Annotated in this window: 116 protein-coding genes (1 of these 116 running past the window's edge); 73 read left to right on the top strand and 43 right to left on the bottom strand. The window is 54.5% G+C overall.

Annotation, left to right across the window (positions count from 1 at the left end; genetic code table 11):
• Both Q9S52_RS01120 and Q9S52_RS01115 read right to left on the bottom strand, forming a co-directional pair.
• Positions 1-258 carry the 5' portion of an adenylosuccinate synthase gene (locus Q9S52_RS01120; protein ID WP_304707826.1) on the bottom strand. 1,008 nt of this gene lie to the left of the window's left edge, so 258 of the gene's 1,266 nt are visible here — the first part of the coding sequence; its start codon is at positions 256-258; its stop codon lies off the left edge, out of view.
• 87 nt (positions 259-345) lie between these two features.
• Positions 346-1,188, bottom strand: coding sequence for a S1 RNA-binding domain-containing protein (locus Q9S52_RS01115; RefSeq protein WP_294592244.1), 843 nt, complete (start codon positions 1,186-1,188; stop codon positions 346-348).
• A gap of 147 nt (positions 1,189-1,335) precedes the next feature.
• Here Q9S52_RS01115 and Q9S52_RS01110 point away from each other — a divergent pair, with 147 nt between their 5' ends.
• The 8 genes from Q9S52_RS01110 (at position 1,336) to Q9S52_RS01075 (ending at position 13,503) form a co-directional block, all read left to right on the top strand.
• Positions 1,336-2,151 (top strand): amidohydrolase, encoded by an 816-nt coding sequence (locus Q9S52_RS01110; protein WP_304707823.1) that lies wholly within the window; start codon positions 1,336-1,338, stop codon positions 2,149-2,151.
• Between the two features lie 2 nt (positions 2,152-2,153).
• A complete protein-coding gene (locus tag Q9S52_RS01105) occupies positions 2,154-2,927 on the top strand; it encodes a sulfite exporter TauE/SafE family protein (protein ID WP_304707821.1) in 774 nt (257 codons plus the stop codon).
• 10 nt (positions 2,928-2,937) lie between these two features.
• Positions 2,938-3,891, top strand: coding sequence for a lytic transglycosylase domain-containing protein (locus Q9S52_RS01100; RefSeq protein WP_297624914.1), 954 nt, complete (start codon positions 2,938-2,940; stop codon positions 3,889-3,891).
• Complete coding sequence (uvrA, locus tag Q9S52_RS01095; RefSeq protein ID WP_304707818.1) at positions 3,881-6,769, top strand: excinuclease ABC subunit UvrA; 2,889 nt, start codon at positions 3,881-3,883, stop codon at positions 6,767-6,769. The genes Q9S52_RS01100 and uvrA (Q9S52_RS01095) overlap by 11 nt, the downstream gene beginning before the upstream one ends.
• Before the next feature lie 111 nt (positions 6,770-6,880).
• Positions 6,881-8,845: a DUF349 domain-containing protein gene (locus Q9S52_RS01090; RefSeq protein ID WP_304707816.1), complete on the top strand. Its 1,965-nt coding sequence runs from the start codon at positions 6,881-6,883 to the stop codon at positions 8,843-8,845.
• A gap of 14 nt (positions 8,846-8,859) precedes the next feature.
• Positions 8,860-10,485: a CTP synthase gene (locus tag Q9S52_RS01085; protein ID WP_297624906.1), complete on the top strand. Its 1,626-nt coding sequence runs from the start codon at positions 8,860-8,862 to the stop codon at positions 10,483-10,485.
• A gap of 10 nt (positions 10,486-10,495) precedes the next feature.
• A complete protein-coding gene (yidC, locus tag Q9S52_RS01080; RefSeq protein WP_297829217.1) occupies positions 10,496-12,406 on the top strand; it encodes a membrane protein insertase YidC in 1,911 nt (636 codons plus the stop codon).
• A 485-nt stretch (positions 12,407-12,891) separates the two neighbouring features.
• Positions 12,892-13,503 (top strand): HdeD family acid-resistance protein, encoded by a 612-nt coding sequence (locus Q9S52_RS01075; protein ID WP_304707813.1) that lies wholly within the window; start codon positions 12,892-12,894, stop codon positions 13,501-13,503.
• Between the two features lie 71 nt (positions 13,504-13,574).
• Here the strand turns inward: Q9S52_RS01075 and Q9S52_RS01070 are convergent, their stop codons facing one another.
• Complete coding sequence (locus Q9S52_RS01070; RefSeq protein WP_304707811.1) at positions 13,575-15,353, bottom strand: glycoside hydrolase domain-containing protein; 1,779 nt, start codon at positions 15,351-15,353, stop codon at positions 13,575-13,577.
• A gap of 229 nt (positions 15,354-15,582) precedes the next feature.
• On the opposite strand from Q9S52_RS01070, the gene Q9S52_RS01065 reads away from it, so the two are divergent.
• Positions 15,583-18,030: a PQQ-binding-like beta-propeller repeat protein gene (locus Q9S52_RS01065; protein WP_304707809.1), complete on the top strand. Its 2,448-nt coding sequence runs from the start codon at positions 15,583-15,585 to the stop codon at positions 18,028-18,030.
• Positions 18,023-19,594, top strand: coding sequence for a sulfatase (locus Q9S52_RS01060; RefSeq protein WP_370648979.1), 1,572 nt, complete (start codon positions 18,023-18,025; stop codon positions 19,592-19,594). Before Q9S52_RS01065 ends, Q9S52_RS01060 begins: the two co-directional genes overlap by 8 nt.
• A 78-nt stretch (positions 19,595-19,672) precedes the next feature.
• On the opposite strand, the gene Q9S52_RS01055 is transcribed toward Q9S52_RS01060, so the two are convergent.
• The 6 genes from Q9S52_RS01055 to Q9S52_RS01030 are packed head-to-tail and all read right to left on the bottom strand — an operon-like array spanning position 19,673 to position 25,034.
• A complete protein-coding gene (locus Q9S52_RS01055; protein ID WP_304707807.1) occupies positions 19,673-20,158 on the bottom strand; it encodes a GNAT family N-acetyltransferase in 486 nt (161 codons plus the stop codon).
• A 13-nt stretch (positions 20,159-20,171) separates the two neighbouring features.
• Positions 20,172-20,759: a helix-turn-helix domain-containing protein gene (locus tag Q9S52_RS01050; protein ID WP_304707805.1), complete on the bottom strand. Its 588-nt coding sequence runs from the start codon at positions 20,757-20,759 to the stop codon at positions 20,172-20,174.
• Positions 20,760-20,770: 11 nt separating this feature from the next.
• On the bottom strand, positions 20,771-21,592 hold the full coding sequence (locus tag Q9S52_RS01045) for a glycosyltransferase family 2 protein (protein ID WP_297624884.1): 822 nt from the start codon (positions 21,590-21,592) through the stop codon (positions 20,771-20,773).
• Positions 21,593-21,608: 16 nt separating this feature from the next.
• A complete protein-coding gene (locus Q9S52_RS01040) occupies positions 21,609-22,430 on the bottom strand; it encodes a glycosyltransferase family 2 protein (protein ID WP_297624881.1) in 822 nt (273 codons plus the stop codon).
• A gap of 3 nt (positions 22,431-22,433) precedes the next feature.
• Positions 22,434-23,336 carry a glycosyltransferase family 2 protein gene (locus Q9S52_RS01035; protein ID WP_297624878.1) on the bottom strand — a complete coding sequence of 301 codons (903 nt, stop codon included), beginning with the start codon at positions 23,334-23,336 and terminating at the stop codon, positions 22,434-22,436.
• A gap of 3 nt (positions 23,337-23,339) precedes the next feature.
• Entirely contained in the window at positions 23,340-25,034 is a 1,695-nt protein-coding gene (locus Q9S52_RS01030) for a dipeptidase (RefSeq protein WP_294592275.1), read from the bottom strand.
• A 55-nt stretch (positions 25,035-25,089) separates the two neighbouring features.
• Here Q9S52_RS01030 and Q9S52_RS01025 point away from each other — a divergent pair, with 55 nt between their 5' ends.
• The 4 genes from Q9S52_RS01025 to Q9S52_RS01010 all read left to right on the top strand — a co-directional run bounded on the left by Q9S52_RS01025 (position 25,090) and on the right by Q9S52_RS01010 (position 29,810).
• The gene (locus Q9S52_RS01025; protein ID WP_304707801.1) at positions 25,090-25,779 is read left to right on the top strand and encodes a YggS family pyridoxal phosphate-dependent enzyme; all 690 of its coding nucleotides are present in this window, start codon (positions 25,090-25,092) and stop codon (positions 25,777-25,779) included.
• Between the two features lie 29 nt (positions 25,780-25,808).
• On the top strand, positions 25,809-26,786 hold the full coding sequence (locus Q9S52_RS01020) for a dihydroorotate dehydrogenase-like protein (protein WP_297624869.1): 978 nt from the start codon (positions 25,809-25,811) through the stop codon (positions 26,784-26,786).
• Positions 26,787-26,925: 139 nt separating this feature from the next.
• Positions 26,926-28,764 carry a 2-oxoacid:acceptor oxidoreductase subunit alpha gene (locus Q9S52_RS01015; protein ID WP_298080536.1) on the top strand — a complete coding sequence of 613 codons (1,839 nt, stop codon included), beginning with the start codon at positions 26,926-26,928 and terminating at the stop codon, positions 28,762-28,764.
• A gap of 26 nt (positions 28,765-28,790) precedes the next feature.
• Positions 28,791-29,810, top strand: a complete 1,020-nt coding sequence (locus tag Q9S52_RS01010; protein ID WP_294592287.1) for a 2-oxoacid:ferredoxin oxidoreductase subunit beta — start codon at positions 28,791-28,793, stop codon at positions 29,808-29,810.
• 459 nt (positions 29,811-30,269) lie between these two features.
• Here the strand turns inward: Q9S52_RS01010 and typA are convergent, their stop codons facing one another.
• A complete protein-coding gene (typA, locus tag Q9S52_RS01005) occupies positions 30,270-32,069 on the bottom strand; it encodes a translational GTPase TypA (RefSeq protein ID WP_304707793.1) in 1,800 nt (599 codons plus the stop codon).
• Positions 32,070-32,183: 114 nt separating this feature from the next.
• On the opposite strand from typA, the gene Q9S52_RS01000 reads away from it, so the two are divergent.
• The 7 genes from Q9S52_RS01000 (at position 32,184) to Q9S52_RS00970 (ending at position 38,629) form a co-directional block, all read left to right on the top strand.
• Positions 32,184-33,080, top strand: a complete 897-nt coding sequence (locus Q9S52_RS01000) for a ketopantoate reductase family protein (protein WP_304707791.1) — start codon at positions 32,184-32,186, stop codon at positions 33,078-33,080.
• A gap of 65 nt (positions 33,081-33,145) precedes the next feature.
• The gene (locus Q9S52_RS00995; RefSeq protein ID WP_304707789.1) at positions 33,146-33,526 is read left to right on the top strand and encodes a hypothetical protein; all 381 of its coding nucleotides are present in this window, start codon (positions 33,146-33,148) and stop codon (positions 33,524-33,526) included.
• A gap of 127 nt (positions 33,527-33,653) precedes the next feature.
• Complete coding sequence (locus Q9S52_RS00990; protein WP_304707787.1) at positions 33,654-34,448, top strand: sulfite exporter TauE/SafE family protein; 795 nt, start codon at positions 33,654-33,656, stop codon at positions 34,446-34,448.
• Complete coding sequence (locus Q9S52_RS00985; protein WP_304707785.1) at positions 34,445-35,050, top strand: GNAT family N-acetyltransferase; 606 nt, start codon at positions 34,445-34,447, stop codon at positions 35,048-35,050. Before Q9S52_RS00990 ends, Q9S52_RS00985 begins: the two co-directional genes overlap by 4 nt.
• 110 nt (positions 35,051-35,160) lie before the next feature.
• Complete coding sequence (locus tag Q9S52_RS00980) at positions 35,161-35,553, top strand: BlaI/MecI/CopY family transcriptional regulator (protein ID WP_304707783.1); 393 nt, start codon at positions 35,161-35,163, stop codon at positions 35,551-35,553.
• 17 nt (positions 35,554-35,570) lie between these two features.
• A complete protein-coding gene (locus tag Q9S52_RS00975; protein ID WP_304707781.1) occupies positions 35,571-37,361 on the top strand; it encodes a hypothetical protein in 1,791 nt (596 codons plus the stop codon).
• 89 nt (positions 37,362-37,450) lie between these two features.
• Positions 37,451-38,629: an MFS transporter gene (locus tag Q9S52_RS00970; protein WP_304707779.1), complete on the top strand. Its 1,179-nt coding sequence runs from the start codon at positions 37,451-37,453 to the stop codon at positions 38,627-38,629.
• A 42-nt stretch (positions 38,630-38,671) separates the two neighbouring features.
• Here the strand turns inward: Q9S52_RS00970 and Q9S52_RS00965 are convergent, their stop codons facing one another.
• The 3 genes from Q9S52_RS00965 to Q9S52_RS00955 are packed head-to-tail and all read right to left on the bottom strand — an operon-like array spanning position 38,672 to position 40,530.
• Positions 38,672-39,439, bottom strand: a complete 768-nt coding sequence (locus tag Q9S52_RS00965; protein ID WP_304707777.1) for a hypothetical protein — start codon at positions 39,437-39,439, stop codon at positions 38,672-38,674.
• Positions 39,440-39,444: 5 nt separating this feature from the next.
• Positions 39,445-40,272, bottom strand: coding sequence for an ATP-binding cassette domain-containing protein (locus Q9S52_RS00960; RefSeq protein WP_304707775.1), 828 nt, complete (start codon positions 40,270-40,272; stop codon positions 39,445-39,447).
• 24 nt (positions 40,273-40,296) lie between these two features.
• Complete coding sequence (locus Q9S52_RS00955) at positions 40,297-40,530, bottom strand: hypothetical protein (RefSeq protein WP_297624835.1); 234 nt, start codon at positions 40,528-40,530, stop codon at positions 40,297-40,299.
• A gap of 79 nt (positions 40,531-40,609) precedes the next feature.
• Between Q9S52_RS00955 and Q9S52_RS00950 the strand changes: the two genes are divergently transcribed.
• The 5 genes from Q9S52_RS00950 to Q9S52_RS00930 all read left to right on the top strand — a co-directional run bounded on the left by Q9S52_RS00950 (position 40,610) and on the right by Q9S52_RS00930 (position 47,449).
• Entirely contained in the window at positions 40,610-41,713 is a 1,104-nt protein-coding gene (locus tag Q9S52_RS00950; RefSeq protein WP_297624832.1) for an acyltransferase, read from the top strand.
• A gap of 5 nt (positions 41,714-41,718) precedes the next feature.
• Entirely contained in the window at positions 41,719-42,417 is a 699-nt protein-coding gene (locus tag Q9S52_RS00945; RefSeq protein WP_297624830.1) for an SIMPL domain-containing protein, read from the top strand.
• Between the two features lie 115 nt (positions 42,418-42,532).
• Positions 42,533-44,821 (top strand): aconitate hydratase, encoded by a 2,289-nt coding sequence (locus Q9S52_RS00940; protein ID WP_304707772.1) that lies wholly within the window; start codon positions 42,533-42,535, stop codon positions 44,819-44,821.
• Positions 44,821-46,098, top strand: a complete 1,278-nt coding sequence (gene icd / locus Q9S52_RS00935) for an NADP-dependent isocitrate dehydrogenase (RefSeq protein WP_294591208.1) — start codon at positions 44,821-44,823, stop codon at positions 46,096-46,098. Before Q9S52_RS00940 ends, icd begins: the two co-directional genes overlap by 1 nt.
• Complete coding sequence (locus Q9S52_RS00930) at positions 46,091-47,449, top strand: citrate synthase (protein ID WP_300828168.1); 1,359 nt, start codon at positions 46,091-46,093, stop codon at positions 47,447-47,449. The genes icd and Q9S52_RS00930 overlap by 8 nt, the downstream gene beginning before the upstream one ends.
• An 83-nt stretch (positions 47,450-47,532) precedes the next feature.
• On the opposite strand, the gene Q9S52_RS00925 is transcribed toward Q9S52_RS00930, so the two are convergent.
• The 4 genes from Q9S52_RS00925 to cls are packed head-to-tail and all read right to left on the bottom strand — an operon-like array spanning position 47,533 to position 51,663.
• The gene (locus tag Q9S52_RS00925; RefSeq protein WP_304707768.1) at positions 47,533-48,486 is read right to left on the bottom strand and encodes a phosphoribosylaminoimidazolesuccinocarboxamide synthase; all 954 of its coding nucleotides are present in this window, start codon (positions 48,484-48,486) and stop codon (positions 47,533-47,535) included.
• Between the two features lie 40 nt (positions 48,487-48,526).
• Positions 48,527-49,504, bottom strand: coding sequence for a PhoH family protein (locus Q9S52_RS00920; RefSeq protein ID WP_304707766.1), 978 nt, complete (start codon positions 49,502-49,504; stop codon positions 48,527-48,529).
• 17 nt (positions 49,505-49,521) lie between these two features.
• Entirely contained in the window at positions 49,522-50,175 is a 654-nt protein-coding gene (locus Q9S52_RS00915; protein WP_300400007.1) for a porin family protein, read from the bottom strand.
• A gap of 42 nt (positions 50,176-50,217) precedes the next feature.
• Positions 50,218-51,663, bottom strand: coding sequence for a cardiolipin synthase (cls, locus tag Q9S52_RS00910; RefSeq protein WP_297624812.1), 1,446 nt, complete (start codon positions 51,661-51,663; stop codon positions 50,218-50,220).
• Between the two features lie 175 nt (positions 51,664-51,838).
• Between cls and Q9S52_RS00905 the strand changes: the two genes are divergently transcribed.
• Together Q9S52_RS00905 and Q9S52_RS00900 are read left to right on the top strand one after the other, a co-directional pair.
• Positions 51,839-52,141: a hypothetical protein gene (locus Q9S52_RS00905; protein WP_294591199.1), complete on the top strand. Its 303-nt coding sequence runs from the start codon at positions 51,839-51,841 to the stop codon at positions 52,139-52,141.
• Positions 52,138-53,784, top strand: a complete 1,647-nt coding sequence (locus Q9S52_RS00900) for an AarF/ABC1/UbiB kinase family protein (RefSeq protein ID WP_297624806.1) — start codon at positions 52,138-52,140, stop codon at positions 53,782-53,784. Before Q9S52_RS00905 ends, Q9S52_RS00900 begins: the two co-directional genes overlap by 4 nt.
• Before the next feature lie 9 nt (positions 53,785-53,793).
• Here Q9S52_RS00900 and Q9S52_RS00895 read toward each other — a convergent pair whose 3' ends face one another.
• The 6 genes from Q9S52_RS00895 to Q9S52_RS00870 all read right to left on the bottom strand — a co-directional run bounded on the left by Q9S52_RS00895 (position 53,794) and on the right by Q9S52_RS00870 (position 62,973).
• Positions 53,794-54,651 (bottom strand): UbiA-like polyprenyltransferase, encoded by an 858-nt coding sequence (locus Q9S52_RS00895; protein WP_297624804.1) that lies wholly within the window; start codon positions 54,649-54,651, stop codon positions 53,794-53,796.
• Positions 54,652-54,660: 9 nt separating this feature from the next.
• Positions 54,661-55,179 (bottom strand): shikimate kinase, encoded by a 519-nt coding sequence (locus Q9S52_RS00890; RefSeq protein WP_300828165.1) that lies wholly within the window; start codon positions 55,177-55,179, stop codon positions 54,661-54,663.
• Positions 55,180-55,195: 16 nt separating this feature from the next.
• The gene (locus tag Q9S52_RS00885; RefSeq protein ID WP_304707757.1) at positions 55,196-57,868 is read right to left on the bottom strand and encodes a DNA gyrase/topoisomerase IV subunit A; all 2,673 of its coding nucleotides are present in this window, start codon (positions 57,866-57,868) and stop codon (positions 55,196-55,198) included.
• Between the two features lie 27 nt (positions 57,869-57,895).
• Positions 57,896-59,782, bottom strand: a complete 1,887-nt coding sequence (locus Q9S52_RS00880; RefSeq protein WP_297624794.1) for a DNA topoisomerase IV subunit B — start codon at positions 59,780-59,782, stop codon at positions 57,896-57,898.
• A gap of 9 nt (positions 59,783-59,791) precedes the next feature.
• Complete coding sequence (locus tag Q9S52_RS00875) at positions 59,792-60,553, bottom strand: 1-acyl-sn-glycerol-3-phosphate acyltransferase (RefSeq protein WP_304707753.1); 762 nt, start codon at positions 60,551-60,553, stop codon at positions 59,792-59,794.
• Between the two features lie 335 nt (positions 60,554-60,888).
• Positions 60,889-62,973 carry a glycoside hydrolase family 2 protein gene (locus Q9S52_RS00870; protein ID WP_304707751.1) on the bottom strand — a complete coding sequence of 695 codons (2,085 nt, stop codon included), beginning with the start codon at positions 62,971-62,973 and terminating at the stop codon, positions 60,889-60,891.
• Between the two features lie 133 nt (positions 62,974-63,106).
• On the opposite strand from Q9S52_RS00870, the gene fabD reads away from it, so the two are divergent.
• The 3 genes from fabD to Q9S52_RS00855 all read left to right on the top strand — a co-directional run bounded on the left by fabD (position 63,107) and on the right by Q9S52_RS00855 (position 65,699).
• Positions 63,107-63,988, top strand: coding sequence for an ACP S-malonyltransferase (gene fabD / locus Q9S52_RS00865; RefSeq protein ID WP_300725650.1), 882 nt, complete (start codon positions 63,107-63,109; stop codon positions 63,986-63,988).
• Positions 63,989-64,094: 106 nt separating this feature from the next.
• A complete protein-coding gene (locus Q9S52_RS00860; protein WP_304707747.1) occupies positions 64,095-64,577 on the top strand; it encodes a PspC domain-containing protein in 483 nt (160 codons plus the stop codon).
• Positions 64,578-64,622: 45 nt separating this feature from the next.
• Positions 64,623-65,699 (top strand): acyltransferase family protein, encoded by a 1,077-nt coding sequence (locus tag Q9S52_RS00855; RefSeq protein WP_304707745.1) that lies wholly within the window; start codon positions 64,623-64,625, stop codon positions 65,697-65,699.
• Positions 65,700-65,760: 61 nt separating this feature from the next.
• Here Q9S52_RS00855 and Q9S52_RS00850 read toward each other — a convergent pair whose 3' ends face one another.
• The 4 genes from Q9S52_RS00850 to truA all read right to left on the bottom strand — a co-directional run bounded on the left by Q9S52_RS00850 (position 65,761) and on the right by truA (position 70,025).
• Positions 65,761-66,729, bottom strand: coding sequence for an alpha/beta hydrolase (locus Q9S52_RS00850; RefSeq protein WP_304707743.1), 969 nt, complete (start codon positions 66,727-66,729; stop codon positions 65,761-65,763).
• A gap of 194 nt (positions 66,730-66,923) precedes the next feature.
• Positions 66,924-67,736, bottom strand: coding sequence for an AraC family transcriptional regulator (locus Q9S52_RS00845; RefSeq protein ID WP_297830413.1), 813 nt, complete (start codon positions 67,734-67,736; stop codon positions 66,924-66,926).
• Between the two features lie 74 nt (positions 67,737-67,810).
• Positions 67,811-69,253: an aminoacyl-histidine dipeptidase gene (locus tag Q9S52_RS00840; RefSeq protein ID WP_304707741.1), complete on the bottom strand. Its 1,443-nt coding sequence runs from the start codon at positions 69,251-69,253 to the stop codon at positions 67,811-67,813.
• A 34-nt stretch (positions 69,254-69,287) separates the two neighbouring features.
• The gene (truA, locus tag Q9S52_RS00835; protein ID WP_294591177.1) at positions 69,288-70,025 is read right to left on the bottom strand and encodes a tRNA pseudouridine(38-40) synthase TruA; all 738 of its coding nucleotides are present in this window, start codon (positions 70,023-70,025) and stop codon (positions 69,288-69,290) included.
• Positions 70,026-70,213: 188 nt separating this feature from the next.
• Here truA and rplM point away from each other — a divergent pair, with 188 nt between their 5' ends.
• The 8 genes from rplM (at position 70,214) to Q9S52_RS00795 (ending at position 76,147) form a co-directional block, all read left to right on the top strand.
• Positions 70,214-70,669 (top strand): 50S ribosomal protein L13, encoded by a 456-nt coding sequence (gene rplM, locus Q9S52_RS00830; RefSeq protein WP_294591175.1) that lies wholly within the window; start codon positions 70,214-70,216, stop codon positions 70,667-70,669.
• The gene (rpsI, locus tag Q9S52_RS00825) at positions 70,669-71,064 is read left to right on the top strand and encodes a 30S ribosomal protein S9 (protein ID WP_294591173.1); all 396 of its coding nucleotides are present in this window, start codon (positions 70,669-70,671) and stop codon (positions 71,062-71,064) included. The genes rplM and rpsI overlap by 1 nt, the downstream gene beginning before the upstream one ends.
• Positions 71,065-71,272: 208 nt before the next feature.
• The gene (gene rpsB, locus Q9S52_RS00820) at positions 71,273-72,130 is read left to right on the top strand and encodes a 30S ribosomal protein S2 (RefSeq protein WP_294591171.1); all 858 of its coding nucleotides are present in this window, start codon (positions 71,273-71,275) and stop codon (positions 72,128-72,130) included.
• Between the two features lie 127 nt (positions 72,131-72,257).
• Positions 72,258-73,082, top strand: coding sequence for a translation elongation factor Ts (gene tsf / locus Q9S52_RS00815; RefSeq protein ID WP_294591169.1), 825 nt, complete (start codon positions 72,258-72,260; stop codon positions 73,080-73,082).
• A gap of 87 nt (positions 73,083-73,169) precedes the next feature.
• Positions 73,170-73,661: a GAF domain-containing protein gene (locus tag Q9S52_RS00810; protein WP_297624759.1), complete on the top strand. Its 492-nt coding sequence runs from the start codon at positions 73,170-73,172 to the stop codon at positions 73,659-73,661.
• A gap of 1 nt (position 73,662) precedes the next feature.
• Positions 73,663-74,520 (top strand): metal ABC transporter solute-binding protein, Zn/Mn family, encoded by an 858-nt coding sequence (locus tag Q9S52_RS00805; RefSeq protein ID WP_304707734.1) that lies wholly within the window; start codon positions 73,663-73,665, stop codon positions 74,518-74,520.
• Positions 74,517-75,311 carry a metal ABC transporter ATP-binding protein gene (locus Q9S52_RS00800; protein ID WP_304707732.1) on the top strand — a complete coding sequence of 265 codons (795 nt, stop codon included), beginning with the start codon at positions 74,517-74,519 and terminating at the stop codon, positions 75,309-75,311. Before Q9S52_RS00805 ends, Q9S52_RS00800 begins: the two co-directional genes overlap by 4 nt.
• Positions 75,311-76,147, top strand: a complete 837-nt coding sequence (locus tag Q9S52_RS00795; RefSeq protein WP_304707730.1) for a metal ABC transporter permease — start codon at positions 75,311-75,313, stop codon at positions 76,145-76,147. The genes Q9S52_RS00800 and Q9S52_RS00795 overlap by 1 nt, the downstream gene beginning before the upstream one ends.
• Here Q9S52_RS00795 and Q9S52_RS00790 read toward each other — a convergent pair.
• From Q9S52_RS00790 to Q9S52_RS00765, 6 genes are read right to left on the bottom strand one after another with little or no spacing between them, the layout of a single operon-like run.
• Positions 76,131-76,772 (bottom strand): O-methyltransferase, encoded by a 642-nt coding sequence (locus Q9S52_RS00790; RefSeq protein ID WP_304707728.1) that lies wholly within the window; start codon positions 76,770-76,772, stop codon positions 76,131-76,133. The two genes, Q9S52_RS00795 and Q9S52_RS00790, sit on opposite strands and share 17 nt — an antisense overlap.
• 2 nt (positions 76,773-76,774) lie before the next feature.
• Positions 76,775-78,025 (bottom strand): pitrilysin family protein, encoded by a 1,251-nt coding sequence (locus tag Q9S52_RS00785; RefSeq protein WP_304707726.1) that lies wholly within the window; start codon positions 78,023-78,025, stop codon positions 76,775-76,777.
• Positions 78,025-80,880 (bottom strand): excinuclease ABC subunit UvrA, encoded by a 2,856-nt coding sequence (gene uvrA / locus Q9S52_RS00780; RefSeq protein WP_304707724.1) that lies wholly within the window; start codon positions 80,878-80,880, stop codon positions 78,025-78,027. The genes Q9S52_RS00785 and uvrA (Q9S52_RS00780) overlap by 1 nt, the downstream gene beginning before the upstream one ends.
• 43 nt (positions 80,881-80,923) lie before the next feature.
• The gene (gene pyrI, locus Q9S52_RS00775; protein ID WP_304707722.1) at positions 80,924-81,409 is read right to left on the bottom strand and encodes an aspartate carbamoyltransferase regulatory subunit; all 486 of its coding nucleotides are present in this window, start codon (positions 81,407-81,409) and stop codon (positions 80,924-80,926) included.
• Positions 81,410-81,441: 32 nt separating this feature from the next.
• A complete protein-coding gene (pyrB, locus tag Q9S52_RS00770; RefSeq protein ID WP_294591153.1) occupies positions 81,442-82,353 on the bottom strand; it encodes an aspartate carbamoyltransferase in 912 nt (303 codons plus the stop codon).
• A gap of 12 nt (positions 82,354-82,365) precedes the next feature.
• Positions 82,366-82,983, bottom strand: a complete 618-nt coding sequence (locus Q9S52_RS00765; RefSeq protein ID WP_304707719.1) for a YigZ family protein — start codon at positions 82,981-82,983, stop codon at positions 82,366-82,368.
• Positions 82,984-83,187: 204 nt separating this feature from the next.
• On the opposite strand from Q9S52_RS00765, the gene greA reads away from it, so the two are divergent.
• Positions 83,188-83,658 carry a transcription elongation factor GreA gene (gene greA, locus Q9S52_RS00760; protein WP_294591150.1) on the top strand — a complete coding sequence of 157 codons (471 nt, stop codon included), beginning with the start codon at positions 83,188-83,190 and terminating at the stop codon, positions 83,656-83,658.
• A 60-nt stretch (positions 83,659-83,718) separates the two neighbouring features.
• On the opposite strand, the gene Q9S52_RS00755 is transcribed toward greA, so the two are convergent.
• Complete coding sequence (locus tag Q9S52_RS00755) at positions 83,719-84,069, bottom strand: cupin domain-containing protein (RefSeq protein ID WP_304707715.1); 351 nt, start codon at positions 84,067-84,069, stop codon at positions 83,719-83,721.
• A gap of 12 nt (positions 84,070-84,081) precedes the next feature.
• On the bottom strand, positions 84,082-85,230 hold the full coding sequence (locus Q9S52_RS00750; RefSeq protein ID WP_304707713.1) for an iron-containing alcohol dehydrogenase: 1,149 nt from the start codon (positions 85,228-85,230) through the stop codon (positions 84,082-84,084).
• Between the two features lie 70 nt (positions 85,231-85,300).
• Between Q9S52_RS00750 and mnmE the strand changes: the two genes are divergently transcribed.
• Together mnmE and Q9S52_RS00740 are read left to right on the top strand one after the other, a co-directional pair.
• Positions 85,301-86,674: a tRNA uridine-5-carboxymethylaminomethyl(34) synthesis GTPase MnmE gene (gene mnmE, locus Q9S52_RS00745; protein ID WP_304707711.1), complete on the top strand. Its 1,374-nt coding sequence runs from the start codon at positions 85,301-85,303 to the stop codon at positions 86,672-86,674.
• 186 nt (positions 86,675-86,860) lie between these two features.
• Positions 86,861-88,027 carry a site-specific integrase gene (locus tag Q9S52_RS00740; protein WP_304707709.1) on the top strand — a complete coding sequence of 389 codons (1,167 nt, stop codon included), beginning with the start codon at positions 86,861-86,863 and terminating at the stop codon, positions 88,025-88,027.
• Between the two features lie 3 nt (positions 88,028-88,030).
• Here Q9S52_RS00740 and Q9S52_RS00735 read toward each other — a convergent pair whose 3' ends face one another.
• The 3 genes from Q9S52_RS00735 to Q9S52_RS00725 are packed head-to-tail and all read right to left on the bottom strand — an operon-like array spanning position 88,031 to position 89,170.
• Positions 88,031-88,300 (bottom strand): hypothetical protein, encoded by a 270-nt coding sequence (locus Q9S52_RS00735; protein WP_304707707.1) that lies wholly within the window; start codon positions 88,298-88,300, stop codon positions 88,031-88,033.
• Positions 88,273-88,749: a hypothetical protein gene (locus Q9S52_RS00730; RefSeq protein ID WP_304707705.1), complete on the bottom strand. Its 477-nt coding sequence runs from the start codon at positions 88,747-88,749 to the stop codon at positions 88,273-88,275. Before Q9S52_RS00730 ends, Q9S52_RS00735 begins: the two co-directional genes overlap by 28 nt.
• 46 nt (positions 88,750-88,795) lie before the next feature.
• The gene (locus Q9S52_RS00725) at positions 88,796-89,170 is read right to left on the bottom strand and encodes a helix-turn-helix transcriptional regulator (RefSeq protein WP_304707703.1); all 375 of its coding nucleotides are present in this window, start codon (positions 89,168-89,170) and stop codon (positions 88,796-88,798) included.
• A gap of 157 nt (positions 89,171-89,327) precedes the next feature.
• On the opposite strand from Q9S52_RS00725, the gene Q9S52_RS00720 reads away from it, so the two are divergent.
• From Q9S52_RS00720 to Q9S52_RS00570, 31 genes are all read left to right on the top strand, one after another.
• Positions 89,328-89,597, top strand: a complete 270-nt coding sequence (locus tag Q9S52_RS00720; protein ID WP_304707701.1) for a hypothetical protein — start codon at positions 89,328-89,330, stop codon at positions 89,595-89,597.
• A complete protein-coding gene (locus Q9S52_RS00715; RefSeq protein WP_019246315.1) occupies positions 89,594-89,878 on the top strand; it encodes a hypothetical protein in 285 nt (94 codons plus the stop codon). The genes Q9S52_RS00720 and Q9S52_RS00715 overlap by 4 nt, the downstream gene beginning before the upstream one ends.
• Positions 89,875-90,114: a hypothetical protein gene (locus tag Q9S52_RS00710; protein WP_304707699.1), complete on the top strand. Its 240-nt coding sequence runs from the start codon at positions 89,875-89,877 to the stop codon at positions 90,112-90,114. The genes Q9S52_RS00715 and Q9S52_RS00710 overlap by 4 nt, the downstream gene beginning before the upstream one ends.
• Before the next feature lie 56 nt (positions 90,115-90,170).
• Positions 90,171-90,347, top strand: a complete 177-nt coding sequence (locus Q9S52_RS00705) for a hypothetical protein (RefSeq protein ID WP_019246317.1) — start codon at positions 90,171-90,173, stop codon at positions 90,345-90,347.
• Positions 90,340-90,672 carry a helix-turn-helix domain-containing protein gene (locus Q9S52_RS00700; RefSeq protein ID WP_304707694.1) on the top strand — a complete coding sequence of 111 codons (333 nt, stop codon included), beginning with the start codon at positions 90,340-90,342 and terminating at the stop codon, positions 90,670-90,672. Before Q9S52_RS00705 ends, Q9S52_RS00700 begins: the two co-directional genes overlap by 8 nt.
• A gap of 3 nt (positions 90,673-90,675) precedes the next feature.
• A complete protein-coding gene (locus Q9S52_RS00695; protein WP_304707692.1) occupies positions 90,676-90,942 on the top strand; it encodes a hypothetical protein in 267 nt (88 codons plus the stop codon).
• A gap of 146 nt (positions 90,943-91,088) precedes the next feature.
• Positions 91,089-91,979, top strand: a complete 891-nt coding sequence (locus Q9S52_RS00690; RefSeq protein WP_304707690.1) for a hypothetical protein — start codon at positions 91,089-91,091, stop codon at positions 91,977-91,979.
• Between the two features lie 30 nt (positions 91,980-92,009).
• The gene (locus Q9S52_RS00685; RefSeq protein ID WP_304707688.1) at positions 92,010-92,591 is read left to right on the top strand and encodes a hypothetical protein; all 582 of its coding nucleotides are present in this window, start codon (positions 92,010-92,012) and stop codon (positions 92,589-92,591) included.
• A gap of 57 nt (positions 92,592-92,648) precedes the next feature.
• Complete coding sequence (locus Q9S52_RS00680) at positions 92,649-92,930, top strand: hypothetical protein (protein WP_178848905.1); 282 nt, start codon at positions 92,649-92,651, stop codon at positions 92,928-92,930.
• A gap of 1 nt (position 92,931) precedes the next feature.
• Positions 92,932-93,870: a YqaJ viral recombinase family protein gene (locus Q9S52_RS00675; RefSeq protein ID WP_304707683.1), complete on the top strand. Its 939-nt coding sequence runs from the start codon at positions 92,932-92,934 to the stop codon at positions 93,868-93,870.
• 394 nt (positions 93,871-94,264) lie between these two features.
• Positions 94,265-95,644, top strand: coding sequence for a putative quorum-sensing-regulated virulence factor (locus Q9S52_RS00670; RefSeq protein WP_304707681.1), 1,380 nt, complete (start codon positions 94,265-94,267; stop codon positions 95,642-95,644).
• A 4-nt stretch (positions 95,645-95,648) separates the two neighbouring features.
• Positions 95,649-96,599 (top strand): DUF4373 domain-containing protein, encoded by a 951-nt coding sequence (locus Q9S52_RS00665; protein WP_304707678.1) that lies wholly within the window; start codon positions 95,649-95,651, stop codon positions 96,597-96,599.
• The gene (locus Q9S52_RS00660; protein ID WP_304707676.1) at positions 96,596-98,416 is read left to right on the top strand and encodes a bifunctional DNA primase/helicase; all 1,821 of its coding nucleotides are present in this window, start codon (positions 96,596-96,598) and stop codon (positions 98,414-98,416) included. Before Q9S52_RS00665 ends, Q9S52_RS00660 begins: the two co-directional genes overlap by 4 nt.
• 11 nt (positions 98,417-98,427) lie before the next feature.
• A complete protein-coding gene (locus Q9S52_RS00655; RefSeq protein WP_304707674.1) occupies positions 98,428-99,315 on the top strand; it encodes a phosphoadenosine phosphosulfate reductase family protein in 888 nt (295 codons plus the stop codon).
• Positions 99,316-99,319: 4 nt separating this feature from the next.
• Positions 99,320-100,270, top strand: coding sequence for a site-specific DNA-methyltransferase (locus tag Q9S52_RS00650; protein WP_304707672.1), 951 nt, complete (start codon positions 99,320-99,322; stop codon positions 100,268-100,270).
• Positions 100,271-100,283: 13 nt separating this feature from the next.
• Positions 100,284-100,787 carry a hypothetical protein gene (locus Q9S52_RS00645; protein ID WP_304707670.1) on the top strand — a complete coding sequence of 168 codons (504 nt, stop codon included), beginning with the start codon at positions 100,284-100,286 and terminating at the stop codon, positions 100,785-100,787.
• A 1-nt stretch (position 100,788) separates the two neighbouring features.
• Positions 100,789-101,112: a hypothetical protein gene (locus tag Q9S52_RS00640; RefSeq protein WP_304707668.1), complete on the top strand. Its 324-nt coding sequence runs from the start codon at positions 100,789-100,791 to the stop codon at positions 101,110-101,112.
• Entirely contained in the window at positions 101,109-102,803 is a 1,695-nt protein-coding gene (locus tag Q9S52_RS00635) for a DNA cytosine methyltransferase (RefSeq protein WP_304707666.1), read from the top strand. Before Q9S52_RS00640 ends, Q9S52_RS00635 begins: the two co-directional genes overlap by 4 nt.
• A 27-nt stretch (positions 102,804-102,830) precedes the next feature.
• Positions 102,831-103,004, top strand: a complete 174-nt coding sequence (locus Q9S52_RS00630) for a hypothetical protein (RefSeq protein ID WP_304707664.1) — start codon at positions 102,831-102,833, stop codon at positions 103,002-103,004.
• Positions 103,001-103,294 (top strand): hypothetical protein, encoded by a 294-nt coding sequence (locus Q9S52_RS00625; protein ID WP_304707662.1) that lies wholly within the window; start codon positions 103,001-103,003, stop codon positions 103,292-103,294. The genes Q9S52_RS00630 and Q9S52_RS00625 overlap by 4 nt, the downstream gene beginning before the upstream one ends.
• Complete coding sequence (locus tag Q9S52_RS00620; RefSeq protein WP_304707660.1) at positions 103,248-103,718, top strand: hypothetical protein; 471 nt, start codon at positions 103,248-103,250, stop codon at positions 103,716-103,718. Before Q9S52_RS00625 ends, Q9S52_RS00620 begins: the two co-directional genes overlap by 47 nt.
• A 13-nt stretch (positions 103,719-103,731) precedes the next feature.
• On the top strand, positions 103,732-104,103 hold the full coding sequence (locus tag Q9S52_RS00615) for a hypothetical protein (RefSeq protein WP_304707658.1): 372 nt from the start codon (positions 103,732-103,734) through the stop codon (positions 104,101-104,103).
• An 86-nt stretch (positions 104,104-104,189) separates the two neighbouring features.
• Complete coding sequence (locus Q9S52_RS00610) at positions 104,190-104,558, top strand: hypothetical protein (RefSeq protein WP_304707656.1); 369 nt, start codon at positions 104,190-104,192, stop codon at positions 104,556-104,558.
• Positions 104,559-104,637: 79 nt separating this feature from the next.
• On the top strand, positions 104,638-105,663 hold the full coding sequence (locus Q9S52_RS00605; protein ID WP_304707654.1) for a methionine adenosyltransferase domain-containing protein: 1,026 nt from the start codon (positions 104,638-104,640) through the stop codon (positions 105,661-105,663).
• Positions 105,664-105,667: 4 nt separating this feature from the next.
• Positions 105,668-107,203 carry a DNA methyltransferase gene (locus tag Q9S52_RS00600; RefSeq protein ID WP_304707652.1) on the top strand — a complete coding sequence of 512 codons (1,536 nt, stop codon included), beginning with the start codon at positions 105,668-105,670 and terminating at the stop codon, positions 107,201-107,203.
• Positions 107,142-107,420, top strand: coding sequence for an S-adenosylmethionine decarboxylase family protein (locus tag Q9S52_RS00595; protein WP_026089712.1), 279 nt, complete (start codon positions 107,142-107,144; stop codon positions 107,418-107,420). Before Q9S52_RS00600 ends, Q9S52_RS00595 begins: the two co-directional genes overlap by 62 nt.
• Positions 107,421-107,532: 112 nt before the next feature.
• Positions 107,533-107,988, top strand: coding sequence for a hypothetical protein (locus tag Q9S52_RS00590; RefSeq protein ID WP_304707646.1), 456 nt, complete (start codon positions 107,533-107,535; stop codon positions 107,986-107,988).
• Positions 107,975-109,528, top strand: coding sequence for a hypothetical protein (locus tag Q9S52_RS00585; RefSeq protein ID WP_304707644.1), 1,554 nt, complete (start codon positions 107,975-107,977; stop codon positions 109,526-109,528). Before Q9S52_RS00590 ends, Q9S52_RS00585 begins: the two co-directional genes overlap by 14 nt.
• A gap of 38 nt (positions 109,529-109,566) precedes the next feature.
• Positions 109,567-110,961 (top strand): phage portal protein, encoded by a 1,395-nt coding sequence (locus tag Q9S52_RS00580; protein ID WP_304707642.1) that lies wholly within the window; start codon positions 109,567-109,569, stop codon positions 110,959-110,961.
• A gap of 4 nt (positions 110,962-110,965) precedes the next feature.
• A complete protein-coding gene (locus tag Q9S52_RS00575; protein ID WP_304707640.1) occupies positions 110,966-111,331 on the top strand; it encodes a hypothetical protein in 366 nt (121 codons plus the stop codon).
• A gap of 195 nt (positions 111,332-111,526) precedes the next feature.
• Entirely contained in the window at positions 111,527-112,600 is a 1,074-nt protein-coding gene (locus tag Q9S52_RS00570; protein ID WP_304707638.1) for a hypothetical protein, read from the top strand.
• A gap of 53 nt (positions 112,601-112,653) precedes the next feature.
• Here the strand turns inward: Q9S52_RS00570 and Q9S52_RS00565 are convergent, their stop codons facing one another.
• The 5 genes from Q9S52_RS00565 to Q9S52_RS00545 all read right to left on the bottom strand — a co-directional run bounded on the left by Q9S52_RS00565 (position 112,654) and on the right by Q9S52_RS00545 (position 114,531).
• Positions 112,654-113,016, bottom strand: coding sequence for a helix-turn-helix domain-containing protein (locus tag Q9S52_RS00565; RefSeq protein ID WP_304707635.1), 363 nt, complete (start codon positions 113,014-113,016; stop codon positions 112,654-112,656).
• Complete coding sequence (locus Q9S52_RS00560) at positions 113,013-113,345, bottom strand: type II toxin-antitoxin system RelE/ParE family toxin (protein ID WP_304707633.1); 333 nt, start codon at positions 113,343-113,345, stop codon at positions 113,013-113,015. Before Q9S52_RS00560 ends, Q9S52_RS00565 begins: the two co-directional genes overlap by 4 nt.
• A gap of 309 nt (positions 113,346-113,654) precedes the next feature.
• Complete coding sequence (locus Q9S52_RS00555) at positions 113,655-113,981, bottom strand: hypothetical protein (protein ID WP_304707631.1); 327 nt, start codon at positions 113,979-113,981, stop codon at positions 113,655-113,657.
• 2 nt (positions 113,982-113,983) lie between these two features.
• Positions 113,984-114,175: a hypothetical protein gene (locus Q9S52_RS00550; protein WP_304707629.1), complete on the bottom strand. Its 192-nt coding sequence runs from the start codon at positions 114,173-114,175 to the stop codon at positions 113,984-113,986.
• The gene (locus Q9S52_RS00545) at positions 114,172-114,531 is read right to left on the bottom strand and encodes a hypothetical protein (RefSeq protein WP_304707991.1); all 360 of its coding nucleotides are present in this window, start codon (positions 114,529-114,531) and stop codon (positions 114,172-114,174) included. The genes Q9S52_RS00550 and Q9S52_RS00545 overlap by 4 nt, the downstream gene beginning before the upstream one ends.
• Between the last annotated feature and the right edge of the window lie 33 nt (positions 114,532-114,564).

Raw genomic sequence — 114,564 nt, 5'->3', positions numbered from 1 at the left:
CAGCTCGCCGGTCTCCTGGGCGAAAGTCACCGGGTCGAGCACCACTCCGTTGCCGATGATATTGACGGCGTTTTCGCGAAAAATACCGGACGGTATCGACCGCAATACGTGTACCTTATCGCCGAAATGGAGGGAGTGTCCGGCATTCGGCCCCCCCTGGAATCGAGCGATCACGCCGTAATCCGGTGTGAGGACATCGACGACTTTTCCTTTTCCTTCGTCGCCCCATTGCAGGCCGAGAACTACATCGACTTTCATGCAGAGATAAATTTTAGGGTCGGCTGAAAAATACCGACCGGCAAAAGTACAAAAATCCTCGTCTTTTCCGAACAGGTCGGCGGGCGATTATTTTTTGCGATCGATTCGTTCGACCGTCCGATCGCCGCCCTCGACCACGCCATGGCTCATCAGATAGCCCACCGCCCGCTTGAATGTCTTTTTGCTCATTCCGGTCGTCAGCCGCACCTCTTCCGGGTCGGATTTGTCGCCTACGGAGAGTACGCCGCCCGCTTCGTCGATCATTTTCAGGATTTCGTCGGCGGCGATTTTGACCTGGTCGAACCCCTCCTGTTGCAGCGAGATGTCGATCCGGTGGTCTTCCGCAATCTTCCGCACGTACCCCTTCATCCGCATACCGAGTTTCACGTCGGTGAAGATTTGGTTGTCGTAGAGCATCCCCCAATGGCGGTCGTTGATGACCACCCGGTATCCCTTGGGTTTCCGCACGGCGATCAGAATATCGACCTCCTCTTTCGGTCGCACGGTAATCTCGTCGTTATTGACCCGTGTTGCCAATTTCGTCGTCCCCACCGGACGTCCCGTCACGTTGTCTACGTACAAGGCCACGGCGTACCACTCGCCGACCATCATCGGTGCCTGCTGGTTCCGTTTCGGCACGAAGAGGTCTTTGGGCAGCCCCCAGTCGACGAACGTGCCGTGGTAGTTGAAGCCCACGGCCTGCAAGGCCGCAATCCCTCCCTCGACGACCTTCGGCCGTTCGGTCGTCGCCACCGGACGGTCTTCCGAATCGGTATAGACGAAGACCTCCATCGGATCGCCGACGGTGTAGTTTTCCGGCATGTATCGTTTCGGGAGCAGCACCTCGCGCCCCTCTTCGTCCGTCAGGTAGAGCCCGTTGTCGGTCTCGCGCGCGATGGTCAGCCGATTGTAATTCGCAACTCGTATCAATTTCTCCGCTTTCGTTTTTTGGTTGCTACAAAGATAGAATTTTCCGCGATAGTTTGACCGGGATGCCGAATTATCCGCCGACTTTCGTTGCAGGAAAGCCGGCGGAAGCGTAACTTTGCATGATTCGATGGTTTACTTTCCGAAGCGATGGATAAATTACTGAAATTAGCTGTTTTTCAAATGGATACCCGGTGGGAGTCGTCGGCGGAAAATTGCCGGCGGGTGGCCGAATGGGGCGATCGGGAGGCGGGCGATGCGGATCTGATCGTTCTGCCCGAGATGTTCGCCACGGGGTTCAGTATGGAGCCGGAGCGGATCGCGCAGGAGATGGAGGGCGAGGCGGTTTCGTTTTTGCGCGAACTGGCGATGCGGACGGGAAAGGCGATCATTACGAGCGTGGCGATTCGCGACCACATCCGGCGGACGGAGGCGGAGACGGGATTTTTCAACCGGCTGTTTTTCGTCGCTCCGGACGGCGTGTGGCTGACCTATAACAAACGACACCTGTTCCGGATGGGGGGCGAGCACGAGCGGTATGCTCCGGGGAGCGAGCGGCAGCTGATCGTTCACTACAAAGGGTTTCGGATTTGCCCGATGATCTGTTACGACTTGCGTTTCCCGGTCTTTTCGCGGAATCGGAAGGATTACGACGTGCTGGTTTACGTGGCCAGTTGGCCGGAGGCGCGGCGGTATGCGTGGAGCACGCTGCTGCGGGCGCGGGCCATCGAAAATCAGGCTTATGTGGTGGGCTGCAACCGATGCGGAACGGATCCGGGGAACAGCTATTCGGGCGATTCGGCGGTGCTCGACTTTCTGGGGCAGCCGCTGGCGGAGGCGGTGCCGGGGCGGGAGGAGATGATCCATGCCACCCTTTCGCTCGATGAGCTGGAGGGTTTCCGGCAACGGTTTCCGGCCCACCTGGATGCCGATGACTTCACCCTGGGCAGGAGTAGCAGCCGATGAGCGTGTCGATCGTCATACTGCTGATCTGTTCCGGGATTTTCGTCGGCGTGGTCAATACCTTTGCCGGGGCGGCCGCGGCGGTGTCGATCTCGGTCTATACGGCGCTGGGGCTTCCGATCGAGATCGCCAACGGAACGAACCGCCTGCCGGTGCTGTTCCAGGCTACGGCTGCGGCGGTCAATTTCCGGAAACAGCATTTGCTCGACTATTCCGTGGGGCTGAAGTTAGGGATACCGACGGCTTTGGGAGCGTTGGCGGGGGCCGAGTTTGCGGCATGGGTCGATCCGTCGATCTTCGTCATCCTGCTGGCGACGATTCTCATTCTGTTGCTGACCTTACTGATATTCAGCCCCAACCGGATATTCAAAGGGAACGGAAAACCGGCGAGGGAGGTGCGGAAGCTGGACTGTCTGTGGTTCTTTCTGGTGGGACTCTACGGCGGTGCGTTCCAGATCGGGATGGGTTATGTGATCCTGGGGCTGACTATCATGGGAATGGGGTACGACGTGATTACGGCCAACGCGCTGAAGAGCTTCATCGTGATGCTCTACATCCCGTTTTCGCTGGCCGTCTTCATGTATCACGGCCAGATCGCTTACGGATACGGTTTCGTGCACGCGATCGGGAATGTCATCGGCGCTTATGTGGCTTCGCGCTATGCGACGCGGATCAACACGCAGTTCCTGCGGTGGCTCTTAGTGGTCTTCATCGTGCTGACCGTATTGGATTTGTTTAAAATAATCAGCATTAAAAATGCGTTGGATAACATATTGTAGATCGACTGAAATGAAAAAAATCGCGATTCTGTTTGCCGCCGCTCTTTCGGCGGGTAGTGTGACCATGGCTTGTGCCCAGCAGGGGAAAGGGGGGCGCCCTTCTCCTTCACCGGCCCCGGCGGCTGTGGCCGAGGTGCCGAGTGAGGCTTCGCCGGTGTTCGTACCCAATTTGCCGCGGGAGCTGACCTTTGCCGGCGAACGGGTTCCGCTCGAATATGCCGAGGTGCGCGAGGCGCTGGAACGCGAGATGACCGTCACGATGTTCATGCAATCGCGGACGTTGCGCACGCTGCGGATGACGACCCGCTACTTTCCGGTCATCGAGCCGATCATGAAGAAGTATGGCATTCCGGAGGACTTCAAGTATCTCTGTATGGCGGAGAGCAATCTGGACCCGAACACCGTCTCGCCGGTCGGAGCTTCGGGGCTGTGGCAGCTGATGAAGTCGGCGGCCAAAGATTACGGGGTCGAGACGGGCGACAATGTCGACCTGCGGTTCCATGTCGAGCAATCGACCGAAGCGGCGTGCAAGTACCTGCGCGACGCTTACAAACGGTACGGCAACTGGACGATGGCGGCCGCTTCGTACAATGCGGGGCTGGCGGGGGTCAGCAAACGGATGGCGATCCAGGGGGTGAAGTCCTACTACGACCTCTTTTTGCCGGAGGAGACGATGCGGTATGTCTACCGGATCCTCTCCTGCAAACTGCTGGTCGAAAATCCGAAAAAATACGGCTTCCACTTGCGGCGGAAGGACTATTTGCCGGCATTCGAAAACTACAGACGGGTGAAGGTCGGCGGCCCGAATATCGAATGGTCGGCGGTGGCGGCCAAATACGGAACGAATTACAAAGTATTGCGGATACTCAATCCGTGGATTCGGAGTTACGAGTACGCGAACAAGGCGGGAACGACCTACGAGGTCATGATTCCGACCGAAGGGTTCAGAGAAAATGGAAAATAAACACGATCGGATTATCGTCGAGGGGGCGCGGGTGCACAACCTCAAAAACGTGGACGTCACGATTCCGCGGAACAAACTGACCGTGATTACCGGTCTGTCGGGTTCGGGAAAATCGTCGCTGGCCTTCGACACCATCTATGCCGAGGGTCAGCGCAGGTATCTCGAGACGCTGTCGGCCTATGCCCGCCAGTTTTTCGGCACGCTGGAACGGCCGGACGTGGACAAGATCACGGGGCTCAGTCCGGTGATCTCCATCGAGCAGAAGACCACGGGGCGCAACCCGCGTTCGACGGTGGGGACGGTGACCGAGATCAACGACTTCATGCGCCTCTTGTTCGCAAGGGCTTCGGTGGCCTACTCCAAGGCGACGGGCGAAGAGATGGTGCACTACAGCGACCAGCGGATTACGGAGCTCATCATTGAACGGTTCGACGGCAAACGGATTGCGTTGCTTGCGCCGGTGGTGAAGGGGCGGAAAGGACACTATCGCGAACTGTTCGCTTCGATGATCAAGAAGGGGTACCTCTATGCGAGGGTGGACGGCGAGATTGTGGAACTGCATGCCGGAATGCAGCTGGACCGGTATAAGGTGCACCACATCGAGTTGGTGATCGACCGGACGGTGGCGGAGGCAGGGGCCGAAGCACGCATCAAAAAGAGCCTCGAAGAGGCGATGCGGCAGGGAAAAGGGACGATGATGGTCGCGGACTACGAGACGGGCGAGACCAGGTATTACAGCCGGAACCTGATGTGTCCGACGACGGGGATTTCGTACAATGAACCGGCGCCGCACACCTTTTCGTTCAACTCGCCGCAGGGGGCCTGTCCGCACTGTAACGGTTTGGGCGAGGAGACGGTGTTCGACATTTCGCGGATCATTCCGGACAGCAGCAAGTCGATTAACAAGGGGGGAATTCAGCCGCTCGGGAAGCCGAAAACCAACTCCATCTTTAACAAGATGGGGGCATTGGCGGCGCGGTACGACTTCACCTTCGACACGCCGCTCGACGAGTTGGACGAAGTGGCGATGAACGCCTTGCTTTACGGGGACGCCACGCCGCTGCGGGTGACGGCTCTGTCGGGAGCGCGGAACAGCTGTATGACGACTTGGGAGGGGGTGATCGCCTACCTCGAAGCGGAGGCCGAAGAGGGCGAACGCGGGACGAAGTGGAAGGAGCAGTATGTGGAACGCAGGCCGTGTTCGGTGTGCGGCGGGACGAGGCTGCGGGAGGATTCGCTCTACTTCCGGATCGACGGGAAGAACATCGCGGAGCTCTCGGCGATGAGCATCGAGGAGCTCACCGCGTGGTTCGACGGGATCGAGACCCGACTCAACAAAAAGCAGCAGGCCATTGCGCGGGACATACTCAAGGAGATTCGCGACCGGTTGCGGTTCCTGATGGATGTGGGATTGGGCTACCTGTCGCTGTCGCGCTCCTCGCGGACGCTGAGCGGCGGGGAGAGCCAGCGGATTCGGCTGGCGACGCAGATCGGGTCGAAGCTGGTCAACGTGCTCTACATCCTCGACGAACCGAGCATCGGGCTGCACCAGCGGGATAATGTCAAGCTCATCAACTCGCTCCGCCAGCTGCGGGACGCGGGGAACAGTGTGATCGTGGTGGAGCACGACCAGGAGATGATCGAATCGGCGGACTGGGTGGTGGATGTCGGGCCGGCGGCGGGCAGAAAGGGAGGGGAGATTTCTGCGGTGGGGACACTGGATGAAGTACTGAAAACGCCTACCTATACGACCGATTACCTTACCGGGCGGCGGGCGATCGAGATTCCGGCGACACTCAGGAAAGGGTCTGGCAAATTCCTGACTGTCAAGGGAGCTAAGGGGAACAATCTCAAGCATATTACGGTCAAGTTTCCGCTCGGGAAGTTCATTGTGGTGACGGGGGTGAGCGGCAGCGGGAAATCGACCTTGATCAACCAGACGCTGCGTCCGGCCATTGCGCGGGAGCTCTACCGGTCGTTCGACCAGCCGCTGCCTTACGACAAAATCGAGGGGATGGAGCATATCGACAAACTGGTGATCGTCGACCAGTCGCCCATCGGGCGCAGTCCGCGGAGCAATCCGGCGACCTACTCCAATGTCTTCGGCGATATCCGTAAGCTGTTCGAGGCGACGCCGGATGCGCAGATCAGGGGATATAAGGCGGGCCGATTCTCGTTCAATGTGAAGGGGGGACGGTGCGAGGAGTGCCGCGGTGCGGGGGTACAGACCATCGAGATGAACTTTCTGCCGGACGTCTATGTGACCTGCAAGGCATGCAACGGGCATCGGTATAACCGGGAGACGTTGCAGGTGAAGTACAAGGGGAAAAATATCGACGAAGTGCTGAACATGACGGTCAATCAGGCGGTTGAGTTTTTCGAGCACGTACCGACCATTCATCAGAAACTCAAGGCGATTCAGGATGTGGGGCTGGGATATTTGCGGCTCGGGCAGCCGTGCACGACCCTGAGCGGAGGCGAGAGCCAGCGGATCAAGCTCTCGGCGGAGCTCTCGCGGCGGGATACGGGCAGCACGCTCTACATTCTGGACGAACCGACTACGGGGCTTCATTTCGAAGATATCCGGGTGTTGCTGGGGGTGCTGAACAAGCTGGCGGACAAAGGAAACACGGTGATCGTGATTGAACACAACCTGGATGTGATCAAAGTGGCCGACCACCTGGTCGACATCGGGCCCGAGGGAGGCGAAGGGGGCGGCGAGTTGATCGTTCAGGGGACGCCGACCGAAGTGGCGGCATGCGAACGGAGCTATACCGGTCGGTTCTTGAAACCGCTGCTGGAAAAGGCGGCTCCGAAAGCGGCCAAGAGCCGGCGACCCAAGGCGAAAAAATTTGAGAATGGCGAAAAAACTTCCTAATTTTGTAGGAACGTTTGGGATGCCCGCTTTTCCGAAGCGGCTTGATTAAGCAAACTTCTTCGGAAAGGCGGGCATCTTTGATTTTGTCAACTCAAACAACCTGAACAACACATGGAAAGTCAAGGTTTACCTTCTGCTCAGAACCCTGTCGAAGCGCAGAGCGAGCAGTTCGACACTCCTGCTCCGCAAGAGGCCGCAGCAATCGCCCCTGGGGAGACGGAAGTCGAAACTACGCAGGAAACTACCGTCCCGATGGCGACGGAAAACGAAACGCCGGCTGCGGCCAGTCCCTATGCGGGGAAGACGCAGGAGGAGTTGATCGCTCTGCTGGCGGAGATGCTGGAAAAACGTCCGGTGCAACAGTTGCGGGGGGATGTCGAAGCCGTGAAGATCGCTTTTTACAAAGCGGGGCGGGCCGAAATCGAGGCACAGCGGACGGCTTTTATCGAAAACGGCGGTGCGGCCGAAGATTTCAAACCGGTCGAAAACGAAAATGAAGCGAAATTCAAGGAGTCGCTGGTTCGGTATCGGGAGAAACGGGACGCTTTCGTCAATCAGGCCGAAGAGGAGAAAGAGCGGGCCTATGCGGCGAAGTTGCGGATTATCGAAGAGCTCAAAGAGCTGGTGAACGGGAACGAGACGTTGGGACAGACGTTCAATGCCTTTCGTGAGTTGCAGCAGCGGTGGAAAGAGGCGGGACTGGTACCGCAGGAGAAACTCAAGGATTTGTGGGAGACCTATCATCACCATGTCGAGAATTTCTATAACTACATCAAAATCAACAAGGAACTTCGCGATTTAGACCTCAAAAAGAACTACGAAGCGAAGACGGAACTGGCGGAAGAGGCCGAAAAGCTGATGCTGGAGCCGAGCGTGACGGAGGCGTTCCACAAGTTGCAGAAACTGCACGACCAGTGGCGCGAGATCGGGCCGGTGGCGGCGGAGTTCAAGGAGGCTTTGTGGGATCGCTTCAAGGAGGCCAGCCGGCAGATCAATAAACGGCATCAGGACTATTTCGAAGGGATCAAGGAGGAGCAGAAACAAAATCTGGCCCTCAAAACCGAGTTGTGCGAGAAGGTCGAAGAGTTGGCGGCAGGGGCTTTGACGTCGCACAAGGAGTGGAATGCCGCTTCGGAACGGGTGATCGAGATTCAAAAGGTGTGGAAAACCATCGGGTTTGCACCGAAGAAAGATAATACGAAGATTTACGAACGTTTCCGGGCTGCTTGCGACCGCTTTTTCGAAGCGAAGCGGACTTTTTATCAAGGGATGAAGTCCGAAATCGCGGATAACTTGCAGGCGAAACTGGATCTTTGCGTTCAGGCCGAGGCGTTGCAGGAGAGCGAAGACTGGAAAGCGACGACGGATGCGCTGATCGCCTTGCAGAAGAAGTGGAAAGAGATCGGCGCCACGTCGCGGAAGCACTCGGAACAGGTGTGGAAACGGTTCCGGACGGCCAGCGATCGGTTCTTTGCCCGCAAAGCGGAACATTTCGGGAATCAGGATTCGCAATATGCGGAAAATCTGACCCAGAAACAGTCGTTGTTGGACGAGATGCGCGCCCGGTTGCAGGAGAAGGCGGGTATCACGTTCGACGCGATCAAGGAGTACCAGCGGAAGTGGGCCGAGATCGGGTTCGTACCGATCAAGAAGAAGGAGGCGATTCAGGCCGAATATCGGAAAATCGTGGACGGACTGTTCGACCTGCTGAGGGGGGAGGAACGGGAGCGTCACCTGCGTAATTTCCGCGACAAAGTAGCGAAGATTCAGGAGGAAGGGAGTCGGAAACTGGGGCAGGAACGCGATCGGATCTATGCGAAAATTCGGCAGATCGAGGCGGATATCCAGCTGTGGGAGAACAACATCGGTTTCTTCTCCAAGTCGAAAAACGCGGAAGGATTGGTGAAAGAAGTCGAATCGAAAATTTCGCGGGCTAAGGCACAGATTGCCACGATGTTGGAGAAAATCAAACTGATCGACCGTCCGGTGCAGCAGACCGCAACGGCGGCGGACGAAGAGACGCCTGCCGAGGCCACAACCCCGGAAAAGGCAACTATGAAAGGACAGGAAGAATAATGGATGACATTTCTATGAAATCACAGACCAAATACATTTTTGTAACCGGCGGGGTCGCTTCTTCGCTGGGGAAAGGGATTATCGCGGCGTCGCTGGCCAAGTTGTTGCAGGCCAGGGGATATTCCGTGACGATCCAGAAACTCGACCCATATATCAACGTCGATCCGGGAACGCTCAATCCGTATGAACACGGCGAATGTTACGTGACCGAGGACGGGGCGGAGACCGACCTGGACTTGGGACACTACGAACGGTTCCTCGGGCGGCCGACTTCACAGGCCAATAACGTCACTACCGGGCGGATTTACCAGAGCGTCATCAACAAAGAGCGGCGCGGGGAATTTCTGGGAAAGACGGTTCAGGTGATTCCGCACATTACGGATGAAATCAAGCGCCGCATTCAGTACCTCGGAGCGAAACATAAGTACGATGTGGTGATTACCGAGATCGGCGGTACGGTGGGGGATATCGAATCGCTGCCCTACATCGAGTCCGTGCGGCAGCTCCGGTATGAACTGGGGTTCGGGAACACTTTGGTGGTGCACTTGACCCTGATTCCTTATATGCGGGCGAGCGGCGAGTTGAAGACCAAGCCGACGCAACACTCGGTCAAACAGTTGCAGGAGAACGGGTTGCAGCCGGATATCCTCGTGCTGCGGTCGGAAATGCCGCTGACCGAAGAGGTGAAGCGGAAAGTCGCTCTGTTCTGCAACGTGGAACCGGACGCGGTGGTGGCATCGCTCGACGTGCCGACCATTTACGAAGTGCCGCTCATGATGCTCGACCAGAAGCTGGATATCGTCTCGCTGCGGAAGTTGGGACTCGATACCGAACGGCCGATCGACCTCGAAAAATGGCGCGATTTCGTCGATCGGGTCAAACATCCGGACAACGGGACGGTGCGGATCGCATTGGTTGGGAAATACACCGAACTGCCGGATGCCTATAAATCGATTTGCGAAGCGTTTGTACATGCCGGAGCGACCAATCATGTCAAGGTGAGCTTGCAATACGTGAACTCGGAAAAGATTACGCCCGAAAATGTGGCTGCCACCTTGGGTGATATGAGCGGGATTCTCGTGGCGCCGGGCTTCGGACATCGGGGATTGGAAGGGAAGATCACGGCGGTACGTTATGCGCGGGAGAACGGTGTTCCGTTCCTGGGGATTTGCCTCGGGATGCAGTGCAGCGTGATCGAATACGCCCGGAATGTCCTGGGGTTGGCTGAGGCCAATTCCACCGAAACGGGGGCGACGCCGGATCCGGTGATCGACCTGATGGAAGAACAGAAAGGGATTACGGAAAAGGGTGGAACGATGCGCCTCGGGGCCTATCCGTGCCGGTTGCAGGAGGGATCGCACGCCTATGCGGCATACGGAAAGGCAGATATCTCGGAACGGCATCGGCATCGTTACGAATTCAATAACAAATACAAAGACGCCTTGGCGGCGGCAGGGATGATTGCCACGGGGATCAACCCGGATACCAATCTGGTAGAGGTGGTCGAAGTCGAGGGACACCCGTGGTTCGTCGGCGTGCAGTACCATCCGGAATATAAAAGCACGGTCATCCATCCGCATCCGCTTTTCGTCGGATTTGTGGCAGCGGCCATCGATTATCGGGATAACAAGCAGAAATAGCGTTTCATAGATGAATAAAAACACACTGATCGGTTTGCTGATTATCGGCGTACTCTTGTTCGGGTTCAGCTGGTACAACAACAAACAATACACGGAGCGGTTAGCGGCGCAACAGGAACAACAGCGGATCAACGACTCCATTGCACGGGCCGATGCGCCGGCGGGGCAACAAGGGTTGGCCACGGACGAAAGTTTCAACCAGGGGAGCCTGATGCCGGATACGGCAGCAGTGAATCCGCAGGCACCGGCGGTGGGAACCGTGCTGGGTGGTGGTGGCGGCATATACAATGCCCAATTGGTCGGAAAAGAGGAGTTTTACACCCTCGAAAACGATCTTTTCGAGTTGACATTCTCGAATAAAGGGGGGCGGATTGCAGCGGCACGGCTCAAGGAGTACAAGCGGTATAACGGAGAGCCGCTGATGCTCTTCACCGAAGCGGGTTCGCGGTTCAACCTGAACCTCTTCGCACCGATGCAGATCAATACCGCCGACTTCTATTTCACGCCTCAGACGGTTTCGGATTCCGTAATCGCCTTCCGGCTCTATGCGGACAGTGCGAAGGCTTCCTATCTGGAATATCGCTATGCGATTCGGCCGGACAACTATCTGGTGGACATGAAGATCGACCTCTCGCACTTCAAAGGGAAGATTGCGCCGAACCAACCGGATATGACGTTGGCATGGAACATCGTCTCGCCGCAGGAAGAGAAAGGGTTCCAGAACGAAAACAACTATACGACGATCGCTTACAAATATCCGGGCGAGAGCTCTATCGAGGAGCTCGGCATGTCCACGGGGACGAAAGAGGAGAATATCTCGACGAAAGTCCAATGGGTGGCTTTCAAGCAGCAGTTCTTCTCATCGATCATCGTCGCCAATGACAACTTTGCTACGGCGGCTTTGAAATACAACACCTTCCCGCCGACGGACGACAACATCAAGGATTTCTCGGCAGCGATGACACTCCCCTACTCGGCTTCGATGACCGAAGGGTATGACCTGCAATTCTACTTCGGGCCGAATAAATTCTCGGTTTTGAAGCAGTACGGAGATTTGGAGTTCCAGAAACTCGTGCCGCTGGGCTGGTGGATTATCGGATGGATCAACCGGTATGTCGTCATTCCCGTATTCGATTTCCTGGGGAGTTACATTGCCAACTTCGGCATCGTTATCCTGATCCTGACGGTGCTGATCAAGTTGTTGATCTTCCCGCTCACTTATAAATCGTACCTCTCGACGGCGAAAATGCGGCTCTTGAAACCGGAGATCGACAAACTGAACGAAAAGTATCCCCGCAAAGAGGATGCGATGAAGAAACAACAGGCGATGATGCAGCTCTATAAGTCGGCCGGGGTCAATCCGATGGGCGGATGTCTGCCGATGCTGATTCAGTTTCCGATCCTGATCGCCATGTTCCGCTTCTTCCCGGCGGCGATCGAGTTGCGGGACAAATCGTTCCTCTGGGCGGACGACCTGTCGTCGTATGACAGCATCTGGACTTTCCCGGACGGTTTCAGCATTCCGTTCTATGGCGATCATGTCAGTCTGTTCGCTTTGCTGATGGCGGTTTCGCTCTTCATCACTTCGAAAATCAACTATGCGCAGTCGGCGGGGATGAGCAACCAGCAGATGCCGGGGATGAAGTTCATGATGCTCTATCTCATGCCGGTTCTGTTGTTGGTTTGGTTCAATAACTACTCGGCGGGGCTGTGCTATTACTACTTTTTGTCCAATCTGATCACCATCGGGCAGACTTATGCGTTCCGGTATATCGTAGACGAGAAAAAGTTGCATGCCCAGATGATGGAGAATACGAAAAAGCCGATCAAAAAGTCGAAATGGCAGATGCGTCTCGAGGAGATGCAGCGGCAACAGGAGGCGTTGCGCAAACAGCAGCAGCAACGTGGCGGTAAACGATAAATTCTGTCTTTGCCCGGGAGGGTACTGTTCTCTTTGTGAACAACCGACGCTGCCAGCGAGGGCAATGCAAACATAGTTTGCAAATTGCCGAGCGGCGAGGAGGAACCGAGTAGCGTACCGAGAGCAGAGACCGTTTACGGGCTTTGCCGAGGTAGCACGAGGAAGCCGAAGGCAACGCGTAGCCAAACTTTAGAGCGCATCCCTGCGGGATGCTCTGGCCGTGTCTGCCCTTGGGTTGGGCTGGATTTTCCGGTGTGGCGCGCTATTATGTGGCGAACTACCTTTAAGCGCGCCCACCAGGAAAATCACAGCCCAACGAAACAAGGCGGAGAAAACACGTGGTCGGCCCACCGGGACGACCTCTGCAAAAGTTCTTTGCGCCGCTTTCTTACAAGAAAGCGGCAGTTCCATGCGGGTAGACACGGAATAACCAAGTCTTGGCGCGGTTTTTGTTAAAATTCGGATAAAACTTAATTTACATCAGAATGGAAAAGACTATAAGAACCTATAATGCTCTCTTGTGGGGTATTGTAGCCGTGATTGTCGGACTCGTGATGATCGTTTGGTCCGTCAGGATTCTACAATGGGGCGTTAAATTGATCGGTGTGGTCGCCATCGTGATCGGAGTCGTTCAATTCGTCAGCTTCATCGTGCGTACCAAAGGAATGGCAGACCGGTGGAAATACCTTCCGATTGCCGCCCCGATTGCCGTGATTTGGGGGACACTGTTACTGCTCAGTCCGGAACTGTGGACGAACCTCTTCCTGATTCTTTTCGGCGTACTCTTGATTTTCTTGGGGCTCTATCAGTTGGTCTCGATGTACAAAATCAAGAAAAACGGCGTGAAAGTACCCGGGTTCTACTTTTTCTTTTCGATTTTGCTGATGGTAGCCGGGATTTTCGCCGCCGCACAACCGACCTATATGGCCTCGTGGTTCATGACCTTTATCGGAGCTTGGATTCTGGCCTATGGTGTGATGGAAATTTTCAGCTACTTCACCTTGCGGGCTCCGTTGGAAGGACACGAAGCTCCGGTGTCGCAGGAAAAAGAAGAGACCAAGGCGGTGGACGAAGAGGTGAAAAAGATCGAAGAATAAGCCTTGGGAGATTGAAAATAAGAAAGGCCTCGGAAAGTTTTCCGAGGCCTTTCTATTGCTCAGTACGCGAATTATAACGCATTCAATAATGCGTGCAACTCCGCCACCATCTCCGTAGCCGATTGGCCGCTCGCCGCCAAACCCTCCGGAGTGAATTTGGCCACCGTCCGATTCAATTTGTCGAGCTTTTCGGTCGCCCCTCTGGCCCCTAACTCCGCCCGCAGCCGGGCGATTTTTTCGCAATCCTGAAGCCCCTCCACCAGACGTTCGAAACGGATGCTGCTCCGCGGCCCCGGATAGATGCTGTAGGTGTCGCCCGCCGCCCAGCTGCGGAAACGCGAATCGCGCAACGGATCGGTTGTCCAGCTGTTGACCGCCCAACGCAAATACCCGTCATATCCTCCGGCCACGGCATGAAACACCGTCCACGCCGCTTCGGCCGGCGCCGAGAAAGTGAACGTATTCGGGAAAGCCTCCGTACAACACGTATAAACGGTACTGATCTGTCCTCTCCGTTCGCGTTCCGCCTTCACCTCTTTCGGGAACTGCTGACCATACGGAATACTCAGGTAGTAGAGGTCGGACTCGATCTCCGGATGGTAGTTGCCGGCCAGCGTGATTTTGAATTCCGGATCCGTCTCCCGAATCAGCTTGATCGCTTCGCGCATCGCCTCCATGGGCCGTTCGTCCATCGAGATCGCCGTCTTTTCGAACCACCCTTTTTCACGCAAATGGCGGGCAAAATCCTTCAGAAAAACTCCCCAGTACTCCGTATAAGCCGCATCGCCCGGTTTCGCCTCGACAAACTGCACCCGGTTGGTCGCCTGGTCGTAATAGTCGAACCGTAAATCCCACGGAATCATCGTGTAGCAGTTGATCATCTCGTCGATTCCCACCTCGTTCATCATGAATTCGACCCATTTGTCGAAGACCGTATAGTCGTAGCTCCACGTGCCGTCGATCCGTTTGATCCGGGTAATCATGCTGTCGAAATGATCCTCCGTCTGTCCGTTCCACGGTTTGTACATGATGCTGGTCGTAATCGCCCGCTGTCCCGCATCGGCCAACATCCGCATCAGTGGAAGCATCGCATCGAAGTGCGCCCGGCTCCAGAGCGGCACCTGATAATACCGTGCGACGGCATACGGATTCTGCCACAAATCGAGGTGGAACGCCCATTTTTTCGGTTCGGGCAGCGTCCGGGCCAGCACCTCGACTTCGAAAGGCAGGCTCAGCGGCTTGAAATTCGCTCCCGATACGGTCAGCGTCCCTCTGTAACGTCCCGCCCGGACATCGGTCGGAACCCGCAGGCTCAACCAGATCGGACGTGTCGTGCAGGCTTCGATATCGAGCACTTTGTTGATATCCAGCACATCGGCTACCAGCGACGAGTCCCAATCCGCCTTGTTCGGCCGGTGTCCGCAACCGCCCTTGCCGTCTTTGTTGAGCTCGTCGGTCATCACATAGCGCACGAAATGAGGCGTCACGTCTTCCGAAGGAATCACCGACGACCCGTTTCGCAACTCGCTCACCGTTACTTTCACCTCTTTCAACGCCTCGCGCGTCCAAAGCACCGCCTGCGCATGGATCCGCTCGCCTTTCCAGGCTTTCAGCCGCAACCGACCGATCTTTTCGACCGTCGGGAGATTCTGTTTCGCGTACCGGATATCGGTGCTGCCCCACCCCAGCCGAACCGGAGCCGACATCCGCTCCCACACCTCCCGACCGTCGTGGGCCCGGGTGTCGGTCAGCTCTTCATAGGCGCCCAACGGCGAGTCGTCCGTCTGCTGGCGGGCAAAAGAGGTCGTTCCGCAAAGGAATAAAAGAGAAAAAATCAGGGTATGTTTCATAAAATGAATGGGTTGGTTTTTAATTCGGGCGGCGGCTCTGTACAAAGACCTTCGAACCGTCGTCAAAAGCAAAGATACGGAGGAAAAATGATTCCGGCTCAAAATCGACCCCTCGCTGCCGAATCCTTCCCTCCGGATAGTCGCCCGCACACCTTGGCGATTGTTCCGTAAATTAGTAACTTGCAAAAATTTTGGAGCCAGGCTTCGGATATTTTACTAACCCAAAACCATGAAAAAACTTTTTATTACAGCTCTTTTGTGTGCTCCGCTGTTCGCAGCCGGACAGCTACGGGGAACCGTTTACTACGATGCCGACGGAAACGGCGTGCGTAACGCCACCGAGCGCGGTATGGCCGGTGTATCGGTCAGCAACGGTCGGGAGGTGGTCAAAACCGCCGCCGACGGTTCGTTCGAGTTGCCCGACGATCCGAAGGCCCGCTTTGTAACCGTTACGACGCCGTCGGGCTACCGACCCGGCGAGACGCACTACCTGAAAATCGTTCCCGGGACGGGAAGTTACGATTTCGGGCTGGTGAGGAACGGCCATACCGGCGCATTCGAATTTATCCAGATCACCGACACCGAGACTCCGACGCCGAAGGAGTGGATCGACGATCTGAAGGACTATGCAGCGGCCAATTCGACCGCTTTCATTATGCACACGGGCGATATTTGCTATATGCCGGGACTCGATTTCCATGCCGCGAACGTGCGGAACGGGCAGATGGGTATACCGATGTACTATACGATCGGGAATCACGATCTGGTGCGAGGCGATTACGGCGAACAGTATTTCGAAGAGCGATTCGGGCCGACGTGGTACTCTTTCGAGGTCGGTAACGTCCATTTTCTGGCGCTTCCGATGCTGGGCGGCGACCATGCCCCTTCGTACAGCAAAAAGCAGGTGCTGGAGTGGATCAAAAACGATCTGGCACAGACCGATCCGGATAAGAAGGTCATCATGTTCAACCACGATCTTTGGTTTCCGGGCGACGACTTCGTGATTCGCGCCGGGGGCGATAGCATCGACATGAAGCGACATAACCTCGTTGCCTTTATCTATGGACACTGGCACAGCCAGTATGCCAAGGAGTCGGGCGGCGTGATGACCTATTGCGCATCGACTCCGGACAAGGGCGGGATCGACCATTCCCCGGCCTGCTTCCGGGTGATCAGCGTGGATGCCGAGGGGAATCTGTCGGAGAAGACGCGGGCACGATATACGAATATTCCGGGTACGCTGACCCTGGCGCTGCCGGCGCAGCACGATACGCTTGCGGCGGTGAACGGTACGATTCCGGTGCGGGTGAATGCCTATCGGACTGCGTCGCCGGCTACGGCGGTTCGGGTAGCGTGGGTCGATGGAGCGAAACGAGGCCGGTGGGTGTCGCTGGTGCCGCAGACCGACTGGGGCTGGAGCGGCACGCTGGCTGTCGGTCATCGGAAAGGGACCCAAAAGCTGGTCACGGAGGCGGATTTTGCGGATGGTACCCGACTGGTGGAACACCGCAGTTTCGTGGTGGCCGATGCATCGGTTACGGTGACTGTCGGTGCGGATTGGGCCAATCTGGGCGGTGCGGCGACCCATAAGGGGATAGCCGAAGGAGGTGCTTCGTCGGCGCCGCGCTGCGTCTGGTCGCAGAATGCGGGCGGAAATATCTTTATGACTTCGCCGGTGGTGGGCGACGGGCGGGTGTTCGTGGCCACGATCGACGACGACAACCTGAAAAAATGTGCCGTAGTGGCTTACGATGCGACGACCGGACGGGAACTCTGGCGCTTCAAAACCGACAATTCGGTGAAGAATACGATGGTTTACAGCGACGGGCTGGTGCTGGCCTGCGACGCTTCGATGCGGCTCTATGCCATCGACGGGGAGAGCGGGGAGCTGGTTTGGGACAAAAAGCTGACATCGAATATCCTGCCGGAGAATCTGCATGGTTTGGCGGTGGTAAACGGCGTGGTCTATGCGGGACAGGGCGGAAATTTCGCGGCTCTGCGGGTGAAAGATGGCTCGGTGCTTTGGAAAAACGAGGCGTGGAGCGGCGGAGAAGGGACGCAGTCGACGACGACCGTGGGCGAGGGAATCGCGTTGGTGTCGTCGCACTGGAACGGCCTGTTTGCACACGATGTGAAGGACGGGCGGCTGCTGTGGAAAAAACAGGACTCGAAGATCCGTTTCCGCGATGGTTCGGCGACGATCTACGACGGGAATATCTATCTGGCCAGTCGCGACGAGCTGTTTTTGATCAATCCGCGGTCGGGCGATATCCTGAAAAGTGCCGTACAATCGGGCATGACGTTCGAGGGGGCTTGCGCGCCGGTGGTAACGGATCGGATGGTCTACGTCGGGACGGCGGACAAAGGGGTCGTCGCGTTCGACCGGAAGAGTTTCCGACCGGTGTGGAATTTCCTGACAAGACCGGCCTTGTTCTACACGGTTCCTTATTATCAGGACTTTCAGAGTTCGGTAGAGACCTCGCCGGTGCTGATCGGTGAAACGCTGGTGTTCGGGGCTTCGGACGGATACCTGTACGGGGTCAATGCCGAGAACGGTCGTTTCCTGTGGAAACGGAACCTCGGGGCGCCGATCTTCTCTTCGCCCGCGGTGAGCGGCGATGCACTTTACGTGGCCGACTTCTCAGGAAACATTTACTGTCTGAAAATCAATGAATAGCTTTATGGTAAATAAATCGTTGCTTTTGGTGCCGATGAGTCTGTCGGCTTTCGGAGTTTCGGCGAAAAACAAACCCGACACGGGCTGCGATAAACCGCTGAACATCATTTACATCATGACCGACGACCACTCGTTCCAGACCATCAGCTGTTACGACGGTCGCTATAACCGCACGCCGAATCTCGACCGGCTGGCCCGCGAGGGGGTACGGTTCGGAAACAGCTTCGTAACCAACTCGATCTCCGGGCCCAGCCGGGCGGTGCTGGTGACGGGGAAACACAGCCACAAAAACGGTTTTCTCAAAAACGAGGGGGGGCAGCCGTTCGACGGTTCGCAGCAGACTTTTCCGAAACTGTTGCAACAAAACGGCTATCAGACCGCTTTGATCGGGAAATGGCACCTGTTCAGCACCCCGACCGGTTTCGACCATTGGGAGATACTGCCGGGACAGGGATCGTACTACAATCCTGACTTCATTACCTCCGAAGGGACGCACCGCGAACACGGCTATGTGACCAACATCATTACGGACAAAGGGATCGACTATCTGGAAAACCGCGACAAGTCGAAGCCGTTCTGTCTGATGCTGCACCACAAGGCGGTACACCGGATATGGATGTCCGACACGTGTGACCTGAGGGAGTTCGAGGATCGGACTTTCCCGGTGCCGGAGACTTTCTGGGACGACTATGCCGGACGACCGGCGGCGGCTGACCAGGAGATGAGCATCGACAAGGATATGGACTTGACCTACGACCTCAAGATGCTGGACAGCACGATCCTGACGCCACTCAAAGGGGCTTACGTCTGGGGCGAGCGGGCGCGGATGACGCCGGAGCAACGGGCGCAGTGGGACAGCGTCTACCAGCCTCTGATCGACCGTTTTTTGGCCGACAGCCTATCGGGAAAGGAGCTGGTGGAATGGAAGTTCCAACGCTACATGCGGGATTATCTGAAGAGTGTCAAATCGCTGGACGACAACATCGGTCGGTTGATGGAGTACCTGGAAAAAGAGGGGCTGCTCGAAAATACGCTGATCGTGTATGCGTCGGATCAGGGATTCTATATGGGCGAACACGGCTGGTTCGACAAACGGTTCATGTACGAGGAGTCGCTGCGCACGCCACTGTTGATACGGCTGCCGGACTGTTGGAAAGGGGTCGAACGTGGACGAGTGGTTCGCGAGATGGTGCAAAATATCGACTATGCGCCGACTTTCCTGACGCTGGCCGGGGCGACGGTGCCGGAGGATATTCAAGGCGTTTCGCTGGTGCCGCTGCTGAAAGACGAAAAGCCGAAGAGTTGGCGCGACGCGATCTACTACCACTATTACGAGTTCCCGGGCGAACATCATGTTCGTCGGCATTATGGTGTGCGGACGGATCGCTACAAGTTGATCCACTTCTACGGCGACGATATCGATACGTGGGAGCTCTACGACCTGAAAACCGATCCGACGGAGTTGCATAACCGGTACGACGATCCGAAGTTGGCGAAGGTGCGGGCCCGTATGCACGAACGGTTGGAACAGCTGCGGGAGCAGTACGACGATCGGACGGAGTAGGCCGCAAGGAAGATAAGATACGAATCGGGGCGACATTTCTTTTCAGAAAATGTCGCCCCGATTATTTTCCTACAAAAATCAAAGAATCAGTTCCCAAAATCCGACATCGAGCCATCTGTCAAACTTCCACCCCACCTCGGTGAAATGGGCCACTTTGCGAAAATCCAACCGTTCGTGCAAAGCCACACTGGCCGTATTGGGCAGCGTAATGCTCGCCACCGCCACATGGAGGCCCGCCGTCCGCAATCGTCCGAGCAGTTTGGCGTAAAGCTGGCTGCCGATTCCCTTTCCCATCCAGTCGCGGTGCAGATAGACGGTCGTCTCCACCGTCCGGTCATAGGCTACGCGCGTACGCCAAGTATCGGCATAACAATACCCCAGGACTCTTCCCCCCTGCTCATAAACGAGGTAAGGAAAACGCGCCGCAATAGTCTCGATCCGCTTGCGCATGGCCGGCAGGGCGATCGCCTCGTTCTCGAAGGTCACGACCGTATCGGTTACATAATGGTTGTATATTTCGCAGATGGCGGCCGCATCTTCGGCCGGTCGTACCGGACGTATCATATCCCAATCGTCTTTAATATGGTGTGTAGAGCATAGCCAGCACGCGTGCCGGTGCAGCGGTCTCGTTGGCCAGAAAATGAGGGACCACGGAGTTGTAATAGATACTGTCTCCAGCCTCCAAGCGATGGATTTCGTCTCCGTAGTAGAGCGTCACTTCGCCGTCGAGCACGTACAGAAACTCTTCGCCCGAATGCTCCGAGCGGAGTTGCGCAGTCGCACTGGAGTTCATCCGGCCCGGCAAAACGTCTACGATCAGCGGCTCCATGTGCCGGTCGGCTTTCCCTTGAGCCAAGGCATAAAAAGCGAGATGGCCGCTCCGTTCGGCTTCGTTGCCGACAAATGCGGGATGGTTCTCCACTTCGCTCTTCCGCGCCACGACGGCCGCGCGCTCCTCTTCCCCCTTCCCGCCCCACAAGGTGCCGAGCTTAGCCCCCATAGCGCGCGAAAGCCGAATCAATATGCCTAACGACGGGTTGGCCTGATTGTTTTCGATCTTCGCCAGCTTGTCCGCATCGATTCCGGCCCGTTCCGAGAACTCTTCGATCGTGATGCCGTTCTCTTCGCGCAGCTGGCGGATGATCTGACCGATAATGGCTAACATAAGCGATTGATTTAAAGTTCCGACAAATGTTTATCTATCCCGTTGTCGCAACGAACTTTATCCGGATCGTTTTTGACCGTTTTCAAAATGGCTTCGTTGATCTGTAACCGGTCGTCCGACGATAACGGATGCCACATGTGATAAGCGATTCCGCCCATCTTCAGGATCTTTTTCCGCACCCCGTTGTGCATCATCCGAAAAGCCATTTCAGCATCTTCGGCTCCCCATCCGGTTATGTCTTCGTTGAACCCGTTTACGGCGACCAAATCGGCTTTCCAATAAGCGGTGTTGCATCCGCGAATTCCTCGTTCGGCTTTTTTGCCGAATCGTTTTGTCAAATAGTGTCGCAACCAGCCGATTCGCAAACCGTTGAACCAAAATCCTATTTTCCCGTCTCTCAAACGCGGTAATTCCTGAGTGCCTTCTAAAATCCGCCGGGTAACCTCTTCCGGCAGCAAAATCCGGCTGCCGCATACGAAATATCCCCGTTCCGCCATCTCCAGGTGGTCGGCCATGAAATGGCGTTCGAGTATAATATCTCCGTCGGTTTGAATGATATACTCTCCCGTTGCTTGCGCCAACGCTTTGTTGAGAATCTCGCATTTCCGAAAACCGTCGTCCGGGTGCCAAACGCGTCGAATCGGAATCGGGATCAGCGTTCGTATCTCATCGATCAACTGTCGGGTTTCGTCCGTCGAGCCGTCGTCGGCAATCACCACCTCGTCCGGCAACACCGTCTGGCGCGCTACGCTCAGCAATGTCTGACGAAGATAATCCGGTTTGTTATAGGTCGAGATCAACAAAGTCGTCGTAAAGTCACAGCCGGGTTGCATAGCGGACGAGAAATTATTATTGTTTGTCATTCAAATATTTATCGATTCCGTTTTCGCATCTGGTTATCCCCTCGGTTTTTGTCCGGGTGTGGATATTCTGATTGGCAGCGAGGCGATCACGAGAAAGAAACGGATGCCACAAGTGATACGCGATTCCGCCGAATTTGAGCATTTTATTTTTGACACCGCCGTTTCTCATTCGATGAACGATTTCGCCGTCTTCAGCGCCATAGCCCACGATATCTTCGTTATAACCGTTAGCTGCAATCAGATCCTGTCGCCAGAAAGCCATGTTACATCCTCGTATATGAGTAGCTTTCCGATCATACCGTTTTGACAGGTAACGTCCGAGCCAACCGATACGGAAACTGTTGGCAAAACTACCATGCTGCGAGCCGAATAATCCGCGGAAGCGGGAAAAACCTTTATTCAATATCCGTTCCGTCGTTTTCGGCCCGAGGTAGACCCGGCTCCCGCACACCAACCATCCGTGCTCCGCGATGGCCGTATGATCGGCAACAAAATGACGACCGAGAACAATATCACCGTCAGTTTGTATGATGTATTCCCCTTTTGCGGCAGCGATAGCTTTGTTCCGAATCTCGCTGAGTCGAAATCCGGTATTCGGATGCCACACATGCTGAATCGGAATCGGAACGATCAACCGCATGTCGTCGATCAACTGTCGGGTTTCGTCCGTCGAGCCGTCGTCGGCAATCACCACTTCGTCCGGCAACACGGTCTGGCGCGCTACGCTCAGCAATGTCTGACGGAGATAATCCGGTTTGTTATAGGTAGAAACCAATAAAGTTACCGTAAAATCGCGTTTCCTCTTCATAACTTATTCTTCTTTCGGAAAACCGTAAGATGTCCAGACGCTTTTCGTACGGGCCGTCTCTTTTCGAATCGCCCGGTTCCGCTCCCACGCCTCTTCGTGCACATATCCCCGTCCGTGTTCCAGATGCAGCAACACGGCCGAATAGCGCACCTGTCGCCCTTTGATGCCTGCATTCATCAGCCGTTCGCCCAGTTCCCGATCCTCACCCCCGTATTCCATCCGCTCGTCATAACCTCCGATACGGAGCAAATCGGATTTCCAACCCGAAGCGTTCCCGCCGTTCCAAGTCGCCCCGGCCGGTGTCACCGCATTCAAAAAAGCCGCCCAACCGGTCGAAGTCGTCAGTTTATTGTTCCGGAACGATTTCTTCAATCCGTGCTCTTTGAGCCAATCGCGATCGAAACAGCGTCCGGTGAGGATATCCTCTTTGCCGATCAGCCGGGAGAGCTCCATCGGCAGCCTCACCGCTCCGCCCGACAGGAAACAGCCGGGACGTCGCAATCGGAGATGGGTCGCCAGAAAATCGCTCCGCGGAATACAGTCGCCGTCCGTCACCACGATATACTCGCTCCGTGTGGCGAGTATGCCCCGATTGACGATGCGGCACTTCCGAAATCCCGTGTCCGTCTGCCAAACGTAGCGCAGCGGAAAGGTCAAATGGGGGGTCATCCGATCCAGCATCTGCCGCGTCCGTTCATCGGAACCGTCGTCGGCAATCACCACTTCGAACCGCCCGCAACTCTCGCTCTGCACCTCATATCCCCACAAAACCTTTTCGAGCCACTCCGGCTGGTTATAAGTCGAAACGACAACGGAGATTTCAGGCTTCGTGCCTGAAATCTCCGGGATGTAGTCGTACACCACGACCGCCTGCGGGTCGGATGTCGTATAGTCGGGTACCGTCATACGTTATTTTTTACCGGTCGCCTCCACGACCTTCAGGCGATCGCCCGTCGCCTCTTTGACCATCGCTTTCCACTCCTCGCTGTAGCCCGGGAAGTCCGGCATGGCCGGAATGCCGCGCCCCTGGCCGTTGTCGGTAAATACCCCTTCGGCATCCTCCTTCTTGACATTCCCGTCGATGTATTTCACCAGCAGGTAACGATCCAGCGCCACCCATGTATCGAACAACCGCTGAGCGGTATTGACCGAATAGTCGGTCAGGAAGTCGATCGCCAGCTTCGGATTCTGTTTGTAGAGCATCTCCGCCGCGCCGTCCACCGCCGGCTGTTCGGCGAAACAGCGGTTTTCGAACCGATCCATCGCCCGTTTCACGTCCGGTTGGATGATGTTATACCGCTGATAAGCGAAATTGGTGACCCGATTCACCACCCAGAACATCGACGTTTCCGAGTAGGTCGTCATATTCCCGTTCCCCACCGCATAGGCGTTCGGAATCCGGTCGATACCGCAGTAGAACGGCGTCAGCGGCGAACCGGCCGCATCGTCCACCCCGAACCAGAGCACCCCGCCGATCGGATCGGGCAGCCATCCGCGGCATTCGCCCACATACCACCAGCCGGTCTGCTGCGTGGCAATGGCCCGTTCGTTGAAGAACTCTTCGTCGCCCACCTTGAAGGTCATCGGCCGCCAACGGTACGGCAGTTTGAAAGCGCCGGCTCCCGGATCGCAGGTCATATCGAGCTCCGTCCCTTCGTAATGGTTGCGCATGAACTCCGCCACATCCTTGACGGTCAGTTTGTGATTCGGTTTTACCCACAGCGGCAACCGGTTTTTCGGGTTCCGTCCCGTCACGTGGTCGAGGTATTTGTCCATCCCGTCGGTCACCTGGCGGAAGACGCTCCACACGCGCCCCTCGCAGCCCCGCATCCCGCTGTAGTCGAACGGGTTATAGACAGCCGCGAAGTCGAAATCCTTGTCTTTCCCGGTGTACAGCCCCGCTTCGCGCGCAAACGAGATCACGTCCGGCGAGTAGATGCAGTTTTCCGGGTCGTTCAGCGGGAACGTGGTGATCCGCGCCTGATTGGCATGCGCCGAAATCATCCCGTCCGGAATCCGCCGGGCCACCCACACAGCCCCCTTGTTCACATTCTTGCCGTCGACGATCTTCGTCCCCTTCCCGATGATTTCGAGCACCCACACCTCGTTCGGATCGGCCACCGAAATCGACTCGCCCGACGAGGCATAGCCGTACTCCGCTACCAGTTTCGTCATGAACTCGACCGCCTCGCGCGCCGTCCGACACCGCTGCAAAGCAATGTACATCAACGACCCGTAATCGATGATTCCCGTCGTGTCGACCAGTTGGTGCAGCCCGCCCCAGGTACTCTCACCGATCAAAAGCTGGTGCTCGTTCATATTCCCCACCACCGAATAGGTGTGGGCCGCCTGCGGAATCTCGCCCAGCAGTTTGCCCGAGTCCCATTCGTAGACCTTCATCATCGTCCCGGCCGGATAGTCCGCCGCCGGACGATAGTAAAGTTCGCCGTACAGCGTATGCGAGTCGGCCGAATAGCTAATCATCGTCGAACCCGTCTTCGAAGCCCCTTTGGTCACCAGAATGTTGGTGCATGCCATCGCGCTCGGGCCGCCGCTCAGCAGAGCTCCGGCCAGCAAAGCCGCGAAAAGTTTTGTTTTCTTCATCGGTATGCAGTAAATTTGTTTTGACTGTCGTGTCCGCGTCGACACGGACGCGGGAATGACAAATATACGCATAAAATCGAATCCTATGGGAACGATTGCCGAAAATCTGGCGCACATAAGGGCCGCTTTGCCCGAAACGGTCACTCTGGTGGCGGTGTCGAAATTCCATCCGGCGGAGGCCGTGCGGGAGGCGTACGACGCCGGACAACGTATCTTCGGAGAGAGCCGCCCGCAGGAGATGGTGGCCAAATACGAGACACTGCCCCGGGATATCGAGTGGCACATGATCGGCCATTTGCAGACCAATAAAGTCAAGTACATCGTACCGTTCGTGTCGTTGATCCATTCGGTGGACTCGTGGCGGCTGGCCGAGGCGATCGACCGCGAGGCGGCTAAGGCGGGACGGGTGATCGATGTGTTGTTGGAGGTGCATATCGCTCGCGAGGAGACGAAATTCGGCTGGGATACGTCCGAATTGGAACATTTTTTGCAGGACGGTTCTCTGACCGGACTCCGGAACATCCGGATCCGGGGGCTGATGGGGATGGCTTCGCTGACGGAAGATACGGCGCAGGTGAAACGTGAATTCGCGAGATTACATAGCGTTTTTACAAGCTTCAAAGAGAGATACCTGCCGCAGATCGACACCTTGTCGATGGGCATGTCGGGCGACTACCCGACGGCGATCCGGGAGGGGGCGACGATGATCCGCGTGGGAAGCAGCATCTTCGGAGACCGAAAATAGTAAACAGAATAACCTACCTAATTTATATTATGAACCGAATCAAAACGAAATATCTGGGGTTGGAACTGAACAGCCCGGTGATTCTGAGCAGCTCAGGACTGACCTCGACGCTCCAACGGATTAAAGATGCCGAAATGGCAGGAGCGGGAGCGGTCGTGCTCAAGTCGATTTTCGAAGAGCAAATTATGAACGAAGTGGCCCATGTGGATAGCTACAGCGACTATCCGGAGGCTGCGGATTATGTGCGGACTTACGTCCAGGAAAACAGTTTGGGACTGTATCTCAAGCTGATCGAAGATGCCAAACAGCAGTGCTCCATTCCGATTATCGCCAGCATCAACTGCCGGGGGATCGGCGAGTGGGTCGACTATGCCCGGGTGATCGAGGCGGCGGGGGCAGATGCGCTGGAACTCAATATTTTCCTCCTGCCGACCGACAAAGAGACCTCTTCGGACGAGATCGAACGAAATTACCTGAACATCATCGCACGGGTGAAAGAGGCGATCTCCATCCCGCTGTCGGTCAAGCTGGGAGCCGGATTCACCAATCCGCTGGCGATCGTGCGGGAGATCTATTATCGGAATGTGAAGGGGGTCGTACTCTTCAACCGGTTCTATCCCACGGACATCGACATCGAAAAGATGGCGGTCAAGGCGGGCGACATATTCAGCCATCCGTCCGAACTGTCGAACGCCTTGCGGTGGACGGCTTTGGTAAACGGCTCGCTGCCGCTGATCGACGTGGCGGTCTCTACCGGCGTACACTCGGGAACCGATGCGGTGAAGGCGCTGCTGGCTGGGGCGTCGGCCGTCGAAATCGCCAGCGCGGCGTATGAAAACGGACTGCAAGTAATCGGTGAGATGAATACCTTTATCTGCGACTGGATGAAACGGCACGAATTCCAGACCTTGCGCGACGTGACCGGGCGAATGAATGCCAAGAATATAGCCGATCCGATGCTGTACGAACGGACGCAATTCATGAAATACTACTCCAACCACGAATAAGACCTCTTTTTTGAAAGCCCCCATATATCGTCTCCACCTCCGAATTGAGTGGTGGAGACGATTTTTTATGTCGAGAAGGCTGTTGTATCTGCAAAAAAATGACAATATTTGTTCCGGTAAATACCTACCCAAACATAGTATGCAGCAGACAAAAGACGTAGTCATCCGGTTCTCAGGCGACTCGGGTGACGGTATGCAGCTGACCGGAACGCTCTTCAGCGACACCTCGGCCCTCGGGGGGAACAGCATCGCCACGTTTCCCGACTATCCGGCCGAAATTCGGGCTCCGCAGGGGACGATGGCCGGAGTCTCCGGTTTCCAGGTACATATAGGAAGCGAAAAAGTATTGACCTCGGGCGACTACTGCGACCTGCTCGTCGCGATGAACGCCGTGGCGTTGCGCGCCAATCGCAAGTGGCTGAAAAAAGGCGCCACGGTGATCGTGGACGCCGACAGCCTGACTGAGGCGACTGTCAAACGAGCCGGTTTCCAGACGCTCGATCCGTTCGAAGAGCTGGGGATTGCGGATTACAACATCATCCGCGCGCCGATCTCGTCGATGACCAAGGAGGCGCTGGCACAGACCGGGCTCGACACCAAAGCGGCGAACAAGTGTAAAAACATGTTTGCTCTGGGGATCTGTTATTGCCTTTACGACATGCCTCTGGAGCATACCGAAAATTATCTCCGCCGCAAATTCGCGAAAAAACCGGCGGTGGCGGAGGCCAATTTGCTCGCTTTGAAGGCAGGCTATAATTATGCCGCCAATACCCATATCTTCACCACCACCTATCAGGTGCCGGCGGCGGAGTTGCCCAAAGGAACCTATCGGACGATCGCGGGGAATCAGGCGACGGCCTGGGGGTTGATCGCGGCGTCTGAGAAGTCGGGGCGGCCGCTCTTCTGCGGCTCCTATCCGATCACCCCGGCGACCGCTATTCTGGAAGAACTCGCCAAGCGTAAAGACCTCGGGGTGAAGACATTGCAGGTGGAAGACGAGATCGCCGGGATTTGCACGGCCATCGGGGCTTCGTTCGCCGGGAATATGGCCGTGACCACGACCTCGGGGCCGGGGCTCTCGCTCAAGAGCGAAGCGCTCGGGCTGGCGGTGATGACCGAACTGCCGTTGGTCGTGGTCGATGTACAGCGGGGCGGACCTTCGACAGGGCTGCCGACCAAGACCGAACAGGCCGATCTCTATCAGGCATTGTGGGGGCGGAACGGAGAGTGCCCGCTGGTCGTCATGTCGGCTTGCACTCCGTCGGGGTGTTTCGATGCGGCTTTTATGGCGGCCAAAATCGCGATGGAGCATATGACGCCGGTTATCCTGCTCTCGGACGGCTATATCGCCAATGGGTCGGAAGCGTGGCGCATTCCGTCGATGAACGACTATCCGGAGATCAAACCGCCGGTGGTGACGGAGCGTCCGGAGGGCGGTTTTCTGCCTTATGTGCGCGATCCGGAGCGTCTGGCCCGGAGCTGGGCTTTACCGGGATCGCCGGGGTGCGAACACCGATTGGGCGGGTTGGAAAAACAGGACTGCATCGGCTGCTTGTCGCACGACCCGCAGAACCACCAGCGAATGGTGGAGTTGCGGGCGGAAAAAGTGGCTCGCGTGGCCAACTACATCCCGGAACAGGAGGTGTACGGCGATTCGACCGGCGGCGACCTGCTGGTGGTCGGCTGGGGCGGTACCTATGGACAGCTTCGCACGGCGGTGGATGCGATGCGGGCGGAGGGAAAAAGCGTTTCGCACTGCCACTTCAGCTACATCAATCCGCTCCCGAAAGGGACGGAGGGGATTTTTTCGAAATTCAAGCAGATCGTCGTCTGCGAATTGAACATGGGACAATTCGCCAACTACCTGCGGATGAATTTCCCCCATATCGATTTCCAACAGTACAACAAGGTGCAGGGGCTGCCGTTCACGGTAGTCGAACTGACCGAACATTTCAACACATTACTCACCCGCGCTTAGCGCGTTCGAAACTGCAGTAAAAGATCATGGTACGATATACTCCACAGGATTTCAAAAGCGACCAGGAGGTTAAATGGTGTCCGGGTTGCGGCAACCACTTTATTCTGAACGCGGTGACCAAAGCGTTGCCGGAGGTGGCCGAAGAGCTCAATTATCAGCATCAGCGGTTTACGTTCGTTTCGGGGATCGGCTGTTCGTCGCGGTTTCCGTATTATGTGCACACCTATGGGTTCCACGGAATTCACGGGCGGGCGGCGGCGATTGCCACGGGGGTGAAGGTGGCGAATCCGACGTTGTCGGTATGGGAGGTGACGGGAGACGGCGATGCGCTGGCGATCGGCGGGAACCATTTCATTCATGCCATCCGTCGGAATATCGACATCAATATCATGCTCTTCAACAACCAGATATACGGTTTGACGAAGGGGCAATATTCGCCGACGTCGCCGCTGGGAAAGGTGACGAAGACTTCGCCGTATGGCACGGTGGAACACCCGTTTTCGCCGGGTGAGATCGTACTGGGTGCGCGAGGGACGTTCTTTGCGCGGACGATCGACGTGGATGTCAATCTGACGAAAGACTGTCTAGTGGCTGCGGCGAAAAACGATGGCGCTTCGGTGGTGGAGATTTTGCAAAATTGCGTGATTTTCAACGATAAGGCTTACGACGCTTTCCTGAATAAGGAGGTGCGGGAGGACAGCACGATTGTACTCCGTCACGGCGAGCCGATGATTTTCGGGAAGAATCGGGACAAGGGGCTGATTTTGGACGGCCTGAAGTTAAAAGTCGTGAAGATCGGCGAAAACGGGATTACCCGGGCGGATATCTTGGTGCACAATGCGCATGAGCCGAATCCGGGGATTCACATGATGCTGGTGAACATGAAAGCGCCGGATATGCCGGTGGCTCTCGGGGTGATCCGGGCGGTGAAAGACCATACGTATGACGACCAAGTGCGGGATCAGTTGATCGAGGTTCGGATGCGGGCCAAGATTTTCAACATGGATCAGCTGCTGCACAGCGGCGAAACATGGGAGGTTAAATAAACCATTCGGTTGCTGTGTCTACCCGGATGGAACTGCCGCTTGTTGGCTTCGCCTTCCTCCTCGCCGCTCGGTAATTTGCAAACTGCGTTTGCATTACGCTCGCTGGCAGCGTCGGTTGAAAAAAGCGGCACCAAAACCGACGCAGCAGCCGAGTTGCCATCAAGTTTACTTGAATGGCCGAGGCGCAAGGAGGAAACCTTAAGGTAAACTTTTATGCTAGCTGCGCTACGCCTCAGGCTCCGCAGTCCTCAGTCTTCGCGATTGTTTTTGGGTCGGGGTTGTAGCGCGCCCAAAGTTTAGCTCGCATTAGCGCGCTACAACTCCCGGCCCAAAGAAGAGTCCGAGATTTGGGCCGCCGGCAGCTTGAGGATGCGTCAGCATCCGTCTAAAGTTTTTTTGGTTCTTTTTGTTCACAAAAAGAACAGTCCACTCCCGGGCAAAAAACGATAATCGAATGGCCTAAGCCTTACCCGCGCGTTTGCGATCCGTTTCAGAGAGCAAGATTTTACGCATCCGGATCGAAGTCGGCGTAATTTCCGCATATTCATCCTCCTGAATATATTCCAGCGTCTCTTCGAGCGAGAAAACCACCGGCGGCGACACCGTCGATTTTTCGTCCGAACCCGAAGCCCGCATATTCGTCAGCTTCTTCGACTTGCAGACATTCACGCAAATGTCCTCAGCCCGCGTACTCTCGCCGATCACCTGCCCGGCATAGACCTCGTCGCCCGGCGAAATAAAGAACCGGCCGCGATCCTGCAATTTACTGATCGCATACGCGAAAGCCGTACCGCTCTCCGCTGCGATGAGCGAGCCGTTGGAACGCCCTTCGATCTCGCCCCGATACGGTTCGAACCCTTTGAACCGATGCGCCACCACCGCCTCGCCCGCCGTAGCCGTCAACAGATTGCTCCGCAAGCCGATAATCCCCCGCGCCGGAATATCGAAATCCAAATGCGCCCGCTCGCCCCGATGATCGATGTGCAACAGCACCCCTTTCCGCCGCGTGGCCATCTCGATCGCCTTGCCCGCCATCTCCTCCGGCAGGTCGACCGTCAGGTGCTCGATCGGTTCGCACCGCTGCCCGTTGATGACCTTGTCCACCACCTTCGGCTGCCCCACCTGCAACTCATACCCCTCGCGCCGCATCGTCTCGATCAGGACACTGATGTGCAGCACCCCGCGTCCGAACACCCGGAACGAATCGGCCGTCGCTCCCGGCTTCACCTTCAGCGCCAGATTCTTTTCCAACTCCCGATCCAGCCGCTCCTTGATGTGCCGCGACGTCACGTACTTACCCTCCTTGCCGAAAAACGGCGAGTCGTTGATCGTGAACAACATACTCATCGTCGGCTCGTCGATCGCAATCGGCGTGAGTTGTTCCGGATTCTCGAAATCGGCGATCGTATCCCCGATCTCGAATCCGTCGATGCCCACCACCGCACAAATATCGCCGCACTGCACCTCCTCGACCTTCTCCTTGCCGAGCCCCTCGAAAGTCATCAATTCGCGGATTTTCGACTTTTCGACCGTCCCGTCGCGCTTCACCAGCGAAACGTTCTGTCCCGCCTTCAACGTCCCGCGACTCAGACGCCCCACGGCAATCCGCCCCACGTAAGGCGAATATTCGAGCGACGTAATCAACATCTGCGGCGTCCCTTCGACCACCTGAGCCGTCGGAATCTCCTCGATGATGCAGTCCAACAGCGGAATGATATCCGTCGTCGGCGTCTTCCAATCCGTAGACATCCATCCATTCTTGGCACTTCCGTAGATGGTCTTGAAATCGAGCTGCTCTTCCGTCGCATCGAGACTGAACATCAGGTCGAAAACCTGTTCGTTCACCTCGTCCGGCCGACAATTCTGCTTATCGACCTTGTTGATGACGACAATCGGTTTCAGCCCCATCTCCAACGCCTTCTGAAGCACGAACCGGGTCTGGGGCATCGTCCCCTCGAAAGCATCCACCAGCAGCAACACCCCGTCCGCCATATTGAGCACCCGTTCCACCTCGCCGCCGAAGTCGGCGTGGCCCGGCGTGTCGATGATATTGATCTTGTAGTCCTTATAATGGATCGATACGTTTTTCGCCAGAATCGTAATCCCCCGTTCGCGTTCGAGGTCGTTGTTGTCGAGAATCAAAGTCTGCGACTTCTCCTGATCCCGCACCAGCTTGGCCTGAAGGATCATTTTATCCACCATCGTCGTCTTTCCGTGGTCGACGTGCGCAATAATTGCGATGTTTTTGATTTTCTGCATCTTGTTGAAATAAATCCGCCCACCCCGTTCCACAACAGGCTGCGCGGCCACAAAAGTAGCGGTTTCGGGGCAGATTATCAGCCTGATTAGTAAAAAAAGTTGATCTTTGCAGGCATGAAACGAATCGAACGGGTATCGCTCATCGGTTTGGGAGCCGTCGGGAGCGTGGTGGCGACCCGGCTGGCCGACAGCTTGGGCGACCGCTTTACGATTATTGCCGATGCCGCACGACAAGAACGGTTGCGAAACGAAGGCCTGCTTTTCAACGGACGACGTTACGACTTCGCGCTGACCGACAAAGACGAGCCCAAAGAGCTGATTCTCATTGCCACCAAAGCCTCGGCCCTACCCGAAGCGCTCGATGCCGCTGCACCTTTCGTGGGGCCCGGAACCATCGTGCTCTCGCTGCTGAACGGTATCGAAAGCGAAGAGATGGTAGCAGCGCGTTTTCCCGAGGCTCATGTGCTCTACTCCTATTTTCTGGGCCATCCGAGTCTGCGCGAAGGGAATCGGATTACGCACGACGGAAACTTCCGCATTTATTTCGGCGAAGCGCAAAACCTCACACTGTCGCCTGAAGCCGAACGAGTCAGGCAGTTGTTCGAGCTGGCCGATATTCCGTACGAAATCCCGACGGATATGCGGTCGGCCTTGTGGCAGAAGTTCGTCATCAACATCGGTTGCAACCAGACCACTGCCCTGCTCCGCTCTCCTTACGGACACCTGCAACGCAATGACCTGGCCATGGCACTGGCCGTCGATCTGATGAACGAAGCGGCAGCTGTCGCCCGGGCGATCGGCATCGCACAGGCGGACGAGATGGTCGAGCGAGCCGTAGAGGTCATTCATGCGATGAACCCTGACGGCAAGAGCTCCATGTTGCAGGACACAGAGGCGGGTCGGCCGACCGAAATCGACATCTTCGCCGGGACGCTCTGTCGACTGGCGGACGAGCTGCGGATCCCCGTCCCGTTGAATTGGGCCGCCCTGCGAATTTTATCGGCCCAATAACAACCGATTATCAGAAATAACACCTATTTTTGTCATATATTTTCATCCAAACATCCACATAATAAATGAAGAGATTCTTTCTCGCAATCGCCGCTGTAGCAGCGCTGGTTGCCTGCTCCGGCAAAACCGGAATCGAAAAAGAGCTGGTCGGCGCTTACGACGCAAAAATGGAAGTCGTCCTTCCGGATTCGACCGACGCCGCTGCGGCGGAGATGGCGGAAGCCGTAGTGACACAAATGAAAGTCGAAATGGATTTCAAGTCCGACGGAAAAGTCACTATGGTCATGAACGGCCAACAGCACGGCGGGACTTGGGAAATGCAGGCAGACAGCAGTTTGGTGATCGTAGACCCGTCAGGCACCTTGAATTTCAAAGTCACCAAAACGGACGACGGGTTCAAACTGACCGGCGACGAGATGAGCTTTGCCCTGACTCCGAAAAAGTAGTCCGTACCGAACTCGGCGCATCGTATCATAGCAAGTGCGGTTCCTCTGTATTACCACAGGAATCGCACTGCTGTTTTATCTGGCATACAATTTGCGCGGCAACTTTTCAGTCTATCGCCTCGTTCTCATGGAAACGACTCTCGCACACCACATAGCCGCTGTGGTAGCCGGTCTGGCCAGCGGCATCGTCAGCGAAATCGGAGGAGCCGGGTCGCTCATCTCGCTGCCGATGCTGATCGGATTGGGGCTGCCTCCCAGCGTGGCCAACGGTACGAACCGGGTGGGTGTGATGACGCAATATACGATGGGATACATCCGCTATCTGACCCATCGGCCCATTCCGCACCGCGAAGCGGCCATTCTTTCGGTCACCTTAGTGCTGGGCGCCATAGCCGGCGCCTTTTTCGCCGTCCGGATCGCCGGCGTCATCTTCAACTGGATCTTCATCGGGGTGATGATCCTCACCATCCTCTTCACCTTTTTCTCGCCGCCGCCGGCCGACCGGCCCGACAAAACGGCCGATCCCGTGGGGCGGTCGCGCCTGGCGGACTACGGCATCTTTCTCCTGCTGGGACTCTACTGCGGCATGATTCAGGCCGGAATGGCCTACCTGATGTATTACGTGCTGGTCACGCGGCTCCACACCGAGACCCGAACAGCCGACGCGATCAAAACCTATATGAGTATGATCGTCACGCCGTTCGCCCTGGCCGTCTTCGTCTGGTTCGGTCACATCGACTGGGAGCTGGGCGCCTGCGTCGCTCTCGGCGGCGGATTCGGAGGCTGGGTGGGCGAAAAGTTCGTCGAACGCAAAGATACCCGGACGGTCAAAGACTGCTTCATGGTCGCCCTGATCCTGTCGGTCATCTATATGCTCCTTTTCGTCCAGCTCCATTTTCACGACGGAATCATGTATCTTTGAAATCCATCTTGATCACATCCGACATGACGACGCTTTCCGAAAAGCCGCTCGACCTGATTCGCCTCGACGACCACTCCCACCCGCTGGCCGAAGCGGCTTGGGCGATCTACGAACAGAGCTTCCCGCTCTGCGAGCAGCGTCCTTTGGCGGAACATCTGCGAGCATTGAGCGACCCGGCCTTTCATTACCACCTGTTGATCGAACGGGGCCGACTGGTCGGTCTGCTTTCGTGGTGGGACTGGGAGACCGACGAGGGGCAACGGTTCCGGTTCGGCGAACACTTCGCCATCGCGCCCGAAAAACGGGGCGGAGGATACGGTTCGCAGGCGCTGAAACTGCTTCAGGGGGACGGCTCCCGGCTGTTGTTGCTGGAGATCGACCCGCCACAGGACGAAGTCTCGCGCCGCCGCGAACGTTTTTATCTGAGCAACGGGATGTGCCCCAACTACGACTACGACCACGTCCATCCGTCGTTCCGCCCGACGACCGAACCCCATCGACTCTTTCTGATGAGCTATCCCCGACCGCTCACCGAAGCGGAATTCCGGGCTTTCCAACAATTCAACAACGAACGGGTGCTCAGCTACTCCGAACGCAAGTAATTCCGAGGCCTCCGACGCTTCTGGTAAAATTATTTTCCCACAAAACTAAAATTATAGTTGTAGTTATCGAAACTATAACTATCTTTGTAGTACCAAAAACGGAATACCGCATGAAAAAGAGAGAAAAACCGACCGAACTGACCCGGGCCGAGCTGGAGGTGATGCAGATCGTATGGCGGCTGAAGGAAGCTTTTCTGGGCGAAGTGGTCGAGGAGTTTCGCGAACCGAAACCGGCGTATACGACCGTCTCGACAGTCATCCGGACATTAGAGACCAAAGGATTTCTGGCCCATCGGGTAGTCGGGAAGAGCCACCGGTACTATCCGGCGGTGGGGCGCGACGAATACCGGTCGCACTTTATGCAGCGCGTGGTGCGCAACTTTTTCAACGATTCACCGGGGCAGGTGCTCTCGTTCCTGGCCGAAAGCGGGTCGCTGACGGTCGAACAATACGAGGAGTTGAAGCGTGTGGCCCGACAGATCGTCGAAACCGAACAGAAATAACCGAATCCGATTGTGCTATGTTTTCTCAGGGATACTGGATCGACGCTTTACTGTGTACCAGCGCTTTGTGGCTGTTTTACGCCTTCGTGCTTCACCGGCGTATTCCGCTGGGGGCGGCACGGAACTGTCTGTTGGGACTTTTTCCCGTCGGTCTGTCGCTGCCTTTGCTGCGCATACCGCTCTTACCGGCTCGGGAGGTCGCAGAGACGGTTTTTGTCGACACAACCGGATTTCCGGTACTGGAAACGATGGAGATACCGGCAGTTGCTGTACCGGCGCCTATGGAGTGGAAATTTTGGCTGGCTGTGCTGTACGGGGCCGGAGTTGTGCTGTTCGTGGCGCTTCAGGCGATCGGGATAGGGCGCGTCATGCGGCAAATCAGGCATACCCGCATCGGAGAGGTGCTCTTTTCGGACAAAGTGGCGGGGGCTTACTCCGTTTTCGGGCGCATCTTCGTCGATCGACGATTCGCAGACTCACCGATGCTGGATTCGATTCTGGCCCACGAGCGCAGCCACATCGCTTACGGACACTCGTTCGATCTGTTGTGGATGAATCTGTGGCGGGCCGTGCTGTGGTTCCATCCGGCAGCCTGGCACTGCGGCCGGTTGATCCGCGAAATTCATGAATTTCAGGCCGATCGGGCGGTACTCCGCGAGGGGAACGCCGTGGGGCCTTACATAGACCTTTTAATCGGCACGGAGGCAGGCATTTATCCCGGGACGGCCAACGCACTGTGCTATTCACTCACCAAAAAACGACTCAAAATGATGACACCTCGTGCAAACAGGAGCCGCCTCGGAGGCTACCTCCGACTGGCCTCTCTACCCCTCTTCACCGGTGCGCTGCTGGGCGCTTTCTCGCTCACGACAAAAGCTGCCGCGCCGGCTCCGTCACAACCGCAGCCCGCCGAAACCGCTTTGCCGACGGTCGATACGCTGGACTCCAAAACCCTCTTCGAAGAGCCGGTCGAAGTACGTTATCTCGACGGCCGGAAAATCCAGGAACCGGAATTCGATACGCTTCGCGAGTTGCTCGCCGAAGCCAAAACGGTGATCAAAGACGGTCCAAGCCTTAACTCCGAAACGCCACAGAAACAATCGGCAGACTCTGCCGCCGGAACAAAGACTCATCAAGTGGGGGAGATCATCACCGTGCGGGTCACTCCCAAGGCCGACACTTCGAAAGTACCGCCGATCTACATCGTCGATGGCGTCGAATGCATCAAACAGGAAGTAGAGAAACTCGACTCTGAGGAATTTGAATCCATCACGGTTCTCAAAGGAGAAACTGCCATCCGTGCATATGGCGAACGGGCACGCGGAGGGGTCATCAGCATCACGACCAAAAATGCCAAGAATTCATCGGGGCGATATGCTGTACGGACGGCTTCAACAAACGAAGTCGACAAATTAAAGCAGGAAAAAATCTCCGTTTTATCGAATAGCGGAGACGGCGCTCCGGCCCTGGCACTTTCGCAAGGTTCGCTCATCATTCAGCCTTACAATCAGAGAGATAAAAATTCAGCGACAAACTACAAAAACGGGAACGTCACGGTTTATCTGAGTAAAAAAGAACAGGAGGAGGGGGTGACGGTGGCCACGAAGCTCCTGAAAGATTGCCCCGAACGCTTCTACCTCGACAGCGAGAACAACTGGGTGCGCAATCGGAAACCGGTCAAAGTGATTCTTCACCGAGAGGCCGTCCCGACAAAAACGTCCACACCGAAGCGTCACTCTCGGGTCATCCCGGATTCGGTGCTTTTCAAAGAACTTCCCGGCAGCAGCTATCAGCGTATCGAAGACTGATACTCTCCATCAGCGGGGATTGCCTGTCGGCAATCCCCGCTTTGCCAATAATTCTCTACCTTTGCGGCCGGATATTTAGATAACCCCCAATGGTGAAAGACAAATTATGGACCGGCAGTTTCTGGGCGGCCTGCGGCGCGAACTTTCTGATGTTCTTCGCTTTCTATATGCTGCTGCCGATCCTGCCGATGTATTTGGCCGACCGGTTCGCCGTCACGAAATCGACCGCCGGGCTGATTCTTTCGTCCTACACCATCATGGCACTGCTCTTTCGGCCTTTCGCCGGGTTCATGGTGGACAGCTTCCCGCGAAAACCGCTCCTGTTGATCTGCTACACCTTTTTCATCTCCTACTTCGGCGGCTATATGCTGGCAGGCGTGCTGACGGCGTTTATCATCCTGCGGGCGACGCATGGAATGGCGTTCGGCATGGTGACCGTCTCGGTCAACACCGTGGCGATCGATGTCATGCCGGCCTCCCGACGGGGCGAAGGGATCGGCTATTTCGGCGTATCGACCAATCTGGCTATGGCCATCGGGCCGATGGCAGCCCTGATGATTCACGACGCCACGCCCGATTATAACTGGATTTTCGCGACCGCTTTGGGAATGGGATTGATCGGATTGTGCGTCGGTTCGTTCGTGCGCGAGAAGAAGACCGAAGCCGTGGGAGCCAAACAGACCTTGTCGCTCGACCGTTTCCTGCTGCTCAAAGGGATTCCGGGGGCGGTGACGACACTCTTTCTTTCGTTCGCTTACGGCGTGCTGAGCACCTATGTGGCCGTGTATGGGGTCGAAGAGGTGGGGCTGACCAGCGGAACGGGGATGTTTTTCGTCTGCCTGTCGGGCGGACTGGTCGTATCGCGCCTGATATCCGGAAAACTCATCAACCGGGGCTATCTGACGGCGGTCAGCAAGGCCGGCATAGTGCTTCTGATCGCGAGCTTCCTCTGTTTCGTTTTCCTGAAACAACCGCTGTCGTTCTACGGATGCGGCGTTTCGATCGGCGTGGGGTACGGCCTGCTCTGTCCGACGCTCCAGACGATGTTCATCAATCTGGCCCACCACAACCAACGCGGAACGGCCAATGCCACCTACCTGACTTCGTGGGATTTCGGCGTGGGATCGGGGGTTTTGTTAGGGGGGATTATCGCCCAGCACACTTCCTACTCGTCGGCTTTTCTGCTCGGCACCTTCCTGCTGTGCATCGGACTGACGCTCTTTTTGCTGTGGGCAGGCCCCTATTTCAATCGAAATAAGTTGAGGTAAACACAACCGGGGCGATTTTTTTCAAAAACTCGCCCCGGCTCTTTATTTGGTCTGTTGCAGGGTGGAAAACCGCCACCAGGCGATACACATCCACAAGGTACAAAGCCCCAAAATAATCAGATTCAGCATCACCACCCCGTTGATCCGAGACAGTTCGACCCACGTCAGGTAAGGTGCCAGCGTCACCATGAAGCTCAATGGATTGCACAGCACGAATTGCACCAACACCGTCCACAAAAACGGGTGTCGCCGGAAGAGCGCCGCCCCGGCCAGAAAAAAAGCCATCGTGGAGAGAACGTGCAATCCGTACAGACTCATCATCAGGCCCCACCAGGAAGCCCGGGAACTCTCCACAACGGATGCCCAACCCTTCGCAAACAAGGTAAACAGATCATCGAACCCCAGCCATTCCGCCCAAAACAGGTCGTTCAACCCGACAATCGCCAGCAGAATAACCGGCACGGCCACGAAATTTTTCAACACCGCCCACACGAACTTTTCGCTCTGCGCCGCCGGCACCATAAACGCCTCGACCGCCCGGCCGTGAGACGAATAGCATCTGAAACTGCGCGACAGGTTGAACATCACGGCAATCCCCCACCCTACTCCGACGATCATCCGCGGCACGATATAGCCGTACACGTCATGCACCTCCTTGCGTCCGAAAATCGTATCGGTGTTCCAGGCCATATAGATCATCAGGCAAAAGAGCAGGCAACCTCCCAGCCTCAGCCCCCAGGCGCGCCGCTCACCCACCAGTTCGGCCCGAGCCACCCGGCCCAGCCGTCTCCAGGAAAATGAATCTTTCATACGTTTCAGCCCCGATTGAAAAGATTTTTAATCGCCTCGCGATTGGCAGCCGCAGCGTTGAACAACAACTCCATATCCAACGGCGAATCCGCTCCCGCCTCGTTCGGTCGCACTCCCCATCGTCCGTGAATGGTCTCTTCGGCATACAAGGCCGGCTCGTTCTCCTCCAGCCGCACGAACTGCAACCGCCGGGTAATCTCATCCGTCGTGGCGTTCAGCAAGATTTCGCTGCCGTCGAGCACCACCACCGAGTCGATCAACCGATCCAGATCGCGCACCTGGTGGGTCGAAATCACCACCGTCCGCCCCTCATCCATCGCCGCAGCGACCACCCGCCGAAAAACGCTCTTCGACGGAATATCCAGCCCATTGGTCGGCTCGTCCATCAGCAATAACGGCGTCCGGCAGGCAAGGGCAAAAGCGATGCAGGCCTTTTTCTTCTGCCCGAGCGACATCCGATGAAACGACTGGGTCTCCGACACCTCCAACTCGCGCATCAGGTCGGCCAACTGTTCATGCGAAAAATCGGGATAAAAGCAACCGTACACCCGGGCATATTCCCGCATATTCATCCGCGGCAGGTCGAACTCCTCGGGCACCAGAAAAATCTGAGACAAAAAGGTCGGTTCGCGCCGTTTCGGCGTCCGGCCCAAGACCGACACTTCGCCCGCCTTCGGAAACAGCAATCCCGCCGTCAGTTTCAACAAAGTACTCTTCCCGGCCCCGTTTTTCCCCAGCAGACCGTAGATCGCCCCGCGACGCAGTTCGAAGTTCAACCCCCTGAACAACCATCCGTTCCGGTAGCCGAACGATACGTTTTCAAATCGGATCATGCGTTTTTCAAAGTTGATTTCGGATTACTTTTTCTGTTCCAGCGGCCTTTTCATTTTCAGCAAGAGCCACCGGCCGAAAGTCAGACCGAAGAGCGTCCAAATAACTAATTTGATGACGACTACCTCCCATCGCCAATATGATGATTGAGTGAACCCGAAATAATTGACGATCTCGGTAAAGAGCATGACACTATAAGCCCAACCCAATCCCCCGAGCACCGTCCGGCGCGTCCAGTTCTCCCTGTCGATAAGTTTCATGGCAAAGATTTTTCCTGCAAAATAGCCCTTTTTGCCCAAACCGCCAACTTATCGGCGGAAAAATTTATCTTTGTCTGCCATGCAAAACAACTCTCTTACCCGGATTCCGTGGCTCGATGTACTGCGCATCGCGGCCTGCTTTATGGTGGTCTTTGCCCACAGCGGCGACTTCTTCGTCGCCCGCTTCGATGAAGACCGGACAGCCTTTCTGTCAGGTGTCTGCTGGGGCAGCCTGATGCGCGCCTGCGTACCGTTGTTCGTCATGATCTCCGGCGTGCTGCTCCTGCCGGTTCGGACGGATATGGGCACTTTCTATCGCCGGCGACTGGGACGCATACTCGTACCGCTGCTCTTCTGGAGCCTGCTGACACCCCTTTTCTACCGGGCCTACGGACACGCCGAAGGGGCGAATGCCGTTTACTATATCGCCTCGTTTCCGCTGAACTTCAATTATGTCACCACCCCGCTGTGGTACCTCTATATGTTGGCGGGGCTCTACCTGATTCTGCCGATCGTCTCGCCGTGGGTGGCGCAGGCCTCACGGAAAGACTTGAAACGATTCCTGTACCTCTGGGGATTCACCCTCTTTATTCCTTATATCCGGGTTCTGGCCCCGTTCTTCGGCTACGTCGGCAACTACGGACACACCGGTATTTTCGGCGAGTGCGACTGGAACCCGTTCGGGACGTTCTACTATGTCAGCGGTTTTCTGGGATACCTGATTTTGGCCCACTATTTAAACCTCTACCCTTCCGGCCGGTCTAAGAAACAGATACGCATTCGATCGGCCATCTGTTTTGCGACGGGATACGCCCTGACCTGCGGCGGATACCTCTGGACACAGCGCTACTTCCCGACCGACTACGCCTACCTCGAAATCCCGTGGTTTTTCACCGGATTCAGCGTCTTTTTGATGACCTACGGCGTATTCACGGCCTTACAGACGGTTCGGATTTCGAACCCGCGGACGCAGGCCCGGCTCGGACGGTGGGCATCGCTGACCTTCGGAATCTACCTGTGCCACTTTTTCATCGTACAGGTGACATACGATTTCGTGAAACAGTACGTCGAATGGCCGCCTTACCTCCAGATACCGTTGATCGCTGCAGCGGCTTTCGCGGTTTCGGCCGGTGTGGTACGGTTATTGCAGAAACTACCTTTTCATAAATACTTAATCGGATAAAAGTCATGAAAAAAATGCTTTTTATCGCTTCGGCACTCCTGATGATCGGTGCCGGGAGCGCATGGGCCCAGGGAACAGACCTCGACAAACAGATTCCGCATGTCGAAATCAGCAGTTCGGCCGATACGGCGGTGATGCCCAATAAGTTCCGCATCGCAATCGGCATTTCGGAGGCACCGAGCAAAGGGAAGACCACCATCGCCGAGCTGGAACGATCGTTGGCCACGGCGCTCGACGCTGCCGGAGTGGACATCAAAAAACAACTGGTCATTACCAGCCAGTCCAATGCCAGCGGCAAACGGAAAGATGTCTACCAATACAAGAACTACCTCCTGACGCTGACCGAGCCGAATCAGGTGGAAGCCGTTTTCGATGCTTTGCAGACGAACGGCATATCGAACGCCTCGTTGAGCCAGAGCACGCGCAGCGATTTGCGGGAGCTTCAGGCACAGGTTCGTGTCAAGGCGATGCGGAATGCTCAGATCACCGCATCGGAACTCGCTGCTGCGCTCGGACAGCGGATCGGCAAGGCGATCTACATTCAGTCCTACTCGTCGGCTCCGGAAGCCGGTCTCGTCATGCTGCGCAGTAAGGCTGCCGGGGTGATGACCGGAAATGCCGTTCAGGACGATGCCATGTCGAACCTCCGGTTCAACGACGTGCGGGTGAACCAGAATGTCACGGTACGCTTCGTGTTGGAATAATTTAACAGATTCCACCGATTCTGTTCATCCTTTCACAAAACAGCGGGTAAATCCCGCTGTTTTTCGTATATTGCGCTCGGAAACGGAATTATGAAAAATTTTTAATAACCCTTCTATGACTTTCGACATCGAGATGATCCGGCGGCGGTATGCCACGATGCCCGACGGAGTCGATCGGGCGCGGCGGACGACCGGTCATGCCCTGACGCTGGCCGAAAAAATCCTGCTGACGCACCTCGCCGACGACACCCAGCGACCGGTTTTCCGACGCGGCGAAGACTACGTCCATTTCGCTCCGGATCGGGTGGCCATGCAGGATGCCACGGCACAGATGGCCCTGCTCCAGTTCATGAATGCCGGACGCGAGCGGGTGGCGGTGCCGACTACGGTGCACTGCGACCATCTGATTCAGGCCGACCGGGGAGCGGATGTCGATTTGGCGGCTGCCCGGGAGGTCAATCGGGAGGTCTACGACTTTTTGTCGTCGGTGTCGAACAAATACGGAATCGGATTCTGGCGGCCGGGAGCCGGGATTATTCATCAGGTGGTGCTCGAAAACTACGCCTTTCCGGGCGGGATGATGATCGGTACGGACTCGCATACGCCGAATGCCGGCGGGCTGGGGATGATCGCCGTGGGGGTCGGCGGAGCCGATGCCGCGGATGTGATGGCCGGAATGGCGTGGGAGTTGAAGATGCCGCGCATTATCGGCGTGCGGCTGACAGGGCGGCTGGGCGGCTGGACATCGCCGAAAGATGTGATTCTGAAGCTGGCAGGCATCCTGACCGTCAAAGGGGGGACGAACGCCATTATCGAATACTTCGGGCCGGGGACGGAGACCATCTCGGCGACCGGGAAAGCCACGATCTGCAACATGGGCGCGGAGGTGGGAGCGACGACCTCGCTCTTTCCGTACGACGCACGGATGGGCGACTACCTGCGGGCGACCGGGCGGAGCGACGTGGCCGAGCTGGCCGACGGAGTGGCTGCAAGTTGTTTGCAGGCGGACGCTACGGTGCTGGAGCATCCGGAACGGTACTACGACCGGGTGATCGAGATCGATCTTTCGACGCTGGAACCGTACATCAACGGGCCGTTCACGCCGGATGCGGCGGCACCGATCTCGGAATTCGTGCGTATGGCTCGCGAAAAGGGCTATCCGGAACGGATGGAGGTCGGACTGATCGGCTCGTGCACCGACTCCTCTTACGAAGACATGACCCGGGCGGCGTCGGTGGCGCGACAAGCGGCGGAGAAATGTTTGACCGTTCAGGCGCAATACATCGTGACGCCGGGATCGGAGCAGGTGCGCTACACGGCGGAGCGGGACGGACTGTTGCGCGATTTCGAAGCGATCGGCGGCATCGTCATGGCGAATGCGTGCGGGGCCTGCATCGGGCAGTGGAAACGACATACGGACGATTCGACACGGGCGAATTCGATCGTCACCAGCTTTAACCGGAACTTCGCGGCGCGGAACGACGGAAATCCGAAAACCCATGCTTTTATCGCCTCGCCGGAGGTGGTGACGGCTATGACGATTGCGGGACGCATTACCTTCAACCCGCTGACCGACACGATACCCGACAAGGAGGGAAAAGCGGTGCGGTTGGATGCGCCGACGGGCCGGGAGCTGCCGGCCGCAGGGTTCGCAGTGGACGATCCGGGTTATCAGGCGCCGGCGGCGGACGGGACGGATGTGACGGTGGTTATCGCGCCGGATTCTCAACGGCTGCAACGGCTGGAGCCGTTCGCGGCATGGGACGGAGAAGATTTCGAGGGGCTGCGACTGCTGATCAAAACGCGGGGGAAATGCACCACCGACCATATCTCGATGGCCGGGCCCTGGCTCAGGTTTCGCGGGCACCTCGAAAACATTTCGGACAACTTGTTGATGGGGGCGACCAACGCTTTCGCGACGGAGGGACGGGATGCGGTGAACTGCGTATTGAATCCGACTCTACCGGGGCAGACATACGACAAGGTCTCGGCTGTAGCGAAGGACTATAAGGCCAAGGGGGTGGAAAGCATCGTGGTGGCGCAGGAAAACTACGGCGAGGGTTCGTCGCGGGAGCATGCAGCGATGGAGCCTCGGTTTTTGGGGGTAAAAGCGGTGCTGGCGCAGTCGTTCGCCCGGATCCACGAGACCAACCTCAAGAAACAGGGCATTCTGGCCTTGACTTTCGCCCATAAGGCGGACTGGGAGAAGGTGCGGGAAGACGATACGATTTCGATACTCGGACTGAAAGACTTTGCACCGGGGGTTCCGATGACCGTCGTGTTGCAACACGCGGACGGGACTACCGAAAGTTTCGAGGCCGAACATACTTATAACGAGCTGCAAATTGCCTGGTTCCGGGCGGGGAGCGCACTCAACTTACTGAGCAAAAAAACGAACGCATAATGAATAAAATCACCATCAGCAACGGAGTTTTGGAGGTGCCGGACAAACCGGTCATTCCTTTTATCGAGGGGGACGGCATCGGAGTGGATATCTGGCCGGCGACGCGGCGAATAGTCGACGCGGCAGTCGCGGCTTGTTACGGCGGGCAACGGCAGATCGAGTGGCGGGAGGTGCTGGCTGGTCAAAAAGCGTTCGACCGGACGGGCGAATGGCTCCCGGCTGAGACACTGGAGATTTTTCGAGAGTACCTCGTGGGGATCAAAGGGCCGCTGACCACGCCGATCGGCGGAGGGATTCGGTCGTTGAACGTCGCTTTGCGGCAGGAGCTCGATTTGTACGTCTGCCAGCGTCCGACCCGTTATTTCCAGGGGGTCGTGACACCGCTCAAGCGGCCGCAGGATGTCGACATGGTGATTTTCCGGGAGAATACGGAGGATATTTACGCCGGAATCGAGTGGCAGACGGGAACGCCCGAGGCGATCAGGTTGCGGGAATTTCTGATCAACGAGATGGGGGTTCGGAAGATTCGCTTTCCGGAGAGTTCGTCGTTCGGCATCAAACCGGTCTCTCGGGAGGGGACGGAACGGCTCGTGCGGGCGGCGATTCGGTATGCGATCGACCATCGCCTGCCGTCGGTGACTTTGGTGCACAAGGGGAATATCATGAAGTTCACCGAGGGTTCCTTCAAGAATTGGGGGTACGAGTTGGCGGAACGGGAGTTCGGCGGACAGACCTTCACTTGGGCCGAGTGGGAACGGATTAAAAAAGCGGAGGGGGAAGAGGCTGCGAATACGGCTCAGACGGCGGCTGTGAACGCGGGCAAAGTCATTATCAAAGATGCCATTGCCGACGCTTTCCTACAGTGGACGCTGCTCAAACCGCGGGAGTTCTCGGTGATCGCCACCCTGAACCTGAACGGGGACTATATTTCGGATCAGCTGGCCGCCATGGTCGGCGGCATCGGGATCGCGCCGGGGGCCAATATCAACTACACCACGGGACATGCCATTTTCGAGGCCACGCACGGGACGGCGCCGATCCATGCCGGGAAGAACAAGGCCAATCCCTGCTCGCTCCTGCTCTCGGCGGTCATGATGCTCCAATACATGGGATGGGCGGAGGCCGGAGAGGCTATTATACGGGCCATGGAGAGCGCATTCGTCGAGGGAAAAGCGACCTACGATCTGGTTCGTTTTATGGAGAACGGCACCCGGCTCTCGACCAGCGAATTTGCCGATCTGTTGATCGCGAAAATTAACGACAAAGGAGATGAATAAAGACTATCTGATATACAAGCTCTCGGAAACCGTCAAGGAGACTTCGCGGATCGAAAACGACCTCTTCAAATGCTTCGGCGTGAAACGCGGGCTGCGGAATGAGGATCACTCGGGGGTGCTGGTCGGCTTGACCAACATCGGCGACGTGGTGGGCTACGAACGGCTGGCCGACGGCAAAGGCCTGAAAGCCATTCCCGGCAAACTGCTCTACCGGGGGATCGACGTGGCCGATCTCGTGCACGGCGTCCAGGACGAAGAGCGGTTAGGATATGAGGAGACGGCCTTTTTGCTGCTCTCGGGCTACCTGCCGGACAGGGAGGAACTGGACACCTTCACCAACCTGCTGAACGAACAGATGGTCTTGCGCCATGCGGCGAAGATGAACATCCTGCAACTCTACGGGAACGACATCATGAACATTCTGGCGCGGTCGGTACTGGTGCTCTACGCTTTCGACGAGAATCCGGACGACACCTCACGCGACAATCTGGTGCGTCAGTCGGTCGACCTCATCGCGAAATTTCCATCGATCATCGCTTATGCCTACCATACGATGAACCACAACAAGAACGGCGGGTCGCTGCACATCCGGATTCCGAAGCCGGGATTTTCGCTGGCCGAAAACTTCATCTACATGATGAAAGGATCGAAAGGATACACACCCTTAGATGTCAAAGTACTGGACTTGTGTCTGATTCTGCATGCGGAACATGGCGGGGGGAACAACTCGACCTTCACGACGCGGGTGACGAGTTCGTCGGGAACGGACACCTACTCTTCGATCGCAGCGGCGATCGGTTCGCTGAAAGGGCCGTTGCACGGGGGAGCCAATTTGCAGGTCATCGACATGTTCGCCCACTTGCGCGAGGTGATCTCGGACTGGACGGACGAGGCGGAGATCAAGGCTTACCTGATGCGGATGCTGCGCAAGGAGGTGTACGACAAGAAGGGATTGATTTACGGGATCGGACATGCGGTCTACACGATTTCCGATCCGCGGGCCCTGCTGCTCAAGGAGATGGCACGTTCGCTGGCCCAGGAAAAGGGACGGGAGAAGGAGTTCGCTTTTCTCGAATCCGTCGAACGGCTGGCCGTGGAGAGCTTCATGGAGTTCAAAGGCAACTCGGTGAACAAAAAGGTGTGCGCCAATGTGGACTTCTATTCGGGCTTCGTGTACGACATGATCGGATTGCCGCGGGAGGTCTACACCCCGTTGTTCGCCATGTCGCGTATCGCCGGATGGGTGGCACACCGGACAGAGGAGCTGAATTTCGACAGTCGACGCATTATCCGGCCAGCCTATAAGAATGTCGCACCGGCGACGGAATACAGTCCGTTGGAGAAACGGTAATTTCGCGGGTCTCGCACCCTGCGAAATGCAAGCGCGGCTCTTCCCATAACGGAAAGAGCCGCGCTTCGTTTTTCTGCATCCCCCTACACCAGCCGCGCCAACATATTCTTCACATTGTTCGCAATCCGCTCCTCCGTAGCCGGTTCCACATCGCGGTCGAACTTCTCGCCCGTAATGTGTTCGTACAGTTCGATATACCGTTCGCTCACGCTATCCACGAACGCATCCGTCAGCTCCGGCATCACATCCCCCTTGCGCCCCTGGAACCCGTGTTCCATCAGCCATTCGCGGACGAACTCTTTGGAGAGCTGCCGTTGCTGCTCGCCTCGGTCGAACCGTTCCTGATAGCCGTCAGCATAGAAATAACGCGAACTGTCCGGCGTATGCACCTCGTCGATCAGGTAAATCTCGCCGTCTTTCTTGCCGAACTCGTACTTCGTATCCACGAGGATCAAACCGTGTTGAGCCGCAATCTCCGTCCCGCGTTCGAAGAGCTGCATGGCATATTTTTCGAGCACCGCATAATCCTCCGCTGAAACCAGTCCCCGGGCAATAATATCCTCTTTCGAAATATTCTCGTCATGAAGCCCCAGCTCCGCTTTCGTGGTCGGTGTGATAATGGGTTTCTCGAATTTCTGGTGTTCGCGCATCTCCTCCGGCAGCGGCACTCCGCAGATCGACCGGGCCCCGGCCTTGTAATCCCGCCACGAACTCCCCGTCAAATAGCCCCGGACGATCATCTCCACGGCAAACGGCTGGCATTTGTACCCCACCGTCACCATCGGATCGGGCGAAGCGATCTTCCAGTTCGGACAAATATCGGTCGTCGCGTCCAACGCCTTGGCCGCAATCTGGTTCAACACCTGTCCCTTGAACGGAATCCCTTTCGGCAACACCACATCGAACGCCGAGATGCGGTCGGTGACCACCATGGCCAAATATTTGTCATCGATGTCGTACACATCGCGCACTTTGCCTTCGTACAAAGATTTCTGACCGTCGAAGTGCAGATCGGTCTTTACCAATGCTTTCGCCATTTTTATGACTATGTGAAATTTAGTATGTGTCTCTATCGCATCAATCCCGCGGCGCCCCGTGTTTCTCGAACGCCTGCACGATGTGTTTGACCAATTCGTGCCGCACGATATCCTGCTTGTCGAACTCCACGACCCCGATTCCCTTGATTCCGCGCAGCATCCCGATGGCAGGCATCAGCCCTGAATCTCCCTGATGGGGCAAATCGACCTGCGTGACATCTCCGGTCACGATAAATTTCGCATTGCGCCCCATCCGGGTCAGAAACATCTTGATCTGCGACAACAGGGTGTTCTGCGCCTCGTCCAGAATCACGAAGGCGTTGTCCAGCGTCCGTCCGCGCATATAGGCCAGCGGCGCAATCTGCACAATCCCCTCGGCCATATAGTCCTGCAACTTCTTCGGGGGAATCATGTCGTTCAGGGCGTCATACAGCGGCTGCAAATAAGGATCGAGTTTCTCCTTCATATCCCCCGGCAAAAAGCCCAGCTTCTCGCCCGCCTCCACCGCCGGACGGGTCAGGATAATCCGCCGCACCTCCTTATTTTTCAAGGCACGCACCGCCAGCGCGATCGCCGTATAGGTTTTCCCGCTCCCCGCCGGCCCGACGGCGAACAGGAGGTCGTTTTTCGCATACAGCTCCACCAACTTCCTCTGGTTAGTCGTCCGGGCACGAACGATATTTCCGTTGTTCCCATAGACGATGACATCCTCCGTCCCCGCCGCCGTATCGCCCTCTCCCGCCACAGGACGCCGATCGACGGTCGGCACATCGAAAATCTGATCCAGCACCTCCGGCGAAAGATGCCCATAGCGCCGAAAATAGGCGACCAACTGCGCAAACCGCTCTTCAAAACGGGCGATCTGCTCCTCCGACCCCAGTAACTTCAACGTCCCGCCCCTCGCCACGATTTTCAATTCGGGGAACTTCCCCACCAGACGATGGAAATTGACATCCGCCGCCCCGTAAAAATCCGCCGGGTCGATCGTTCCGTCGAGATCTATGATCTTTTCGCCCATAAAAACCAGAAACAGCTCTATTTCAGAATCATATAGCCGATCGAAATCGCCACTTTCTGCTCTTTGACCTTCAGACCGGAGATATAATCTTCCGCTCCCCGCTGCTGATTGGCGATTTTCGAGAAGTTGCCGCAATACCGCGCATCGATGGTCAATCGCCCGAGATCGACCCCGACACCCGCCTGATAGCCCATCACGAAGTTATCGAGTCGCGGAGCCACTTTCGTCTCTTTCAATCCGACGTTCATCACCTCGTCCATCGGAAAACGGAACGACGGCCCGGCCATCAGCCGCACGATCGAAAATTTCCATCCCACCAGAACCGGCACCTCGATCCAGTTGGAGCGTACTTTCAGTTTATCGTTCGTAACAGTTCCGTCCGCCGCCTTCGTTTCGACCGGGAACGATCCGCTGGTACGGCTGTAGACCACCTCCGGCTGGATCAGGAAGCCCAGCGGAAGCCGCACCCGCGCCTGGAGCCCGATTTCGAACCCCGGCTTGGTGCTGCTTTCGGAATAACGATCCCGATCGGCCGACGAAAAGGTGTACTTCAAATCCGAGCTATTGATCAACAGGCCGCCTTTCACCCCGAACTGTACGGGCGATGCGGCATGCACGCCGCTCAGCGCAGCCACGCAAAAACAGATAGAGAGCAATGTTTTCTTCATCATGCGAAATAAAAATAACGGGGCAAATATACTCCAATTTTTCGCTTACAGCAACGGGCTGAAAAGTCGTGCCACCGACTCCTTGAGCATCTCGCCCCGCGGACGGGTCGCCCAATGTTTTCGGGTCAGTTTCACACACCCTTCCAGATCCTGTAGGAACCGTCGCTCGATCTGATCCGTCACCCGCGAGTCGTAAATCATAGCCGTCACCTCGAAATTGTCCTCGAAACTCCGATTGTCCATATTGGCCGTCCCGATCGAGCTGAAGTGGTCGTCGATGGTCATGATTTTGCTATGGTTGAACCCTTCGGTGTAGAGATATACCTTGATCCGCGCCTCCAGCAGCTCGGCGATGTACGACCGCGAAGCCCAGTAGACGATCTTGCTGTCTGAGCGCGACGGCAGCATGATCCGCACGTCGATACCGCTCAGGGCCGCCACTTTCAAAGCGGTCAGCAGCGATTCGCCCGGCATGAAGTACGGGGTCGAGATGTAGATATGATCCGTCGCCTTGTTGATAGCGGCGAAGTAGGCCTGCAGAATCGTCGCCCAATCCGAGTCCGGCCCCGAGGTGGCGATCTGCACCGCCGTCTCTCCGGCGTTCATTCCCGCCGGCGAGAGATACTTCTCCTTGTCTCGCAGCTGAATGCCGGTGGCGAAATACCAGTCCGTCAGGAAGGTCAATTGCAACATGTGTACCGCCGCCCCCTCGATCTTCAGGTGGGTGTCGCGCCACGGGCCGTATTTGGTACCGTGCAGATAGCGGTCGGCGATATTCAACCCGCCGGTGTACCCCACCCGACCGTCGATCACCACGATTTTACGGTGGTTGCGGTAGTTGATTTTGCTGGTCAGCCACGGAAAGACGACCGGCATGAAACAGTGAATCTGTATCCCCGCCTCGCGCAGCGAACGGATAAAACGCCGCTTGAGGTTCCAGCTCCCCACGTCGTCGTAAATGAACCGCACCTCCACCCCGCTCCGGGCCTTCGCTTTCAGAATCTCGACGATTTCGCCCCCCAATTCGTCGTTTTCGAAGATATAGTATTCCAGATGGATCGATGATTCGGCCCGTCGCAAGGCATCGATCAGCGACGAAAAGGTCTCCTCGCCGTCGTTCAACACCTCCAGCCGATTGTCGGTCGTCAACAGCGATTTGTTGTTATTGAGCAACAGCGTGATGATTTCCCGGTTCGCCGCTACCACCGGGTTGGAAAAGTTGTCCATCTCGCGCAACTGCCGATAGCTCAGGTGTTCGAACTGCTTAAGGTCTTTAATTTCCTTGCGGTTGAAGATTTTCTGTTTGCGATAGTCCTGGCCGAAAAAGACGAAGAGGCCGATGCCGACAAACGGCAGAAGAATCACCACGGCGATCCACGACAAAGCCCGAATCGGATCGCGCCGCTCGTGCAACACGGTGAATACCGTCGCGATAACCAGCAAAAAGTAGGATACCAGTAACGCGTATATGAGGATACTCCACCAGTCCATGCTGGCTAAATTAGCAAATTTTCCGCCAAATCGTTCGATTCGGACAAAATCTGCTCCCTCGACAGCGGTACGGTGAACAATTTTGCCCGATATTTGCAGAAGAAAGAGGCAAAGAATTCTTCTTCTCGAGAGTTCGGCACTTTAATTATATATTTCGAAAAAAGAACCAAACGATATGAATCAGGCATTGAACGTCCTGCTGCGCGCCGCCATCGCCGCTGCGGCCAGCGACCGCGAAAAATTCGTCGATCGGGTCAGCGGACTGATCGAAGACAAAGTCGGCACCTCCTCCCAGACCGCCCAGAAGGTAGCGGGCGGAATCGACCAGCTGGTAGATATGCTCGACCAGCAGCTCTTTTTCCAACAACTCACGTCCGATCATCGGACGGCCGACGGCGAACTGGAAAAAAAGATCGACCGGCTGACGGCCGCTATCGATAAACTCAATGCGAATCTGGAAAAACTCTCCGATCGATGAAACCGACCAATCTCTACGTAGGCTACCTGAAAATCAAGCGGGCCGGCGAAATCACCGGAATCATCATCGGACAGGGTTTCGACGAGCTCATCGCCCGTTCCTGGATCGGGCGACGCATCCGCAAACGGCGCATCCGGAAGTCGAAACCGGTCTATACGACCGAAGAGCGGCTGCGGCTGACGATCGAGGACCTCGGGCCGACCTACATCAAGTTCGGTCAGATTCTGGCCGACCGGCCGGACGTCGTGTCGGAACGTTTCCGGAACGAGCTGAAAAAGTTGCAGTCGCGCGCCCTGCCGTTCGATGACCGGCAGGCCCGCAGTCTGATCGAGGACGAACTGGGGATGCCGATCGAGAAAGTGTTCGCCACGTTCGACGACACGTGCATGGCTTCGGCCTCCATCGGCCAGGTCTACGGCGCGACGCTGGCGGACGGAACACCGGTGATCGTCAAAATACGGCGTCCGAAAATCGAGCAGAAGATCAAGCTCGACCTCTACCTCATGCGCTTTCTGGCGGCCAAGCTGGCCAAGAACTATCCGGAAATGGCGGCGCTCGACATCGTCGGCGTGGTGGACGAATTCGGCGAAAGCATCCTGCACGAGCTGGACTACAACCACGAGGCGGCCAACATCCTCCGTTTCCGGCAGATGTTCGAAAACGACCTGACGGTCTATATTCCGAAAGTCTATACGGAATACACCACCCGGAGGCTGCTCGTCATGGAACGGGTGACGGGCATCACGCCGGACGATCCGATGGTGCTGAAAGCCAACGGACTGGATACGCAACAGATTGCATTGAACGGAGCGAATGCCCTTCTGACGATGATTCTGCGCCACGGGTTTTTCCACGCCGATCCGCATGCGGGCAACATCTTTATCCTGCCGAACAATGTTATCGCATTCATCGACTTCGGGATGGTCGGGGCGCTGACACCACGGGACATGGATTTTCTGGCCAACATTTCGATCGGCTTCGTGCGGCGCGACCCGGCTACGGTGGCGGATGCCTTGATCTCGTTGTGCAACGTGCGCTTCTTCAAAAAACGCGACGAACTGATATTCAGCCTCCAGCAGATGATCGCACAGTACAGCCACGTCGCGATCGAAAAGCTCGATTATGCGGCGATGATCCAGCAGTGCATCAACCTGATTACGAAATTTTCGCTTCAGATACCGGGCGGTATCTTTATGCTGGTCAAGTCTTTGGCAACCATTCAAAAAGTGGCCGAGAAGCTGGATCCGGACATTCCGTTCACGCCGCTGATTGCGCCGTATGCCAAGGATGTCATTATGAATCGCTTCTCGCCCCGCAAGCTGGCCGGAGAGTTGTATCAGACCTTGAAAAACTATGCCAATCTGGCCTCCAACCTGCCGAACGACATCAGTGAAATCCTCTATAAGCTGAAACAGGGAGAGATACGCCACAACATCCGCTTCGAAAACAGCGAGATGTTACAGAAGGCGGTGCGGAACGTCGGGTTCAGGATGGCCTACGCCTTGATCCTCGTCGGGTTGTTCATCGGCTCGGTCTTGCTGATCAATACGCGCTCCGACTTAGGATATGCGAAGTTCCTGCTCTGGGCCTCTTCGATATTGATTTTTATTCTGATTTTCAAGTGGATGTTCCGAAGGAAATAAACTGTCGCTTTATATCCTGAAGAACAATCCGAGGATGACGAACACGGCGTATGCGATACTCGCTACGCCGTTTGTTATACCGAACATCGCCCCGATCCGCGACAGATCGTCCGGACGCACGATGAGATGCTGATAGAGCAATAATGCGAGAAAAATCGCCGCTCCGATGCAGTACAAAATTCCTCCCCCCAAGCTAAATCCCACCACCGCCACCATCGCCGCGGTAACCGCATGCAGCAAAACACTGACCCACAACGCTCCCCGCACACCTAACGCTGCCGGAATCGAGTGCAATCGCTGCGAACGGTCGAAATCCACATCCTGCAACGCATAAATAATATCGAAGCCCGTGACCCATGTCAATACCAGAATGGACAACCATACGGGAACAATCGACAAAGTCCCCGCCACGGCGATATACGCCCCGCACGGCGCCATCGCCAGCCCCAACCCCAACACCGCATGACACAACGCCGTAAATCGCTTGGTATAGCTATACCCGAGCACCACCAGCAACACCACCGGTGAAAGCCAGAGAGTCAATCGATTGAAAGTCGCGGCAACGACCACAAAAGCCACCGCATTGAGCACCACGAACCACGTCGCCGCCCGAACGCTGATCTTTCCGGCAGGAATCTCCCGCCCGGCCGTCCGCATATTCTGTGCATCGAATCGTCTGTCAATCAAACGATTGAACCCCATCGCCGCATTCCGAACAAAGACCATGCAGGCCAATATTCCCACCAAAATCCAAAAATCGAAACCCCTTTCCAACACCCCCAAAACATAGCCGATCAACGCAAACGGCAACGCAAACGCCGTATGTGCGAATTTCACCAAAGAGAAGTAATGCTTTAGGTTTCCCATCCGGATAGACTAAAAATGAATCAAATAAGGTTTTAAAACCTCCGCCAGTCTCCCCACATCGCGCGACGGATTCGCCACCACCACATTGGCCTGCTCATAATAGGCCTCCCGCACCGCCAAGGTGTCGGAAACATACTGCAAAAGCTCTTCCGGCGACTTGCCGGCTAAAAGCGGGCGACAAACTTTCGCCACAGCCAACCGTCCCGCCAGCATCGCCGGAGCCAATTTCAGATAAACCGTTACCCCGCCGGCATTCATCGCCTCCATATTTCCGCTAAAACACGGCGTTCCACCTCCTGTAGAGATGACAGTATCTCGCTTATTGGCAAGAATCTCCTGCAAATAAACACGTTCCAACTCACGAAACCGCTCCTCTCCCCGCGTCGCGAAAATTTCCCCGATCGTCAGCCCCTCTCCCGCCTCGATCGCCTTGTCGAGATCGACAAAATCGTACCCCAACCGACTCGCCAGCGGTCGCCCGAGCGTAGTCTTTCCGCTCCCCATAAAACCGATCAGGAAAATCAACATCTCTCAAAAATGACAATTAAAACAGTTCCAGTTGATTATCCTCTCCAAGAGAAACGGATTCTTCACCCTCTACCTCCACATCGGTGACCGTAGTCGCGACGGACTCCATCGCCGCAGCATCCGTTTCCGGCTCTTTCCGTAAAGGCTCCAACCAAACCACCTCGGCCAACGTCAGGTTCGAAAGCCGCTTCCCCTTCGCCCGATGGCTCTTCACGCCGATAAATTCATCGGCATCCACCACCTCCGGAGAGCGCTCGTTGTACTTGCCGCCATATTGCAGCTTCACCACCGGATATTTATCGCCATTCAACGTAACGAACTCGTTTTCAGGCTCGACGAACTGCTGCGGACGCTGATCGCACTGCTCCGCCTGGAAGCGTTTGATGTAGTGCAATCCCTGCTCCCGATCGATATACACCACCGTATAGATCTTCTCCGGATCGTACTTTTCGACAAAAAGCAGATTCTCAGGGAAATGCTGCCCCAGATCGTAATTGGAGGTATAATACTGCGCATCTTTGGTAAAGACCACCAACCGGTCGTCGCCCACGAATTCACCCAACAACTCGCCGCGCTCCTCCGTATTGAGGCGGTTGATGTCGTGGTCGAACCAGACATTCTGGCCCCCCAAAGTCGAAGCTCCCCGCTCTTTCATGACAATCTTGTGGATCGCATAGCGCGAAAAGAGATTCCCCTGCGACTGCCGTCCCTTAATCACCAAATCGCCGAAATTGAGGTCGGTAATCAACTTCTTCAGCCGCGGCCGCGGTTTGAAATAGATTTTCAAAGTCTCCGCCTCTCCGTTTGGATTGACGCTCATATAGAGCACCTCGCTCCCCGCCTCTCCTTTCGTGATGTCGTACTCGCGATCGCGCGTAATTCCCTTGATGGCGCACCGTTTCATCATAATCGCCCCCTTCAGCCCATCCCGGTAGAGCACATTATAGATCGTCCGATCGTCGTTCCGCTTGAACACCCCGATGTAGAGGATGTTCTTGCTGAAAAACGCCTTCTCCGACACTTTGGTAATCACGTACTTACCTTGCTTATTGAAGATAATCACGTCGTCGATGTCCGAGCAGTCGCACACGAACTCCTCTTTCTTCATCCCGGCTCCGATCCCATAGAAACCTTCCGCCCGATTGACATACAGTTTGGCATTGGCCACCACCACCTTAGCCGCTTCGATCGTATCGAAACTCCGAATCTCGGTCTTCCGCTCCCGCCCCTTACCGTGCTTCTTTAAAATATTTTGATAATACGCAATCGTATAATCCGTTATCGTCGCCAAGTGATGTTCCACTTCAGCAATTTCCGCCTCGATATTCCGGATCTGTTCGTCGGCCCGGAAAGCGTCGTATCGCGAAATCCGCTTGATCTTGATCTCCGTCAGCTTAACGATGTCCTCGCGTGTCACCTCTCGCCTCAATTGTGCCTTGAAGGGCGTCAGCTCCCGGTCGATGGTTTCGAGCACCCCTTCCCACGTCGTACACTCTTCAATCGAATTGTAAATCCGATTTTCGATAAAAATCCGTTCCAGCGACGACATGTGCCACTCCTCGTTCAACTCACCCAGCCGGATTTCGAGCTCCCGTTTCAAAAGCCCCTTGGTATGCCCCACCGACCGCCGCAACATATCGCTCACCCCGATAAACAACGGTTTTTTATCCTCGATCACACAAGCGTTCGGAGAGATCGAGACTTCACAATCCGTAAAGGCATACAGCGCGTCGATGGTCTTGTCCGGCGACACATCGCCCGAAAGGTGCACCACGATCTCGACATTGGCCGCCGTATTGTCGTCCACCCGCTTGATCTTGATCTTCCCTTTTTCATTGGCCTTGAGGATCGAGTCGATCACGGTCGAGGTGCTCTTCCCATACGGAATTTCACTGATTACCAGAGTCTTTCTATCCAGTTTCGTAATCCTCGCCCGCACTTTGACCGCCCCGCCGCGCATCCCGTCGTTGTACCGCGAACAGTCGATCAAACCGCCGGTCGGAAAATCCGGATAAAGCGTAAATTCCTCGCCTTTAAGATAGGCGACAGAAGCTTCTAAGAGCTCGATAAAGTTGTGCGGCAGTATCTTGGAAGCCAGCCCCACGGCAATCCCTTCGACCCCCTGCGCCAGCAACAGCGGAAACTTTACCGGCAGCGTCACCGGCTCCTGATTCCGCCCGTCGTACGACAGCATCCACTCCGTGGTCTTCGGATTGAACACCACATCCAGCGCCAGTTTCGACAACCGCGCCTCAACATACCGCGGTGCCGCCGCACTGTCCCCCGTGAGGATATTCCCCCAGTTCCCCTGGGTATCGACCAGCAAATCCTTCTGCCCCAGCTGCACCAAGGCATCCCCGATCGAGGCATCGCCGTGCGGGTGGAACTGCATGGTGAAACCGATGATATTGGCCACCTTATTGTACCGGCCGTCGTCCATCCGCTTCATGGAGTGCAAAATCCGCCGCTGCACCGGCTTCAAGCCGTCGTCCAAGTGGGGCACGGCCCGTTCCAAGATCACATAGGATGCGTAATCCAGGAACCAGTCCTTATACATCCCCGTCAGCCGATGGGCCACCGCCTCTCCGGTCAGCCGCGCATACTTACTCCCAGCCCCCTGTTCCGCAACTTCGGAAGCTGCGGCCGCGTCCACCGGGACAATCGTTTCGTTTTCTTCTATCTCGCTCATCTATAACCCTTTTCCGTAATCTATCTTTTAAATCGCTTCAGTCAGTTCCTGTGCATTTTCCAACTCCTCGACCAAATCCTCCTCGATTTTCAGGTTGTCGATAATGAAATCCTGCCGCTCCTGCGTATTTTTCCCCATGTAGAACTCCAGCAGCTCCGAGATCGGATCTCCCTTGGTCAGCCGCACCTTTTCGAGCCGAATCCCTTCGCCGATAAACTCCTTGAACTCATCGGGAGAAATCTCCCCCAACCCTTTGAACCGGGTGATCTCCGGATTGGCCCCCAGCTTCGCGATCGCCTGCTGCCGCTCGGTCTCGGTATAACAATACCGCGTCTCTTTCTTGTTCCGCACCCGGAACAACGGCGTCTGCAAAATATAGAGGTGACCGCCCCGGATGATATCCGGAAAGAACTGCAAGAAGAAGGTGATCAACAACAGCCGGATGTGCATTCCGTCGACATCGGCATCCGTCGCGATAATTACCTTGTTGTACCGCAGGTTATCCATATCCTCCTCGATGTTCAACGCCGCCTGCAAGAGGTTGAACTCCTCGTTTTCGTAGACGATTTTTTTGGTCAATCCGTAGGTATTCAACGGCTTCCCCCGCAAGCTGAACACCGCCTGCGTATTGACATCCCGACTCTTGGTGATCGACCCGCTGGCCGAGTCCCCCTCGGTGATGAAAATCGAGCTCTCCTCCGCTCGCTCGTTCTTATCTCCCAGATGAATCCGACAGTCCCGCAGCTTCTTGTTGTGCAACGAGACTTTTTTGGCAAACTCCCTCGCCTTCTTCTGAATCCCGCTGATCGCTTTTCGCTCTTTCTCCGCCTCCTGAATTTTTTTCAGCAGTATATCAGCTGTTTCCGGGTTTTTATGCAAGTAATTATCGAGGTGCTCTTTCAGGAAGTCGACCACGAAATTCCGCACCGTCGGCCCCTCCGGCCCCATCTCTTTCGACCCCAGTTTGGTCTTGGTCTGAGACTCGAAAACCGGCTCTTCGACCTTGACGCTGACAGCGGCGATAATCGATGTCCGAATGTCCGACGCGTCGAAGTCCTTCTTATAGAACTCCCGCACGGTCTTCACCACCGCCTCGCGGAAAGCCGCCTGGTGCGTCCCTCCCTGCGTGGTATGCTGCCCGTTCACGAACGAATAGTAGGTCTCGTTGTATCCCGTCCCGTGGGTCATCGCCACTTCGATATCGTCCCCCGAGAGGTGAATCGCCGGGTAGAGAAACTCGCCTCCGACGCTCTCGTTCAGCAGATCGAGCAGCCCGTTTTTCGACACATACGGCACCCCGTTGAACTTGATGACCAAACCCGCATTGAGGTAGGTGTAATTCCGGAGCATCGTCTCGATAAACTCGAAATTATAGCGATAATCCCCGAACACAGTCGTGTCCGCCACGAACCGCACCCGCGTTCCATTCTTCTCGCCGGTCGAATCGGTATGCTCCCCGACTTTAGAGCCCGCCTGGAACTCGATCGTCCTGGCCTCGCCGTCCCGCGTACTGGTTATCGTAAAGGTCGAAGACAAGGCATTCACCGCCTTGATCCCCACCCCGTTAAGCCCGACCGACTTCTTGAAAGCCTTGGAGTCGTACTTCGCCCCGGTATTCATTTTCGAAGCCACCTCTTCCAACTTCCCGAGCGGAATCCCGCGACCGTAGTCCCGAATCGTTACGGCCGCATCCTCCACCCAAATTTCGATCTGCTTCCCGAAACCCATCATGTACTCGTCCAGCGAGTTGTCGAGCACCTCTTTGATCAGGATATAGATCCCGTCGTCCGGCTGCGATCCGTCGCCGAGTTTGCCGATATACATCCCCGGCCTCCGCCGGATATGCTCTTTCCAGTCGAGCGTCCGAATATGCTCCTCCGAATAGTCGTTCACTGCCTCTTGCACTGCTGTCATCTCCTAATTTTATTCTCCTACTGATTGATCTTTCTTCCGATAATGTCGCGGCGCGATCTCCTTGTGGGTATCGCACATCAGCGTATTGAGCGTATCCCGCAGCTCCCGTGTCGAGGTGCACGAGACTTCGTTCGCGCCGATAGCCGGCAGAATCCGCACCCGAAACGTATGCGGCGCCGCAATCCCCGAACGATCGAACGCGTCATAGGTTCCGTCGATCACCACCGGCAGGATGTCCACGCCGCTCTCCTGCGCCAGCCGCATCGCCCCCTCCTTGAAAGCATTCACCTGCCCGGTCTTCGTTCTCGTCCCCTCCGGAAACATGATGACGCTCACCCCGCATCGCAAATAGGCTTCGCACTTGGTCATCATCGCCTTGGCCGCCGCCGAAGCTCCCCGCTCGATCGCCACGTCGCCGTGCATCCACAGCACCCAACCGAAAACCGGTATCTTATATACTTCCCGTTTCGACACCCACTTGAAATTGAACGGCAAAACGTATAAAAGCGGTATATCGAGCATCGCCTGATGGTTGGACACGACCACATACGACCGCCCGTAAATGACATTTTCCAGTCCCGTCACCTCCACTTTCCACCACGGACTGAGCCGGTAAATCATCATCGACCAGAACCGCGACACGTGGTGACACACCACCCGATCCCGGTCGAACAGGACGGTCAGCAGCCACACGGCAGCGAACACCGAAAAGATCACCACGGTGAACAAGCTCAACACGGTCAAATAATAGATCGTCCGCAAACGATTCATAATTCTATTTGTATTTTTTATCTATTCTTTAGCTACAAGACGGAACCGTACCTTTTCTGAAGAAAAGGTACCCAAAAGACTTTTGCAGAGGTCGTCCCGGTGGGACGACCACGGGTTCTCTCCGCCTTGTTCGTTGGACTGTGATTTTCAGGCGTGGCGCGCGTGGGGTTCTCGCCCATTATTAGCGCGCCCCCCGAAAATCCAGCCCAACTCAAGGTCAGACACGGCCAAAGCATCCTGCAGGGATGCGCTCTAAAGTTTTTCTGGTTCTCTTTGTTCTCAAAGAGAACGGTACCCCTCCGGTTGCTAATGAACAGACAAAGAATTGCAAAACATTAAAATTCGGCACAGGCGATATTTCCGACCGTGATGACCAGTTTGCGATCCTTATTCACCCCGCCGACACCCGGAATCACCGCGTCGATCGCCTTTCCCGGCGCCGCCGACACCCGGAAAACTCCCGAACGGAGCACCTTGCCCCCCGCCGTCAGGCGATATTCGATCGGAAAGTCCCGTAAATCGACAAACTGCATCCGATTCTCGAACCGATAAATTCCCCGGCCGTTATCCACCTGTGAAATTGCCACATTCGCAAAGATCCGCCTCAAAGCCTCGTTCCGTTCCATCGCCGGCAAATCCACCGTCCCGTCTGCCAGCAAAACCCGCCGATAGTCATCCGCCAAAAAATATTTCCCGCCCGGCACCTCGGCCGACAAGGAGAGATCGTTCCACCGCTCCAAAAAAGCCCCCTGCAAACCCGGCTTCATCCACCAATCCGTCACTCCGGCCGTCGTCCGCGACGGAATGAACGGCCGCCCCGACTCATTCTGCACCGTCTCCGGATAGTCCGGACAATAGACATCCGTGTTCCACTCCATCCCCGCACCGTTATAGACGATCGGCCTCGTCCGATCCTTCGCCCGGAGCATCAGGTAGCCCTGATACATATTATATCCGTTCCCCGACCGGTCGCCCAACGACCACATCACCACCGACGGATGGTTCTTGTTGCGTTCGTACATCGCCTCGATCCGCGCCAAGTACGCCTCGCGCCACGCCGGATCGTTCGTCACATTCCCCCCCTTGCTCCGCCGCGTCCCTAATCCCCAAGTGTTTATATCCGCCACATCGCAGACATAGAACCCCAACTCGTCGCACAACTGATAGAAGCTGTAAGGCATCGGATAGCCGTCCGTCCGAACGGCATTGACCCCGGCCCGTTTCATCTCCCGCAACATCGCCCGCATCAGAGTCGTATCCACGTAATTCCCCGTCGAAACCGAATGTTCCGCGAGGTTCACCCCCTTGAACATCACCGGCACACCGTTCACCAGCAACCGCTCGCCCCGCGTCTCGACCGTCCGGAACCCCACCCGGCACGCCACATATTCGGTAAACCGTCCCTCGCGCTTGATGCGATAGAGAATCGTATAGAGATTCGGCTCTTCCGCCGTCCACTTCCGCACGTTCGGTATCGAGGCCGTAAAACGGACGGTATCCTCCAGCCGCATCCCCATCTCCACATCGCGGAAATCGCTGTTCACCCGCTTCCCCTCCGGATCGTACAGATCGTAATAGACCGTCACCGAAAACGGATTGAGCAGCTGGGTTTTCAACAGCATCGCCGTCTCCAGCAGACCGTTGGTATAGCTCGGATCGAGCGTCGTCTGTACCAGATAGTCCCGCATCCGGATTTTCGGCTGGGCGAACAGGAAGATATCCCGATCGATCCCTCCCAACCGCCATCCCTCCCAATCCTCCAGATAGCTCGCCGGCGTCCAACGCGGCACCACGATCGCCACCCAGTTCCGTCCCTCGTTCACATATTTCGTGACATCGAATTCCACCGGATTCTTCGAATCGCGGCAACTGAACCCCACCTCGTTGCCATTGACGAAGACCCGCGCCCCGGCCCTGACCGCTCCGATATGCAGAAAATGCGCCTTGTCGAACAGGTCGAACTGCACCGTAAACTTCCGAATATAGACCCCCACCGCTCCGTCCGGCACGAACGGCGGCCGCACCTCTCTGGCCGAAGCGGCGAAATCATAGGCTCGCGAAGCGAACACCGCACTGCCCTCGCCTCCGTGCCCCGCCAGCTCCCACGCCCCGGGCAAAGTCACCCGCGGCCAGCTCTCGATCAGTTTTTCCAGCGTATCGCCGTCGCCTCCGACCTCGTCCGGCACCTCCGCCATCGAGCCGAAGAGCCGGAAGCTCCACTCGCCGTTCAACCCGACGAAATATTGCGAACTGTCGAAGTCGTTTCGGAACGCATGCGCCGCACTCCGATAGCTCACGAAGACCGAGCGCGGCAACTCCTGCCCCTGCGACAAAACATACGGAGCAGGGTATCCTTTCGGTCCGGCCTGAGAGCCGTAAGCCACGGAAAACAATGCGATTACGGCAAAGAGTCGTTTCATGGGCTGACGTTTTTCTAATTGGCAAAGATAGCTTTTTTTCGGGATTCCCTTTCAATATCCGGGCCACGAACGGTGCCGGAAACGACATTACCGAAAAACCGCTATATTTGTCCGTTCATTAAATCGAAAAAGCATGAAAGCATACGTTTTCCCCGGACAGGGGGCACAGTTCACCGGTATGGGCAAGGAGCTTTACGACACGGTGCCGGCAGCCAAAGAACTGTTCGAAAAAGCCAACGAAATACTCGGATTCCGCATTACGGACATCATGTTCAACGGGACGGCGGACGAGCTGAAGCAGACCAAGGTGACTCAACCGGCCGTTTTCCTCCACTCGGTGATTCTGGCCAAATCGCTGCCAGATTTCAAGCCGGAGATGACCGCAGGACACTCGCTGGGCGAGTTCAGCGCACTGGTGGCAGCCGGAGCACTGAGCTTCGAAGAGGGGCTGAAGCTGGTTTCGAAACGGGCACAGGCGATGCAGAAGGCCTGCGAATTGCAGCCTTCAACCATGGCTGCGATCATCGGACTGCCGGACGAGGTGGTCGAAGAGGTCTGCGCTTCGATTCCGGAGGTGGTCGTGGCGGCGAACTACAACTGCCCGGGCCAGTTAGTCATCTCGGGATCGATCGAGGGGATTGACAAAGCGTGCGAACAGTTGACGGCCAAGGGGGCGAAACGCGCGCTGAAACTGAGCGTCGGCGGAGCGTTCCACTCGCCGCTGATGGAACCGGCACGGGTAGAGCTGGAAGCGGCTATCAAGGAGGCGAAATTCACGACGCCGGTGTGTCCGGTCTACCAGAATGTGGACGCGAAACCGTACACCGATCCGGAACAGATCAAAGCCAACCTGATCGCCCAGCTGACGGCGCCGGTGCGCTGGACGCAGACGGTGAAAAACATGCTCGCCGACGGCGCATCGTCGTTCACCGAGCTCGGGCCGGGGAACGTATTGGCCGGTTTGATCCGCAAGGTCGATAAAGAGGCGGTTTGCGAATCAAAGAACAGCCTCTAACCAGGATATTTATCTACTTCGTCGGTCGGTTTTTCTATATAAATAGAAAAACCGACCGATTTTTTATTACCTTTACCCTGAATCTGAACAATCCTATTCGCAAACCATGGAAAAGATCTTGACAATCAACTTAGACAGTCGTTCTTTTATGATGGACGAAGCGGCGTACAATACTTTGTCCGATTACCTGCACCAGATCGAGATGCGACTGGAGCGACCGGAAGAGATAACCGATATCGAACGTCGGCTGGCGGACATACTGACCGAACTGAATCCGGGTGTCGTCGATACGGATACGGTACGGGTGGCGATGGATCGTTTAGGTTCTCCCGACCGGTTCGGATCGTTGAAACCGGACACGGCATCTGCACCGAACGAACCGAAACGACTGTACCGCAGTCGCAAGAATCGAATGATTGCAGGCGTCTGCGGCGGTTTGGCCGAATATTTCGGGATCGACCCTATTATTATCCGGCTGATCGCCTTGGTCTTGCTCTTCGGCGGCGGTGGGTTCCTGCTTTATGTGATCGGCTGGATCATAATCCCGCAGCGACCTCTCTCTTTTACCACGAAGCAGAGCAATCGATAACGGTAGTCATTACGAGATTATAAATTCCCGACATTTCCCGGGCGCATGAAAAGGTTTCTCTCACTCGACGTCTTTCGCGGCATGGTCATCCTGCTGATGATCGTTCTGAGCAATCAGACGGGAGAGGAGACCTATGCCCTGCTCTCTGCGTCGACAACGACGGGGGAGGTTGCGGAGAGGGGGATCGGCGTGGCGGGGTTGATCTTTCCATTTTTCCTCTTTATTATGGGCGGCGCGATGTGGTTCGCCACGCATCGAGAGAGCTACGGATTCGGCGAACGGCATCCGAAATCGAGGCGAGTCGGACATATCCTCTACCGGACGATCGTCCTGTTCGCTTTGGGCATCGGGCTCAACTGGCTGCCGTTTCAGGACTATTTCGTTTTCGTTCGGTTTCCGGGCGTTTTGCAACAAATCGCCGTTACCTACCTTCTGGCTTCGCTGATCGCCCTTTACCTGCCGCGGAGGCGGGCGTTGTTCGGGACGATTATCATCCTGCTGGCAGGTTACTGGTTTCTGCTCGACTCGGCGGGGACGGAGGTGGTGGCGAGGGTTGACGAAACGCTCTTCGGCTCGAACCACCTGATAAGGTCGGTGTTCGACCGGGAAAACGCAGACGGACTTCTGACGGCCATTCCGATGACGGCAACGGTGCTGATCGGCTATCTGGCGGGCAGAACGATGGACCGGCCGAACACGATGAGCGGCGGAATCAGCATCCTGATGACCGCAGGAGTGGTCTCTTTCGGGGCGGGATGGCTGTTCGGCCTGTTCGATCCGATGGACTCAGGGTTGTGGACGATCAGTTACGTCTTGTTCACGTCGGGACTGGCGATGATGATCTGGAGCGCGCTCTCGTTCATCATCGAATATATGCAGGCAAAGGGGTGGTGCGAGTTTTTCACCATTGCGGGCACCAACTCGCTCTTCATCTACTGTTTCTCGACGGCAACCGCCAAACTGTTCGCTCTATGGGGAGTGACACAGGCGGTGTACGGATTCTATCGCAGCTACCACCTGCCGGATTCGGTAGCCTCGTTGATGTGGTCGCTGACGATGGTGTTGTTGTGCTGGCTCGTTACGTGGCCGCTCTATCGGATGCGGATTTTTCTCGCCGCTTAAAATACCAAGGGTCTGTCTCTGCGTTGAAAGACAGACCCTTGGGTAAATGGAAAAAGCCGGATTATTCGAACGCCTTCCGGAAAAAACTTTCCATCTTATCGAACGGGATCACCCCCACGCGGTCGTACAGATCGGTGTGGTTAGCCTCCGGAATAATCATCAACTCCTTGTTGTCCCCTTTCAATTTTTTGAAAGCATCCTCGCTGAAATAGCGCGAATGGGCCTTCTCGCCGTGAACGAGCAACACGGCGCTGCGAATTTCGTCGCTGTAAGCCAGTATCGGCGCATTGATGAAGGCCAGCGAAGAGGTCTTGTTCCAACCGCCGTTCGAATTGAGCGAACGTACGTGGTAGCCGCGCGGCGTCTTATAGTAATCATAATAATCCTTCACGAACTGCGGCGCATCCTCCGGCAACGGATCGACCACCCCGCCCGCCAGAGCATACGAACCGTTTCGGACATCCTCCGTGCGCTGCGCATTCAACTGCCGGCGGAGTTCGTACCGGGCGTCGGCATCCATCGCATCAAAATAGCCATTGGCCGTGCACCGGCTAATATCGTACATCGTTGAAGCCACGCTCGCTTTGATGCGGGTATCGATCGCCGCCGCATTGAGGGCAAAACCGCCCCAACCACAGATGCCGATTATCCCGATCCGCTCCGGATCCACATCATCGCGCATGATCAGATAGTCGATCGCCGCGCTGAAATCTTCGGTATTGATGTCCGGCGAGGCGACGTACCGCGGCTCTCCGCCGCTTTCGCCCGTGAACGACGGATCGAACGCAAGGGTCAGAAACCCGCGCTCGGCCATCGTCTGGGCATAGAGGCCCGAGGCCTGCTCCTTCACGGCACCGAACGGCCCGCTCACGGCGATGGCCGGCCATTTTCCCGCCGCATCTTCCGGCACATACAGATCGGCGGCAAGGGTGATGCCATACCGGTTTTTGAAGGTCACCTTACTGTGGTTCACCCGATTGCTCTGCGGGAACGTCTTGTCCCACTCCCGAGTCAGTTTCCCTGTTTCCATACTATCGTCCGTTTTTCGATTCGTTGTCCGATTCGTGCAGCCGACCCACAGAAAAAGAGCGGCTGCGACTGTCAGCATTTTTACCATAATTTTTCAGATTTCGGTTGATTCGACAGGGGCAAAATTAAAACGAAAGCCTTCCGGGAAGATTCCCGAAAGGCTCAAATTACATTACTGAAAAGCTCAAAAACGCCTCAGACCGAAACCTCCGTCGGCGAGATGCCGTACCGCTTCTTAAAAGCGGTGGAGAAATGCGACGGATTCTTGAACCCCACCTCCGCATAGACCTCCACCACCTTTTTACCCCCCTCTTTCATCTTCGCGTAAGCCACCTCCAGCCGCTTACGAATCAGCCACTTCTCCGGCGTGAGGTCGCTGACCTTCTTGAAGTCGCGTTTAAAGGTGGCCAGACTCCGCCCCGTGTAGTGCGCCATCTCCTCCATCGTGAACTCGTACATGTAGTTTTCGTTCATGAACTCCAAGATATCAATCTTCCACGGTTCGTTGAAGTCGAAAAGCATCGGCGCGAACCGCTCGTCGATATGCAACAGCGCGAGCAGCCCCTCCTGCATTTTGAGCTGCATGAAATCGCCCTGCGGACGGACATCGGGGTCGAAATACGGGGTCATCGAAGCGAACAAGCTGGCCAGCTCCACCGTCCGGGGCAGTTTGATAACCCCCGGGTCGAGCTTCGGCGTCGCAGCCGGCACCGCCCGCTGCCCGAACCGTCCGTACATCTCGCGCAGAAACTGACGCGTAAACATCAGAAAGATGCCGCAATACCGCTCCCCGTCGCACGTCCTTTTGTACATCGTGATGTGGTGGTCGCGCGGAATAAAGACGCACTCCCCTTTCCGAACCCGAATCTGCTCCCGACCGTTGTCCAGCACCATTTCGCCCGAGTAGACGTAATTCATCGCATACTCGCGCGAACGGTGCACACACCCGCCCACATCGTCATAATAGAAGCTGAAGAAGATATCGTTATAATTGAATATCAGCTTCATCGGATTTTCTTCTGTCCTATTCATCGCGCGTTTTTCCCGATCACGAAAAGCGGTGCCGCCGCAAGCCCCGGTTCCTAAAGATTTTTGAGCGTATCCAACAGGAAGGCATAGAACTTCGCCACCGAAGCGATTTCGACCTTTTCGTCCGGAGAGTGCGGGAAACGCATCGTCGGCCCGATCGAAATCATATCGAGCTTCGGATACTTCGCACCGATAATGCCGCACTCCAACCCGGCATGGATCGCCTTCACTTCCGGCACCTGGCCGAACAACTTCTCGTACCCCGCCTTCATGACATGCAGAATCTTCGAATCGGGATTCGGCGCCCAGCTGTCATAGTCTCCCTGCGCCTCGATCCGGCCACCGGCCAGCGTCACCACAGCGTCGATCATCGCCACCACCCGTTTCTTGCCATAATTGACCATACACCGCACCATGAACAACAACTCCGCCTTTCCATCCCCCATTCCGACACGCGACATGTTGGTCGAAGTCTCGACCAGCCCCGGCACCGTATCGCTCATCCGGATAATCCCGTCCGGCATAGCGGTCAGCGCATCGATAAACCGTTTCCGAAAATCTTCTGTCGCCACCGTCGCCGGTGCCTGCGCCTGCCGCGCCACACCGAACCGGATGCTATCCTCCACATGGGCCAACTCGTGCCGCATCGTCAGTTCGAACTCCCCTGCCGCCTTTTCGAACTCCGCAACCCGATCCGCCGGCACCGCCACCACCGCCTTCGCCTCGCGCGGAATCGCATTCCGCAACCCGCCCGCATCGATCGTCGCGATCCGGGCATACGACTGCTCACGCAGAAACCTGGCCAGCAATTTATTGGCATTCCCCCGCTGCAAAATGATCTCCAGCCCGGAATGTCCCCCCTTGAGCCCCGCAAGCGCAATCTCATACCCCGCATATCCCCCCGGCACCGCCTCCTCCTCGTATTCGAAACGGGCCGTCACATTGACCGCCCCGGCACACCCCACATACAGTTCCCCCTCGTCTTCCGAATCGAGGTTGATAAGGATATCGCCCCGCAACATATCCGTAGCCAGCTGATTGGCTCCCGTCAGCCCCGTCTCCTCGTCCACCGTGAAGAGGCACTCCAGAGCCGGATGAGGAAGATCGTCCGCCTCCAGAATCGCCAGCATCGCGCTGACCCCCATCCCGTCGTCCGCCCCGAGCGTCGTACCTTCGGCCGTCACCCAATCACCGTCCACATAAGGCCGGATGGCATCTTTTTCGAAATCGAACTCCAGGTCGCTGTTCTTCTGCGGCACCATGTCCATATGCGCCTGAAGAATCACCGTCGGATGCCCTTCGTATCCTTTGGCAGCCGCTTTGCGCACCACGATATTACCTATCGTATCCTGCTGATATTCCAGTCCGTGCGTTTGGGCAAAATCGATCACATACTGCCGTATCTTCTCCTCGTGCTTCGACGGGTGCGGAATTGAACAAACCTTCGCAAATTGTTTCCACAGAGCTTTCGGCTCCAATTCGGTCATCTCTTTCATGATCTATCGTATTTTTTAGTTCTCCACCTTAAGATTAATACTGCACATCGGTCAGAAACAGTCCGCAAGCCGGCGCCTGCGCGCTCGCCTCGGCCCGCGCCCGGCTCTCGATGACGGCGCAAAACTGCGCCGGCGTCAACTTACCCCGCCCGACATCCACCAGCGTCCCCACCACAGCCCGCACCATTCCCCGCAGAAAACGATCCGCCGCGATGGTGAAAATCAGCCGATCCCCCTCCGCCTGCCAATTCGCACCGAAAACCGTACACCGCGTCGTTTTGTTGTCCGAATGCAGCTTGGCGAACGAAGCGAAATCCTCGTACCGCAACATCGCCACCGCCGCCGTCTGCATCGCATCCAGATTCAGTGGCTGCGTAATCTGCCAGCACGTCCCCACCGCAAACGGATCCTTCACCGTCGTAATATAATATTTGTACTCCCTCCGTCTGGCATCGAACCGGGCGTGTTTATCGTCCGCCACGGCATAAATTTTCCGCACCCCGATATCTTTCGGCAAAACGCAATTCAAATGATACAAAAACTCCGCCCCCAGCACCAGTTCCGGCTCCGCCTCCGTATCGAGATGAGCCACCGCGAACGCCGCATGCACCCCCGCATCGGTCCGCCCCGCACCGACCACCTCGTGCGGCGCCCCCAGCAGCCGCGACAACCCCTCCTCCAACGTCTCCTGCACCGACGGCGCATTCGGTTGCCGCTGCCAACCGTTGTAAGCCGCTCCGTTATAAGACAATTCGATGAAATAACGCGCCATAATCCTCATTTGTAATAGGGTGCAATATAGCCAAAATTTTCGAAAACCCACCCGCCCCGCACAGAAAAAAGAACGCCCCGCTTGTCGATAGATTTGTAAAGTCATGAAAAATAATTACCTTTGCACGCCCCATAAAGTATGGGAATGGGTCACAACAAACACAGTATTAACAACAAACACGTAGAACAGTGGAGTCATTAAGCTACAAAACTATCTCTGTCAATGCCGAGACCGCTACCAAAGAGTGGTACCTGATCGACGCGACAGATGCAGTGCTCGGGCGGCTCGCGTCGCAGGTGGCGAAAATCCTGCGCGGCAAGAACAAGCCCAGCTACACTCCTCACGTCGACTGCGGCGATAACGTCATCGTTATCAACGCCGACAAAGTGAGACTCACGGGGAAAAAGATGACGGACAAGGTCTATACCCGCCACACCGGATACCCGGGCGGGCAACGGTTTACCACGCCGGCGGAATACCTGGTGAAAAAACCGACCTTCATCATCGAAAAAGCAGTCAAAGGGATGCTGCCCAAGAATCGCCTGGGCGCGGCTATCTTCGGAAACCTGAAGGTCTATGCCGGTGCGGAACACCCCCATGCTGCGCAAACCCCTAAAACCATCCAATTAAACGACATTAAATAATGAGCCAAGAAGTTGTAAACGCAGTCGGTCGCAGAAAATCCGCCGTTGCACGCGTATACCTCACCGCAGGCGGGAGCGGCAAGATCACGATCAACGATCGGCCGCTCGAAACCTACTTCCCGATGGAGATCTTCCAATTCGTCGTGAAACAGCCGTTGCAGGTGACCAACCTCGCTGAAGGCGTCGACGTGAAGATCAACCTCGCCGGCGGCGGAATCAAAGGACAGGCCGAAGCTGCCAGACTGGGCATCTCGCGCTGCCTGATCGAAATGGACGCCGAACTCCGTCCGGAACTGAAAAAAAACGGCTTCCTGACCCGCGACTCGCGCGTGGTGGAACGGAAGAAACCGGGGCGGCCGGGTGCACGCAAACGGTTCCAGTTCAGCAAACGGTAGTTTCCACATACCATTTTGCACGCCTTATGTTACCGGCCCCACTGTCGGCCTAAACGAACGCAGACTACCCATACAGTACTACCGCTTCGTTGCATAAGGCGCGGAAAACCGCTCCGGACTGCTTTTCACCTCAGGCCAGCCATGGCCCCGAGAGCGCTACCGGAACGGTGACGAAAGAGTAAAAACAGATTTTTAAAAAATCGCAAAAATGCCAAGAACAGATTTCAATCAACTCTTAGAGGCCGGCGTTCACTTCGGACACCTCAAACGGAAGTGGAACCCGAAAATGGCTCCCTATATCTTCATGGAAAAGAACGGGATCCACATCATCGACCTCCACAAAACGGCCGTGAAGCTCGACGAAGCCGCTTCGGCGCTCAAACAGATCGCCAAATCGGGCCGCAAAGTCCTCTTCGTGGCAACCAAGAAACAGGCCAAAGAGATTGTTGCTGAAAAAGTTGCCGGCGTGGCTATGCCGTACGTGACCGAACGGTGGCCGGGCGGGATGCTCACCAACTTCCCCACCATCCGGAAAGCCGTCAAAAAGATGGCTACCATCGACAAACTCAACAACGACGGCACCTACGACAACTTCAGCAAACGCGAAAAGTTGCAGATCGCCCGTCAGCGCGCCAAACTCGAAAAGAACCTCGGTTCGATCGCAGACCTCACCAGACTGCCGGCCGCTCTGTTCGTCATCGACGTACAGAAAGAAGCCAACGCCGTGAAAGAGGCCAAACGGCTCAATATCCCGGTGTTCGCCATGGTTGATACTTGTTGTGACCCGACGCATATCGACTACGTAATTCCGGCGAACGACGACGCTTCGAAATCGATCGAAGTGATTCTGGATACCGTCACCTCGGCGATTCAGGAAGGGCTGGCCGAACGCAAGGTAGAGAAAGAAAAAGAGGCTTCGGAAACGGCAACCGCCGGCGCTACGGCGGCAGCCAAGAAAGAACCGCGCCCGCGAACGAAGAAAACGGCAGATACTGCTGATGCGGCTACTCCGGTAGCAGTCGCTGAGACCGAAGCGGAAGCAGTTCTCGAAAACGCTGCGGAATAACTCACTCGGACAAACGGTAGATTCACACATACCGAACCAAGAGCGTAAGCGTGCCGGGAGTCTGTGGGACACACACTAAACTCGCGGCACGTAACGTTTATAAACCTTAGAAAAGGAGACTAAAATCATGGAAATCAAAGCGGCAGACGTAGCCAAATTACGTAAAATGACCGGTGCAGGGATGATGGATTGCAAGAAAGCCCTGGCAGAAGCCAATGGCGATTTCGACCGCGCACAGGACATTATCCGCGAAAAAGGGAAACTCGTAGCCAGCAAACGGGCCGATCGCGAAGCGACCGAAGGGGTCGTTGCAGCCAAGCTGACCGACGGGAATACCAAAGGATATATCATCTGTCTGGCTTGCGAAACCGACTTCGTAGCTAAGAACGACGAATTCATCAAGACGGTGAACGACATGCTCGACATCGCCATCAAAAACGACGTGGCAGATATCGACGCCCTGAAGAGCTTGAAAGTCGGCGCGCAGACCGTTGAAGAGATGGTGACCGAAAAATCGGGCCAGACCGGTGAAAAGATCGAGTTGACCTACTACGCCAAGATCGAAGCTCCGCAGTGCGCAAGCTACGTTCATATGAACAACAAGCTCGGGACGCTGATCGGCTTCAACGCACAGATTCCGGCAGAAGTGGCACACGACGTGGCGATGCAGGCGGCTGCCATGGCACCGATCTCGATCAGCAAGGACGACTGCCCGGCGGATGTACTGGAAAAAGAACGCGAAATCGGTCGCGAACAGGCTCGTCAAGAAGGCAAACCGGAAGCGATGCTCGATAAAATCGCCGAAGGGAAAGTGGGTAAATTCCTCAAGGAATCTACGTTGCTGAACCAGGCTTTGGTGAAAGACAACAAGATGACCGTAGCACAGTTTATTCACAATGCCAATCCGGATGCGACGGTAGTGGCATACAAACGCTTCTCGCTGAACGACTAACGTCAGTTTCGGCTACACACAGCCTTTCTTTCCTTCGGGAGAGAGAGGCTTTTTTATTACCTTTGTTCACTTTCACGCGATTTTCTCATGGCCGAACAGCTGACAATTCCGCAAACCGACGACAGAGCCGAGCTCTACGCCGCCCTATCGCCCCAGATAGAGGCATTGGTCGCTCTCGAAAGCGATCCGGTAGCCAATATGGCCAACGTCGCCGCGGTATTGCGAGAGGCATTCGGTTTCTTTTGGGTCGGTTTCTATCGAGTCGTCGGCAACGAACTGGTATTGGGGCCGTTTCAGGGCTCCGTGGCATGCAGCCGCATCGGATACGGCAAAGGAGTCTGCGGAACCGCTTGGAAAAAGGCTTCGACCCAGATCGTAGCAGATGTAGATGCCTTTCCGGGACACATCGCATGCAGCTCCGCTTCGCGATCGGAAATCGTCGTTCCGATCTTCGATCGCTCGGGTAAAACGGTTGTCGCCGTATTGGATATCGACAGCGACCGGCTGAACGATTTTTCTGAAATCGATGCGGTCAATCTGGAAAATCTATTGAAGAAAATCGGAAATCGCCTTCAATAAAATGAATCGAATTATCTTATCATTTCTATTATTTACAACCAGTTGCACAACTTCATTTAAACCGAAAAATCAATCGATTTTCGTCTCGATCGTTCCACTCAAATACATCGTCGAACAGATCGTTGCGCCGGGGAGTTCCGTCGAAGTGCTCGCACCCGAGACCGCCTCGCCGGAAAGCTACGAACCGACCGTGAGACAAATTCAGGCATTGGCGGATGCTCGGGCCTATATCACGACCGGTCTGATCGACTTCGAACAAACCCTGCTGGAAAAAATTCCGGAGGCAGCACCGAAGACGCCCGTATGCAACGTCTCGCAACCGATCGAACTGTTGCATATTGCGCAGTCAGAGAAACATGCGCACGGAGGTATAGATCCGCACATCTGGCTCTCACCGCGACGGGTTGCCGTAATCGGCAAGGAAGTGGCCGATTTTTTGGGAAAACTGGAGCCCGATTCGGCAGCAATCTATCGCCAACGGGCGGAAATTTTCGCCGTCCGGATCGACACCTTGGATCATCGCTTCCAACGGGTGGCACAAAAGGCAAAACGCAAACAATTCGCCATCGGTCACACCGCCCTCACCTATTTCGCCGACGATTACGGGTTGCAACAGATCGCTGTCGAGGCGGATGGGAAAGAGCCGAGCGTCATGAATATCAAACAGTTGGTCGATTCTTTGCAGAAAGCCGATATCCGAACTGTTTTCTTCCAACCCCAAACGAGCGATGCGGCGACACAAGCCATCGTTCGCGAACTGCCGAACGGACGGGCGATCGAATTCGACCCGTTGGCGGCGGAATGGATGGATAATATGTCTCGACTGGCCGACAGCCTGCAAGTAATTCTGAACGAATGACAAACGAACTGCTCCGCATCCATCGGTTAGCCGTCGGATATCCCGGCGAGGCAGCCATCGTCAGCGGTATCGACCTGACAGTCTGTGACCGGGACTACATCGGCGTGATCGGGCCGAACGGCGGCGGAAAAACGACCTTTATCCGCACGCTCACAGGCGGTTTGGCTCCTCTGGCGGGAAAAATCGAGTACGCACGGACGGATTTGCGTATCGGGTATCTACCCCAGATTAAAAATATCGATCGGACATTTCCGATTTCAGTGACGGATATCGTGCTCTCCGGCTTAGCAGCCCGCAAAGGACTATTCGGCCGCTACGGAAAGGCGGATCAGAAACGGGCACTGGAACTGTTGGAAGAGATCGGCATCGGAAGGTTGGCCGGGCGACCGGTCAGAGCGCTGTCGGGCGGCGAGCTGCAACGAGTTCTGCTCTGCCGTTCGCTGATCTCCGAACCGCAACTGCTGATTCTGGACGAACCGACCACCTTCGTAGACAATCGGTTCGAAAAAGAGCTGTACGAACTGCTCGCCCGGCTGAACGAACGGATGGCGATCATCATGGTTTCACACGACCTGGGAACCATCAGTCGCTATGTGAAAAGCATCGTCTGCATTAACCGATGCTTCCATTACCATCCGTCGAACATCCTGACACAAGAGCAGTTAGTAGAATACGACTGCCCGATCCAATTGATTTCGCACGGGCCCGTACCGCACACCGTACTGACTCGGCATTCGGGTTGCGCATGCAGCACCGAGGCCTCGAAACCGACAACCTCCGAACCGCAATAATGGATTTTATTCAGGAAATTTTCGCCTACCGATTCTTGGGCTACGCAACCTTGGCCACTTTGCTCTCGGGCATCGCGTGCGGGATTGTCGGGACGTACATCGTCTCCCGAAAACTGGTTTTTATGAGCGGCGGAATTACCCACGCTTCGTTCGGTGGGATCGGAATCGCCTACTATTTCGGATTCGCACCGCTGGTCGGCGCCTTATTGTTCGCCGTGGCAGCGGCGGTCGGTATCGAGACCTTCAGCCGACGGGGAAAAGTCAGCGAAGATGCGGCAACCGGCATTCTCTGGTCGATCGGGATGTCGATCGGCATCATCTTCATTTTTCTCACACCGGGCTATGCACCGAACCTGATGAGCTTTCTGTTCGGCAATATCCTGTTGGTGAATCGAACGGATCTGATCGGATTAGGAATTATGGATGGCATCTTGCTACTGCTGTTCGCCGCATGCTATCGGGCGATTCTGTACACGGCTTTCGACCGCGAGTTCGCAGCTTCGCAACGACTGCCGGTCGGAGCGATCGGGCACACGATGATGATCCTGATCGCGATTACGATCGTACTGACAATCAAAACTATGGGAATCGTCCTACTGATGTCGCTGCTGACGTTGCCGACAGTTATCGCGGGCATGCTGACACGAAACTACAAACAGCTGACGATCGGTTCCTGTATCGGCGGAACCGTTTCGGTACTGGTCGGACTCTATATCAGTTACGTGGGCAACATTCCGATCGGAGCAGCGGCCATTGCCGTGCTCTCCGCAGCGTTCTGCCTCGTCAAAGCAGGAGTATATATCGGCCGCAAAGCGCGCGCTATTTCACGCGGATAATGGTCAATCCGTCTCGCAACGGCACCATGACCTGCTCCACCCGCGGATCGTCGCGTACCATCCGATTGAAGGTCAAGATTCCCTGCGTCTGCCGGTCGTTCTCTTTAGGCAGATCCGCCACTTTCCCGCTCCACAAAACATTGTCGGCCAGTATAATACTCCCCGACCGCACCCAACCTCCTTCCATCAGCATCCGATAGTAATCCGGATATTCGCGCTTATCGGCGTCGATAAAAACCAGATCGAATACCCGCCCCAAAGCCGGCACTACCTCCAACGCCGGCCCGATATGCTGCACAATCCGCTCCCGCAATCCCGCCCGTTCGATATACCGGGCAGCGAAATCCTGCAATTCGTCGTCGATTTCAACCGTATGCAACTCCGCCCCCTGGCGCGAGAGTCCCCGCGCCATTGCAATGGCCGAATACCCCGTAAAGGTTCCTAATTCAAGCACATACAACGGATCGACCATTCGCACGAACATCTCCAGCAGAGCCCCCTGCCAATGCCCCGAGAGCATCCGCGGCTGAATCATCCTCAGGTGGGTCTGCCGATCCAGTTCGGCCAACACCGGCTCTTCCGGCGAGATGTGATCGAGGATATAGCGTTCCAATTCCGCCTCCATACCTAATTGTATATCAGAGTATAAAGATTATTTTCAGCGAAGATATCGTTCGCCGTTTTGAGCAGCTCCTCCGCCGTAATCGCCCCGATTTTCGCCGCCACCTCCTCCGACTTCTCGAAACCGTTGTAAACCAGCACACTCTTGGCTATCCCCAACATCAGATTTTCGGTATTCTCCGACGACAGAATCCATTGGCCGAGAAACTGCCGTTTCGCCCGAGCCAGCTGAACCGCCGTCAGTTTCGTCTCCCGCAACCGCCGCAACTCCGCCCGGACGAGCTCTACGGAACGTTCCACCTTGTCGCGCTCGCACCCCAGATAGATGGTATAAATCCCGCTGTCGCTATACGGCACATATCCCGCCTCGACATTGTACGTCAGGGCATACTTCTCGCGCAAGAGCATGTTGAGCCGCGACACCGAAGCCGGGCCGCCCAAGAGATTGATCAGAAAAGCCAGCCGGAGCCGCCGCTCGTCGTGCAAGTCGTAGCCGTAGCCCCCCAACAGGCAATGCGTCTGATAGGTATTCTTGTGCCGCACGACATTGAACTGCGGCTGCCGCTCCGGCGCACGCCGCTCCTCTGCTGTGAAAACACCCCCCTGTGTCGCTTCAAATGGCGCCAAATAGCGTTCGCAGATCTCCCGAAAACGCCCGTGAGGCATCTCCACCGATGCCGAAAAGACAATCCGATCCGGTCGATAATGCCCCGAAACATACTCCACCAGTTGCTGCCGTGTCGCCCGCTTCAGGTTCCGCGGCGTGCCCAGAATATTCCGCCCGAGCGGCGAACCGGCAAACAACAACTCCTCGAAATCGTCGAAAATCAACTCCGCCGGTGAGTCTTTATAGGAGTTGATCTCATCAATAATCACCTCCCGCTCCTTGTCGATCTCCCGCGCGTCGAAACGCGACCGGAAAACCATATCCGACAGCAAATCCACCCCTTTCCGAAACTCCGACCGCAACAAAGTCGCATGCACCACCGTCTCCTCCTTGGTCGTAAAGGCATTCAACTCGCCCCCCGCATTCTCCAGCAAACTATTGACCCGATAGGCCGACCGTCGGGTCGTCCCTTTGAACAACAGGTGCTCGACCAGGTGTGCCACCCCATGCTGCGCCGCCGCCTCGTCCCGTGTCCCGGCACCGATCGTCAGAGCCAGGTGCGCCACCTGCCCGGCCAGCCTCCCCGGCCGTCGATGGACGCACCGCATCCCGTTCGGCAAGATGAATGAATCGAACTCTTTTTCCGCCATCAGCCGATCACCTCCTTCAGATAATGCGCCGTATGGCTTCCCACCGCCGCCGGAGCCTCCGCCAACTCTCGCGGCGTACCGGCAAAGAGGAGTCCTCCTCCCGCCTCGCCCCCCTCCGGCCCGAGGTCGATCACCCAGTCGGCACACTTCACGACATCCATATTATGTTCAACCACCACCACCGTATGCCCCTTCTGCATCAACGCTTCAAATGAACGCAGCAACTTCTTGATATCGTGAAAATGAAGCCCGGTGGTCGGTTCGTCGAAAATGAACAACAGCGGTTGCGAGCTATTCTCCTTCAACAAGAACGAAGCCAGCTTCACCCGCTGGCTCTCGCCGCCCGACAAAGTGGACGACGACTGCCCCAGCTTAACATACCCCAATCCGACATCCTGCAACGTCTTGAGCTTCTCGACAATCCGCAGATTGATCTTATCCTGCTCCGCATACCCGCCGAAAAAGTCGATCGCCTCGTCGATACTCATCTCCAGTACATCATAAATCGACTTATCGTGATACCTCACCTGCAAAATCTCGTCCCGAAACCTTCGTCCATTACATGCCTCGCAAACCAGCTCCACATCGGCCATAAACTGCATCTCGACCCGAATCACCCCCTCGCCCTTGCACTCCTCGCACCTCCCGCCGGCAATGTTGAACGAAAAACTTGAAGAGTCGAACTTATATTGTTTCGCAAGCTGCTGTTCTGCAAACAGTTTTCGGATTTCATCGTAAGCCTTGATATAGGTCACCGGATTCGACCGCAAAGAGCGTCCGATCGGGTTCTGGTCGATCATCTCCACCCCCTTGATCCGCGAAATATCGCCCTCGATGTCATCGAAATCTCCCGGCCGATCGCCCGTCTCGGTCAGCGCACGCCGCAAAGCTGGATAGAGAATGCTCTTCACCAGCGACGACTTCCCGCTCCCGCTCACCCCCGTAATACAGGTCATCACCCCCAGCGGAATCTTCACATCGATATTTTTCAGATTATGCTCCCGCGCCCCCTTGATTTCGATATAGCTGTTCCACTTCCTGACCCGCTCCGGCATCTCGATCGCCTCGCGTCCCGTCAGATAACGCACCGTCAGACTCCGATTCTGCTTCCGTTTCGCCGCCGCCTCCATCGCTCCGAACGCCCCCTGGAAAACCACCTCGCCGCCCAAATAACCCGCCATCGGCCCGATATCGACCACCTCGTCCGCCGCCCGAATAATCTCGGCATCATGCTCCACCACAATCACCGTATTTCCGAGGTCGCGCAACTGTTTCAGCACCCCGATCAGCTTCTCCGTATCCCGCGGGTGCAGCCCGATACTCGGCTCATCCAAAATGTAGAGCGACCCGACCAAACTGCTCCCCAGCGACGTGGCCAGATTGATCCGCTGGCTCTCGCCGCCCGACAACGTCGAAGAGAGCCGATCCAACGTCAGATACGAAAGCCCCACATCTTCAAGATATTGCAACCGGCTCCTAATCTCCGTCAACGCCCGCCCGCCGACCTCCGCATCGTGTGCGTCGAGATCCAGATGCGCAAAAAACGCTTTCAACTCGCTCACCGGCATCCGCACCAGTTCGGCGATCGTCCGCCCGCCGACCTGCACATAGAGCGCCTCCGGCCTGAGCCGCGCTCCGCAGCAATCCGGACAGGTCGTCTTCCCCGTATACCGCGAGAGCATCACCCGATACTGAATCTTATAACGCTCCTTTTCCAAGTATTCGAAAAATTCGTCCAACCCGTGAAAATAGCTGTTTCCCCGCCAGAGCAGCCTCCGTTCCTCCTCGCTCAGCTCGTAAAACGGCCGGTGGATCGGAAAGCCGAACTTCGAAGCGTTCATCACCAGCTGCTCCTTCCACCACTTCATCGTTTCGCCCCGCCAACAGACTATGGCATCGTCGTAAATCGTCTTCGACTTGTCCGGAATGACCAAATCTTCGTCGATCCCCACCACACGCCCATAGCCCTCGCAACGCGGACACGCTCCCAGCGGATTGTTGAAACTGAACATATGTTCGAACGGCCGCTGAAACACGATACCGTCCGCCTCGAACCTATTGGAAAACTCCTTGAACTGAATCCTCCGATCTCCCTGTTCCCGAGCAGGAAACAAAATCAACAAACACCGTCCATCCCCCACCTCGAACGCCGTCTGCACCGAATCGAACAGACGACTCCCCCACTCCTTATCCTCCTCCGCTCCCTCCGGCACGGAAAACCGGTCGACCACCACCGCCAAATCCTCCACGGCATATTGCTCGATCTCCGGCAAAATATCCTGCACATACTTCACCTCTCCGGAAGCCGACGAACGCAACACCAATCGCTCGAAACCGTCCTTCATCAGCAGCGTCAGCTTTTCGATCACCCCCTGCCCCTCGTGCAACGCCACCGGCGCCGCCACCATCGCCCGAGTCCCGACCGACGCCGTCGCTGCGGCATTCACCACATCCTGCACCGTATGCGCCTTCACCTCCTCGCCGCTCACCGGCGAATAGGTCTTCCCAATCCGCGCAAACAGCAGCCGCAAGTAATCGTAAATCTCCGTCGTCGTCCCCACCGTCGACCGCGGATTGCGCGTATTGACCTTCTGCTCCACCGCAATCGCCGGAGCGATCCCCGTAATGAAATCGACATCCGGTTTTTCGATCTTCCCCAAAAACTGCCGCGCATAGGCCGACAAGCTCTCCACATACCTCCGCTGCCCCTCCGCAAAAATGGTATCGAACGCCAGGGTAGACTTTCCCGAACCCGACAAACCAGTCACCACCACCAGCTTGTTGTGCGGAATCTTAATCTCTATATCCTTGAGGTTGTGAACCCGGGCGCCCTTTACATGAATATATTGTTCCATTCGATAAGCTCAATTAACTATATACCAACGTCGCAACCGTCGCCTATCGTATAATCTCGATCTGCTCCTGAGCGGTAATCTTTTCACAGTATTTGCACCGCAGAGCCAGCTCTCCATTTCGGGTAAAGACGTCGAATCGCGTCCGGATGTGGGGTTCCTGATTGGTCACACACATCGGATTGCCGCACTTGACAAAGCCTTCGACATGGGTCGGCACCTCGACCACCCGCTTCTCCGCCACCGCGTAATCCCGAATGATATTGATCCGCGCCGACGGAGCCACCAGCGAGATATACCCGATCTCCTCGTCCGCACAATCCTTATCCGCAATCTTGATAATCGCTTTCGTCCCGATCCGCTTGCTCTGCAAATTGGTTCCGAAGGTCACCTGATGCGTCGTCCGATCCAGCCCCAACAGTTTGATTACCTTGAACAAACTGGTCGGCGGAATGTGGTCGATCACCGTCCCGTTTTCGATCGCGCTGACCTCCAAAACGCCCTTTTTATGATTTTTTCGTTCTTCCGACATGATTACGAATTACTTTAAATGAAACCTCCCAATTATTTGACCCCGAACAGGTAAGCCATAATAGCCATTCGAGTATAAACCCCGTTTTCCGTCTGCTGGAACCAGTAGGCTTTCGGATTGTTGTCCACGTCCGGCGCGATCTCATTGACCCGCGGCAGCGGATGCAGAATCCGCATGTTCGGCTTCGTATCGGCCAGCATGTCGTTGTGCAGGATATAGGCATTCTTCACCCGCTCGTACTCCATTACATCCGAGAACCGCTCGCGCTGCACCCGCGTCATGTAGATGATATCGGCCATCCCCATCCGCTCCATCATATCCGCCGTCTCGTAATACGAAATCCCCCGCTCGTAAAGCTGCATCTTGTATTCCGTCGGCATCTGCAACTCCGGCGGCGAGACGAACGTAAACTCGGCCTTGAAGTGCGACAGCGCCTCCAGCAGCGAATGCACCGTCCGCCCGTACTTCAAGTCTCCCACCATCATGATATTGATATTGTCCAGCCGCCCCTGCGTCTTGAGGATCGAATAGAGGTCGAGCAGCGTCTGACTCGGATGCTGATTGGCCCCGTCGCCCGCATTGACCACCGGCACCCGCGACACTTCGCTGGCATAGCGCGCCGCCCCTTCGACCGGATGCCGCATCACGATCATGTCGCAATAGTTCGAAATCACCTTGATGGTATCGTGCAGCGTCTCGCCCTTGGTCACGCTGGTGTTGTTCATGTCCGAAAAGCCGATCACCCGCGCCCCCAGCCGGTTGATCGCGCTCTCGAAACTGAGCCTCGTCCGGGTCGAAGGTTCGAAAAAGAGCGAAGCCACCACCTTGCCGTACAGCAGCCGCTGATCCGGGTTGGCTTCGAAATCGGCCGCCAGCTCCATAATGCGGAGAATATCCTCCTTGGTGAAATCGTGGATCGAAACCAGACTCTGTTTTTCCTTCATAATTTTTGCGCGCTATGATGATAATGAGACATTTACCCCTTCAATTCCCGCCATCCGATCCGCCAGCGATCCGGCATCCCGCAACCGGATGGAGAGCCGCATCCGACAAGCGAGGTCGAAATCCTGCCCCAGCACCTCCGGCGCCATCTCCTTGACCACCCGCATCACCTCGTTCATCGCCAGATAAGGAAACTCCACGACGACCTCCCGATTTTCCGTCCGCTCCACCACCTCGGCCGCCGCCAACGCATCGGCCGTCGCCCTCTTGTAAGCCGCAATCAGCCCCGGAACGCCCAGTTTGATTCCGCCGAAATACCGCACCACCACGACCAGCACATTCGTCACCCCCCGCGAAAGCAGCTGCCCCAGTATCGGTCGCCCCGCACTCCCGGCCGGTTCGCCGTCATCGTTAGCCCGAAACCGCACACCGCCCTCCGAAGCCTCGATCCCCAACTGCCACGCATAGCAATGGTGTCGGGCATCGTAATACTCCGTCTTCAGCGCATCGACCAGCGGTTTGATATCGGACTCGGAGAAAACCGGATAGGCAAAGGCCAGAAAACGGCTGCCTTTGTCCTTGTAGAGCCCCTCGGCAGGGGCCGCGATGGTCAGATAAGTATCGCTGTTCACGATCCGGTCGGATTATCCGAACAAAAATAGCCATTCGCCGTCGGATAACCAAGCCGTCGCAGCAGAATAATCGCCCCGCCGGTCGAGTTTGGTTTTTCCGGAAATAATCCCTACCTTTGCTGTGTTATCGGACACGAATGGATTCCCGGCACCTATTTAGGGTTTCGGGGGTTTATTTTTTTGTCGCATATAAAAAGCAGCATTATGGCAAAAGTGAATTACATAACGGAAGCGGGATTGCGGAAACTGCGCGCCGAGCTGGACGTGCTGAAAGCCGAACGGCCGGTGATTTCGGCCCAGATTGCCGAGGCGAGGGACAAGGGCGACCTGTCGGAAAATGCAGAGTACGATGCCGCCAAGGAGGCACAGGGGATGCTCGAAATGCGGATCGCCAAGTTGGAGGCGACGATCGCAGGGGCGCGTATTATCGACGAATCGAAACTTAACACCAACACGATTCAGATGCTCAACCGGGTGACGATCAAGAACATCAACCTCGGGAAGACGGTGGAATACACGCTCGTTTCGGAAAACGAGGCGAATTTGAAAGAGGGGAAACTCTCCATCGGCACGCCGATCGCACAGGCTTTGCTGGGCAAGAAACGCGGGGATGTGATCGAGGTGCAGGTGCCGTCGGGCATTCTGAAATTAGAGGTGTTGGATATCTCGATTTAACCTTATACCCTGAATTGGGAATATACAAAAAGCGACCTGAAAAACAGGTCGCTTTTTTCATTACTTCTCTTCGCCTCCCAAGTGCAGCGCCAGCCAGACACAATCGAACGACGTTCTGAGCACCCGGTGCCTGCGATGTGCTTCGATCAGCAGATAATCCCCCGCCTCCAGCTCCGTCACCGAGCCGTCGCCGCACTCCAGCGCAGCCTCGCCACGAACCACCATCACCCACTCGTCCCACCCCTGATCATACCACTCGCCGTGCTCCTCGCCGAACGACATGATCCGTTCGAGCCTCACCCACTGTCCGGTCGTCGCAGCCACGGAGAGAAGTGTATCGAACACCTCTCTCCCCTGCTCCTGCATCGACCCCGGAGGCACAATACCCCGCTTATCGAAGATATTTCCCATCTCCTCCAAGGTCTACAACCGTTCCCGGAGAATCTCGGCCACCCGTTCCGGCGTGACCTTGCCAGTCTCCCCTAAGTTCCAGCCCCGCTTCCGGAAACGTTCCACGATGAAATCGATCGTCTCCTGTCCGATTCCGTGCTCCGACAGCCGGGTCTTCATCCCCAGCGCCCGGAAAAACTCATCGGTCTTCACGATCGCCGCCTCCGCCTTCTCCTCCGGCGTCCCCGTCGCGTCCCACACCCGCTCGGCATACTGCACCAGTTTGTCGAACTTCTCGCGCCGCATCACCCGCATCATCCCCGGATAGACGATCGCCAGCGTCACCCCGTGATCCAGCCCGTGCAACGCCGTCAGCTCGTGTCCGATCATATGCGTCGCCCAGTCCTGCGGCACGCCCATGGCGATAAACCCGTTGAGCGCCATGGTCGCCGTCAGCATAAAATTGGCCACCTCATCGTATCGATCATGCCGTTCTACCAGCTTCGGCCCGAGTTCGACCAAGGTCTGCAACAGCCCCTCGGCCCAACGGTCCATCACCATCGCCTGCGTATCGAACGTCAGATACTGCTCCAGCGTATGGGCGAACGAGTCGACGATCCCATTGACGATCTGCCGCTGCGGCAACGAGTAGCAGACCTCCGGATCGAGCACCGAGAAGAGCGGGTAGCACTTCGGGTTATGAAAAGCCAGCTTCTCGTTCAGCTCCTTGCGGGACACGACGGCGCCATTGTTCATCTCCGACCCGGTGGCCGGCAGGGTCAGCACCGTCGCCAACGGCACCGCATCGACCGCTTTCGACGGGTCGAGCAGAAAATCCCACGGATCACCCTCGTACTTCAATGCGGTGGCAATGAATTTCGTCCCGTCGATCACCGACCCGCCGCCGACCGCCAGCAGAAAATCCACCCCCTCGGCACGCGCCAGTTCGACAGCCTTTACCAATGTCTCGTACTGCGGATTGGGTTCGATTCCGCCGAACTCCACCACTCCGCGCCCCTTGAGAGCCGCCGTCACCTGGTCGTACACGCCGTTTCGACGGATACTCCCGCCGCCGTAAGTCATCATGATTTTCGCTCCGGCCGGAATCTCCCGGGCGATGCGAGCGATCGTCCCTTTCCCGAAAATCAGCTTCGTCGGGTTGCAAAACGTAAAATTATTCATCTTCTCAAGCAGTTTATTATTTTCACATCGGCTAATTTAAGATATTTGTACCGAAATACCACGGCTCGCCATGCAAAAACCGACTCTCTCATCCGCGACGACCATCGCCGCTCCGGCCTCCGGTTCGGGCGGAGCGATCGCTCTGATCCGCCTTAGCGGCCCCGAAGCGCTTTCGATCGCCGAAAGCATCTTCTCCAAACCGCTAGCCTCGGCAAAGGGTTACACGGCTCATTTAGGCACCATCGCAGACGGTAAACGGCTATTGGACGAGGCGATCGTCACCGTTTTTCGGGCTCCGCACTCCTACACGGGCGAAGAGATGGTCGAAATCTCGTGCCACGGTTCCACGTACATCGTACAGGAGATTTTAGGACTTCTCGTCCGACGGGGCGCCACGCCGGCCGCAGCGGGAGAGTTCACGCGACGGGCGTTTTTGAACGGCAAACTCGACCTCTCGCAAGCCGAAGCGGTGGCCGACCTGATCGCTTCGGAAAGCGGCGCGGCGCATCGGATCGCCCTGAACCAGATGCGGGGCGGATATGCGGCCGAGTTGGCCGGGCTGCGGGACAAGCTGCTGCATATTACATCGTTACTGGAATTGGAATTGGATTTTTCGGAAGAGGATGTGGAGTTTGCCGACCGGAAAGAGTTGCAACAGCTGCTCGCCGACATTCAGGGACGGTGCCGTACACTGGCGGATTCGTTCCGCACGGGCAACATCCTGAAAAACGGTGTTCCGGTAGCCATCGTAGGAGCTCCCAACGCCGGCAAATCGACTCTTCTGAACCGGTTGATCGGCGAAGAGCGGGCGATCGTTTCGGAGGTGGCTGGCACGACGCGGGATTTCATCGAGGAGTCGATCGTGCTGGAGGGAATTCGGTTCCGATTCATCGACACGGCGGGACTGCGCCACACGGACGACCGGATCGAAGCGCTGGGCATCGAACGGGCCAAAGAGCGCATGGCTCGGGCTCAGGTGGTGCTGTTGCTGATTGCCGAACCGTTTTCAGCCGCCGAAGTCCGGAGGCAGATAGCAGAACTGGGGCTGTCGCCGGAGCAGCAGCTGATCGTTTTGTTGAACAAGAACGACCTTTGGGATACCGCGGACTTGGCGCACGATCTGACAGGCTCGGCCCGGGTGCTCAGTCTGTCGGCCCGGACGGGATTGGGTATCGAAGAGCTGAAACAACTGCTTTCGGCAAAATTCGCTCATCGCGGCGAAGCTGACACGCTCATCGTGACAAACGTCCGTCATTATGACGCGCTACTCCGGGCGGAAGATGCTCTGACACGTGCCGTAGCGGCTTTGGGGAACGGACTGCCGGCAGATTTGGTTAGCGAGGAGATCCGCCAGGTACTTCATCACCTGGGCGAAATCACCGGCGAGATCACGACGAATGACATTCTCGGCAATATCTTCAGCAAGTTCTGCATCGGAAAGTGAAGCAGGGAAATCGCAAGTCAAATGATGCACAAACAAACCGCAAATAAAGTCAAATAATACCCTATCAATGAATGATTAACGCCTCTTATTTGGGGGCGTTTATTTTTACATACGTTGTATTTGATTTATCGAATTTTTGTTGTTAATTTGTTGCTCGAAATAATTTGAGCAACAAAAGCAACAAATATGGGAACAGCAAAAGAACCTATCCGCCTCCGGAAGCGGACGACGCCGACAGGCAACGTGTCGTTATACCTGGACATATATTTGAACGGCAAGCGGTCGTATGAATACCTGAAAATGTATCTCGTCCCAGAAAAGACAAAAGCCGACAAAGAGAAGAACCGGCAGACTTTGCAGTTGGCCGAAGCTGTCAAAGCGAAACGGATTGTCGAATTGCAGAACGGCGAATTCGGGTTCAATGCGGCGTACAAACTCGAAACCAATTTCCTCGATTATTACCGAGCTATGTGCGAAAAACGACAAGGGAGCACAGACAGCAACGGAAATTGGGGAAATTGGCATAGCTGCCTGAAACACCTCGAACGATATTGCAAGCCGAACACCACGTTCAAGGACATCACACCGGAATGGATAGAGGGTTTTCGGGAGTATTTGGATAAAACTGCCCGTTGCAGGGATAAGCGCAAGAGGATAGTAACGGACGAGGTTTCAAAACCGTTATCGCAAAATTCCAAAGTAAGCTATTTCAACAAACTGCGGGCGTGTATAAATCAAGCGTTCGACGACCGTATTATGCCTCATAATCCGCTGCGTGGCATTGATGGGTTCAAAGCAGGCGAATCGGAACGCTGCTACCTCACACTCGAAGAAGTAAAGGCTATGGCTGCCGCACATTGCAAATATCCGGCTTTGAAAAATGCCTTTATGTTTAGTTGCTTGACCGGAATACGAAAGAGCGACATCGAAAAAATGCGGTGGAAAGAAGTCCAACATCACGGGGAGTTCACTCGTATCATTTTCAAGCAGAAGAAAACAGGTGGTCAAGAATATCTCGACATTAATCCTCAGGCAGCATCCTACTTGGGGAAACGAGGTAATCCCGACGATAGGGTGTTTGTTGGCTTCAAATATAGTTCCTATATGATAACAGAGTTAAGAATGTGGGCGATTCGTGCCGGTATCACAAAAGACATAACCTTTCATTCCGGCCGGCATACTTTCGCCGTTTTGATGCTCGACCTCGGAGCAGAAATTTATACCCTGCAAAAATTACTCGGACACAAAGAGATTCAGACCACCCAAATATACGCAAAAATTCTCGACAAAAAGAAGCAAGAGGCCGTGTCGATGATACCGAATATATTGCCGGAAGAAACCGACAAAGAATAGCGGTTACGGCGTTTTCCTGAACATTTCTCCCTGCCCCGTTAGCAACCAATGGGCGGACACGCCGTAATCTCTGACAAGGTACACCAGCCACGGTAATTGTGCGCTATTCTGCGTGGTATTGGGATTTTTCGCTTCAAGGGCATTCAGGTTCCACCGGTTGATATTATATCGGTCGGTAAACGTCTTTTTCCCTCGTATCACCCCCTTTGCTTTCAAGGCGTATAAAGCCTCGAAAAATCGGGCTGTTATTTTTTCGTTTTCGCTTTGCTGCATATCTTTTCTGAATGGGCGTTTGCGGCCTTGAATTTTGCGTCTATTTTATCTTCTCGCTCCTGTAATAATCTTTGCCATTTTGCAACCAATTCTGGGCTGAAATCGGGCTTTTTGTGTCCGATAACTACCAACTCGTAGTTTCGTAACTCTTCGGGGGTCATTACAGGCATATATTTCTCAATGTCGAGCAATGCAAGCATATTTTCGAGCATTGTTTTCCGAATGTCCGCATACTTGGGTTCTTCAATCATATCCCCCTCGCCGGTCAGAAACCAACGGGCGTTGATGTCGGGCAACTTCGATACGATTGTCATTACCGGCGTGATACCGAAATTTTCCCCTTTTAGCAACTTGGCAAGATATTGAGGCGTCCAGCCCAACAAATCAGCAAACTCCCGTTGTCGCCCACCTGTTTTATACTTAATTATTTCGAGTAACCTTGTATTCATAAATTTCAATATAACGGTACTTTATATCGGATTTGTCCGAACTCTATTATCCTGCAACGGCAGAGGTGGCATTGTCTCCCTGCTGGGCAGGCATTTTTTTGCCTTCCGCAATTTGCTGTTTCAACAAGGCAACCAACTCGTCTATCTGCTTGTCCTTGCTTTTAAGGCTTTCAGCTTGCGTTTGTATCACATCCCAAACATTTGCCGGAATAGTTACGACACTTGTTCCAGCCTCTACGGAGTTCAGCATATTGCCCTCGCCCGTCATTATCCAAACTTCGTTTATATTTTTATCGACAGACGCCAATTTCTGCACAAATCTTTCCGACAAAGGCACTTTTCCATTTACTATCTGTGAGAATGAGGACTTTGTATAGCCCAACTTCTCGGCTAATTCTCGCTCGTTTTCGGCGTATTCCATAAAAACGAGCCAATTTATCACCTTTTTAACCCTTTGTGTTTCTGTCATTTGCAAACAAACTTAAAATTAAATCGCAACTTTGTGTCGAAAATTTTGTTTGAAATCGAAACAAAGTTTATATTTGCACACGGGTTTTAATAAAACCGCATTCAAAAATATGAAGAAAAATTTGAAATCGAAAATAAACCAAACAGTAAATGCAAAAATAATGGAACAAAAGGTTTTCAAAACGGCCTATCAAGAGGAACAGGAAGCCAAAGATATGGCTATCTACAACGAATGGAACGAGTTAATGTCCATTCCCGGACAAAGCGCAACAGGCGTAACCCAACATTTGATGCAGAAGTACAACATCCATTCTTCATCAACTATTTGGGTTATGCGTAAAAGAGCCGAAAAACGGCTTAAAAGGGAGGGAAAATTATGAGTACAAAGTTAAGCCCCGAAGCTGCACGAGCCAAGTACGAGTACAACAAGAAATACCAGCAACGGTATTGGGAGAAAAAAGCTGCGTCAAAACGGGCTGCCGCCCAACAACAGATACAGACGGAACCGGTTTCGGTTTCCCGCAATGGTATGGATGACCAACGGTACATCACGGCTCTCGAAGCCTCAAACAAAACACTCAACAGCGAAAATCGACGGCTCGTGAGGCTTTTGCATAACTATCAGAAAATTATCGCTCAATCAACGGTTGCGGCTCTATGAAAAAGAACAAACAGACAATCGCAAAATATGCCCGCCTGTATGCGATAGGCTTATGGGGAATCTTATCCGTCATTTGGCTCTCCAGCGAACCAATAGGCGATATGGCTTGGAGGAAATTCTGCTTGCTGAAAGGAATCGGGCTGGCTTCGCTGGGGTTATGCTGCCTCGTAGGGAAAAGGCTCGATAAAGCAGGGCTGCTGCCTAATATGGACGATGAAAATGATTGCGAGATATGAGTTGCCCGGTATGTAACGGCTACCCCAGTTGCCCAAGTTGCACACCGGAACCTCGAATGATAACCTGCCCTGCATGCAACGGAACGGGCGAAATCTACTACAACGAGAACGGAGACCGAATCTCCGAGGAAGAATACGCCCTGCTGCCCGCCGATGCAAGAGAGGTTGAAAGTTGCGAAGAATGCTACGGGGCAGGTAGCATAGAAGATATTTACGGACTTGATTATGACTAACGAAATGAATGATAAAGACAAACAACACCGCTCGGAGGAATTTCAAGAACTAACCTCCAAAATAGACCGGCTCGAAAAAATAGCCCTATTGGGGGCAAAAAACGTCCTGACGATAGATGATGTTGCCCTGATAACAGGGTTCACGAAAGGTCATATATACCGCCTGACAAGCGGACAGAAAATCCCGCATTATAAACCCAATGGGCGCACTCTCTATTTCAAGAAAGAGGAAATCGAAAATTGGATGCTGCAAAACAAGATACGGACAAACACCGAGATTGAAAGTGCGGCCACCACTTATACGGCAATCAACAAAAAGAAGTGAGTTATGGACGAAAGCCTCAATACAGCGAAAGCCCGTATCCGGGCAGCCTTTGAATCCGGAATCAGGATGACAACAGCGCAAGGAAACCGCATCGGTAATACCGTCGATTTCCGCAAGATTGTATCGCTCCTCAAAAGCGAGGGATTCGATATACAAAGCTATTGGAACGAAAAGGACGGGCGGCGTTGGAAAACCTACTACCACCAATACCCGCTGCCACAGAAAGGGACACGCATGAATGAATTGGGGCAATCTAAACTGCAATTATAAACCGGCTGGGGAGGCGAGGCGGAATTACGCTAAGGTGGCGATTTAAGTGCGCTCACGGACTTCGCCACCTCTATTTCGCAGGTTCGAACCCTGCCCCCAGCGCAAGCAAAGCCCGAAGCTGTAAGAGGGCAAAAAAATCAGCAATTATGAGTGACATCATCGAAATCAAACAGGCTGAGATGCTGCAAGCAATCAACCGGGCGGAGGTAGATACCCAAATCGCCACCGCAAAGCAGTACCCTCGTGATATTTACGGGGCATTGAACAACATTAAGACAATCGCCACGCTCGACAATTCGACGGCAGAAGATTGTTTCTATGCCCTGCGCCGACAGGGGACACTCATCGAGGGCGTATCGGTACGCCTCGCAGAGATTATCGCCGGAGCGTGGGGAAATATGCGGGTACAAACCCGTATCATCGGCAACGACGGCAAGACTATCACGGCACAGGGCGTATGCCATGACCTTGAAACCAACCTTGCCGTTTCGGTCGAAGTGAAACGCCGTATCACGGACAAAAGCGGCAAAACCTACTCGGAAGATATGCAGGTTACAACCGGCAACGCAGCATCGGCAATCGCTTTCCGAAATGCAGTTCTGAAAGTAGTTCCCAAAGCCGTAACAAAACGGGTCATCGACGAAATCAAACAGGTTGCGCTCGGCAAAGCCATAGACCTCGAAACCCGCAGGCAGAATATGATTGCCTACTTCGGCAAACTGGGTGTATCGCAGACGGACATCCTCACCTACTGCGGCGTGAAACGTATCGAGGAAATCACCAGCGAAATGGTGTTCGAGTTGAGCGGCCTGAAAAACGCCATAAAGGAGGGTACAACGACCGTAGCCGAAACATTCAAGCAGAACACCGCCGACGCAGAGAAGTTGGCCGAGGACGCCCGAAAACAAGCCGAGGCCAAACGCCGCAAGGTGGCGGAGGCTGCCGCCACAGCTACGGCTGCAACACAAGGTGGCGGACAACCCACCGAAACATCGGAGTCCGTGAATCCCGAAACAGGCGAAGTAACAAAAAAATAACCGCTCGAAAGAGCATAATTCAACATAACAATGGATAACGTAGAAATCAAAAAATCGAACCTCGAAGCGGCTTACAAGCAGGCCGATGACAACACGAAAAAAATGCTCGCCACATTGTTCGGCGATGCGGTAACAACTAAAGACGACCGCCCCGTAACGGAGCGTATCAAGACGTTCGAGGACGCAATGGCTGCACTCGACAGCAACCACCCCTTTGTATGCGATTTCCGAGCGTTTTGCGCCCAATCCGACGACATCAGCCCTGATATGCTGGCGTATCTCAAACTCCGCATCATCTGCGCTGCCTTAAACGAGGGCTGGGAACCGCAGTTTACAGAGGATGAGTGGCGGTATTATCCTTGGTTTTACCTCTACACACAGGCGGAACTCGACGACATGGGCGACGGGGAAAAGCAGGAGCGGCGAATGATTGACACCGCTGACTATGTAACTGAATCTGCGGGCTTCGGCTCTGCGCGTTCGGATACCGCCCCCTCGCATACGAGTGCGTACGTCGGCTCTCGCCTTTGCTTGCGGAGCAGCGACCTCGCCGTTTACTGCGGAAAGCAGTTCATCAAATTATGGGCTGATTTCAACCTAGCCCGCAAATAAAAATATCAGGGAGGGATTTTCACCCTCCCTATTTTCAAAACCTCAAAATTAACAGAAATGGATATTCAAAACATCGTAAAAGACCTGCAAAAGTGGCAGGAGGAAAACAAAGAAAACCGGAGCGTAATAATTATTACCTCTGAATGTATCGCAAAATCCGAGGGGGGGGGTAAACGCACCAGCGCATCTCTCATAGGGGTTGTTGGTTCAGAAGGGATGCTCGTGCCCTCCCTTGCAAATGCCATTACTCAACACTCCGATTTCATCGACCTACTCCGTAAGGCCACAAAAGTTGCGGCAATAGATACAATTTCCCAAACCATTAAAGACGTAAATTAGTATGAGCAATACAGTAATACGACCCAAAGACCGAGCCGAATGGCTCGAATACCGCAAAGACGGTATCGGTAGTTCCGAAGTAGCGACAATCCTCGGCCTCAATCCGTGGGAAACTCCTTATCAGCTATGGAGACGCAAAAAAGGGCTGGACGCCCCTAAAGACGAAACCTTTGCGATGAAAGCCGGGCATTATCTCGAAGATGCCGTATCGCAGTTTTGGGCTGACGCAACAGGCCGTGAGGTCATCAAAAGTTCAGCCGGAGATTGGTTGTTCAAGAACAATGAAAAAGGGTTTTTGCAGGCCTCCCCCGACCGTACTTATTGGCTGGACGGACACCGAAACCCGAACAACAAGGGGATATTGGAGTGTAAAACAACCCAAATGTCAATCGACCCCGACGACCTGCCGAAACATTGGTTCTGCCAGGTTCAATACCTGCTCGGAGTTTCGGAGTTTAAGCAAGGCTCGCTGGCTTGGCTCTGTTCCGGCCGAGAATTCGGGTACAAGGACATCGCATTTGTTCCAGACTTCTTCGGCTGGATGATTGAGGAGGTTGAACGCTTTTGGGTTGATAACATCATCGGAAACGTGGAACCGGATGCGACCACCGTTACAGACGTTATCACGAAATATTCCCGCCATACGGAGGGTAAAATTCTCGAAGTTACCGACGACATCCTCTCGGCCTGCAATCAACTGAAAGGGGTAAAAGCCGAACTTGCCAAACTCGAAGCCACCAAAGAAGAACTTGAATCGAAAATCAAAATGGGCTTCGGGGATGCAGAAGCTATTAGTTACGGAGGACAAACCCTCGCAACGTGGAAAACATCCAAAGACAGCGCAAAATTCGATAGCAAGGCTTTCGGGAAAGCCCACCCCGACCTCGCACAAGAGTTTACGAAAATGGTACCTGGCACACGCCGGTTTATCCTAAAATAGAGGGAATGTATGCAATATCAAACCAGCAGCGAGAGGAAATTATGAAACTTCTCGCTGCTTTACAAGACCTGCCCGGCAAAGATACCAAGACTATAAATATCAAACGCCGAGCGGTCATACTGACAAGGAAGTTGAACAATAAAAAGCAGATAGACAATGATACCAAATGATTTTTTAGGGCAATTATGGGGGTATAAACTGAACAGTTAAATTTTCTTTGTTCAAAATATGATTGTATTATAATCATTTTATTATTTTCGCAAAACCAAAAGTAACAGAGTATGAATAAGAAAGAACATAGCACTGTATATGGGTGGGAGTGGCCGAAAGGCCTCCCTACGCTCCTGTTATGCGTGGTAGCCCTAAATACGGTGCTTTTTAATACTATACGGCTATGATTACGTTACGTTCCAATCAATCAGAGCCGATAAACAAGGCGATTGCATTTTTCAACGAAAAGAAGCCGAAACCGAGTTTGATAGTACTCCCCACAGCGTGGGGAAAATCAATCCTTACTGCTTTCGTTGCGAAGAACTGCACGGATAAATTACTCGTTTTACAGCCCTCAAAGGAGCTGTTGGAGCAAAACTACAAAAAATACCTATCGTTATGCGGGTTCGTAACCAACGCCGGTATCTACTCCGCATCATTCGGTCGAAAGGACATCGCACAAATTACCTACGCCACTATCGGCAGCATCAAATCGCTCGGGGCGACATTCAAACAAATGGGCTTTACAAAAATGCTCATTGACGAGGCGCATCTATATCCCCGTGAATCCGATAGTATGCTTGGCAAGTTCCTCGAAGAAAGCGGGATTACACACGTTCTCGGCATAACGGCCACGCCTGTCAAATTACAGACCAACCGAGACCTCGACGGCAACACATTCTCCAAACTCGTGATGCTGACCTCCCGCAGCAAGAAAGGCAATTTCTTCAAAGACATAATCCACGTCGGGCAGGTTCGGGAAATGGTGGAACTCGGATTTTGGAGCAAACTCGTGTATCGGGCTGCCGATTTTGATGATAGTATGCTCGTGTTCAACACCTCGAAATCCGAGTACACCGAATCAAGTGTTCAGCAGGCGTACAACGCCAACAATGGCGCAGGAGGCATAATTGACGCACTCGATGCCAACAAAGACCGCAGGCATATTCTCGTGTTTGTTCCGAGCGTCCAAGACGCTATCGACCTATCACAGCGATACGAAAATTCGGCTGTGATTTATGGCGACATGGATAAGCGGCAACGGGATTTCGTCATATCGGAATTCCGAGCCGGACGCATACGGGTAATTTTCAACGTGCGGGTGCTTTCAACGGGTTTCGACTACACGGGGATAGATTGTATTGTTCTCGGCATTTCAACGGCTTCAATCGCCCTGTATTACCAAATCATCGGACGTGCGACACGTATCGACGAGGGCAAACAGGACGCCCTCATTATCGACCTCGGCGGTAATGTAGCCCGTTTCGGCAAGGTCGAGGACATCACATTTGAACGGGGGAAAATATGGCGAATGTTCGGCAGCGGTGGAAAGTTGTTGAGCGGCATACCTATCAGCGACATCGGACGGGTAACAAAACAGGACGTGGACGCTATGGATGCCGGGAAAAAAGCCGTTATCGAGGTCATGCCTTTCGGCAAGTACAAAGGCGAGCGCATCACCGACATTCCGGCCAGCTATCGACAATGGTGTTTGGCAAATTTCGAGTGGAAAGCCCACAACGAAAACCTCCGGCAATCACTCTTAGCGACACTTAAAAATTAAGAATATGGCAAGACCCAAGAAAAATAATGCAGAGTATTTCACGCACGACGCCGATATGCGGAATGACGTGAAAATAAAGGCTCTCCGCCGTAAATTTTCCCACACAGGGTATGCCGTATGGAATTACCTGTTGGAAACACTCACAGACTACGATTTTTTCGAGGTCGAGTGGGAGGAAATAAACATCGAACTCCTTGCGGCGGATTATGACGTATCGGTTAGCGAGCTGACCGAAATTGTTGAATACTGCGTAAAAATCGGGCTGTTGCAGCGGGCAGGGAATAAACTCTTTTCCCAAGCCCACCAGCAACGGTTCGCCTCTTTGCTTGCAAACCGAGAACGGAAGCGCATTTCAGAGGGGCAAAACGCAAGTATGACGAATAATGGCGGAGTTATGGCGAGCCAAAACCCCGTTGAAACAGACGAAACCGATGCAAGCGGCAACCCAAAACAACATAGTAAAGGAGAGGAGAGCAAAGGAGAGGAAAAGAAAGGAGAAATAAAATATCCTTATCAGGATATTGCCGTCCTGTGGAACTCGATATGCAAGAGCCTCCCGAGAATCTCAAAGTTATCAGACCCTCGGCGGGCAAAGATAAAAGCCCGGCTCAACGAGTTCGGCAAGCCCGAAAGTTGGATGCCGACCTGCGAGGCTTTGTTTGAGGCAGTCGAGGCATCCAGCTTCTTGCGGGGCGAAAACAAATCGAATTGGCAGGCGTCATTCGACTGGCTGTTCAGCAACGGCACGAACTGGGTTAAGGTCATGGAGGGCAATTACGCCAACAAAGGCCAACAACACAAAGCCGGTTCCACCACCCTCGGTTGTGATGAACGCATCGAGAACGGACGCCGGACGTATGGGTCGGGAAAGGTTACAATCCCGATGAACGCTCCACCCCGACCGGGCGATAAATACGCTTGGGATAGTTCAACGCAAAAATGGGTGTTGTTATGATGCGGTGGAGAGAATTGGGGATAGAAATCCCGTACAATCGCACGAGCGGCAACATCAAGACCTACTGCCCTCAATGTAGGGACAGCCGCCACAACAAACGGGATAAAAGCCTATCGGTGGACTTGGCGACAGGTGTATTCAACTGCCACTATTGCGGGTGGGCGGGCTGCGCCGCTGAAAAAGAGAAGCGTTGGGACAAACCGTTTTACAACCCCCGCCCGCTGGCACGTCAGAAACCCGAATACAAAAAGCCAAAACAGACGGGCAATACCTCAATGAGCAGCAAGGCCGTTGCGTGGTTTGCCGGGCGGGGCATAAGCCAAAAGACGCTCGAACAGATGCGGGTTACGGAGGGTATGGAGTGGATGCCGCAGAAAAACGGGCAAGCCAACACAATCCAATTCAACTACTACCACAAGGGCGAATTGGTAAACACGAAGTTCCGCACGGGCGACAAGTGCTTCAAAATGGTATCGGGGGCAGAGTTACTGCCGTACAATATCGACGCTATCAAAGGGAAAAAGGAGTGCATCATCACGGAGGGCGAAATGGACGCCCTCTCGTTCATTGAATGCGGGCGCACGGACGTTGTAAGTGTGCCGAACGGGGCAAATGCCAACCTCTCCTACCTGGACGAATACATCGAGGAGTATTTCGAGGACAAAGACACGATTTTCATTGCATCGGACACCGACACCAAAGGCGTCATCCTGCGGGACGAGCTGTTACGGCGTTTCGGGGCTGACCGCTGCCGCATTCTCGAATACGGGGAGGGATGCAAGGACGCTAACGAGCATTTGATGAAGTTCGGACAGGATAGCCTACTGAAATGCCTCGACGATGCGCCGGAGGTAAAGGTCGAGGGGATTTTCACGGTTTCGGACTTTGAACAATCGCTGGACGCCATTTTTGAACACGGTTTGCAAAAGGGGGTAACAATCGGACACGACAATTTCGACCGCTTGTGTTCATTCGAGACCAAACGCCTCTGCATCGTAACAGGTATTCCGGGCAGCGGTAAATCGGAGTTCATCGACGAGATTGCCGAACGGCTCAATATGCGGTACGGGTGGAGATTCGCATATTTCAGCCCCGAAAACGCCCCACTCGCCTATCACGCATCCAAGTTGATAGAGAAGTTTACCGGCAAGAAATTCAGCAAGGAAACGCTTAAATTCGGGGAATACCGGCTGGTAAAAGAACACCTCGAAGATAACTTCTATTTCATCAGTCCGGCGGATAATTTCCGAGTTGATACAATCCTCGAAAAAGCCAAATTCCTCGTCCGGCGGCGAGGCATCAAAGCCCTCGTAATCGACCCGTACAACCGATTGGAGAGCCAACAGGGGAACCGGAACGAAACGCAGTACATCAGCGAACTCCTCGACAAGCTGACAAATTTCGCTCAAATCAATGACATCCTCATAATTCTGATGGCGCACCCGACCAAGCAGCCGAAGAACAAGGACGGAGTAATTGAAGCCCCGACGCTGTATGACATCAGCGGCTCGGCCAACTTCTACAACAAAGCCGATTTCGGCATCGTGGTACACCGGAACCGCCTTGAAAACACGGTCGAGGTTCACGTTCAGAAAGTCAAGTTCCGACACCTCGGAGAGTGCGGGACTTGCCAATTCAAGTATAACATCAACAACGGGCGGTACACACCGTTCGACGGCGCAAGTTTCGACGCTATTGCTTGGGACAACACGAACCACCTGCAACAACACCAACAAGAGCTGTTGGAGGAGGCATACCGCAGCAGCGTATTTGATTTCCAAGACGACGATATGCCGGACGACGATTGCCCATTCTAAATATACAGATTATGAAACAATTACTCATATCATTTTCGGGAGGAGCAACGAGTGCATATATGACAAAAATGCTCTTGGATAATCTTGACCGAACAGAATACGAAATAAAAGTTGTATTTGCCAACACGGGAAAAGAGCGGGAAGAAACCTTACAATTTATTCGAGAATGCGATACCCGCTGGGGATTCAATACTGTGTGGGTCGAATGTATTACAAACCCGGAACGAGGGAAAGGCGTATCAGCAAGAGTGGTTGATTTTGAGACTGCGAGCCGCCACGGAGAACCTTTTGAGGCCAGCATCAAGAAACACGGCATATCGAATGTAAACCAACCTCTATGTACCCGTGAACTGAAAACCTACACGATAAACGCTTATATGCGACAAATAGGTTGGAAGCACTATCATCGTGCAATAGGAATTCGATTGGACGAGATAGACAGGGTAAATCCAAACTATAAAAAAGAACGCATAATCTATCCCTGCATATCTATGTTTCCCTCACGCAGAGAGGACATCAATGCATTTTGGGCGGCGCAAGATTTCTCGCTAAACCTAAAATCATATCAAGGAAATTGCGATTGCTGTTACAAAAAATCACTCCGCAAACTGCTGACGATAGCGCACGAAGAACCTGAACGATTCCAATGGAGGGCGGACATGGAGGCTAAATATGAAAACTATCTCCCGGACAGCAGGAAAAACAATCCCAAAGTAAAATTTCCTATACGGTTTTTCCGAGGCAATTTATCGGCAAACGAAATACTCCAAATGAGCAAATCATTCACTGATTTCGCCTCCGATGATAGCAAAAAGACAAACACCTACAAACAATTATCCCTATTCGGGAACGAGTTGGACACTCCAAACGGATGTAGCGAAAGTTGTGAAGCATTCTAACTACATGGAAACGAATATAATATATAACATTGACTGCCTTACGGGGTTACGCAATCTGCCTGACGATAGCATAGATTGTTGTGTTACCTCCCCGCCGTATTTCAACCTGCGGGATTATGGAGTGAACGGTCAAATCGGGTTAGAGGATACGCCTGAACAATACATTCAAAAGCTGGTCGGCGTATTCCACGAGGTAAGGCGGGTATTAGCCCCTGCGGGGACATTGTGGGTAAACATTGGAGATTGCTATGCTGGCAGCGGAAAAGGGGCAGCAAACTATCCCGACAATGCCATGAAATACAAGCAGGGGACAAATCGAGGGACTGTTGGACAGTCAGCCATAGTCAAGAAATTCGACGGCTACAAGAGCAAAGACCTCATTGGCATACCTTGGATGCTGGCCTTTGCGTTACGGGCGGACGGCTGGTTTCTGCGGCAGGATATTATTTGGGCAAAGCCTAACCCCATGCCGGAAAGTATGAAAGACCGGTGTACGAAATCCCATGAATATATCTTCTTGCTCACCAAATCCCCGAAATATTACTTCGACTGTGAGGCTATCCATGAAAAGGCCGTAACAAGCGGCACAATCCCGACAAATGCACCTCGCTACGGCGGTAACAAATACACGGCGACCCCCGAAAAGTTTTACCGGACAAAAAGCGGCAACGCATATATCGACAGGGAATTTCGGAACAAAAGAGACGTATGGACAGTCCCGACACAACCCCTGCAAGAAGCGCATTTTGCGACGTTCCCCGAAAAATTGGTGGCTGACTGCATTTTGGCCGGATGCCCTGAAAATGGAATCGTCCTCGACCCATTTATGGGTTCCGGAACGACGGGCATAGTCGCCCGAAAATTTAACCGTAAATACATCGGGTTCGAGTTGAATCCCGAATACATAGAAATCGCCGACAAGCGATTGAAAAAAGAACTCGGATTATTCATTTAACCTCAATAACAGTATGAAGACGTATGTAATTACACTCTCAAAGCGGTTTCCGACCGGTCATAATCGGGCGGGCGACCTGACATTTTTTCTCGAAGCATTATCAAACGCTTTGCATAACGCCGAAGCAACACTTACCGTAGATGATGCCGACGATACATCAATTCAAATCTACGAACGGAAAATCCACACGATTCGGGCAAATTATCCCCTTTGGGCAAAACGCATCGCCGAGGTTGAACGGGGTGAGGCTTGCCTATCAATCCGGCAATGGACGGGTAAACCTTACCGCAGCAAACAGGTAGAAATTGCCCGACTGACAAAGGAGGACGGCGTGGGCATTCAAAAAGTAGAGCTCACCAATGATTTAGCGGAGTGCATTACCGGAGGACGACATTATAGCTATGTTGATATTGCTCGAAACGACGGATTACACCCTGCCGATTGGCTTGATTGGTTCAAGGGATATGAACTCGCACAGCCTATGGTAATTATTCACTTTACCAAATTCCGCTACTAAAATGACAACAAAAGAACATATCATTCAGTATTGCAAAGACCACAATTTCAAACTCAGAGAGGAAGATTTCGACGGTTCTATTTATCAGTACAGCAAATATTTATCGAAAACTATACTCCTGTTTATCGGCGTATCTGACACCATGTTGAATGTCGGAATAATAGTTCTCGACACGCAGCAACAAGTTTACAAAAAAGATACGACGCTTCCCATTTCGCTCATTGAGCCGAGCTATTGGCGGCTCCATTTGAGTACAATGGTTCACGACGTTGTGGCGGCTGTATTCGACGAAATGACCAACCTCGGTTTTAAGCCTAAAAAATGACTGCCATGAAGTTACTCTATATCGACTTATTCTGCGGGGCGGGCGGAACCTCTACCGGCGTTGAGAACGCCCGCTATGAGGGTCGGCAATGTGCAAAGGTCATCGGATGCGTGAACCATGACGCCAACGCCATAGCCTCACACGCCGCCAACCACCCCGACGCTATGCACTTCACGGAGGATATTCGGACGCTGGAACTCTCCCCGTTGATAGCCCATATTGCCAAAATGCGGAAACTCTATCCCGACGCATTCGTTGTGTTATGGGCGAGCCTCGAATGTACGAATTTTAGCAAGGCCAAAGGCGGGCAGCCCCGTGATGCCGACAGCCGGACGCTGGCCGAACACCTGTTCCGCTATATCGATGCTATCAATCCAGACTACATTCAGATTGAGAACGTCGAGGAGTTTATGAGCTGGGGCGACCTCGACGAAAACGGCAAACCGATAAGCAAGGACGCCGGGCGATTGTACCAACAATGGGTGGCGAACGTCTGCGGGTATGGTTACCGGTTTGCTCATCGCATACTTAACTCTGCCGACTATGGAGCGTACACCTCCCGTCGCCGGTTTTTCGGCATCTTCGCAAAAGGGAGCCTCCCGATTGTGTTTCCCGAACCGACGCACAGCAAAGAGGGAGCGGCTGGGTTATTCGGACGGTTGCACCGCTGGAAGCCCGTGCGGGAGGTGTTGGACTTCTCGGACGAGGGAGAAAGCATCTTCGGGCGCAAAAAACCGCTCGTCGATGCGACGCTGGAACGGATATATGCGGGGCTGATAAAGTTCGTTGCGGGCGGTAAGGAGGCGTTCTTGGTAAAGTGGAACAGTATGAGCCGGACAGGTAAATACCAGGCTCCGGGCATTGACGAGCCGTGTCCGACTGTTGCAACGCAAAGTAGGCTCGGCGTGGCAAAGATAAGTTTCCTATCCAAGTATTTCGGCGGCAGCCCGGAGGGGAAGAGCGTATCGGTCGAGGAACCGGCAGGGGCAATAACCACAAGAGACCACCACTCGTTCATCACAGCCTATTATGGCAACGGGCACAATCACAGCATTGACGAACCGGCTCCAACGCTGACGACGAAAGACCGGCTCGCATTTGTTGATATGCAGTACGGGAACGGGACACCCTGCGACATCGAAACACCCGCTCCGACCGTTACCACCAACCCCAAACACCAACTCGTTACCTGCAAACCGTGGATAATGAACACGAGTTTCAAGAACACAGGGAGCAGCATCGACGAACCGGCACAGACAGTAACGGCGAACCGGAAATGGCACTACCTGATGAACCCGCAATTCCAATCCGCAGGAGGTTCAGTCGATAGCCCCTGTTTTACGCTTATCGCTCGTATGGATAAAATGCCACCTTACCTCATTCAGACAGAACAGGGCGAAATGGCTATCGTTATCGAACCGGACGACAGCCCCGCAATGGTAAAAATCAAACAATTTATGGCATTGTACGGCATTATCGACATCAAAATGCGAATGCTCCGCATACCGGAATTGAAACGGATTATGGGTTTCCCCTCCGATTATGTTCTCGTCGGGACACAGGCAGACCAAAAGAAATTTATCGGTAACGCCGTGGAAGTCAATATGGCACGGGTTCTCTGCGAGGCTCTTTGCGCTCGACTGATTGAGGAGGACATCAAGCCGATACGGGCGAAAACGAAACGCAAATAAAAAAAACGCACTATAAATCATCGAATTATGAAAGTTAAAGAAATCATCAAGTATCTGCACAACTACCAAAAGTGGCGGCGAGGGGCTGACCTACCGATGCCCAACCCCAAAGAATTGGGGATGGCGATTGACGGGGCGATTCGTGAACTGCGAAACTTCCAACGGCTGAAAATCAAACTCGACAAGAAAAGCCCCAAATGAAATGCCACTACATATACACCGAGGACGGCGAAAAGGTGCTTATCCCGTACTGTTGGCCGGTGGTTCTTTCGGGGGATATGTCGCAATGCACCTGCCGCCCTGAAAAGACCTTTGCTGCTTTCGAGCGTGAGCGGTACAATGAAACCGTAAAGGCTCTGCGGGCGGAAATAAAGGATTTGGAACACGAAAATGCCTATCTCAATAGGATAATCAAAAAACTCACAAAACAAAAACGTAAAAAAAATGAAAACAATGACGAAAGAGCAGCTTGCGGAGCTGCTGAACGGTAACGAATACCGTGATGAAATGACAAAAGAACAGGAACAGGCTGCCAAGCAAAACAATCTGTTGGTGCTGTTCGGTGCATCGGATGACCTGCTCGAAATGCGAGGGGCTATCCGTGATGAAGTCGGAGCCTATGACGGCGGAGAGTATGCGCTTGCATTGGACGGCGAACTGTATGCCGACGGCGAGGAAGAAAACACCTACCACAAGGCCATAGGCAACGAGGTTATACCCATTTCGGACGAGTGCGACAACGACGACAATCCCCGCCTCATTCGAGCCGAGTGGTGTCCCGACGACCAACCGGCTTTGAGTTGGCGTATATCCTCCAATATGCCCTGCGCCTCGTTCACAATCAAGGAGGACGGAGAGCCATACTGCGAGGGCATAGTTATCGACATCGACGAAATAATCCCCAACAACCAATAACGACACAACAATTATGGGAAACTTTGGAATTAAAATCGACCTCCTGAAACTGAAAAACAGTTTCGTAACCAACCTCAAAGGCAAAGCGGCCACGAAACGCTGCTTGGTTATTCCTATCGACGACAGCGGAGTTTACCTCGGCGAGAAAGGGGTGTATTTGAACCTCACAGCCGTCGAAATGCGGGAACAGCGATACGGCGATACGCACGTCCTCAAACAAAGCCTCGCCAAAGAGGTGTACCAAGCCATGAGCGAGGAGGAACGTATGGCGCAGCCCATATTCGGGGCATTGAAACCTATCGAAAGCCAGCAGCGGCAAATGGAAGTAACGCAGACCACCAACGCAACGGAGGCTGTCGAAGACCCCGACGACCTCCCGTTCTGACATCCGGCGGACAAAAGCACGGCACAATTCGGGGAGCAATCCCCGTTTTGTTGTCTTGCCCGAAATCAGCCCCAAATTCAAACGATATGACAACAGATAAGCAAACACCCGACAAGCCAAAAAGAAAGGCACAGAAGCCGCAGAAACAGCCAAAAATGGATGTATTCACGGCTATATGCAAAAGCGACCTAAAAATAGAGGTCGTCAAAGAATACCTATTCCACCCCACCCGCAAATGGAGGTTCGACTATGCCATACCCGACCATAAAATAGCCCTCGAAGTCGAGGGCGGTGTGTGGACAGGCGGACGCCATACCCGCCCGCAAGGGTTTCTCGGCGACATCGAAAAGTACAATGCCGGGACACTCCTCGGCTGGCGGATATTCAGAGTAACGCCCGACGACCTATGCAGGTTGAAGACGCTGGAATTGATAAAACAGGCTATTTCAGCCTAAAAACTCATTTTTCAGCCCTAAAAGCGATTATAATATAATCATTTTGGCTAATTTTGTCGAAACTAACAAATTTATTGGGATGATAAAGTTTTCAGAATTTGTATCGCTCGGACACCCTGACAAGATTGCGGACTACATTTCGCAATATCTCCTCGACCGATACATCGAACACGACCCGCAAACCCGATATGCGGTAGAAGTACAAATCAAGGATTATCGGGTAACGCTCGGCGGCGAGGTATCAAGCAAGCACCGGTTCAGCACGGATGAAATTCATCAGTTCGTGCGAGCGGCTGTAAACGACATCGGGTACACACGAGAGTATCAGCAGCGTTGGGGAGCCGACAATACTATCTGCGGCGACACGCTCCAAATAATGTCGCTCATTTCGCAACAGAGCGATGACATTGCACAGGGGTTGTCCGGCTGGGGCGACCAAGGCATTTTCTTCGGTTATTGTGAGTACCGTCCCGATACCTGCGGAATGCCTCTCGACCATACCCTCGCCAAGAGGTTGTGCAAAGCCCTATTCGAGAGTGGAATCGGAGGCCTTGACATCAAAACGCAGGTCATTACCCGCAATGATAAAGTTGAAAAGGTCATCGTTGCAATCCCGCTGCTCAACGACACGAGCAAAAAGACCGTGAAACACTTTGTGCGCTCACGTATCAAAGGCCGGTATCAGCTCATCATCAACGGCACGGGGAGGTATGTCAAACATTCGTCTATCGCAGACTGCGGAACAACCGGACGCAAGTTGGCTGTGGATTTCTACGGCGGTAACAGCAAAATCGGAGGCGGTTCCCCCTGGACGAAAGACGCAAGCAAGGCCGACCTCACGCTGAACCTCGCCGCCCGCCGCCTCGCTATCAGCTACTCGATGAAATATAAAACGGACGTAACGACCGCCCTCGCCTGCTGCATCGGCAAACAGGCTGTGGATTTCATCGTTCAAGACACGGCGGGGAACACGCTGGCCGAGGGAACAATGGACATTAACCCGCAGGAGATATGCAAAGAGTTCAAGTTGGACACCCCGATTTATGCGTCTATGTGCCGTTGGGGGCTGTTCGGCGAGTATCAGCAGGACAAAGTATGGGAATAAGGCTATGAAAACGGAACTCGTAAAACTTTCACAAATACAGGTAAACGGGGCGAACCCCCGTATTATCAAAGACGACAAGTTTGCCAAGTTGGTAAACTCCATACTCGATTTTCCGAAGATGCTGGAACTTCGACCGATTGTAGTGGATGATACGTTCGTTTCTTTGGGAGGAAATATGCGCTACCGGGCATTGTCGTTTATTGCTGATATGCCTTTTGACGACCTGAAAGCCCGCCTTTGCGACATTCGAGGATTTCAGAAGAAAACCGAGGCGGAGAAAGAGGCTTTGATAGCATACTGGGAGCGTTGGCAGGATAATCCGACCGCCCCCATTATCCGTGCAGCAGACTTATCGGATGCCGAGCAAAAGGCGTTCATCATCAAAGATAACGTGGGCTATGGAGAATGGGACTACGATATGCTGGCAAACGATTGGGAGGCGGAAGACCTCGAAGATTGGGGGCTGGACGTATGGCAGTCCGACAACAACGGCGGCGGCGGTACAGGCGAAAGCAGCAAGCCTGCCAACGGGTCTTTGACCGACCGTTTCGTTATCCCTCCGTTCTCAATCCTCGACACCCGCAAAGGCTATTGGCAAGCCCGCAAAAAGGTTTGGCGAGAACTTATCGGAGATATGGGCGAAAGCCGCAACGACACGCTGATAACAAGCCCCGAAATCAAGTACAAAGACATCTACCAAAAGACACGGGAACATCGTGAATCGCTCGGTCTGTCGTTCAAAGAATACCTCGACAAATATGTACCGGAGGAGGTCAAAGAGCGGGAGGCATCCAAAGTCCTGTCGGCTGGCGTGTCGCTGCTCGACCCCGTAATGGCAGAACTCATTTGCCGTTGGTTCGGGCTGGAGAAATGCAAGACTTTCGACTGCTTTGCGGGTGATAGCGTATTCGGCTATGTATCGGCCTATCTCGGTAATGAATTTACCGGCATCGAACTCCGTCCCGAACAGGCTCAACTCAACAATGAACGGGTGGAGGGTATGGCCGCTTGCTATATCTGCGATGACGGGCAAAATGTCGGGCAGCACATTGAGCCGAACAGTATGGATTTACTGTTCAGTTGCCCGCCGTACTATGACCTCGAAAAATACTCCGACCTCGAAAATGACGCCTCGAATCAGGGAACATACGAGGAGTTCCTCACGATTCTGACCAACGCTTTCAAATCCGCCCTCGGCTGCTTGAAAGAAAACCGGTTTGCAGTTATTGTCGTCGGGGATGTTCGGGACAAGAAAACAGGGTTCTACTACAATTTCATCGACGATATGAAACGCATCTTCAAAGAAAACGGAGCAGCCCTGTATAACGAACTTATCCTCATTGAAACGGGAGCCAGCACAGCCCTCCGTGCAGCCCGCTATATGGAGAGCCGCAAGGTTGCCAAGATGCACCAAAATATCCTCGTGTTCTACAAAGGCAACACAAAGGAAATCAAGAACAACTATAAAAAAATCGAATATGCAAGCGAAGATTTGGAACTTTTCAGAGTGGATAGCGGAGACGAACCCGCAGAAGATTAGGGAGCATTTCGATGCGCTGTTACGCAAAGCGGGGTTCAATATTCTCCGCTTTACGGCGCATAATTTCAAACCGCAGGGATATACTGCCTTGTGGCTGCTCTCGGAAAGCCATTTTGCCGTACACACGTTCCCTGAGTATGGCAAGACGTATATCGAGTTGTCGAGTTGCAACCTCGAATATTACCAGCGTTTTTTGGAAATGACAAAGGAGTTGTAAGATGAGCGAGGCACAACAGAGAAAGCGTCGGCAGTTGAAGCTATCCCGCCTCGAAATCGTGGCGCAACTCTACAAACGGGGTTACAGCATACGAAAAATCCAGTCCGAGGTCATGAAACGCCTCGGGCTGGAAACCTATTCGACGGCCACCGTGAACAGGGACATCCAAACCCTCCTCAAAGAGTGGCGGGAAAGCCGTTTGGAGAATATGGATTTGGCTTTGCAGCTCGAATTGGAGCGTATCGACGAAACGTGCAGGGAGTTGTGGGAGCAATGGGAAAAATCGAAAACCGACTACACCAAGACCGCCCGTAAACAGAAAGGTTCGCCGACACGGGACAGCCAAACAGGGGCGACATCTATCCGCACCTATCAAACCGAGCGGACTGAAACCGAGGTAACACGCCTCGGCGACCCGTCGTACATTGCGGAAATCAGACAGCAGCTTGCAGAACGCAGGAAGTTGCTTGGCCTGTACGCTCCTGAAAAGAAAGATATTTCGGGCGATATGAGTTTTGCGGCGTTCCTTATTGAGAGCGGCATCGTGGATGACAATGAACAGAAATAACGACATATTGCGGCAGCGGGGCATCGACCTGATGCGTTCGTGGAGAGAGGATTGGAACCGGTTTGTCCGGGACGGTCTCGGCGTAACCCTTGACCGGGAACAGCAGGAGATTTTATCCAGCGTCCAATTCAATCCCCGCACATCTGTTGCCTCCGGTACGGCTCGTGGCAAAGATTTCGTCGCAGCCTGCGCCGCCATATCGTTTCTGTACCTGACGCCCCGCTGGAATACCCAACGCCAACTCATCGAGAACACGAAAGTAGCCCTCACCGCCCCGACTGACAGGCAGGTAAAAAATATTATGATGCCGGAAATTTCACGGCTCTACAACAGGGCGAAATCACGAGGCATCGTGCTGCCTGGACGACTGAACGCCTATGACATACGCACGGACAGCGAAGAATGGTTCTTGACGGGTTTCAAGGCCGACGAGAATAACCACGAGGCGTGGTCGGGTTTTCACGCCGTAAATACGATGTTCGTTATCACGGAGGCATCCGGTATCAGCGACAACACGTTTGAAGCTATCGAGGGAAACTTGCAGGGCAACAGCCGTGTTTTGCTGGTGTTCAACCCCAACACCCCTATCGGATATGCAGCTCGCAGCCAACGAGGGGAACGCTGGACGAAATTCCGGCTGAACAGCCTTACAGCCCCAAACGTCATCGAGCATAAAATAATTATCCCCGGACAGGTCGATTATGAATGGGTCGTCGATAAACTCGAACAATGGTGTACCCGTATCGACAAATCGGAGGTTCAGGAAGAACTCGACGACTTCTGCTTCGAGGGGAAATGGTATCGCCCCGAAGACCTGTTCCGCAAAAAGGTTCTCGGCAAATTTCCGAAAGTGGCCGATGACGTGCTTATTCCGATGCAATGGATTGAGGCAGCGCAGGAACGTTGGCGGAAATACAAGGGGGAACGCACGGGTACAAATTGGCTCGGTGTCGATGTGGCTGGAATGGGACGGGACGCAACGGTCTATTGCAACCGCATCGAGAATTGGGTTGCTCCGTTCAAAAAGCACAATTCGGGCGGCACGGCAGACCACATGCGGGTTGCGGGTGACATCATCAATCACCGCCGCCAATACCCTACATCGTTCGTCAGCATCGACACAATCGGCGAGGGTGCGGGTGTCTATGCACGGGCACACGAGATTGACGACAGCCCGTGTATCATCAGTTGTAAATATAGCGAGGGAGCAAAAGCCCGTGATAAAGAACTGACCGACATAACGGGGCAATACAAATTCCTCAATATGCGGGCATACCTGTTTTGGTGCATACGGGATTGGCTCAACCCGAAGAATAACACGGGGGCAATGTTGCCACCGGACGACGAGTTTACCGAGGAAGCGACTGAAATCCGGTGGTCATTCCGTTCCGACGGAAAAATCGTAATTGAACCAAAAGAGGACATCAAAAAACGGCTCGGACGCTCTACCGACAAATTCGATGCGCTGGCCAACACGTTCTATCCGATTGTCATCAGGCGTCCGGTGGACAAAAAACGTATCGCACGGGCTGTGTACTAATTTTTTTCGCAAACAAAGTGATTATAATATAAACAATCATGGCAACAATCCAAGAAATCATCGACAAGAACAGGCCGGTAACAGAGATTATTTCCGACCTGAAAGAAAAGGCCGTTTACGTGCAACCGTGGACAGGACGCTGGGGATTGATACACGAATACGACCCCAAGCGACATCCTGTGATGAACAAAGCCAAATACCCCGACATTGTGAACGAGGACGGCTCTATCGACTACGTTACACGTATCACATACGACCTGCAACGGTTGGCTGTAAAACGTATGACGGAACTCTGCTTCGGCATACCTGTCAAGCGCATCTATAAACCCAATAACGACGAGGAGCAGAAAGTCGCCAAAATGTTGGAGGCAATCTACGAGCGGAACCGCATCGACAGCGTGAACATCGAACGGAGTAATATGCTATTCGCCGGTTGTGAGGTTATGACGCTGTGGTACGCTGTCGAGCAACGGCACGACCTTTATGGATTCAATAGCCCGCTGAAACTACGATGCAAAAACTACTCGCCGATGCAGGGGGACGAACTGTATCCGTTGTTCGATGAGTACGGTGATATGATTGCTCTATCGGTGGGCTACACCCGAAAGAAACTCGGTAAAACCGTTTCGTACTTCGACACTTACACCGACAGTAAGCACCTGAAATGGTCGAACGAGAACAACGGCTGGCAGCTTATCGAGGACGAGGATATTACCCTCGGCAAAATTCCTGGTGTGTATATGTTCCGCTCGACCCCCATTTGGGAGGACACCTCGAAAATCGTGTTCGAGATTGAATGGGCGTTGAGCCGCAACGGTAATTACCTCCGCAAGAACAGTAAACCGGTATTCTGCGTGTTTGCGGACGAAGAAATACAATTCGGCGAGGAACAACCCGAAAACAAGGAATTCAGAAGCGTCCTCCAATATCCGAAAGGTTCTTCTGCGGGGTATATCACCTGGGAGCAAGCGGTTGAAAATCTGAAATTTTTTGTTACCGAACTCCGGCAATCATTCTTCACGCAGTTGCAGTTACCGGATTGGAGTTACGAGAGTATGAAATCCAACCCTATGTCGGGCGAAAGCCGCAAGCAGCTATTCATCGACGCCCAACTCAAAGTCAAGGACGAGAGCGGGCGACTGATTGAATTCCTTGACCGTGAAATGAACGTCGTCAAAGCGTTCCTCAAAACGATGTTGCCCGAAAAGCAATGGAAAGACGTGGACAGTCTGCAAGTGGAAATGGAGATAACGCCGTTCACGATTACAGACGATAAGGACACCATTGCGAACCTCACGACGGCCAACGGCGGCAAACCTATCATTTCACAGCGGCAAAGCGTCGAAATGCTCGGCTGGAGCAATGACGTTGATAAAACGATGCAAGAACTCAGCGAAGAAAAAACCGTCGATGCGTTCCACCTAACCGAATAGCCACATGACGAAAGTACGCATATCACAAATGACATTCGGGGAAAGCGAATTTGTCAGAGGCAACAAGGTTTGGAGAGCAGAATCGCTATACCTGTTCGCACAGGCCAAAGGCTACGAAGTCCGAGACCTACCGCTGTGGGCGGTGGACTTGACCGACAACCCGTTCCCTGCGGACAACCTCTCGCAGTTCATCTTCCAATGTAAGCGGGTGCAGGATTGCTCGCTGGACTATCCTATCATCCTCGACGATTGCGGGCAGATTGCCGATGGCTATCATCGCCTATGCAAAGCAATTTTGGAGGGACGTGAAACCATAAAAGCGATACGGTTGGAGGAAATGCCTGCCCCCGACCGTATAGAGGAGGGATAACTATGGCCGCAGCGAGAAAAAAGCCACAGCGGGAACGTCCAAAATATTCGTGTCGGGACTGCATACACAGCTACGATTGGCACGAAAAGAATTGGCGGGGCGAACTGTTTATGTGCCGCTGCCCGCACTACAAAGAGGGGAAGTTCTCGAAATTCTTGGACGACCCACAATGCAACGTATTTGAATTGAGAAACAATGGCACGGTTGGACAAATGGGAGAGTAAGCACCTGAAAGACGTGGAGCGTTATGCACGGCAGATTGAAGCTATTTATCAGTCTGCCGTGCGTGAGGCTGCCGCTATCGGGGCTACAATACCCAATTTCAACCCCAACAAGCCCTTTTCGTTCGCCAACTACCCAAGTACAAAGGCTCGCATCGAAAAGTTGCTACACACGCTAAAAACGGGCATATCGACGGTTGTTCTGAACGGCATCGAGGCAGAGTGGACATTGGCGAACAACAAAAATAACGAGTTGTGCAACGTCGTATTCGGCAAATACGCCAAGATGCTATCGCCGGAACAGGCTCGTCGATATTACAACCCAAACGATAATGCCCACAAAGCGTTCATGGAGCGCAAAATCGGAGGGTTGAAACTGTCTGACAGGGTATGGCGGTACACGGAGCAATTCAAGGCGGAGATAGAAATGGGCATCGACCTCGGCCTGCGGGATGGGCTTTCGGCGGATGAAATGAGCCGGACATTACGGCAATATCTCCGACACCCCGACAAACTGTTCCGCCGTGTGCGGGACGAACACGGGCAATTGCACCTGTCGCAATGGGCAGCAGCATATAGCCCCGGACAAGGAGTTTATCGTTCGTCATACAAAAATGCCCACCGTTTGGCGGCCACAGAAACGAACATCGCCTACCGGACTTCTGATTATACTCGCTGGCAACAACTCGATTTCGTGGTAGGCATCGAAATCAGGTTGTCAAATAACCACACCCTCAATGGGCGGGCGTTTACCGACATTTGCGATGAGTTGGCCGGACGTTACCCAAAGAATTTCAAATTCACGGGCTGGCATCCGTATTGTCGTTGCCACGCAGTAGTGATACTCAAAACATTGGAAGAAATCAAAGCCGACAACGAGCGGATAATGCTCGGACAACCGCTGAACGGAGAAAGCGCAAACAGGGTGTCCGACGTACCGCCTAATTTCAAGGCGTGGAGAACCCGGAACCACGACAGGATTCAAAAGGCTACCAAGAATGGGACGCTGCCTTATTTCCTGAAAGACAACAGACAATACGCATCATAAGCACAAAACAAGGGCGGCCAATGATGACCGCCCTCATTTTTTCAGATTCTACCTCACGCCAAAATCACGTCGAGGCGTAACATAATACCCAACGCCGATGCGATGCGAATAAACGAGGAGAGTTGCAAATCGGTTTCCCCTTTCTCGATACGATTGATGTAGGTGCGTTCCCGCCCTACACGTTCGGCAAGTTCTTTTTGCGTCATACCGAGTTCTTTGCGCCGCTCCCGCAACATTTCGCCATAATACCAGGCACGAGCCTTTGCGTCGAATTCCTCACGTTCCGGAGTGCCGACCTCGCCAACCTCTTTGGCGAGTACCGTTTCGGCCTTTACGAACCCCGGTTTCTTGCTGAAATCCGTCTGCCGGAGTTTCTGCAATTCCTCTGCTGTTAATCGGTTGTTTGTCGTACTCATAGCAATTTCCTTAAAATGTTGATAGCCTTTGTAATCTCTTTGTCGTAATCCTTTGTGCTTTTCTTTATAAAGCCGTTCAGTAGGATAACGCTCGATGCGAGGTTGATATTTTCATTGTCCGCCGAAAATAGGATAACCCGAACTTCATTATCAACCGAAACACGCAATTCGTAAAAATCGGTGCTCGTCAATTTCTTCACGAATTTAGTCGGTATCGGCTGTACGGTTTCCAAAATTGATACCGCATAGCGCAGTTTTTCACGGGTGCGAGGGTTTGAATTCCTTTCAAACTCAATGTATTCCGGCGAAAATATCAAATCTCTTTTCATCTTTATCATTGTTTCTACATTGCAAATGTAACTAATTAGTTACACTTATACAAATCTTTCACAAGAAATGTGCCTATTTTCTCCGCTTTTTTCGCAATACGGGTTCTTTTGTGATACGACACCGCCGACCATTGTACGGATTATCGGGAGTGATTTTCAAATTCCACAGGCGGGACACCTTGCAACCAATCTGTTCGGGTATAAACTTCTCGTATATCGCCGACAAGGAGGTAAAGTAAAACTCCCGACTGTCGTCGTTTTCAAGGGGAGGCTCATTGAACGCCACACGATAGATAAACTCCAACTCACTCATTGCTGCCCTCCTTTCAATACCAGCGTCAATTGGTTAAGACGGTCGGGGAACCAATAGCCGTCGCTGTCTAAAAAGACGATACCGCAATCCTCGTCTTTTGGAAAACGATGCGGGCATAGAAAACTATCTGGCTTACAGAAGCCCAACACTTCATGGGGACCGAATGTTACCCCATAATCGTTGGTAAACAGAACCATATCCCCGACGGTCAAATCGTCGTTTGTGCCTATCACGTCCGAAAGGCGGTCGTAAATCATCTTGCCGTGTTTTGTTTCCAATTCAGCTCTCCAACGCTGAAATTCATCTTTATGACTTCGTTGCATAACTAATGTGCTATATAATAAATTCTCGGCTCTTTTGACACGTTGTAAATCCAACTTCCACAGCGCACCAGCAAGGCATCCTTGCCATAGAACAATTTTTTCATACCGGCGATGCTGCCGGTTACATGGAAGCAGGGGAACCGGTCGATTTTAAGACGGTCTCCGTCTGCCTTGTACAGGGTTTTCGTTTTCATTGTAGCGCAGTTTTCAATGTTTCGTAAAGGGTGTTCATCATTGCCTCTGCCGCTTCCATATCGCTTACTATGTCTTTGATGTGGTAGGGTGCACCCCTCTTGCCGTGACCATCATCGCCAACCCACAAAGATGCTTCATAATCCGGGTCGAAAGCCTCGTAATATCGTTCGATTTCTTCTAATAAACTGCTGGGGGCGTTGTCTTTCATTTCAACGCTGAAATTGAAATCCTGTCCTGCCGGAGTATATTGGGAAAACTCGAACTCGACAATGTTCGGCGTATGGGTGTCGGTTGTAACATGCCAACCCAAGCCGGAGGCGACGGTCGTAATCTGTTGAATCAAGTCCTTTTTCAACTGTTTTATCAGTTTGTCAAGCCCTCGTCCGTC

Origin of the sequence: uncultured Rikenella sp., assembly GCF_948810725.1 — a bacterium.
Classification (GTDB): domain Bacteria; phylum Bacteroidota; class Bacteroidia; order Bacteroidales; family Rikenellaceae; genus Rikenella.
This window is presented reverse-complemented; position numbering and strand designations above follow the sequence as displayed.

Excerpts from the sequence above, each read along its gene's own strand:
- Q9S52_RS01090 (WP_304707816.1), top strand. The coding sequence starts at position 6,881 with ATGGAAAGTCAAGGTTTACCTTCTGCTCAGAACCCTGTCGAAGCGCAG.
- Q9S52_RS00725 (WP_304707703.1), bottom strand. The coding sequence starts at position 89,170 with ATGGAATACGCCGAAAACGAGCGAGAATTAGCCGAGAAGTTGGGCTAT.
- Q9S52_RS00555 (WP_304707631.1), bottom strand. The coding sequence starts at position 113,981 with ATGCAACGAAGTCATAAAGATGAATTTCAGCGTTGGAGAGCTGAATTG.
- Q9S52_RS00715 (WP_019246315.1), top strand. The coding sequence starts at position 89,594 with ATGAGTACAAAGTTAAGCCCCGAAGCTGCACGAGCCAAGTACGAGTAC.
- Q9S52_RS00995 (WP_304707789.1), top strand. The coding sequence starts at position 33,146 with ATGAAGAGATTCTTTCTCGCAATCGCCGCTGTAGCAGCGCTGGTTGCC.
- Q9S52_RS01075 (WP_304707813.1), top strand. The coding sequence starts at position 12,892 with ATGGAAAAGACTATAAGAACCTATAATGCTCTCTTGTGGGGTATTGTA.
- Q9S52_RS00900 (WP_297624806.1), top strand. The coding sequence starts at position 52,138 with ATGAAACCGACCAATCTCTACGTAGGCTACCTGAAAATCAAGCGGGCC.
- Q9S52_RS00850 (WP_304707743.1), bottom strand. The coding sequence starts at position 66,729 with ATGGAAACAGGGAAACTGACTCGGGAGTGGGACAAGACGTTCCCGCAG.
- Q9S52_RS00735 (WP_304707707.1), bottom strand. The coding sequence starts at position 88,300 with ATGCAGCAAAGCGAAAACGAAAAAATAACAGCCCGATTTTTCGAGGCT.
- Q9S52_RS00730 (WP_304707705.1), bottom strand. The coding sequence starts at position 88,749 with ATGAATACAAGGTTACTCGAAATAATTAAGTATAAAACAGGTGGGCGA.
- mnmE (WP_304707711.1), top strand. The coding sequence starts at position 85,301 with ATGCAAAAACCGACTCTCTCATCCGCGACGACCATCGCCGCTCCGGCC.
- Q9S52_RS00550 (WP_304707629.1), bottom strand. The coding sequence starts at position 114,175 with ATGAAAACGAAAACCCTGTACAAGGCAGACGGAGACCGTCTTAAAATC.
- Q9S52_RS00980 (WP_304707783.1), top strand. The coding sequence starts at position 35,161 with ATGAAAAAGAGAGAAAAACCGACCGAACTGACCCGGGCCGAGCTGGAG.
- Q9S52_RS00700 (WP_304707694.1), top strand. The coding sequence starts at position 90,340 with ATGACTAACGAAATGAATGATAAAGACAAACAACACCGCTCGGAGGAA.
- yidC (WP_297829217.1), top strand. The coding sequence starts at position 10,496 with ATGAATAAAAACACACTGATCGGTTTGCTGATTATCGGCGTACTCTTG.
- Q9S52_RS01100 (WP_297624914.1), top strand. The coding sequence starts at position 2,938 with ATGAAAAAAATCGCGATTCTGTTTGCCGCCGCTCTTTCGGCGGGTAGT.
- Q9S52_RS01050 (WP_304707805.1), bottom strand. The coding sequence starts at position 20,759 with ATGTTAGCCATTATCGGTCAGATCATCCGCCAGCTGCGCGAAGAGAAC.
- Q9S52_RS00860 (WP_304707747.1), top strand. The coding sequence starts at position 64,095 with ATGGAAAAGATCTTGACAATCAACTTAGACAGTCGTTCTTTTATGATG.
- Q9S52_RS00705 (WP_019246317.1), top strand. The coding sequence starts at position 90,171 with ATGATAACCTGCCCTGCATGCAACGGAACGGGCGAAATCTACTACAAC.
- Q9S52_RS01060 (WP_370648979.1), top strand. The coding sequence starts at position 18,023 with ATGAATAGCTTTATGGTAAATAAATCGTTGCTTTTGGTGCCGATGAGT.
- Q9S52_RS00945 (WP_297624830.1), top strand. The coding sequence starts at position 41,719 with ATGAAAAAAATGCTTTTTATCGCTTCGGCACTCCTGATGATCGGTGCC.
- Q9S52_RS01030 (WP_294592275.1), bottom strand. The coding sequence starts at position 25,034 with ATGAAGAAAACAAAACTTTTCGCGGCTTTGCTGGCCGGAGCTCTGCTG.
- Q9S52_RS01025 (WP_304707801.1), top strand. The coding sequence starts at position 25,090 with ATGACAAATATACGCATAAAATCGAATCCTATGGGAACGATTGCCGAA.
- Q9S52_RS00610 (WP_304707656.1), top strand. The coding sequence starts at position 104,190 with ATGACAACAGATAAGCAAACACCCGACAAGCCAAAAAGAAAGGCACAG.
- icd (WP_294591208.1), top strand. The coding sequence starts at position 44,821 with ATGAATAAAATCACCATCAGCAACGGAGTTTTGGAGGTGCCGGACAAA.
- Q9S52_RS00580 (WP_304707642.1), top strand. The coding sequence starts at position 109,567 with ATGGCAACAATCCAAGAAATCATCGACAAGAACAGGCCGGTAACAGAG.
- Q9S52_RS00930 (WP_300828168.1), top strand. The coding sequence starts at position 46,091 with ATGAATAAAGACTATCTGATATACAAGCTCTCGGAAACCGTCAAGGAG.
- Q9S52_RS00585 (WP_304707644.1), top strand. The coding sequence starts at position 107,975 with ATGAACAGAAATAACGACATATTGCGGCAGCGGGGCATCGACCTGATG.
- Q9S52_RS00895 (WP_297624804.1), bottom strand. The coding sequence starts at position 54,651 with ATGGGAAACCTAAAGCATTACTTCTCTTTGGTGAAATTCGCACATACG.
- tsf (WP_294591169.1), top strand. The coding sequence starts at position 72,258 with ATGGAAATCAAAGCGGCAGACGTAGCCAAATTACGTAAAATGACCGGT.
- Q9S52_RS01045 (WP_297624884.1), bottom strand. The coding sequence starts at position 21,592 with ATGCAACCCGGCTGTGACTTTACGACGACTTTGTTGATCTCGACCTAT.
- uvrA (WP_304707724.1), bottom strand. The coding sequence starts at position 80,880 with ATGGAACAATATATTCATGTAAAGGGCGCCCGGGTTCACAACCTCAAG.
- Q9S52_RS00885 (WP_304707757.1), bottom strand. The coding sequence starts at position 57,868 with ATGAGCGAGATAGAAGAAAACGAAACGATTGTCCCGGTGGACGCGGCC.
- Q9S52_RS01020 (WP_297624869.1), top strand. The coding sequence starts at position 25,809 with ATGAACCGAATCAAAACGAAATATCTGGGGTTGGAACTGAACAGCCCG.
- Q9S52_RS00790 (WP_304707728.1), bottom strand. The coding sequence starts at position 76,772 with ATGGAGGCGGAATTGGAACGCTATATCCTCGATCACATCTCGCCGGAA.
- Q9S52_RS00710 (WP_304707699.1), top strand. The coding sequence starts at position 89,875 with ATGAAAAAGAACAAACAGACAATCGCAAAATATGCCCGCCTGTATGCG.
- Q9S52_RS00650 (WP_304707672.1), top strand. The coding sequence starts at position 99,320 with ATGGAAACGAATATAATATATAACATTGACTGCCTTACGGGGTTACGC.
- Q9S52_RS00855 (WP_304707745.1), top strand. The coding sequence starts at position 64,623 with ATGAAAAGGTTTCTCTCACTCGACGTCTTTCGCGGCATGGTCATCCTG.
- typA (WP_304707793.1), bottom strand. The coding sequence starts at position 32,069 with ATGCAGAAAATCAAAAACATCGCAATTATTGCGCACGTCGACCACGGA.
- Q9S52_RS00565 (WP_304707635.1), bottom strand. The coding sequence starts at position 113,016 with ATGAGTACGACAAACAACCGATTAACAGCAGAGGAATTGCAGAAACTC.
- pyrB (WP_294591153.1), bottom strand. The coding sequence starts at position 82,353 with ATGAAGGAAAAACAGAGTCTGGTTTCGATCCACGATTTCACCAAGGAG.
- Q9S52_RS00940 (WP_304707772.1), top strand. The coding sequence starts at position 42,533 with ATGACTTTCGACATCGAGATGATCCGGCGGCGGTATGCCACGATGCCC.
- Q9S52_RS00920 (WP_304707766.1), bottom strand. The coding sequence starts at position 49,504 with ATGGGCGAAAAGATCATAGATCTCGACGGAACGATCGACCCGGCGGAT.
- Q9S52_RS00690 (WP_304707690.1), top strand. The coding sequence starts at position 91,089 with ATGAGTGACATCATCGAAATCAAACAGGCTGAGATGCTGCAAGCAATC.
- Q9S52_RS00720 (WP_304707701.1), top strand. The coding sequence starts at position 89,328 with ATGAAGAAAAATTTGAAATCGAAAATAAACCAAACAGTAAATGCAAAA.
- cls (WP_297624812.1), bottom strand. The coding sequence starts at position 51,663 with ATGGACTGGTGGAGTATCCTCATATACGCGTTACTGGTATCCTACTTT.
- Q9S52_RS01000 (WP_304707791.1), top strand. The coding sequence starts at position 32,184 with ATGAAACGAATCGAACGGGTATCGCTCATCGGTTTGGGAGCCGTCGGG.
- Q9S52_RS00655 (WP_304707674.1), top strand. The coding sequence starts at position 98,428 with ATGAAACAATTACTCATATCATTTTCGGGAGGAGCAACGAGTGCATAT.
- Q9S52_RS00785 (WP_304707726.1), bottom strand. The coding sequence starts at position 78,025 with ATGGCGGAAAAAGAGTTCGATTCATTCATCTTGCCGAACGGGATGCGG.
- Q9S52_RS00915 (WP_300400007.1), bottom strand. The coding sequence starts at position 50,175 with ATGATGAAGAAAACATTGCTCTCTATCTGTTTTTGCGTGGCTGCGCTG.
- Q9S52_RS00680 (WP_178848905.1), top strand. The coding sequence starts at position 92,649 with ATGGATATTCAAAACATCGTAAAAGACCTGCAAAAGTGGCAGGAGGAA.
- greA (WP_294591150.1), top strand. The coding sequence starts at position 83,188 with ATGGCAAAAGTGAATTACATAACGGAAGCGGGATTGCGGAAACTGCGC.
- Q9S52_RS00640 (WP_304707668.1), top strand. The coding sequence starts at position 100,789 with ATGACAACAAAAGAACATATCATTCAGTATTGCAAAGACCACAATTTC.
- Q9S52_RS00800 (WP_304707732.1), top strand. The coding sequence starts at position 74,517 with ATGACAAACGAACTGCTCCGCATCCATCGGTTAGCCGTCGGATATCCC.
- Q9S52_RS00560 (WP_304707633.1), bottom strand. The coding sequence starts at position 113,345 with ATGAAAAGAGATTTGATATTTTCGCCGGAATACATTGAGTTTGAAAGG.
- Q9S52_RS00645 (WP_304707670.1), top strand. The coding sequence starts at position 100,284 with ATGAAGACGTATGTAATTACACTCTCAAAGCGGTTTCCGACCGGTCAT.
- Q9S52_RS00685 (WP_304707688.1), top strand. The coding sequence starts at position 92,010 with ATGGATAACGTAGAAATCAAAAAATCGAACCTCGAAGCGGCTTACAAG.
- Q9S52_RS00805 (WP_304707734.1), top strand. The coding sequence starts at position 73,663 with ATGAATCGAATTATCTTATCATTTCTATTATTTACAACCAGTTGCACA.
- Q9S52_RS00605 (WP_304707654.1), top strand. The coding sequence starts at position 104,638 with ATGATAAAGTTTTCAGAATTTGTATCGCTCGGACACCCTGACAAGATT.
- Q9S52_RS00870 (WP_304707751.1), bottom strand. The coding sequence starts at position 62,973 with ATGAAACGACTCTTTGCCGTAATCGCATTGTTTTCCGTGGCTTACGGC.
- Q9S52_RS00575 (WP_304707640.1), top strand. The coding sequence starts at position 110,966 with ATGACGAAAGTACGCATATCACAAATGACATTCGGGGAAAGCGAATTT.
- Q9S52_RS00665 (WP_304707678.1), top strand. The coding sequence starts at position 95,649 with ATGGCAAGACCCAAGAAAAATAATGCAGAGTATTTCACGCACGACGCC.
- Q9S52_RS00695 (WP_304707692.1), top strand. The coding sequence starts at position 90,676 with ATGGACGAAAGCCTCAATACAGCGAAAGCCCGTATCCGGGCAGCCTTT.
- Q9S52_RS01015 (WP_298080536.1), top strand. The coding sequence starts at position 26,926 with ATGCAGCAGACAAAAGACGTAGTCATCCGGTTCTCAGGCGACTCGGGT.
- Q9S52_RS00755 (WP_304707715.1), bottom strand. The coding sequence starts at position 84,069 with ATGGGAAATATCTTCGATAAGCGGGGTATTGTGCCTCCGGGGTCGATG.
- Q9S52_RS00990 (WP_304707787.1), top strand. The coding sequence starts at position 33,654 with ATGGAAACGACTCTCGCACACCACATAGCCGCTGTGGTAGCCGGTCTG.
- Q9S52_RS00750 (WP_304707713.1), bottom strand. The coding sequence starts at position 85,230 with ATGAATAATTTTACGTTTTGCAACCCGACGAAGCTGATTTTCGGGAAA.
- Q9S52_RS00740 (WP_304707709.1), top strand. The coding sequence starts at position 86,861 with ATGGGAACAGCAAAAGAACCTATCCGCCTCCGGAAGCGGACGACGCCG.
- Q9S52_RS00675 (WP_304707683.1), top strand. The coding sequence starts at position 92,932 with ATGAGCAATACAGTAATACGACCCAAAGACCGAGCCGAATGGCTCGAA.
- Q9S52_RS00810 (WP_297624759.1), top strand. The coding sequence starts at position 73,170 with ATGGCCGAACAGCTGACAATTCCGCAAACCGACGACAGAGCCGAGCTC.
- Q9S52_RS00975 (WP_304707781.1), top strand. The coding sequence starts at position 35,571 with ATGTTTTCTCAGGGATACTGGATCGACGCTTTACTGTGTACCAGCGCT.
- Q9S52_RS00880 (WP_297624794.1), bottom strand. The coding sequence starts at position 59,782 with ATGACAGCAGTGCAAGAGGCAGTGAACGACTATTCGGAGGAGCATATT.
- Q9S52_RS01065 (WP_304707809.1), top strand. The coding sequence starts at position 15,583 with ATGAAAAAACTTTTTATTACAGCTCTTTTGTGTGCTCCGCTGTTCGCA.
- Q9S52_RS00630 (WP_304707664.1), top strand. The coding sequence starts at position 102,831 with ATGAAAGTTAAAGAAATCATCAAGTATCTGCACAACTACCAAAAGTGG.
- Q9S52_RS01035 (WP_297624878.1), bottom strand. The coding sequence starts at position 23,336 with ATGACGGTACCCGACTATACGACATCCGACCCGCAGGCGGTCGTGGTG.
- Q9S52_RS00670 (WP_304707681.1), top strand. The coding sequence starts at position 94,265 with ATGATTACGTTACGTTCCAATCAATCAGAGCCGATAAACAAGGCGATT.
- Q9S52_RS00955 (WP_297624835.1), bottom strand. The coding sequence starts at position 40,530 with ATGAAACTTATCGACAGGGAGAACTGGACGCGCCGGACGGTGCTCGGG.
- Q9S52_RS00570 (WP_304707638.1), top strand. The coding sequence starts at position 111,527 with ATGGCACGGTTGGACAAATGGGAGAGTAAGCACCTGAAAGACGTGGAG.
- pyrI (WP_304707722.1), bottom strand. The coding sequence starts at position 81,409 with ATGTCGGAAGAACGAAAAAATCATAAAAAGGGCGTTTTGGAGGTCAGC.
- Q9S52_RS01010 (WP_294592287.1), top strand. The coding sequence starts at position 28,791 with ATGGTACGATATACTCCACAGGATTTCAAAAGCGACCAGGAGGTTAAA.
- Q9S52_RS00950 (WP_297624832.1), top strand. The coding sequence starts at position 40,610 with ATGCAAAACAACTCTCTTACCCGGATTCCGTGGCTCGATGTACTGCGC.
- Q9S52_RS01085 (WP_297624906.1), top strand. The coding sequence starts at position 8,860 with ATGAAATCACAGACCAAATACATTTTTGTAACCGGCGGGGTCGCTTCT.
- Q9S52_RS00595 (WP_026089712.1), top strand. The coding sequence starts at position 107,142 with ATGCAAGCGAAGATTTGGAACTTTTCAGAGTGGATAGCGGAGACGAAC.
- rpsI (WP_294591173.1), top strand. The coding sequence starts at position 70,669 with ATGAGCCAAGAAGTTGTAAACGCAGTCGGTCGCAGAAAATCCGCCGTT.
- Q9S52_RS00620 (WP_304707660.1), top strand. The coding sequence starts at position 103,248 with ATGAAAACAATGACGAAAGAGCAGCTTGCGGAGCTGCTGAACGGTAAC.
- Q9S52_RS01110 (WP_304707823.1), top strand. The coding sequence starts at position 1,336 with ATGGATAAATTACTGAAATTAGCTGTTTTTCAAATGGATACCCGGTGG.
- Q9S52_RS00845 (WP_297830413.1), bottom strand. The coding sequence starts at position 67,736 with ATGAAGCTGATATTCAATTATAACGATATCTTCTTCAGCTTCTATTAT.
- Q9S52_RS00970 (WP_304707779.1), top strand. The coding sequence starts at position 37,451 with ATGGTGAAAGACAAATTATGGACCGGCAGTTTCTGGGCGGCCTGCGGC.
- Q9S52_RS00600 (WP_304707652.1), top strand. The coding sequence starts at position 105,668 with ATGAAAACGGAACTCGTAAAACTTTCACAAATACAGGTAAACGGGGCG.
- truA (WP_294591177.1), bottom strand. The coding sequence starts at position 70,025 with ATGGCGCGTTATTTCATCGAATTGTCTTATAACGGAGCGGCTTACAAC.
- rpsB (WP_294591171.1), top strand. The coding sequence starts at position 71,273 with ATGCCAAGAACAGATTTCAATCAACTCTTAGAGGCCGGCGTTCACTTC.
- Q9S52_RS00795 (WP_304707730.1), top strand. The coding sequence starts at position 75,311 with ATGGATTTTATTCAGGAAATTTTCGCCTACCGATTCTTGGGCTACGCA.
- Q9S52_RS00840 (WP_304707741.1), bottom strand. The coding sequence starts at position 69,253 with ATGAAAGAGATGACCGAATTGGAGCCGAAAGCTCTGTGGAAACAATTT.
- Q9S52_RS00960 (WP_304707775.1), bottom strand. The coding sequence starts at position 40,272 with ATGATCCGATTTGAAAACGTATCGTTCGGCTACCGGAACGGATGGTTG.
- Q9S52_RS01070 (WP_304707811.1), bottom strand. The coding sequence starts at position 15,353 with ATGAAACATACCCTGATTTTTTCTCTTTTATTCCTTTGCGGAACGACC.
- fabD (WP_300725650.1), top strand. The coding sequence starts at position 63,107 with ATGAAAGCATACGTTTTCCCCGGACAGGGGGCACAGTTCACCGGTATG.
- Q9S52_RS01055 (WP_304707807.1), bottom strand. The coding sequence starts at position 20,158 with ATGATACGTCCGGTACGACCGGCCGAAGATGCGGCCGCCATCTGCGAA.
- Q9S52_RS00965 (WP_304707777.1), bottom strand. The coding sequence starts at position 39,439 with ATGAAAGATTCATTTTCCTGGAGACGGCTGGGCCGGGTGGCTCGGGCC.
- Q9S52_RS00590 (WP_304707646.1), top strand. The coding sequence starts at position 107,533 with ATGAAACGCCTCGGGCTGGAAACCTATTCGACGGCCACCGTGAACAGG.
- Q9S52_RS00890 (WP_300828165.1), bottom strand. The coding sequence starts at position 55,179 with ATGTTGATTTTCCTGATCGGTTTTATGGGGAGCGGAAAGACTACGCTC.
- Q9S52_RS00925 (WP_304707768.1), bottom strand. The coding sequence starts at position 48,486 with ATGGCGAAAGCATTGGTAAAGACCGATCTGCACTTCGACGGTCAGAAA.
- uvrA (WP_304707818.1), top strand. The coding sequence starts at position 3,881 with ATGGAAAATAAACACGATCGGATTATCGTCGAGGGGGCGCGGGTGCAC.
- Q9S52_RS00660 (WP_304707676.1), top strand. The coding sequence starts at position 96,596 with ATGATGCGGTGGAGAGAATTGGGGATAGAAATCCCGTACAATCGCACG.
- Q9S52_RS00625 (WP_304707662.1), top strand. The coding sequence starts at position 103,001 with ATGAAATGCCACTACATATACACCGAGGACGGCGAAAAGGTGCTTATC.
- Q9S52_RS01040 (WP_297624881.1), bottom strand. The coding sequence starts at position 22,430 with ATGAAGAGGAAACGCGATTTTACGGTAACTTTATTGGTTTCTACCTAT.
- Q9S52_RS00635 (WP_304707666.1), top strand. The coding sequence starts at position 101,109 with ATGACTGCCATGAAGTTACTCTATATCGACTTATTCTGCGGGGCGGGC.
- Q9S52_RS00615 (WP_304707658.1), top strand. The coding sequence starts at position 103,732 with ATGGGAAACTTTGGAATTAAAATCGACCTCCTGAAACTGAAAAACAGT.
- Q9S52_RS00875 (WP_304707753.1), bottom strand. The coding sequence starts at position 60,553 with ATGAATCGTTTGCGGACGATCTATTATTTGACCGTGTTGAGCTTGTTC.
- Q9S52_RS00905 (WP_294591199.1), top strand. The coding sequence starts at position 51,839 with ATGAATCAGGCATTGAACGTCCTGCTGCGCGCCGCCATCGCCGCTGCG.